The organism is Fodinicurvata sediminis DSM 21159 (assembly GCF_000420625.1).
Classification (GTDB): Bacteria; Pseudomonadota; Alphaproteobacteria; order Kiloniellales; family DSM-21159; genus Fodinicurvata; species Fodinicurvata sediminis.
The window spans coordinates 113865-207269 of record NZ_ATVH01000018.1; the positions used below are offsets into that span (position 1 = coordinate 113865).

The following is a 93405-nucleotide window of genomic DNA, read 5'->3' on the forward strand; positions in this document are numbered from 1 at the left end:
CCTGAAGCATGCAGGTATCCTGGATGGCGTTCCCGAGCGAACTGAAAGTATCAAGCTGGATATGCCCGGAGACGAATGCTTCGTTTCCTCGGAAGACGATGGGTTGCTGGAGCCCTGTGTCGATTTGGGGGATACGGTACATGAGGGCGATGTCATTGCCCGTGTGCACAATATTCGTCGGACGGGTGTTCCACCGCGAGATTACTATGCAACCATGGACGGATTGCTTGTCGCGCGTCACTTCCCTGGCATCGTGCACGGTGGCGATTGTATCGCAGTTCTGGCGACCTGGTACTGATCCACTGACCTTCCGAGACCAAATATTGCTCGGCACTTTGCTTCGGCAGAGGCGGGAAGGTTGTGTTGTAAGGTCTTGTTAACCTTCAACGCATATTCTGTGTCCTTCACACCATAGTGGATACGTGATTTACATAAAATACAGGAAAAGAGCCGATCAAAAGCATCCATCTCTTGAATAATAATCAGTGTATGTTAGAAACATAAAACCTAACGCATAGGTAGGGAAAGGTAGCTGCGGCTACCGCTTTTCGCGGAGGTGTATCCCGAAAGAGCAGGATGGGAGCGCGCGATCAGAAAGGCGCCATGGGGTGGCGCCTCAAAGCGTTTTAGGTCTCAAGTAAAAGAATAACAACGTTTGCATCTTTACGCTCCGTCTTGGAGCGAGAACTCTTATGAGGAGGGGGTGATGGCAGGTAAATCGTTCAAGCCGGCACTGAAGGCCATGCTGTTCTGTGGTGCTTCTGCCATTCTCATGGCACCAGGCAGCAGTTTCGCCATGGGGCTTGAGGAGGCGGTTCAGGTTGCACTGGAAACTAATCCGGAGGTTGGCGAGGCTGTCGCCAACAAGGAAGCACGCAATTTCGAATTGGACCGCGCGCGCGGTAACTACTATCCGCAGGTGACACTCGAAGGGCGCAGCGGTCCCGGTTATCGGGATACCCGTGCCAATGACGGCAACAAGGAGTGGCGCCTGCGCAGCGAAGCTTCCGTGACCGTCCAGCAGATGCTGTTCGACGGTTTCGCCACCGACAGCGAAGTCGAGGCATCGGCTGCCAGAATCGATTCCGCAGCGCTGCGCGTCATGGAACGCTCCGAGTTCATCGGACTGGAAGTGGTGCGCATCTACATCGATATCCTGCGCCAACAGGAGCTTGTGGAACTGGCCCGCCGGAACGTTGAAGTTCTTGAAGGTATTTACAGGGATGTGGCCGACCAGGTGCGGAGCGGTGCTTCCAGCATTGCCGATCAACAGCAGGCCGACGAGCGTGTAGAGAATGCACGTTCCCTGCTGGTGGATTTCGAGCGCAGCCTGGAGGAAGCGGAAATCACCTTCGAGCGGCTGGTTGGGGAACCGCCACAGAACCTTGCGGATATCCAGACCGGTCCCCAGGGCATGCCGCGCTCCCGGGAAGAGGCGGTCCAGATCGCTCTGGAAAGCAATCCCAGCATCCAGTTTGCCCGCGCCGATCTCGATGCGGCTTATGCGGATTGGGAGGCCTCGAAGTCGGCCTTCTATCCGGAAGTCAGCTTGGTTGGCACGGCGCGCGCCGGCTACAACCTCGATGATACTGAAGGCAAGAACAATGACTTGTCCCTTCAGTTGGTCGTGAGCTATCCGCTTTTCACGGGCGGGATCGATACGGCGAACCGCGAGATCGCCGTGCGCGAGATCAGCCAGGCCCGTGAAGCGCTGCTGAATCAGGAGCGAGAGGCCGAGGAACTGGTCCGCCAGTCCTGGAGCTCGGTGATGGCCAATCAGCGCCGCATTGATATCCTGCGTGAGCAGGTCGTCTCCAGTGAGCAGGTTCGCAATTCCTATCGCGACCAGTTCAGCATCGGTCAGCGCACACTTCTGGATCTTCTGGATTCGGAGAATGAGCTCTTCAACGCAAGAGTCTCCCTGGCCACCAGCGAGTATGCCGAGATCTTTGCCAAGTATCGCGTGCTGGGTGCGGCTGGACGTCTTCTCGACACATTGGGTGTCCAGCCTCCGAGGCAGGCTCAGGAATATGCGCGAGAAGAGGCGAGCGTTCCCGAGACGCCGGAAGAGGAAACCATGTCCCGTCAGGAGCCGCGGTGGCTTCAGTCGGATTAAGATGCAGGATCAGTATCCCCGCCAGGATGGCGGGGATCTGCGCCTAGAGAGAGTGTATGGCGCGCTAAATGGTTCAGGATACAAGCCTTCAGCAGGAGCGGGTCGAGGCAGCCGAGGTCCAGCAGGGTGTCGTCGACCCGCTTCTCGAATCCCTTGTCTTTCTCAGCAAGTATCACCATCGGCCAACGTCTCGTGATGCCCTGATTTCAGGTCTGCCGCTGGACAAGGGGCGGCTTACGGTTGATCTGTTTTCACGATGCGCAAGCCGTGTCGGGTTGAGCGCCCGCATCGTTCGACGCCCTCTCAAGTCCATACCGGATTTTGTGTTACCCGCCGTTCTTCTGATGAAGAACGGCGAATGCTGTGTCCTGACCGCCTGGAGACAGGATGGACAGGCGGAAGTTGTCCTGCCCGACAGCGGCGAGGGAACCACCGTGATTCCCCTCGATACGCTGGAAGAAGACTATCTTGGTTATACCCTTTATGTGCGCCCGGAGTATCAGTTCGACGCCCGCATGAAGGAAGAAGAGGAAGAGCGTCCTCAGAACCGGTCCTGGTTCTGGGGAACTCTGGCCCGACTCTGGCCGGTTTACCTTCAGGTCATGGGGGCGGCCGCCGTTGTGAACGTGCTGGCCATTGCGTCGCCCCTCTTTGTGATGAACGTCTATGACCGCGTCTTACCGAACCAGGCGTTCTCCACACTCTGGGTTCTGGCAGCCGGCATGGGCATTGCCATGTTTTTCGATTTTCTGCTGCGCAATCTTCGCGCGGCGTTGATTGACAATGCAGGCCGACGCGCAGATGTCCTTTTGGCAAGTCGATTGTTCGAACAGGTACTGAACATCCAGATGAAGGTCAGGCCTGGTTCCACGGGCGCCTTTGCGAACCATCTGCGCGAATTCGAGACGGTGCGCGACTTCTTCACCTCTTCGACATTGGCGTCTCTGACGGACCTGATGTTCGTCGGGCTTTTTCTCTTCATCATATGGATGATCGGCGGTCCACTCGTTTATATTCCGCTTGCAGCCGTGGTCCTGGCCCTGGTGACAGGTTTCTGCATCCAATTCCCCTTGAACTCTGTGGTACGGAAGACTCACAAGGAGGCGGCCCAGAAACATGGGATTCTGGTGGAAACGCTAAGCGGCCTGGACACCATCAAGGTGGCCGGCGCCGAGGGGCGCATGCAGCGCTCTTGGGAGCAATTTGTGGGCAGCACCTCGCGCACGGCGCAACGCTCGCGGCTCTTCTCCAACCTCGGTATCAATACGACATCCTTTCTCCAGCAGGGAACCACTGTCGGAATTGTCATCTTCGGCGTCTATCTGGCGTCAGAGGGTGAGTTGAGCATGGGTGCCATTATTGCCTGTGTGATCCTGGGGGGACGGGCGGTGGCGCCGCTTGGTGGCATGGCAAACACTCTGTCCCGCATGAACCAGTCCATCGTTGCCTTGAAGACCCTGGACGGAATCATGAAGCTGCCGGTCGAGCGGCCGGTCGACCGGCGTTTTGTCAGCCGCGGCCGCATGGATGGCGAGATAGAGTTCCGGGGCGTCAACTTTACCTATCCGGAGGCGCGGACCCAGGCCCTGCGCGAGGTCTCCTTTCGTGTAAACCAGGGCGAACGTGTCGGTATCCTGGGGCGTATCGGCTCGGGCAAGACGACGATTGGGCGTCTTGCTTCAGGACTCTATGAGCCCGATGAAGGCGCGGTCCTGCTTGACGGCACCGATTTGCGCCAGATTCATCCAGCTGACATTCGCCGGAATGTCGGGTTCATGATGCAGGATGTGACCCTATTCTATGGAACCGTTCGCGAGAACATTGCGCTCGGTTTCCCCCAGGCCGATGACGCTCTGATCCTGCGGGCCTCGAAACTGGCAGGGGTGGACGATTTTGTCGGGGCTCATCCTGAGGGCTACGACATGATCATCAGCGAACGCGGGCAGAACCTTTCCGGTGGGCAGCGGCAGGCCATTTCGCTGGCGCGTGCCCTTCTGACAGATCCACCAACGCTGGTCCTGGATGAACCAACCAGTGCAATGGATGTCGCCTCGGAACAGGCCATGATCAACCGCCTGAGAGAAGTGCTCGATACAGGGCGTACTTTGATCCTGGCCACGCACAGAACCAGCCTGCTCAATCTGGTGGATCGTCTGATCGTCATGGATCGAGGGCGGCTGGTCGCCGATGGTCCGCGCGACGAGATCATGAACCGCCTACGCGGCGGCAAGTTTCGAGTGGAGGAGCAATGAGCTCGGTCCGCTGGAAGGACTATGACTATGCGCAGGAAGTGAAATCTGCGCTGCATCAGGGGTCACGCCGCTCGACACAGATTTTCCTGTTGGTGGTTATCGCCATGATCGTGGCTGCCGTTGTCTGGGCGAGCAATGCCACGGTGGATGAAATCACCCGCGGCGACGGCCGTGTCATTCCCTCCAGCCAGCTGCAGAAGGTTCAGAGCCTGGAAGGGGGAATCGTCCAGGATATCCTGATCAGCGAAGGCGATCTGGTCGAGAAGGGACAAACCCTGCTCAAGATCGACGACACCAGTGTTTCCTCTTCACTGGGGGAGTTGCAGGCGGAAAAAAGAGCGATCGAGGCACGCATTGCCAGGCTTGAGGCCGAAGTCCGGGACCAGGAAGAGATCGACTTCCCGGAGAACCTGCAAGAGAACTATCCGGAAATGGTCAAGAACGAGCGTGAGCTCTTTGATGCGCGCAAGGAGGAGTTGGAAGCCGAAATCGGCATAGCGCGCCAGCAGGCGCGCCAGCGCGAGCTGGAGCTGAAGGATTACAAGCGTCAGGAAGACGCCTTGCGTGAAAGCTTGCAGCTGGCTCAGGAAGAACTCTCGCTGAACCGTCCCCTGGCAGATCGCGGTGTGGTGCCTAAGGTCGAAATCCTGCGGCTTCGTCGTGAAGTCAACGATCTGCAGAGTGAGCTTGATGGTGTGATCGATTCCAAGCCACGGGCCGAATCCGCGCTGGAAGAGGCTTACGAACGCATCCAGAACATCTATCTTCGTTTTCGTTCAGAAGCGCGGCAGGAATTGAACAATCAGAAGGGCGAACTTTCCGTTATCGAGGAAAGCCTGAAGGCGGCCCGTGACCGCGTGGTCCGCACGGATGTCACCGCTCCAGTCGATGGTGTGGTCAATGCCCTGAATGTGAATACCATTGGTTCGATCATCCAGTCGGGCGAGGATATTGTCGAGATCGTGCCCGTGGATGATGTGCTCCTCATCGAAGCGCGCATACGCCCCAAGGATGTTGCCTTCCTGCGGCCCGGCCTGAAGGCAACGGTGAAGCTGACCGCCTACGATTATTCCGTCTATGGCGGCCTGGATGGCGAGATCACGCGTATCGGCGCGGATACGCGGATTGATGAGGAAACGGATGAACCCTATTACCGGGTGATTGTTGAAACGGAAAAGAACTATCTGGGAGAGCCCACGGATCCCTTGCCCATCATCCCGGGCATGGTTGCGAGCGTTGACATACTTACGGGCGAAAAGTCCATCCTGGACTATCTGCTCAAACCCTTGACCAAGGCGCGCCAGGAAGCCTTGACGGAGCGCTAGTGGCAATGCCGGACAGAGGAAAGGGCATAGCGTCTGAACGCGCACTGGGGGGGCTATGTTTGGCCTTTCTCGTTTCGGCCGGGCTGTCAGCGCTCTGGCTGATTGTGGACGAAGAGCGAGCGACAAGATCGCAAATCACCTATCACAATGAAGGCAGCCAACAGCAACAGACGTCTACCGGACACAGCCCTGGTGAGGTGCTTTCCTTCCCCTGGCCTGAAATCCTGCTGGCCCAGTCGAGTGGCTCAAGTGATTTAAGCCGCCTGGCCAAGGGGCTTTTTGGAACCATCGAGTTCAGGTCTTCCAATCTTGAAGCCTTTCCCCAATGGCTGCGTGTCATGGAGGAGCTCGAGGATCTGGAGGAACTCAAGCGACTTTGCGATGAGGAAAATGAATGCCTCAATAATCGCTTTGCTGCCTGGCGTGCCAACGTCAAGTCACTGGAGAACAGACATCCAAGGGCCCAGATGGACGAGCTCAACCGCTTCATCAACGAGGCCATGCCTTACATAGAGGACCCTCAGGTGTACGGTCGGAGTGATTACTGGGCCGCGCCACAGGAATTCCTGAGGCACTCAGGTGACTGCGAGGATTATGCGATTCTCAAGTATGCAAGCCTGCGCGAACTGGGGTTTCCCGAGGACAGCCTACGCATCGTTGTACTCAAGGACACCCTTCGTGACCTGCCACATGCCGTGCTGGCCGTGGATTACGACGACAAGACCTACATCCTGGACAACAACTTCTCGGTGGTTCTGAACGACGATCAGCTGCCACAGTACGCGCCACAGTACTCCCTGAACACGAACCATCGCTGGGTACACATTTCCCCGTCATCGGTCGAATGAACGTCCGGACCAAGTGAGTAGAGCTCATGACCCGTAACAGTGACACTTCCGAACCTGATACCCTGGCCCTGCTGGATGGAGCTCCAGAAGAGGACCGCATGCCACGACGTCTTCGGCGTACAGGTCTCTTGTTGACCGTGGCGATTTTGGTCATCGGTCTTGTCGTTGCCGCGGTTGCCTACGGCTTGATCGAACGTCGGGCCGAAGAGACCAGGCAGGCGGTGGAAGAACGTACAGGCATACTGCTGGAAGGGCGCGAGGAAACCTTCAGAACCTGGCTCAATGGTCGCCAGCAGGTCGCCCGGCAGATTTCCTCAAATGAATTTATCAGGGTCTTTGCGACGGAAGCAGCACTGAGCGGAGAAGAAGGTGCCTTGAATGCAGGTTCCGGTGAACAGGCGCGCTATCTCTCCCTTGTGCTGGATGATTTCGTTGCACGGAATGCGGTTGAGCGTGCCTACATCCTGTCTTCCGAGGGGCGTGAAATCCTGTCCAGTGATTCGGCCGACCTGGCGGATGGACAAATTGAAACGGCGCGGCAAGTCACCGAAGCCGGCGAAACGATCATACCCGGCGTTCGGGAAAGTGATGGGCGCCTCGTAATGGATATGTTCCAGCCGATCTTCGCAATCCAGGCCGGCAGTGCCGGTGACAGCGAGATCGCCGAGGATGAGGTCGTGGGCGTAATCATGACCGTTCTGCCCGTCGCGGAAGAAATGACCCGTCTTCTGGCAAACCGTCCGCTGTCCGATCCTGGAGAGCAGACACGCTTGCTTCAACAGTCGGATGAGGGAGAGCTTCAGGTTGTGGCTCCTGAACGCGCGGCGCTTGTGCATCTGCCAGAAGATCGTGAACAATTATTGAAGCAAGGGGAATCAGATCAGGCCTATTTCCCCTTTGGTGTGCGATCCTCACTTCTGGGAGAGCAGGAGGTCTATTCCCAGGGGCGTCCGATCGAGGGAACATCCTGGACACTGGTTCAGGAAACGGACCTTAGCAGCGCGCTCGTGACACAGGGCCAGGAGCGTCTTCAGATCATACTGCTGAGCGTTCTGGTCTTCTCCGTCATCTCGGCCTTCCTTATCCTGGTATGGCTGCGGCAGAAAGGGGCCTTTGTCGAGGCCATGGCGGACCAGTACCGCAGCCTGGCAGCGCGCATCGAGGCTCACCGCAAGCTGTTGGCCGGAATCAACGATTCGATCCGGGAGTGGATTGGTCTCAAGAACCGTGACGGTGTTTATGTTTATGCCAACCCTGCTTTGGCACGGGCGGTTGGTCGTCCGGAAGACCAGATCGTTGGAACCAACGACGAAGCGGTGTTCGGCTATCATACGGCCCAGCGGCTGAAAGAAGACGATTCAGCGGCCCTGGCGGGAGAAAGCCGACCCGCTGAGGTGCACGACCTCTTTCTACAGGACGAGCTGCGGCACATCGAGATATCCCGTGTTCCCCTGAAAGGTGAACAGGGTGATATCGATGGTATTGTCCTGGTCGGCCGGGACATGACTCAGCAGATCGAAGAGCGGCGTCAGCGCGAAAAGGCCATGCTTCAGACGGCGGAAGCTTTCGATCGCCTGGTCGGACGTATAGATCCCCATCTTAGCGGCCACTCCGATCTTGTGGCACAGCTGGCCGCTATAATTGCGGACAGGATGGAACTGTCTTCCGATGAGAAGCTGACGCTGCAGATCGCGGCACATCTGGCCCAGATCGGAAAGGTTCTGATACCAGCGTCGATCGTGGCCAAGGAAAGTCGGCTGGACGCCAAGGAGATGGAGCTCATGAACCGGCACATCGAGTATGCGTCCGAGATCCTCTCCGGAATAGATTACGACCTTCCTGTACGTGAAAGTGTCGAGCAGATGTATGAGCGCTTGGATGGCACAGGCTATCCGAGAGGACTTTCAGGGGATGAAATCGGGCTTCTGGCAAGAATTCTGGCGGTTTGCGATGTGGTTGCAGCACGCATTCGTCCACGCTCCTATCGCGGCCGAATAAGCCTTGGCGAAGCCATTGCCGTCCTCAGGGATAACACGCATCGGTATGATGCAAACGTGATTACGGTGTTGGATAAGGCCGTCCAGGAAGACGATGTTGAAGTCATGCTGGAAAACCAGAGTACACAGTCGACAGACGGAAGCGACGACTGACAGCGTTGTCATCATCCGGCGGGACTGGGTAAGGAAGGCATCGAGCTTATGGGAGAGCTTTCCTCGACGAAGCAACAGGAGAAGGGGGGCAGCCCCAGGCGGAAAGGTCGCAAAACGATCTATAGCGGAACGGCCCCCGTCTCGCGCGTGCTCCAACATCAGGGACGCCGCAGGATACTTCGTCTGGAAGGGTCATTCTGGAATGTCCTGGAAACAATGGCTCAACGTCGGGAGGTGCCTCTTGGCCAGTTCGTTCATGAATTGCTGGAGAATTGTGACAGCGAGAATCAGACGTCCTATGTCCGCTGTTTCTGCCTGGCCGAAGCCCTGTCCCTCGGAAGCCCCGAAAGCGGGGCCGGTGACAGCACTGCCTTGCGACGTGCACTTGCTGCCAGTCCAAGCCCCTGTCTTTTCATTTCCGCCGAGGGCCTGATCTTTTCCGTCAATCAGGCGGCAGCAGAAGTCTTCGGAGAGAAAACCGGTAGCCTAATAGGCCAGTATGCGCATCGTGTTCTAAGGTTCCATCCTCCGGACCTGTTCTCGCGGGCAGCCGCAGAAGCGCGTCAGGGATATGACAAAGTGTTACCCGGACGCATGGTCCTGGCCATCCCGGGCCGATTGATCACCGTGGCCATCCGTGTGGTCCCATTGCCCGGCGGAAAGGGTGACAGTCTGGTGTGGTTTACGGCCAATCCACCAGCGCGACTGAGTGCAGAGCAGCTCCAACGTCGGCGGCAGGCGCAGGGTGGATCGTCAGAACAACAGTCACGTCCGGAAGAATAGTCCTGTGAAGCGCAGCACGGCGTTTCAGGTGAATTCCACTGTTGTTTCTGGATCGTAATAGAGTGTGGTGCCGTCCATGAAACGTGCGTATGCCATACCCGAAACATCCTGTCCGCCATCGGTTACGTGCGTGTCTTTCAGAATGCCTTGTTCGGCCAACTCCGCACCCTCAAGAATGATCAAGCTGCCCAGGCTGTTCTCCAGCACGACCTCTCCTTCGCTGTCAGGCAGCAAGTCCTGCAGTGACAGGGTTATTGCGTCGCCAGGCTGTCCGTCAAAGTCCGGGCTGCCTTTGCCGTTCGCGGACAGGGGAAATGCCGGGAGTTCCAGGTCCCGGTCTACGGCATCTTCACTCACAAGCTTGGGCAATTCTTTATTGTTGTTCATGTTGGTAAGATTTCATTTACCGGCGTTCAGGCAAGGTTAGTGCGCGGTTGACCTGAAGGCAATGAATGCGGCAGAGCCCCAGCTTGCGCAAACCTCCCCGGAGTCGGGACAGGGGAAGCAAGACTCTGGTTTGCAGGGGCGTCCCAATAGCGGAAATTCCCTGAAATGCAAGCCTCGTAAAATGTCGATCTTCTGTTATAGATCGCAGTTCAATATCACCCTGCCAATTCAAATATTCAGGACAGTATGAGCGTGCAGGACGAGAAAGCTCCCCGGCAGCTACTGGTATCAGGTCGGCGACTCCTGATTTTCTCAGGACTTTTCGCGTTGCTGACCTTTCTGGGCTTTTATGCCGTATATGACCAGTTTGCGGGGAAAACACTTGTTTTCGATACCAAGCTTCTGGCGTGGTCGACAGTGCTGTCCATTGCGGGTCTGTTCGTCGTCTATATCCTTTCCGACGGGCTGCGGCTGTATTTTACCTTGCGTGCGCTGGGTCAGCGGGTGCCGCTTAAACAGATCTTCCGTCTGGTTTTCATCAACATTTTCTTCTCTAACGTGACACCGATGGCGACAGGCGGGGGTGTTGCACAGGTTTGGTACCTGCAACGACATGGCGTACGTGTCGGTACAGCCACAGCCGCCACCACGATCCGAACCGTCCTGGCCGTGGTATTCATTTTCACACTGACACCTGTCTTCCTGCTGACCCTGGAAGCCTTGCACAATCAGACCCTGATCAGTCGTATCAGTTGGATTCTGGCAATCCTGATCGTGCTTTATCTTGGGTTCTTTTCTGTCGTCCTCTTGCGTGCCCGCTGGCTGATCGGCCCGGTTTCGCGGGTGCTGAAGGCAATGCGCATGCTACATCTGATCAGCCAGGAAAGGCACATTCGCTGGCAATACAAATGTCGCCGCGAAATGTTGCACTTCTCGTATAGTTTCGCGATCTATCTGCAGGGACCCAAGGAATTCGTCTCTCTATCCATATTTTTCACCTTTCTTTTCCTGATCAGCCTGTTCAGTTTTCCGGCCCTGATTATTGCCGGGCTGGGATATCACGTGGACTATATCGTCACGACCGGGCTTCTGGTGGTGACCACCTTTGTCATGTACTTCTCGCCCACACCTGGCGCAGCCGGAATCTCGGAGGGCGTGTTCGGCAGCTTTTTCAGCAGCATCTTGACCCCGGACCATCTGATATTGGTGATCCTGGCCTGGCGCGTGGTAACGGTTTACATCGGGATGCTGGTTGGCCTCGTAATTATGCAGCTTGAGATTGCCCCAGGGAAGAAAGCGCGTGAAAAGACGTAACCCGCTCAAACTGCTTTTCTACCTGAACGTCCTGCTCGTAGCGTTCCTGATTGGCTACAAGGCCTATCTCAACTACTTCCTATCCGATTTCAACGCGGAGCATACCGAACAACTGGCACAGCTCGAGGAAAGCCTGGAAGGTCAGGGTGACTTCAGCTTTGCCGTGGTCGGCAATATCAACAACTCCGTGGGCATTTTCGAGCGCAAGATCGTTCCCATGCTCAACGAGTCCGACATCGATTTCATGGTGTCTGCCGGCAACGCCGTCAGTGGAGGAGGGGAGGACAAATACAGGGCGCTCCATGGCAGCCTTAGCCAGTTGGACATACCCTACCTGCTGACCTTCGGGGAAAACGAGTACGAGGACTTTGGCAGCTTTCGCTTCTACGAGCACTTCGGCCCGCATTTCTATTCCGTTGTTGCAAATAACAGTCGCCTGATCTTTCTGGATTCCACGGGCAAGACTCCCTTTTCCTGGCAGTACCGCTGGCTGGAAGACATTCTGGAGGCGGATGAATCGGATCACGTTTTTGTTTTCGTGGGCCACCCCTTGTTCGAAGCTGAACAGGATGTGCTGTTCGGCTCGTCCGATGCCTATTGGCAAGCTGAAACCTCGCGTCTGCAACTGCTCGACTTGATACAGCGCCACGAGGTCGATGCCGTATTCTCTGCAAACCTGCCACTCTATTCCCAGCAGTCCGTGGGAGATACCGAGTTCATTACCACAGGCGGGGCGGGGGGCCTGATCCTGAACAATGATGTCAGTTTCTACCACTTCATCCGAGTAAATGTGACGCCCCAGGATTTCGATGTCGAACTGGTCCCTCTGGATATCGGGCAGCACCCGATCCTGAAACAGCTGGAGAGTTTCTGGTTCTTCATCTACTCGCTGTTCTACGTCGGCTATCAGAACTTCATCCTGCTGGTCAGTGTTCTGACCCTGATCGCCATTCGTCTCTACACGATGATCTTCCTGGACCGGGATTATTATCCGAATTTCGATATTGATCCCTCGCCTTGGCTGGAGAAGCCGCTCCGTGTGGCGATGTTTACGAACAATTATCTACCATTCATTGGCGGTGTTCCAATTTCCATAGACCGCTTGCGACGCGGCTTGGAGGCCCTGGGGAACAAGATTCTGGTAATCGCCCCACGCTATTCGGACCTCGGAGAAGAGGAAGAGAACACCCTGTATGTGTCCTCACTTCTGCCAGTCGGGCGGAAGCGTGAGTTTCGCATGGCCAATATCTTTTTGCCTGGCATCCGCCGAAGGGTGCGGGCGTTCAAACCCGATATCATTCATTTGCACCACCCCTTCTGGCTGGGATCCCTGGGCCTTTTCATGGCCAGGCGCATGCGTGTTCCGGCGATCTACACCTATCACACCCGCCTGGAACACTATGCGCATTTCGTGCCGGTTCCAGGGCGACTTTTCCGCAATTTCATATCCCATGCACTGGTCAAGCGTTTTGCCAATAAGTGTGATGGGATCATCGTGCCAACCTCCTCGGCCGAGGAATATCTGCGTATGATCGGCGTGAAGCGGGACATCTTCGTCCAGCCGACCGGAATCGAGTTCGAGCGTTTCCAGGAAGTCGATCAATCCAGAGTCAAGGCTTTGCGCAAGGACTTCGGTATCAAAGATGAGGTGGTCCTGATCAGCGTTTCGAGAATATCGCTGGAGAAGAACATCGATTTCATGATCGATGCATTGGCGGATTTACGCCAGAGAATCGACCAGCCCTTCCGGCTGTTGCTGATCGGTGAGGGGGATCAGCAACCGCGTCTGCAAAGACGGCTGGATGAGCTTGGACTGTCCGACTGCTGTACCTTGGTTGGCAGTGTGCCGCCCAAGGATATGCCCCATTACTATGCACTGGGGGATATCTTTGTCTTTGCCTCCAAGTCCGAAACCCAGGGCATGGTGATCCTGGAGGCCATGGCATCCGGCCTGCCTGTTGTGGCCGTGCGTTCCAGTGGAATCGATGATGTGGTTCGGCAGGACTACAATGGCTTCAAGACACGCGAAGTTCGTGACCAGTGGCGGGATGCGGTCAGCCGCCTGATCCAGGAAAGATACCTAAGGGAAACGCTTGGCCGGCAAGCGCGGGAATTCGCCAAGGGTTACTCGGTCGAACATTTTGCTGAAGAGGTGAAGGCCGTGTATGCCAAGGTTCTGGCATCCCTGGACCGTTGAGGACGGACGGTTAGCTCGTTCTGCTGCCAGAAGCAGCGGCCAGGCGCGTTCGCTCTGGATGCCGCGACATCAGGATCATGCCGCAGAGCACCAGGAAGACTCCCAGGCTATGCCCCGAGGTGACGGGCTCGTCCATTACGAGGGCCGAGCCGAGAGCGCCCAGGGGCGGTACCAGGAAGGCATAGAGCGAGGCGAAGTTCGCGCCGGCCCGCGCCACGAGGAGGTAGTACCCCAGATAGGCGAGGCCCATGCCCAGGATCCCTTCGCCAGCCAAGGCCCAGACGGCGCCACTGAAATCCGTTCGTAGCGGCTGTTCGAGTGCAAAGGCGGTGAGGAAAAGGGCAATCGCGCCGAACAGAATGGTCCAGGCAGTCAGGGCGTACTTGTCCAGGTCCTTTGATTGCCGAGCAACAAAGATGCCGTTCAACGCGAATACGACTCCGCCCGACATCATGATCAGCATGCTGAAGAGCTCGTCGGCGTGATTGGCCAGGTGATGCCAGCCCACGAAGGTGATCAGACCGGTCACGGCCAGCGGCACGCCGAGCAGTCGCTGCAGGGAAAAGGGCGTCTCGCGGGTGACGAAGGTGGTCAGCAGGAAGGTGGTTACAGGCACGGTCGTTCCCAGCACGGCCGCCAGGCCCGGCGTGATCCGATGTTCGGCAATCACCACCGAGAGGTTTGGCAAGGCGATCGCTGTCAGCCCCATGACGATCGGCACCCAGGGGCGCGTTCGCAGCGGCTGCATGAGGGGGCGCCGCAGGGCGTAGCGCACGCCGGGTAAGATCACGACAGCGGCGATGGCGGTCATCACGGCGGTGGCCGTGATCGGCGGAATCTCCTTGGCACCGCTGATGAAGAGATAGCTCGTCGACCAGGCAAGCGAAGTGGCAAAGAGGATGATGAAGTTTATGATCATGGAAATCCCAGGTCGAGATCGTGCGATGGCCTGGTCGTGGACGTATTTATATGCCCACGACCCCTTAAGGAAAGCTGAAGCTTAGTTCGACAGGGGAACGGTTCCGCTCGAGACGACCTCCAGCTTCCAGTCCTCGGCCTGGGTGCCATCGAGATTCAAGTGCCCTGCCAGGAAGCCGAGGCGGTCGCGATCCTCACCCTTGGCTGTGCACATACGGTCCTGGAGATAGAAGGGCGGTGTTGCCTGGTAGTAGAGCGTGGCCTTGACGGCCGCGGGTTTTGCACCGTACGGCAGGTCGGCCAGGGGAACCTCGTAGACCAGCGAATCCCCGCCACCCTGGCTGTAGTCGGGATCGTCCCCGACCGCGAACGGCGCGACATCCTCGGCCAGGTCGTCGCCGGCGCCCAGGGCCTCGGCGATTTCGCGGCGCTGATCGTCCGGCAGGAAGCCGTGGGGCAGCAGGCGATTGTCCTTCACGGTGCTGCAGATGGAGAGGAAGCTCGTGGTCAGCTGTCCGGCTGGTTCCGTTCCCTTGCCGCAGCTCGCGGCACTGGCCCCCTCAGGCGGCGTTGAGACCAGCTCCTGATAGATTTGGGCCCTGTCCTGGCGTGTGATCGTCTCGTAGTGCGGCTGATGCAGGCGTTCCTCGGGCTCGATGCGTGCGCTGCAGTCCTTCGACCACCAGTACTCGCCCTCGATGGGTGCTCCCTTTTCATCGACAAGGACGCCCGCCCTGTTCGTGCGCCCCGAGGCCCAGAGGGTGGTTCCCTGGGAATCGAGGACGCGGAAATCGATGAAGGCGCGCCGGAAGCCGACGCCGGAGGGGAACTTGTGCCCGACCTTGCTGGTGAGTGAGACGCTGGCGGTCAGCTTGCCCGTACTGCTTTTGACCTTGTCCACAATAATCTCGGCGGTTTCGTTGGAGGCAAGGTCGAGCATGGCCTGCTCGGTCCGCAACAGGGGATCGACCCCCATGCCGACCAGCATCGGATCGACGGTGCGGATGCCCAGGATGTCGGGGAACTGCTGGGCCATTTTGACCAGGAATACATTCAGGCCGACCAGTGTGTGGCGGGAATAGTTGTCCCGCACTTCCAGATCAATGTCGTCAGGCCCGAGGCTGTGCTCGGCCTCGGGGAAATTGCTGTGTTCCTGGATGCTGGCGATCTTGCTGCGATAGGGCGTGCCGTCGCTGTCTTCCGAGGGCATGTGGCAACTCTGGCAGGATTCGGCCCTGTCACCCTTGCCATGGGGCAGGGAGCCGTCGGGCGTGTCGCCGGTGCGGTAAGCGCTGAATGCCCACTCCGGATAGGTGGTCTGTTCGTAGGTGTAGTCAATCACCTTGCCCTTCTGCATCACTGGCAGGTGGACCGTGTGGCAACTGCCACATACCTCGGAACTGGCGATGTCCGCGTTGTGTTCTGGTGTGATGCCCAGTGCGTTCTCCATCGGCTTGACCTTGGGCGCTTCGAAGGGGCCGATCAGGGAGTCGGGCGGACGCACCGGGAAGCTGCCTGTGAAGGTTCTGGCAAAGCCCGTATTGTCCGGATTGAGGCGCTGCTGCCGCTCCTCGACGCAGGCATTCTCGGGCCGGGAGAGCGCACCCTCGACCTCTTCGCCCAGCGCCATGCGGTGACAGGCAGTGCAGGAGATGCCGTCGCGCGCGAGTGCGCCATACTTGGCGTTTTCCACGCCGGGATGATCAGCCGGCCAGGGAACAGCATTGACTATCTCGCGCCGGAAGTCGGGGCAAGACTCCGTCTCCGCCTCTTGATCGATATGGAATTGCCGCTGGCCGGTGATGCCGTGGCAACCCAGGCAGGTGTCCTCGACCATGCCGGGGTCTTCCGGATGAAAAGTCTGGGTCTCACTGGCCAGCTGGGCGAAGAAGAAGGGATCACGCCCGGCCAGGCCCATGGGCGAGCTGCGCCAGGTGGCATAGGGCGAGAGGTTGAAGAGATCGTCGCCGTGCGGGTTGGGCTCGGTCATGTCGAACTGCAGGCCGGTGCTGCCTGCGTCGTGACAGCCTGCGCACTGGCTGGAGGTCAGGAACTCGTCCGAGGCATCGGGGCCATCGGCGCCGACCCAGGTGTTGTCATAGGTCTGGGAGGGCATTTTCGAGACGCTGTCCCAGTCCGGCAACTCGTCAGAGAGCGCGCGCAGTGCTTCCAGCAACTCCTGGTTGCTCTTGTAATGCGGGGTGCCCAGGCGATGGACCTCGTCATCGGGCAGGGCCACTTCACGATGGCGTCCCTCAGGGGCGGGAGCTTCGAAGAAATTCTGACTGAGGAAACTCAGCGGTGTGCCGGGCGCACCCTTGATGTTGTTGGGCGAGGCGAAGGTCAGATTGTTCTCGGCCGAGGCGTGGCAGTTCATGCAGTACTGTGCAAAGCCCTGATTGGGCATGGGATTGGTGGGCGCCGGCGGCCAGTCCGGCGCCCAGCCGCTGCCCTCTCCGAAGCCGTACCAGCCCCAGTACCAGCCATCGTGGGAGGCGTCGTTGTCACGGATCATGATGGCCGCGCCGTTGGTCGGATGGAGCTGCAGGGGATCCACGTCGCTGCAGCGGCTGGCTGGCGCTGGGAACATCTCCTTGACCATGATGGCACCATCCGGCACCGGCGGCGCATCGCTGGCCGTGGTCTCACCGTCCGAGCGGTACGTGGTCAGCCAGTCGGTCATCTCCGGCGAGTACCAGATCACCACGGGGGCATGGGTGCCGTGATCCTTGCCTTGCCACTCTCCGCCCTGCAGGTTGGCCGTGAAGGGACCGGTGTCGCGCACGGAGGTGTCGCGGCGCCAGCCGGAGTCCTCCGCGCGGTGGCAGTAGTTTCCGAGGAAAGTGTTGAGTTTTTCCTGGTATTCATCCAGAGGGAAGGCGGAAGGCGTGCGGACCTGATTTGCCAAGTTGTCACAGACCTCTTGATCTGTTGGCACGAGGGCATGAGCTCTTTCCGCCTCGCACTGGCCGGCCAGTGCCAGTGCGGGCACTGCAAGCAAGGTCAGTTGAGCAATCAAAAAGATGTACAAGCTGCGTCGTTGTTGCGCACCCAAGCTGGGGAAGAGCTTCCCGCCAGACGTATTTTTCATTCTTGGCCCCCCTGTCACCTTTCTATAAAGGCATGGAGTTGCCCACCCTGTAAACTGTTTTGAAGCGGATACAGGGTCGATATTGCGTTGGCTATAGCCTTCGGGAGTCCTGACCCATGATTTCTTGATATGTAATTCCAGATAGCAAAAATATAGCAGTTAATAACTTTGCAAGAAACAATTAACCATGATTATGATTTGTATTTTAGTTAATAATTTTTTCATACCTTCATTGGTATTTTCCGAACAAGTATCGGAATAGCAGTAATTGCAATATTGGCTGCTCTGCGGGTGGCCGTTGCCAATAGGCTTAATGGAGGACTTGATGGGAAAAATTCTTGCGTTCTTGAGACAGGAAAAAGGTGCCACCGCCGTGGAGTATGCGTTGATTATTGCGCTGGTGGCGGCAGTTCTCGTGGGTGGTGCGACTACGTTTGGAGACGATCTCGAATCCGTTTTCACCGACATCGGAAATAAGTTGACTGGTGAGGAAGGCGATGACGAATAATGATTTGCGCAGATTTGGTTCTGCGTAAATCTGTCAGATATTCTAAGCGCGGGGCGGTTTTCAACTATCCCGCGCTTTTTTGTGGCCATGACTCATGACCTATTGGCCATATCTTAACTTTCTCTCGCTAGATTCTGTTTGGGCCCGGTCAGACAAGCTGTCGGCCTGACACTTATGGAATGATGCTGGGGGAGAGGCTGTGAAGACCCCTTTTTTTGCACTGGCTATGGTGGGTGCTTTCAAGCGGTTGAGCGGGCTGAGATATCTCCTGAAGGGCTTTCTGGGAGAGGAAAGAGCCGCCGTTGCGGTCTTTCTGGCATTGCTCATGATTCCCTTGACGGTTTTTGCGTTTCTGGGAGTCGATGCAGCTCGTGCTTACATGACCTATGCACGCCTGTCACATGCGGTCGACGGGGCGGCTTTGGCCGGTGCGCGCAGCTATGACCAGGGCAATCGTGACCAGGTTGCCGAAGCGTTCCTGAAGGCGAATTTTTCCGAGGAGAACGGGATAACCCTTACAGGTTATCAGTTCGATCCCTTGGGGGATTCGGCAAGCTATCGTGTATCAGCCCAGGCAGAGGTGTCGACCGTGATGGCTGGCCTGGTGGGGTATGACAGCTTTCCGCTGGAGGTCTCAGCTACGGTCGAGCGCAGGCTGGACGGCGTGGAACTCGCCCTGGTTCTGGATGTCACCGGTGCCATGGGGCGTGGCCCTGGATCCAAGCTTTATCAGATGAGGGCGGCAGCTCTGCAGTTCACGGCCCTTCTGGCGAAAGACAACGGAGATTTTCCAGAGAATCTCTTTGTCAGTTTGGTGCCCTACACGGCAACCGTGAACATCGGGCCGGAGAATGATGACTGGATCAGGCCGGGACAGGGCAACAACAACGCGGATTTCGGGGCAAAGGAGTGGGCCGGTTGCGTGGAGGCCAGATCGATGGATGAGAATGGGCCCACCCCATTACCTCTCGATCTGGACGAGGAACCTCCTTCGAATCCTTCCCGTCAGTTCAACTATTTTCTCTGGCCGTCGACAGAGGATGATATGTACATGGAAGATGACGAACGCGTTCCAGGGGATAACGATTGGGGCGATCGCCATACATGGTCTTCCTACAACCTACCTTTAGAGCACGAGGATGATGCAACCGGCCCAAACCTAGGGTGCCCTCAACCCATCTTGCCTCTCTCAAATGACCGTACCACCATAGATTTACGATTGAATGATCTGGAGTCCCTCTACCGTGGCGGACGCTTTATGTCTGTCGGCATGGCTTGGGGATGGCGCACATTATCACCTGAATGGCGATCCTATTGGGATGTCACTTCGCCTGGCAGTTTGGTTCCACACGGCTATGACGAAAACGGTACTCTGAAGACCATCATTCTGCTGAGCGATGGTGTAAACCATTGGTATGACTGGTCTTTGGGCGCGCCAGGAGTGCCTCTGACAGTATCTCCTGACAGATTCGATGCTGACTATACAGCCTATGGCCGTCTCTCCGACGAGCGCTTGATTTCAGGTCTCAACGACGTGGCAAAAGCACTTGCCGAGGATGAACTCGATGAGCGTATGCTACGTGTCTGCGGGGCTGCAATCCAGAAAGGTATCCGTATTTATGGCGTTACCTTCGGAAGTGATGTGACCAGTGAGGCCCGGCAGTTGCTGGAGGCCTGTGCCTCCAGCTCAGACTATTACTTCCATGCCGATAATCAGGAGAAATTGGAGCAGGTTTTCACCGTGATTAGCCAGGACCTGCACAACCTCAGGATCGTGCAATGAGCAGGCATATAGCTGCTGTGTTTGGACAGGCTCGGAGGAAACGTTGACGCTCCTCCTGATCTCACTGGCCTGTATCGGCCTACTGATCACGGCCGCCTGGTACGATTTCTCAAGCCGTACGATTCCCAACAAGGTCAGTCTGGCCATCCTGTTTCTTGCCTGTCTTCGCTTTCTGATCACGGGCAATGATCCCCTGGTTCCGCTCGGGATCAGCTTGTTGGTTCTTTGTGTGGGGTTTCTGCTTTACCTGGGCCGGCTGCTTGGCGCCGGCGATACGAAGCTCATGGCTGCCCTATCGCTGTTTCTGGAACCGGCCGCCATGCCGGGCTTTCTGGTGATCACTGCACTGTCCGGTGGTCTATTGGCCCTCTTTACGGTTTTGAAAGAGGTGTCTGTCAAACTGGGCCTTGATGCGACATCTGCATCCGCCCTGAAGCAGAGAGCCGATACTGGAAGGACTTCAGGCGATCTTCCGTATGGTGTTGCCATTGCTGCAGGCGGTGTCTTTGCCGTCTTCAGCTCTGAGCCTGGGATTTATGAATGGTTTTGCGCCACTTTCTTTTCTTGATGATCGCCCTCGTTGCTTCGGCAGCGGTGGGACTGCTCGTCTTCAAGTTGGTTGAAGGGCGTGAAACGGCTGCGATTCCGCATGGCGGGCAAGCCACTGTGCAGCAGCAGGCCTACGCGCGTGTGGAGGTTCTGACAGCCGCCAAGGAGTTGGTGGTGGGAGATTTCATCGCTTCCGAAGATATGGCGTGGGTCACTTGGCCCGCAGATGCGGTGATAGATGGCATGGTCGTAAGAGATGATGCTGACGAAACGACGGTCATTGGCTCTGTCGTGCGTCGGGCAACAAGTGAGGGGGAACCTCTGGTTCGACGTGCGTTTCTCCGCCCTGGCGATGGCGGCTTTCTCTCAGCGGTCCTGAGTCCGGGAAAACGTGCTGTTACGGTCAATGTGAATAGCTCTTCCGGAAATGCCGGGTTCGTGTTGCCAGGGGATCTCGTGGATCTTGTCCTGACCCATCGGGTGGACAACGACAATGATGGAACGACACGCCTGGTTTCGGAAACGCTTCAGCGGGGCTTGAAGGTGCTGGCGATTGACCAATCGCTCGACAGCACGCGAACGGCACAGCCCGCCAAGACGGTCACGCTCGAGGTCGACAAGCGGCAGGCGGAACATGTCATCCTGGCGGAACAACTGGGGCAAATTACTCTTGTCCTGCAGAGTATAGCCGAAATGCAGGATGGCGATCCTGTTTCGTCCTCTCTTCGCAAGAATGCCGGCCTGCTTTCTCCACCTTTCTCGGAAGAGCCAGGCGGTTCATGGGATTACGAGGTTTCGCCCGCACTGTCCGGAAGGGACACCTCTTCACCTTCCACTGTAACGATCCTTCGCGGGAGCGGAACCAGTAAAACTACGTTCGACGCGCCTAGCAGCCAAAAGAACGAGCGGTCGCTGGACTTCCTCATGCAGGGTAATATGAGAGAATTTGAATGATGTTGAGCTTCAACAGCTTTGTGGAGAAGTTGATCGCAGGAATCCTGCTTACTCTCCTGCTTCCTGCTGTCAGTTCCCTGGCGGCCGTGGAGCGGATTTCCCTGGAAGTCAGCGATGGAACCGCCATCGAGCTGAGCGAGCCTGCTGTCGAGGTCTTTGTCGCGGATCCAGACATCGCGGATGTCCAGATCAACTCCCCTAACATCATCTACGTCTTCGGAAAAAGAGCCGGAACGACACGTTTGTTCGTATTGGGGGAGGAAGGTGGAACTCTCAAGGACTACGAGCTGACAATCTCCCCGAACCTGAATCGCCTGAACGCTACGCTCAAGCGCCTTCTGCCTGAAGAGGCGGTCGAGCTGCATGCAGTGGACGACGGTGTGGCCATCCAAGGGGAGGTGTCCACGGGGAAGGCGGCCTCCGACATCATGAGCCTGGTCAGCGGTACCATGGGCGACGAAGTGCCGGTGATCAATATGATGTCCGTCACAGAGGTCAACCAGATCAATCTCAGGGTCCGCGTCGCCGAGGTTTCCCGCGAAGTGACGGATGAACTGGGGATCAATTGGGAGAACTTCGCGAGTTTCGGCAACTTTGGCTTTGGATTGGGGATTGGGCGGGACATCATAAATGATGCAGGCGTCATCACTCGGGCTGCTGGCGGAGCGGGGAGTGCCAGCGCTTCCTATACCAGCGGGGACATCAACGCCAATGCGATGATCGATGCCCTGCAGCAGGAGAACCTGGTCAGTATCCTTGCCGAACCCAACCTGACGGCCATGTCAGGTGAATCGGCAAGTTTCCTGGCTGGCGGCGAGTTCCCCATTCCTGTTTCGGCTGAGGAAGACCGGATCAGTATCGAATTCAAGGAGTTCGGGGTGCGACTGGACTTTACGCCCACACTGATCGGTCGCGAGCGTATCAACCTGCGTGTACGCCCGGAGGTCAGTGAGATTACCAGCACTGGTGCAGTGGAGATCGAGGGCGTTGCCATTCCAGCCCTGTCGACGCGCAGAGCGGATACCACGGTGACTCTGCAAAGCGGCCAGAGTTTCGTGATTGCCGGTCTGCTTCAGAACAACATGAGTTCCACGGTCGACAAGTTTCCCGGTTTGGGCGATCTGCCAATTCTGGGTGGGTTGTTTTCATCGCAGAACTTCCGCCGCAACCAGTCTGAACTGATCATCATCGTCACGCCCTATGTGGTCAAACCGGTTGCCGGCAGCGACCTTCTTTCAACACCGGTTGATGGATTGCGCCACGGCAATTCTTTGGAGCGCCTGCTGCAGAACAGAACTGCGCGCAGCAACCTGGGTGCCGGAGATGGCCGACCAACGGGACCAAACGGTTTGCGGCTCAAGGGCAATGCTGGATTCATTCTGGAATGAGAGGCGCCATCATGAAGACTGCATTACCAGTTCTGACCTTGGTCCTTGGCATCGTGCTGCTGGGCTGTACACCGCGTGTGTCAGACCCGCCCCCAAAAATGGTCTATAAAAATGAGGTGGTTAGCTCGTCGAACGAGTATCGGTTGACTCTGGCCAGTGGGCAGCAAGGCCTGGATGCCACGGACAGGTGGGAACTGGACGTTATCGCGGGAAAGCTGCTGGATGCGTCCGAAATTGCCGTTTTTGATCGTGCAGCTCCTCATGCTCGGGAAGAGACGATTGCCCATTTCGAGGAGTTGGGGATCAAGGTGGCGGCTTCAGGATCGTTACGAACAGGCGACCCAGGCTATCCTGAAGTGATTGTGCAGGCCGCGAGCTATGCGGTCATACCGCCTGAGTGCGGTGATTGGACAAATCCCGGTGGAAGCGGACACAACATGGCATCTCTGTCGAACCTTGGGTGCTCCAACGAACGTGCGCTCGGACTCATGGTTGCAGATCCGAAGGATCTCGCCTCTCCAGCAAGAAATCCGGAAGCGACAGGCAGTGAGCATGCCCTGGGGGCAATCGAACGCTATCGCTCTGGGGAGTTGAAACCCTTCCCCATAAGTGAGTGATGGCATGTCCTTATTGAAGCCTCTGGACAAGACTGAACGGGTAGAGACGGAGGCGGTCGAGGAAGGCCGTCTCGAGTTCATGGCGTTCGCCACCGATACCGAGTCCGAGAAACTGATAGGGATTGTGGCGCAACAGCTTCTGATCCAGCACCCTCATATTGAACGTGGAGATATTTCCACGGCTATAGAGACAGTAGAGCGGACACGTTCGCCACGTTATCTGGTCGTGGACCTATCGAATTCCGAAAGTCCCATGGAGGAGATCAATAACCTGGCCGATATATGCGAGCCGGGTGTGAAGGTGGTTGCCATTGGCGACCAGAATGATGTGGGGCTGTATCGAAACCTCATGCGCGCCGGTGTCAGCGATTACCTGTTGAAACCGCTCGATTCCAGCGCTTTGCACAAGGCACTCGTGAATTCCGCGGAAGAAAGCGAAGGCAAGATTGGCAACACACTGGCGCACTTGACGGTCTTCATGGGCGTGCGCGGTGGTGTCGGCACTTCGACAGTTGCTTCGAACATCGCCTACCACAGTGCTACGCAGAACAATCTGCGTACAGCATTGTTGGATCTGGATCTTCAGACAGGTGTTTCTTCCTTGCTGTTGGATACCGATCCTGTGGCGGGATTGCTGGAAACTCTGGAAGATCCCCGCAGAACAGACAATCAAGTCTTTGAACGACTGGCAAGCAAGCTCGAGGACAAGCTGTTCCTTTTCGGTAGCGAGGCAGCTGTCGAGGGAGGGCTCCCGGTTAGTTTCCGCGGCTTGGAACCGTTTCTGAAGGAGGTGCGACAGCATTGCCACCTCGTTACCGCCGACGTGCCACGGCATATGTTTTCCACGTGCTCCCACCTGCTTCGCTCGGCCTCGACAGTGGTGTTGGTAACGGACCTGAGCCTTGCCGGCCTCCGTGACACTGCCCGCTATGCACGGGCGCTCGAGAACATGCAGTATTCCGGGGAGATACTGATGCTCGCAAACAAGGTGAATGAGGTGCATAGCGACCGTATCAAGGAAAAGGACATCAAGGAGCAGTTGGGGCGCAGTCTCGATCTCAAGGTTTCCTTCGACATGAAGGCCTGCAGTGAAGCGGAGTTCAATGGAAGGCCCTTGATCTCCGGGACACGCACGATTTCCAGGGAACTGAGGGCCGTTGCCAACCGCGTCAGTGGTCGCAGCCGTTTCGTGAAAAGAAGCGCTTCACTCCTGGGCCGGCTGATGAGGAGATAGATTGAAAGATGTTTGGCCGGCGCAAGAATGAGCGGGAGCATATCGCCGACACGCGGCAGCGGACATCGTTTCCGGATGTTGATGCGATAGCGGATCCGATTTCACTCGATAGAGTAAGCGGGGAAGTAGGGGGACAGGGTGGCCCCGCTCAGTCCTCCTATGGAATGTTCTCCTCCGATCCGCACAGAGTGGATGAGCCTGATACGAATGCCCAGGTGGAGCAGGTCACCATCGAAGGCCGTCACTCCACACGATTGAAAGACGTAAGGGAGAGCATCGGGAAAAAGATATACCAATCCATAGATTTCGATGCCGCCGTCAAGCTCGACAGGGAGGAACTGTCTCACGAGGTTGCCAAACTGGTGGCAGAGATCTCATTGGTGGACGGTTATCGACTTACGGCGGCAGAACAAAAGGAGGTGGCGAGCGCTTTGGTCGATGACATGATCGGCCTGGGCCCCCTGGAGGATCTGCTGGAAGACGAGTCTGTAACTGACATCATGGTGAACGGTCCCTCGCAGGTTTACGTCGAGCGCAATGGAAAACTTGCCATGACCTCGGTCACCTTTCGTGACACGGCTCATGTGACAGCAATCGCTCAGAGAATAGCCCACGGTATTGGGCGCCACGTCGATGAATCCAGCCCGATGGTGGATGCACGCCTGGCGGATGGCAGTCGCGTCAACATCATCCTCCCCCCCTTGGCCGTTGATGGCTGCTCAATTTCCATACGCAAGTTTGCGCGGAGAAAGATCACCCTGGAAGACATGATCCGTCAGGAGAATGTCTCCGAAAAGTTGGCGAAACTTCTGCAAGTCGCGGCGGCCTGTCGTCTCAACATAATTGTCTCGGGCGGGACAGGTTCCGGCAAGACCACGTTGCTCAATGCCCTTTCCCGATTGATAGATCCGCGCGAACGTATCGTGACGATCGAGGATGCCGCCGAGATCCAGCTCCAGCAACCGCATGTCGTGCGCCTTGAAACGCGACCTCCGAATATCGAGGGACGGGGGGCGGTCACCATGCGCGCACTGCTCAAGAATTCGCTGCGTATGCGCCCTGATCGAATCATTGTGGGTGAGGTTCGCGGTGAAGAGACCCTGGATATGCTCCAGGCCATGAACACGGGGCATGACGGTTCCATGTCCACCGTACATGCAAACTCGGCGCAGGATGCTTTGAGCCGTATAGAGAACATGGTCCTCTCTTCCGGAGTAGAGCTGCCCAGCCGTGCCATTCGTACACAGATTGCAAGTGCCGTCGATATCATTATCCAGATTGAACGCATGCGTGATGGCAAGAGGCGGGTCACGAATGTCTCGGAGCTGTTGGGTATTGAGGGTGACGTTATCCTTCTGCAGGAACTTTTCCGCTTCCAGTACGAGGGAGAGGGAAGGGACGGCCAGCTATTGGGACGATTCATTTCCAGCGGGGTGCGGCCGAATTTCATCGAGCAGGCCAGTTATTACGGCCAGGAAGAGGCCATGCTGTGGGCGATGGCATGAATGCACCGGTCCTGATAGCTGCAATCGGATCGCTCGGAACCTTGGGCGTTTTCATCCTGCTGGCGTTTGTTTGGCAATTACTGAGCCTGCCCGAACGACGCCGTCGCCAGCGTCGTTTGGCGATGATTGGCGGTGTCGAACAGTCCGATGAGGCACAGTCCGATATGTCGCATTCGACAGCGCAGGGCGGCATCAAGCGGCAGGGCAGGTCCGCTCTTATCGAACGTGCCGAATCGCTGCTCTTCGAGTTCGTGCCACGCGTCTCCCAACTATCCAGGAAGCTGGAAAAAGCGGGGCTCACGATGTCTGCGCCAGCCTACTTCAGCCTGGTTCTGACGCTGATCACCATCCTGTACCTGGTTCTATGGCAGTTGCTGCCGCTTCCTATAGTCTCCGTGCTTTTGCTGTCCATCTCCGTGGGGTATGGGCTGCCGCATCTTGTCGTGGCACAGCTATCCGCACGTCGCCAGAAGATGATCCTGGCACAACTGCCCGACGTTCTGGATATGCTCGTGCGCTCCATCAGGGCAGGACTGCCACTGACCCAGAGCCTCCTGGAGGTTGGCAGGCAGGTGGACGATCCGCTTGGACTTGAATTGAGATCTATTGCTCGCCAGGCGAAGTTGGGCGTGCCATTGGAAGAGGCCCTGGTTGCGGTTGCGGATAAAGTGGACATACAGGAATTCCACTTCCTGGTGACAAGCCTGGCCCTGCAACAGAAAACAGGCGGGAGCTTGTCGGAAACTCTTGGCAACCTGTCGGACCTCTTGCGTCAACGCCATCAGGTTCGGAAGAAAGTAAAGGCACTGTCGTCGGAAGCGCGTAGCTCCGCATATCTGATAGGGGCCCTGCCGGTGGTCCTGTTGGGAGGGTTGACCCTGCTCAATCCGGAATATCTTCGGCCTCTTCTGGATACTGAGGTCGGAAACCTGCTGCTGGTTCTGGGAGGCGTGGGAATTCTGAGTGGAGCCTTCGTCATGTGGCGCATGATGCGGTTCGATATATGAGCGGACAAGCCGATGCCTGACAGTGTAACACTCGCCGTGGTCGTCAGCTCTATAACCGCATTCATAGCGGTGGTGAGTACCTGTTACCTTTTGCTGCGCTTCGAGCGGCGCAAGAGACTCATACGCGTGCTGGGTCGCCATCAGGAGGACCGGCGGGCGTGGGGTCGAACTGAAGCTCGTTCGAGAAAGCGGAAACGCCATTGGAGTCCGTTAAAGGCGATTGCCCTTCTCGGCCAGCATATCCAACGCGTCAGACTGGTGGGAAACGACCAGTCCGAGAAAATACGCATGACGCTTGTGCAGGCAGGTTACCGATCTCGCGAAGCCTTCATCATTTATCTTGCCCTCAAACTACTGCTCCCCATTTTTGGGGCCGTGATTGCTTTGACGATCATCCTGAGCAGCGAAGGCCTGGGAGAAAACCTGCTGTACAGCTTCGTCGGCGTCGCCGGAACGGCACTGATCCTCTCCTACTTACCTGATCTTTTGCTCAGAAAGATAACGGAATCCCGACGCCAGAAGCTGCGCAAGGGCCTGCCGGATGCCCTCGACCTGTTGGTGGTATGCGCTGAAGCAGGCTTAGGCCTGGATGCCGCCTTGAAGAAGGCCGCTGAAGACTTCGTCAAGACCAACCCGGTAACAGCCGATGAACTGGCGCTTCTGAATGCGGAACTGGTTTTCTACCAGAGCCGGGAGGAAGCGCTGGCGAATTTCTCGAAACGCATCAACATCCCCCTTGCAACGAGCGTGGTTCTGACCCTCACTCAGGCAGAGAGATACGGTACCCCCCTGTCAAAGGCCCTGCGGACTCTGGCAGCGGAATTCCGGCGCGAGCGACTGACAGCAGCTGAACAGAAGGCCGGACGTTTGCCGGCCATCATGACACTGCCTTTGGTGGCGTTCATTCTCCCGGCACTGTTTATCGTCATCCTGGGGCCGGCAATCCTGAGTGCTTTGAACCTGATGCCTTAACACGGGTTGTTTCAGGCTATTCATGAGGGCTAGCGAGGCGGATCAAAGTATGAGCCAATCGCCTGGTTCATCTTTGCCTTTTCTTCTTCGTTCAATCCGCTCTCATACTGACGTGGAATGAAATCGCTGGCAGAGCCATTCTGAAGGCCGCGAACAAAACGATAGAACTCCATGTTGTTCGCAACGTCCGCATTGGAGAGGTCTGTGCCCGCCATTTGCTGTGCCTCCTGGTCGGAGCCAGAGAGGCCATACACCAAGGCCAGGTTCTGACGATGCTTGGAAGTGGCGGAGGGTTCGTTGACGACATCCTCAAGAATGGCAATGGCATCGTTAAACTCACCTCCCAAGGCCAGGGAGAGGGAGTAGTTCGTCAGCACGGACAGGTTCCGGGGAGAGAGGTTCAGGGCCTTCAGATAGTACTCCTGTGCACTCTCGTGATTCTTGGCCAAATCCGCTGATACCCCCAAGCCATTGTAGATACGCCAGTTTTCCGGTTGATCCTTGCGCACCTCTTCCAGGAGAGCACGTGCCTCGGGGGCTTGTTCGAGCATGAGGTGAATCCGGGCCATACCCAGTTTGGCACCAATTGAGTTGGGGGCGAGATTCAGGGCGTTCCGATAAGCTTCGGTTGCCTGGTCCAGAAGGCGCGCCGTGACCATGGTATCCCCAAGCCCGATCCAGGGAGTGGGGCTCCTTGGGTCTTTCCTGCTGGCATCACGAAAAAGTTTCATGGCCAGGGAAAGGTCACCTGAGCTGGCGCTGGCGCTCGCTATACGCACGAGCTGTTGGGAAGACATACCCTTTGCATTCGGTGTTTCCAGGTTGGATCCGGAAACCGGTCGTTCATAGCGACTCTCCCCGACACCGCATCCTGCCAACCCCAGTAGCAGCAAAACAGGAAGAGCTCGAAGACAACGAATTGCGAAGGTTCTCATGTAACGACCCTTTCCGGGCAGGATTCAATATCGGAATGGGCCAGTTATAGCGACAGTACGGTTAATTTTTGGTTCATCGCGTTTTGGATAAGAGTGATGCACTTGGTTTGAGGGGGACTTTTCCCTGATCACAGGTCTTGTACATGATACCCTCGTGATTGCCGGAGCTCGCGCGGTCAGGGTCCTGCTGGCATGGAGCCTTGCTAGGGTGCAATCGTGGTCAGCCGCCCAGAGCGAGGGCGGAAGAACGAATGCCTGTGAACCAAACGTTCGCTGAACAAGAAACCGGGAAAGATTGGTTGATAAGCAAAAACCGCTTCGCTTGCGATCAAGTTTTCATACTCACTTTCCACGAGTTCGGAGGCGACAAGGGTTTCCGTCTGTTCTGCCACGCGACTGTTGTGAGCAAGACTGCCATGATCTCTGACCCAGTTAACAGACAGGCCTTCTTCGGGGTCGTTTGAGATTGAGACTACAAAGACGCGATAATCGTCTTCCTCTATCTGTAGCCGCTCGTCGAGTTGAGAGGTCAACTCAAAAATATCGCTTAGATGGCTTTCGCTGATTACCGCTTGGCGGGCTGTAATGTCCCCGATGCTCGCAACGGTGCGTTCCACCTTGATTGAGAAGCGATAGAGATTGAAAGTTTCAAAACCACCCATAATCATAAGAAGTAGGACTGGCGCCATTAAGGCAAATTCAACTGCAGAAACACCCCGTATCTCACCAAAGAAGTGTTTTATATATTTCAGAACTTCTTCAGTATAATTCATTCTATTGGTCATATTGCTCGTTCTTCACCACAATGCGTGCGGATAAATCCAGAACTCCATCGGTGAAGAAGTTATGGAATAGCGGTGTCATGACCGACCAGGGATAGTGCAGTTCGTAAACAGTAATGCTTCCGGGGTCGCCTGCGCCTGCCAATCCAGACTCCTCATCCCATTGACCATTCCCGTTCAGGTCAGTGTAGGTATCTCCAGGATCGTATTCGCCGCTGCCGTTTCTGTCCTCGTAGGGTTCAGCCTTGCCTATCTCCCGGAACTCGTTGTAACTGATGATGTCGACAGCTAGTTTGTCGGGATCCACGAAATCCGGAAGGGACTTGGCGGCAGCTTCAAGAATCCCGTTTTCCCTTTCTTCTGAACTGATTGCGGAGCCTTGGCCTGTCATTCCATAGCGCGCTGCTTGGTGTGCAGACCCTTCCAGTCCCGAACTGATCAACATGATCAGGCCAAGTTCGAGGATTGCCAGCACCATGAAGACAAGGAGCCCGGCCACGAGTGCGAACTCGACGGCTGCTGCACCTTCATTCCGCTGCCAGTAGCGATGCCACAAGACATGGATTCGATGATGATTTGTCAGGCTCATTTTTGAATGACCGGGAATAGCCATTCATGGGAATGGCAGACGCCTGTAATTATGGGGCAAGCCATTGGCTTATCCTGAAGGCAAAAAGCTCACTTTCAGGACAAGGATAGGAGGAAAACCCTTAAAATAGGGCTAATGTAGCCGGGGAATTCTTGAGAGCAGTCCAGGACATGGGCCACTGGCTCTCAAGGCAAACGTTCGTATTCCACCTTGTTGCCTTTGTAGCGGAATACAAGACGAACGAGGTTCTGGCTTTCCTTGTCGTACCAAAGGCGTGCCTGAATATCGCCTTTCATCTCCCAGCTATCGGTCTGGAAACGTCCGGCTGGCGTGTTGATCGTTTCCTCGCCGTGTTGGATGACCTCTATATCCGATGGGACATCTGAGGGGCGTCCCTTGTGAGGACGTATCAGGACTGGCGCGCGCAAGGCATCTGGATTCCAGCCTGTGGCGGGCAAAGCCGCCGCCGGTAGCACGTGATCCCGGTCACCATCGTCATTCAGATGGATTTCACCGTTCTCGCCACGGCGCGCGGTGATATGACGAACCTTCTCGTCGTAATAGCCATTGGTATTGGTAATGTTGAGTTCGACGAGTTCCCCATTTTCCAGGATTTCCTCGGTTTCCTGTCTGACGCGCGTGATCACGATCGGTCCAATCTGAATTGTCGCCTCGCCCTTCTGGTGGGCAATCACACGATCACCCTTCCGTTCGACGCGCAAGTGGTGCTCGCCGACAGGAAAGCCGTTCAGGCGGATCCTGAATTCTGCATCGTCCAGAACCTGGGCATTGGCGGCGCCTGCAGTCGTCAGGCCTGCCATGAAGACGATCAGGCAGAGTGTCGGGATGAAAGGGAAACGTCTATGCCTATACATAGCCCTTCAAATAGGAAGGGAATTTGTCGCCATGAAGGCATGATGTGGGCTGTGCCAACAAATGACTCAGCCCAGACACGGCAGGACCATTGAGTAATGGCGATGGCATTCAGTTGCTTGAAACGGGCGCGATCACGTCCTTGCCAACCTGAGGGCGCAGAACCTCGGGAACACGGACCGTCCCGTCGGCCTGTTGATAGTTCTCCAGGATGGCGATCAGGGCCCGGCTGATCGCGATGGCCGTGCCGTTCAGGGTATGCAGGAATCCAGCCACCTTGCTGTCCTCTCCACGATAGCGGATGTTCAGGCGTCGTGCCTGGTAATCGGTGCAATTGCTGGTGCTGGTGATTTCGCCGAATTCTCCGCCGTCGCCCCGTCCGGGCATCCAGGCTTCCAGGTCATACTTCCGGTAAGCTGCGGCCCCCAGGTCTCCGGTCGCATTCTCGATGACGCGGTAGGGAATGCCCAGGCCATCGAAGATCTGCTTTTCCAGGTCCAGCATCCGGTCATGCATCTTCGGGCTTTCCTCGGGCAGGGTAAAGGCGAACATCTCAACCTTCGTGAACTGGTGCACGCGATAGAGGCCCCGCGATGCCCGGCCGTATGCGCCCGCTTCCGTACGGAAGCAATGGCTGATGCCACAAAGCTTGATGGGCAATCGTTCCGGGGCAAGGATTTCGCCGGCGTGAAGCCCTGCCAGTGTGATTTCCGAGGTGGCGATCAGGCTGAGATCGGTGTCGGCAATGCTGTAGATCTGGGTCTCCGGGCCGCGCGGAACATAACCTGTTCCCTGCATGACCTCGTTGCGGGCCAGGTCCGGGGTCGTGATCGGTGCGAAACCATCCTTCATCAGGATGCCAAGGGCATAGTTCTGCAACGCCAGGTCCAGCAGAACAGCATCATTCTTCAGGAAGTAGAAGCCATGTCCGGTGACCTTGCTGCCGGCCTCCATGTCGATCAGATCCAGGCGCTCGCCGATTTCCAGATGGTCCTGCGCCTTGAAGTCGAAATCCGGCAGGGGCGTGCGTCCACGCTCGAATTCCACATTGTCGGCATCGGAGGCCCCGATCGGGGCGGCCGGATGGCTCATGTTGGGAATGATGGACTGGAGAGACTCCAGTTCCTCGGACACGCTCTGAAGCTCTTCCTCGACCTCGTTACGCCGATTGCGAAGCGCCTTGCCGCGGTCGATCAGCTCCTGCCGTTCGTCGGCATCCTTGGCCCCCTTGATGGACTTGGCGGTGGCGTTGGATTCCTGGTTCAAACCGTCAAGCTCTTGCTGCAGCTTGCGCCGTCTGTCGTTGAGTTCCACGAGCCGGTCGAGATCGACCTCTATGCCACGATTGATGCAGTTGCTGCGGACGGCTTCCAGGTTTTCCAGGATATATTTTCTATCCAGCAAGAGAGGTCCCCATGATCAGCGAGTCAGAGTCTGTGCCAAAGGCCAGGCGAGGGGTGAAAGCCGTTTTCATCCCTGCACGGCGATGCTAGTTGACGACACAGGAACAAGCCCTGCGTCAACAGGAAAGTTGCATGGCGTAAGGTACAGATGTATTCCGCTCGCGAAAGCCCGTTTTTCTCCGCGCCCATACCTTGACCTTGCCTTATTGCCTGACAAGAGTGCCGCCATGTCACAGACAGACAGGAAATCCGCCTCAAGTACATCTTCCAGTCCGAAATCGGGAAGTGAGGATCGCCAGGCTCGCCTGGCTTCGGCTCTGCGCGCGAACCTGAAGAAGCGCAAGGCGCAGGTACGTTCACGTAAGGCGAACGAGGATGATGCGCAAAACAAGGAAGAATGAGGCTTCGTCATCTCCAGGCGGCAATAAGTGAACACGGCAAGGATTGAATGGACAAGATCAAGATTACCGGCGGTGTCCCCTTGAAGGGGACAATCCGTATCAGCGGATCCAAGAATGCCGCGCTTCCGCTCATGGCGGCCAGCCTTCTTACATCCGAAACCCTGCGCTTGGACAATGTTCCACAGTTGGCTGACATTCGAACCATGTGCGAACTGCTTGACCTGCTGGGCGTAAGCATCGAGGACAATCGCGTCAGTGATGGATCTGGTGACCTTGCCTTTGCCGCGAACAGCCTGACGTCCACGGTTGCCCCCTATGACCTGGTCCGCAAGATGCGCGCCTCTGTCCTGGTTCTCGGGCCGCTGCTGGCACGTCTGGGGCACGCGGAAGTCTCTCTGCCTGGGGGTTGTGCCATTGGAACACGTCCCGTTGATCTGCACCTGTCCGGGTTGGAGGCCATGGGCGCCGAGATCGAGTTGGCTGAGGGCTACATCAAGGCGCGTGCCCCCAAGGGATTGAAAGGGGCTGAAGTCTTGTTCTCCAATGTCTCCGTAGGGGCCACGGAGAACCTGATGATGGCCGCGGCACTTGCGGAAGGGGAAACCCGACTGGTCAATGCGGCTCGTGAGCCGGAAATCGTGGATCTGGCCAACTGCCTTGTGTCCATGGGGGCGCAGCTTGAGGGTGCCGGTAGTGATGTCATCACCATCAAAGGGGTGCCATCACTCAATGGTGCCCGCCACAGTGTCATACCGGACCGCATCGAAACCGGAACCTTCGTCATGGCGGCCGCGATAAGTGACGGCGACCTGCAGTTGGAGGGCGCGCGCCCGGATCATCTTGAAAAGCCCTTCCAGGTGCTTCGACAGGCGGGTGTCGCGATCGAGCCCAACGACAAGGGCCTGCGGGTCTATCGCGCCAATGGCCCCCTGCAGGGAACCGATATCATGACCGAGGCCTTTCCCGGCTTCGCCACCGATCTCCAGGCCCAGTTCATGGCCTTGATGGCCACGGCAGAAGGGGCCTCGATGATTACGGAGACGATTTTCGAGAATCGCTTCATGCATGTGCCGGAACTGACACGTATGGGGGCCGACATTACGGTTCATGGAGCCTCTGCGCTTGTGCGGGGCCAGAAGAGGCTAAAAGCGGCGCCAGTCATGGCCACGGACCTGAGAGCCTCTGTTTCTCTTGTCCTGGCAGCACTTGCTGCAGAGGGAGAAACAGAGCTCAATCGCGTCTATCATCTGGACCGTGGGTATGAGCGGATCGAGGAAAAATTGGCGACCTGCGGAGCAAGCATAGCCAGAAGCAAGGAGGATATATCCTCATGACGGATTCAACGGCGTTGAAGCTGCGTGCACGTGATGCAACTGACATGGATGTAATTGCGTCCTGCCTGCAGGATTCGCTCGTGCCGGTACGGGACATCGCCTTCATGAAGAGGGAAAAACGCTTTGTCATGGTTCTGAACCGCTTCAAGTGGGAAGAACTGGAGGAAGCGGAAGCCATGGGGCGCGCCTTGCATAAATTGCAGGCCGAGGATGACTTGCAGGGCGAAGACCTGCCAGAAGTGGATGCGGGGCTGGATACAGATGCCAAGGACGCCAGTTTCGAGGATGCTGAGGCCCGTCCCGTGTATCACCGGACCCACGCCGGCCTGGTCTTCGACAAGGTGCGGGGTGTGTCGACGCGCAACATCGATTTGCAGGATAAGGCCCACTTCCTGAACCTGCTGACCATTGCGACCTGGCCGAAGGAAATCATCCTCTATTTCTCGCAAGGTGGCGAAATCCGCCTGCAAGTCTCCGAAGTCCGCTGCCACATGAAGGATCTGGGCGAACCCTGGCCAACTTTCGCGCGGCCGGAGCATGCGCTGGACGCAGAACCGGAAGCCCGCTAAACCTTCGGTGTTCTCGAGCATTCCTGGGTCAATCTGAAAAAGGCCCTATTCTCCAAAGCCGACGGGAGAAGGCGCAGTGCCTCAAACCCAACCGCTTGTTCTGGCTGTTCCGAAAGGGCGCATTCTCAAGGAGCTTGTGCCTTTGCTGGAGGCTGTGGGTATCGTACCAGAAGAAGCGTTTTCCGATGATTCTTCGCGCCAGTTGCGGTTCCGTACCAACCTGCCTGAGATAGAGGTCGTGCGGGTTCGGTCCTTTGATGTGGCGACTTTTGTGGCCTTTGGTGCGGCCCATTTGGGAGTGGCGGGTAATGACGTTCTCATGGAGTTCGATTATCCGGAAATCTATGCGCCCGTTGACCTGGCCATCGGCCATTGTCGCCTGTCTGTCGCTGAACCTCAAAGCTTGCAGAAAAGCGATGATCCGGCCCGCTGGAGCCATATTCGCGTTGCCACGAAATACCCTTCGGTTACACGTGAACATTTTGCTGCCCGCGGGGTTCAGGCAGAATGCATCAAGCTGAACGGTGCCATGGAGCTGGCGCCGGCTCTGGGACTGTGTCGGCGCATTGTGGATCTGGTGTCCACAGGAAGCACACTGGCGGCGAATGATCTGGTGGAAGTGGAAACCATAGCTGAAGTGACCTCCAAGCTGATCGTGAACAGGGCTGCCCTCAAGACGCGCCCGAAAGCGCTGAATGGATGGATCGACAGATTTCGCGAGGCTGTAGATGCCGTATGAACTCGACACCTCCCGAACCTCGTTCGAGAGTGATTTCAATAGCTTTCTGCAGGCGCGCCGGGATTCCGAAGAGGCTGTGGATGAGACGGTGAAGGACATCATTGCGCGTGTTCGTCGCGAGGGGGACACCGCCCTGATCCAACTGACCGAACAACTTGACAGGGTAACCCTGACAGCCAGCAGCTTGCGCTTCGGCACGGCCGAGATCGATGAGGCCGAAAGTCTTTGCGAGACTGAAACACTCGAGGCTCTGGCCGTCGCGACCGAGCGTATCACGGACTATCATCGGCGACAGAGACCCGAGGATCTCTGTTATGAGGATGCGCTCGGGGTGCGTCTGGGGCATCGCTGGACTGCCATGGAAGCAGCTGGCATCTACGTTCCAGGAGGCACAGCATCCTATCCCTCTTCCGTCCTGATGAACGCAATACCCGCAAAGGTCGCCGGTGTGGAGCGGGTTGCCATGGCCGTGCCAACCCCGGAGGGTCGCATCAACCCGTTGGTTCTCGTGGCGGCGCGCATGGCGGGTGTGGACGAGATCTATCGCATGGGTGGTGCCCAGGCAGTGGCTGCGCTGGCATACGGGACCGAGACTGTTGCCCCGGTGGACAAGATTACCGGACCCGGCAATGCCTATGTGGCCTCGGCCAAGCGTCAGGTTTTCGGCCAGGTGGGAATCGACATGATTGCCGGGCCCTCAGAGATATTGGTGATCGCGGATGGCCAGAACGATCCGGCCTGGATTGCTGCGGATCTACTCAGTCAGGCGGAGCATGATACGTCGGCCCAGTCGATCCTGATTTCAGACGATTCGACATTCCTGGAAGCGGTGCAGCAACAGATCGATGTTCATCTTCAGCGTTTGCCGCGCAGTGAGATTGCCAGTCAGAGCTGGCGCCAGCATGGCGCCCTGATCAAGGTCGAGGACCTGGAGGAGGCGCCAGGACTGGTGGATCGGGTCGCACCTGAGCATCTGGAGTTGGCGGTTGCAGATCCGGACGGCATGGCGAAGAAAATTCGCCATGCCGGCGCAATCTTTCTGGGCCGGCATACACCCGAAGCGCTTGGGGATTACCTGGCTGGTCCCAACCATGTTCTCCCCACCGGGCGCTCTGCACGCTTCTCCTCTGGTCTCTCCGTGCTGGATTTCATGAAGCGCAGTTCCCTGATCCAGGCGACGGAGGAGTCATTGCGCAGCATTGCACCGCCAGCCATGGCATTGGCCCATGCCGAAGGACTGGATGCGCATGCACTCTCGCTTGCCATTCGTCTGGGGCGGGACGAACAGGGCAACTGAAGCCATGATCGACCACCGCATCGTCAACATTACACTCGACGAGCGGATGGGAGCTCGGCGCACTCCTGAAGTCGAACACGAACGTGCCGTCGCGATCTATGATTTGCTGGAAGACAATCACTTCGCGCCTCACGGGGATTTTGTCGGACCTTTTGTCCTGCATCTTGGCATCATGGAGAACACGCGGCTTGTGTTCGAGGTCTACGATCGTACGGCAAGTGAACAACTCTGCAGTATCGTTCTGCCGCTGGTGCCTTTCAGGAAGCTGGTCAAGGACTATTTCCTGGTTTGTGAAAGCTACTACGAGGCCATTCGCACAGCCAGTCCCTCTCAGATCGAGGCCATAGACATGGGACGACGCGGCCTGCACAACGAGGGTGCGGAGTTGCTGCGTGAGCGCCTGAGCGGAAAGGTCGAGGTGGATCACGATACGTCACGGCGCCTGTTCACGCTGCTTTGTGTCCTGCATGTGCGCGGGTGAGGGGCTATGGCTGCCGATCTTCCAGGAGCCGTACTTTTCGCCTGTACGGAAAATTCCATTCGCTCCCCAATTGCCGAAGCGATCCTGAAGCACCTGCTGGGACACAAGATTTATGTGGATTCCGCCGGAATTCGGGCCGGGGAAGTGGATGGGTTTGCCATTGCCGTTCTGGACGAGATGGGGATCGATCTCTCACGCCATCGAAGCAAAACCTTCGATGATCTGCAGGACAGTTCCTTCGACTTGATCGTGTCACTGTCGCCGGAAGCCCAGCATGCTGCCATCGAAATGACCCGAACCATGGCCTGCGATGTGGAGTTCTGGAACACCTTCGATCCCTCCCTGACCGAAGGCAATCGTGAAATCCAGCTCCAGGCCTATCGGGACGTACGCGACCAGCTTATGGAACGCATCAGGGCGCGTTTCCCGGAAGACCTGAAACCTGAGGTTTGAAGCCCTTTCCGGCCGGTTTCATCAGTTCTGGTTGAAGCGGCCTCCTGGCCGATACCGATCCAGGTAGGTTGGGATAATGACTTCGGCCGAATGTTTTTCGATGCCAAGGTCTTCCAGTGTCAGAGCGTCCTTCGAGACGATATTGTCGTTTTTCAGAAGTTCGACCTGATCGGCGGTTATGGGCGCAAATGGCAGCAACTGCGCAACACTGCCCATGATCTTGGCCATGCCAAAGGGAACCGGGACAAGCAGGCGCTTGCGCCGGATTGTCTTGAGCATCAGCTCCATCAGTTCCTTGAAGCTGTAGGTCCTGGGGCCGCCAAGCTCGTAGGTTTTGCCGTGGCACTTGGTGTCCTGCAGGGTCTGGACGGCTGCATCAGCCACATCCCCGACATAAACAGGCTGAAACTTGGTGTGACCGCCGCCAATCAATGGCAGGAAGGGTGACATGCGCGACATGACCGCAAAGCGGTTGAAGAAATCGTCTTCGGGGCCGAATACGACGGACGGCCTTAGAATGACCGCATCTGGCAAGGCACTTCGAACGGCTTCCTCGCCTGCCGCCTTGGAGCGCGCATATTCCGAGGTGGAGTCTTTGTCTGCCCCGATGGCGGAAAGTTGTACGAAAGATGTGATTCCCAGGCTGGCGGCGGTTTCCGCAATCTTCCGTGCCCCTTCGTTTTGCAGGTTTGCGAAGCTCTGGCTGCCACTTTCCTGCATGATGCCGACAAGGTTTATTGCGGCGTCCGCCCCTTCCAGGGCTGTACGAATAGCAGAGGGGTTGTTCAGGTCGCATGGGATCGGAACGATTTGTCCGACATTCCCCAGGGGTTTCAGGAACTGGGCACGCTGAGGCCTGCGGACGGCAACACGGATTGTCCAGCCCTCATCGGCCAGACGCTCAACTATGTAGCGCCCGATGAACCCCGAGCCGCCGAAGATCGTCACTGTACCCTGTTGCATCAAGTCCTCCTGCACCCTTTACTTCAACCGGCCGCCCTGCCGATTGGCTGCTACTCGAGTCGCGCGGTTATATAGCATTTCTGCTCCGCAAAGTTGACACCTGCCGGGCGGGCAGTATCTTTGCGCATACACGCCCAAGCCATACGCTTACACGTTCCTGTTGGAAAGCCGATCTTGACTGTCACCCTGCATCTTAACGATTTACCCGAGGATTTCGAGGCCACTGGCGATAGCCTGGCTGTTGACTGCGAGACCATGGGGTTGAATCTGCAACGCGACCGCCTTTGCCTCCTACAGCTTTCAACCGGTGACGGCACGGCCCATCTCGTCCAGTTTCGTGACAGCTATGAAGCGCCCAGACTGAAGACGCTGCTGGCCGACAGGAGCATCACGAAGCTGTTTCATTTCGGGCGCTTCGACATTGCGGCCATAGAGCGTTATCTCGGCGTTTCCTGCGATCCCGTCTATTGCACCAAGATCGCCTCGAAGCTGGTGCGTACCTTTACGGATCGTCACGGCCTGAAAGACCTTTGCGGCGAACTCCTGAATGTAACGATTTCGAAGCAGCAGCAGTCGTCCGACTGGGGCGCGTCAGAACTGAGTGAAGAGCAGCTGCGCTATGCTGCCTCCGATGTTCTGTACCTTCATGCGCTGCGCGAGCGCCTGGATGTCATGCTGGCCCGGGAAAACAGACAGGAGCTTGCCCAGGCCTGTTTCAACTTTCTTCCCCAGCGCGCACGCCTGGATCTGGCCGGTTGGAACGAGGTCGATATCTTCGCTCACTAGTCCAGCGAGCCGCACTTCTCCGCTGCGACGATAGGCCGGTCTTACCGTTGCCGTTTTTTTCTGCTTTAAAGCACTGGGTTTCTATATCATCTGCCCATGTATTATTAGGTTGCTGCCGGATACTCTGGCGCACTCGTAAACACAGGACCGCAGTTTCGACATGGATGCACAGGCAAATTACAAGGCCCAGACTGCAAAGACCCCTGAACAGAACGATATCCGGGCTGCGCGCCGGGCACTCGCCACGGAGAGCGAGGGGCTCACGGCATTGTCGGATTCCCTTGGCGCGGAATTCATCGAAGCCCTGGACCGCCTGGAAAGGGTCGAAGGACGGGTCATCGTCACGGGCATGGGAAAGAGTGGCCACATAGGCTGCAAGATTGCCGCAACCTTGGCGTCGACGGGGACACCCTCTCAGTTCGTCCATCCAGCTGAGGCCAGCCACGGTGATCTAGGCATGGTGGCCAGGGGCGACGCCATCATTGCCCTGTCCAACTCAGGGAACACGCCCGAACTGGCCGCAATCGTTTCCTATAGCCGGCGCTTCAATATTCCCCTGATTGCCATAACCAGTCGTCGGAAAAGCGTTCTGGGTGAGGCGGCGGACACGGTCCTGTTGCTGCCTCCGGTGGATGAAGCCTGCCCCATGGGGCTGGCGCCCACGACCTCGACAACAATGGCTCTGGCGCTTGGGGATGCACTGGCAATTGCCCTGCTGGAACGGCGCGGCTTTTCGCCGGAGGATTTTCAGGTCTTTCATCCAGGCGGGTCTTTGGGAAAGAAGCTTGTACGGGTCTCCGATATCATGCATGGCCCAGGTGAATTGCCGCTTTGCCAACCGGAAAGCTCCATGAAGGAAGCCATCATCACGATGAGCGCCATGACCTTTGGCTGTGTCGGCGTGGTGGATGAAGCCGGTGAACTGATTGGCATCATTACCGATGGTGACTTGCGGCGCCATATCGACTCCAACCTTCTGGAACAGTCGGCAGGCGACGTCATGACCGCGGGGCCCCTGACAATCCGTGCCGGCGCCCTGGCTGTCGAGGCCTTGCGGTTGATGCATGCTCACAAGATTACCAGTCTTTTCGTTGTGGAAGAAGGTAGGCCCATTGGTTTCCTTCGCATGCACGACCTGTTGCGTGAAGGTGTCGCCTGAGCCGAGATGAAGACAAATAACAGTGAAGAGGACCGCAAGGTAAGACCACCGACCGCTCATTCCCGAAACAGGAAGGTGATGGGGTGGTTGCGGGTGATTCTTCCGACTGTTGCCGTGTTGTCCATCGGTCTGGTCTTCTTTTGGCCCCAGATCCAGGAGAAATCCGGTGATTTTGGCCTGAAGAGCAGCGACAGGCGCGATTCCGAGACATCTGCCTCACGTTTGATCGGCCCCAGGTTTGAAGGAGTCGACCAAAAGGGGCGACCCTATAACCTAACGGCCAACACCGCCAACTACGCTTCGGGAAGCAAGCGTTATGTCAAGCTGGATAATCCCAAGGGGGATCTGTTCGAACAGGATGGCAGCTGGGTTCGCCTGACCGCATTGTCGGGAATGTACGACCGCCAGGCCGAGGACATGGACCTGCAGGGCAACGTGAACCTGAGCAATGATGAAGGTTTCGAGATCATGACATCATCGGCCTACTTGGAGCTGTCACAGGGCCGGGCGGAAGGCCACGAACCCGTGAACGGGCTTGGGCCAGGCGGTCATATAATCTCCCAGGGCTTCCGGCTGGAGGATGAAGGCCGAGTGATATACTTTACCGGAGAAAGCAAGCTGACTCTCTTTGACGAAAAGAAACAAGAAGAGAGCAGTACAACGCCGGAACAGGGGGGGGACCAAGAACAATGAGCTTACGGCTTTTCCTGGCAGGAGGCCTGCTGGCTTCGGCCATGTTGCTTACGAGCTTTGCTGCGGCGCAGGAAATGAATGTCGAGCAAGGCGATTCAACAATACAGGTCAGGGCAAGCGACGGTATCGAATGGCATCGCGATCGACAGGTCTATATCGCCATCGGCGATGCCGTGGCCGTGCGCGAGGACCTGACGGTCTATGCTGATCGGCTGCTGGCCCACTATCGCAGCGAGGAAGACCGGGAAGACATATACAAGGTCGAGGCTGTCGGCCAGGTGCGGATTGTCACGGAGAATGACGAAGAGATATTCGGTGACCATGCCATTTATCTTCTGGAAGAGGGAGCCTTGGAGGTTACCGGTGACGACCTGCTGTATGAGAGTGCCGAAGAGAAGGTTACGGCAGAGGACAGCCTGGAATATTACGAGAATGCTGAAGCAGAAGGCCCCATGGCCATTGCCCGCGGCAATGCGTTCGTTGACCGTGCAAACGGGGACCAGATTCGCGGTGATGTCATAACGGCCCGATTCCGGGAAAACGACGCCGGCGATTCAGAGATGTACGAGACTGAATCGGTGGGCAATGTCGAGGTTGAGAACGATAGAGTATTCGCCAGCGGCAATCAGGGCATATATTATGCACATGATGAGACCGCGACTCTGGAAGGCAATGTGAAGATCACGCGCGGCAACAACCAACTCAACGGAGATCGCGCCGAGATCGATTTACGCTCTGGCGTCAGCCGCCTTCTGTCCACTGAGGGCCAGGGTGTAAGTGGTTTGATCTCGCCCAACGACGATGAAGACTCCGGATCCACCGGGGACAGCAGCAACGCCCCGGAAAGCCAATGAACGATTCAGGCAAGGTCGTCGACGCAACGCAGGAGATAGCGCGGCTGGTTCCCCAGCACAGGGGGCTGGAGGCCGTCAGCATCGGCAAGAGCTTCAACAAGCGTGTTGTCCTCAAAGACATCTCTATCCGCCTGCGCCGCGGTGAGGCGGTAGGTTTGCTTGGGCCCAACGGTGCGGGCAAGACGACGTCCTTCTACATCATCACGGGGCTGCTTGCCCCGGATACGGGTTATATTGCGCTGGACGGCGAGGATATAACCGACCTGCCCATGTACCGCAGGGCCAGGCTGGGCATTGGCTATCTGCCGCAGGAAGCATCGATCTTTCGTGGTTTGAGCGTGGAGGAGAACATCCGCGCCGTCCTGGAAGTCGTGGAGAAGGACAGGGCGCGTCAGCGGCAGTTACTGGAATCCCTCTTGGACGAGTTTTCCATCACGCACCTGCGACGTTCCCCTGCAGTCTCTCTTTCAGGCGGCGAGCGGCGGCGTTGCGAAATAGCCAGAGCACTGGCTGCACAGCCGCAATTCATCCTGCTTGACGAACCGCTTGCCGGCATTGATCCGATCGCTGTGAATGATATTCGTGAATTGGTGATTCATCTGAAGGACAGGGGCATCGGCGTCCTGATTACCGATCACAACGTTCGCGAGACACTGGAGATCGTTGACCGTGCCTATATCATCCATGATGGACGTGTGCTGATGGAGGGTGCTCCGTCCGAGATCGTCGCCCACGAAGAGGTGCGGCGCGTTTACCTGGGTGAAAGGTTCAGCCTTTAGGCTTTCTGCTATGGCTGTCTCTCAGCGACTAGAGCTGCGTCAGTCCCAATCGCTTGTCATGACGCCGCAATTGCAGCAGGCGATCAAACTGCTGCAATTCTCCAGCCAGGAGTTGGCTGAGTTCGTCGAGCGCGAACTTGAGCAGAATCCCTTGCTGGAGCGTCGGGAAGGTGATGAGGACCAGGCATCTGTCGGGGGCATCGATGCGCCCGCCAGGGGGGCTGTTGCCGGTCGTGAAGAGGCGGCCGATGCAGGGGACTCCGCTTCCGAAAATGAAGCTGACAGCTTTGACCACTCGCTGTCGGACGAATTGTCTTCTGCTGGCGATGGACCATTGGATGCAGTCTACGAGTATGACGACAACAGCCCTTCGGACGATTGGGAAGCAGCCGACAACTGGTCGCACTCCACGGCAGGTTCGAACAGCGGTGGAGGGTTCGAGGACGAGGGCCGCGGATTGGACGAAAGCCTGGCTGCGGAACGCTCTTTTCGAGAAACTCTGCTCGACCAGGTTCATCTGACTCTTGCCGCGCCCGAGGATCAGCTGATTGCCTCCTTTCTTGTTGATGGTCTGGATGATGCCGGATATCTGCAGGTCGATTTGAACGAGGCGACTGAACAGTTGGGCTGCAGTCGGGAGAAGCTGGAAGCCGTCTTGCTGATTCTTCAGGGATTCGAGCCGGCTGGACTCTTTGCTCGTGACCTCAAGGAATGCCTGAAACTGCAGCTGCTTGACCAGGATCGCTTTGATCCGGCCATGGAGGCACTTCTCGATAACCTGGAGCTTCTGGCCGGTCACGATTACCGGAAACTGCAACAACTTTGTGGCGTGGACGAAGAAGATTTTTCCGAGATGCTGGCAGAGTTGCGCCGCCTGAATCCGAAGCCGGCCTTGCTACACAATACCAGGCCGGCTGAACCGGTGGTCCCCGATATCCTGATGCGCCTGCGACCCGATGGAAGCTGGCATTTGGAGCTTAATCCCGAGACGTTGCCGCGCGTACTCGTCAATCGAGCCGATTACAACAGGATCGTCACACGGTGTCGGGATCGTCAGGAGAAGGATTTCGTGAATGAACAGTTTCAGGCAGCGAACTGGCTTGTCCGTTCCCTTCATCAACGTGCGAACACGATTCTGCGGGTAAGTGAGGAGATTGTAAGACAGCAGGACGGATTTTTCCGCAAGGGAATATCGCATCTGAAGCCTCTGGTGTTGAGAACCGTCGCGGAAGCCGTCGAAATGCATGAATCGACGATCAGCCGTGTCACCAGTAATAAGTACATTGCCACGCCGCGTGGCATATTCGAGCTGCGGTACTTCTTCACGACCTCGATATCTGGAACCGCTGGAAGTGAGCATTCTTCCGAGGCTGTGCGTCACAGGATACGCTCGTTGATCTATGCGGAATCACCCAAGGCAATCCTCAGTGATGATGCAATCGTTGCCGCCCTGCGCGGTGAGAACATTGATATAGCCCGAAGAACAGTTGCCAAGTATCGGGAATCCATGAATATTCCGTCCTCTGTTCAGCGCAGGAAAGAAAAGGCTAGAAGCCATCGATAGGCGTGCATAACCTTCTATCTTGCAGTAAGGGGGGGGCTTCCGATATAGTCAGGGAAGGGCCTGTGAAGGGTGGTTTGGTTGCTATTGACTTACCGGCAGGCCACACATATGGTCCGCGCGCTCTCGAGCTGGGCCGTAAATGACACTCGAGCTCACTACTGGGGAACATCTCATGCAGTTGTCGGTTAAAGGTCGGCACATCGATACCGGTGAAGCCTTCCGCCAGCATGCCCAAGATCAATTGAGCACGATCCTGGACAAGTACTTTGGTGATGCCATTGAGGCGAATGTCACCTTGTCAAAGGAATCGCATCTATTCCGTGCCCATGTATCGGCTCACATAGGGCGAGGCATGCTGTTGCAGGCTTCTGGCGAGGCCAATGAGGTCTATCCCGCCTTCGACATGGCGGCAGATCGTCTGGCCAAGCGGCTTCGCCGCTACAAGAGGCGCCTGCGTGATCATAACAACGGCCGGGCCTCTGCTCAGGACGTTCTACCGGCTCAGCAGTATATCCTGGCTCCGGAGCCGGAACCGGAAGACAATGCAGAACCTGCAGGCGAAGATGCGATAGCGGGCGAAGGCGACCAGCCCATCGTGATCGCCGAAATGGAGACGGAGATTCCGGTCTTAACCGTAGGAGAAGCTGTCATGCGCATGGACTTGGCGGATATCCCGGTACTCATGTTCCGTAATCGGGGGCATGAGGGTTTGAACGTGGTCTATCGTCGTAGTGACGGTAACGTCGGATGGATTGATCCACGCGGTAACCGCGAAAGCTAGTATCAGGACAATTTGTTATGGATATCGCCGATATGCTGAACCCCGAAGGGGTTCTTCCAGCATTGCGTGTGACGAGCAAGAAGCAGGCCCTCCAGGAGTTGGCAAGGCGTGCGGCTGACGTCACCGGACAGCCGGAAAGAGCGATCTTCGAGGTACTGGTTGAGCGCGAGCGCCTTGGCACGACAGGTGTCGGCTATGGCATTGCGATTCCCCACGGGAAGCTGTCAGAATTGGACCGTCTACATTGCCTGTTTGCGCGGCTGGAAACACCTGTGGAATTCGATTCCATTGATGAACAGCCCGTGGACCTGATTTGCGTCCTGTTGGCCCCCGAGAAGGCGGGGGCAGATCATCTGAAAGCCCTGGCGCGTGTTTCCCGTCTACTGCGTGACAAGACGATCTGCGACAAGCTGCGCGGCACAGACAGTCGTGACGGTCTCTATGCGATTTTAACGGAATCAGCTGCCAGTCACGCAGCCTGAAGACGGAACTGCTATTTCGCTTACCAGGGGAATGTCCACAGGCTGGGCATTCCCCTGTATCGTTAGGTGGGGCCTTAATGGACGGTCATGGGCTCCATGCCGTTTTGGCGGACGGCAGCACAGGCAACATCGAAATCTGCCATGACTGCGATCTTGGTGCCGTCAGCGGCGAAGATACCAACAGCATCCTGGAAGGGACGTACATAGGCCACGTCATCCACGCCGAACGACAGGAAATCGTCCTGTGTCAGCTGCTTCAGGTCACTGTGGGGCGTATTCTGCATCATAAACATACCTTTCCCTAAGCGGCAGCCCACGCTAATGAGGCGCAGGCTCCTTGATGTCTTCCCACCTACTGTCAGGCGGATTTCTGATCAATGGTCCTGGAGTCCGAACCGTCGGCTGTCTGTTTGCGCTCAATCTTGATGGTTCGAACAACTTCGTCATCTGTCTGGCGTTTCAGCTCGATGTGAAGCAAACCGTTATCCAGGCGTGCTCCCTCGACTTCCATTCCATCGGCCAACATGAAGCTGCGCTGAAACTGGCGCGCGGCAATGCCTCTGTGCAGGAAGGTGCGCTCGCTGTCATCTTCAGCCTGGCGACCGCGGATGGTCAACTGGTTCTTCTCCAACCTGACCTCCAAGTCATCTTCAGAGAATCCAGCGACGGCCAGTGTAATTCTCAGATGGCGCTCGTCCACTTGCTCCACATTGTATGGAGGATAACCGTCGCCACTGGTTTTGTGCATACGGTCTATGGCGCGTTCCAGTTGGTCAAACCCAAGCAGGAGCGGTGAATTCAGGTAGGAAGATTGGCTCATAGGTGCAGCTGCCTCCTCTTCTTGAGCAAGGTTGCTGGTTGTATGGTTCGATAGCGTCCGATTATCGGCACGCCACGAAAAGACCCATTATGGCGCCTTTGTAGAAAGAAATGGTGAATCATTGGGCACCTTCAAGTGGGATGCCGCTGCTTTTATGCCCCTGCACGATTACATATACGACATATAGTGCCGCGACTGTGCTTGACCCTTGCTTATAGGCTTTCTACCGTAAGGCCAACATTGGACGGTTCCTCGATAGGGGATGAAAGGCAATCCGGTGCGGCCGACCCAAGTCGGGGGCCAAGTCCGGAACTGTTCCAGCACCTGTAAGCGCCTGTCCGCAATCGCGTAGACATCGCGCAAGTCAGTCAGCCTGCCGCCAAAAGATGATTTTCCTGACCTTCCGGACTGTGCCCGGAAGGTTCTGAGCTATTGAACAGTCATTCAGGCCGGCCGGCCTGCAACACGGGGGACATGATGAACCACACAACCATTCTCAGATTCACACGCTTTGCAGCCGCTTTTCTGCCAGCAGCTCTTCTCGCCTCGGCGGCTGCGGCACACCCGGGCCATGAGACGCATGCAGGTGCGACCTTCCTGGGCGGTCTTGCTCATCCCGTGACGGGTCTTGACCACCTTCTGGCCATGGTAGCGGTCGGTGTCTGGGCCTACGCACTGGGTGGCCGCGCGCTTTGGGTTGTACCGAGCATCTTCGTGATGGCGATGGCCGTGGCCGGCGCTGCCGGTCTTGCCGGTTGGCAGTTCGCCCTGGCTGAAAGCGGTATTGCGCTATCGGTACTGGTCCTCGGTGTCCTGATTGCGGCGACAGTGCGCGTGCGTTGGGAAATCGGAGCCGCCATGGTGGGCCTCTTTGCTGTTTTCCATGGCTATGCACATGGTGTGGAAATGCCCGCCAGTGGCTCGCCAATCGCCTATGTTACCGGCTTTCTGATGGCGACAGCACTCCTTCATGCGGCAGGCGTTGGACTTGGTGTTCTGGCGGGTCGGCTGGCCTATACGCCAGCTGTGCGTGTGGCAGGAGGTGCCATGGCCGTGGCTGGGGCCTGGATGCTTGGCGGCGGGTATATTTGAGCGTACGCAATACATGAGCCCGACACGATAAAGAAGGCAGGAGAGTAAGTATGGCCGAGCGCCTGGGATTAATGGTTTGTGGTCACGGGAGTCGTGATGAGCATGCCGTGGCGGAGTTTGCCAGCTTGGCGGAGCACATGCGCCAGCGCTTTACCGATTGGCCTGTTGACTATGGCTATCTGGAGTTTGCGCGTCCCGTGATCCGTGATGGGCTGGACAAGCTGCGCGAACAGCAGGTGAATCGCATCCTGGCCGTGCCTGGCATGTTGTTTGCGGCTGGCCATGCCAAGAACGACATACCCTCGGTGCTCAACACCTACCAGGCGCAGCATCCTGGCCTCGAGATCAACTATGGTCGCGAACTGGGTATAGATCTGAAGATGCTGCAAGCCGCCGGCGACCGAATCCAGGAAGCCCTGGATGGTGTGAACGAGACGGTTCCTCGTCATGATACGCTTCTGGTCGTTGTCGGACGCGGCGCATCGGATCCGGATGCCAATTCCAACGTCGCAAAGGTCACCCGCATGTTGTGGGAAGGCCTGGGCTTCGGCTGGGCAGAGACCTGTTACTCCGGGGTTACCTTCCCGCTGGTGGAGCCGGGCCTCGAGCACGCAGCCCGCCTTGGCTTCAAGCGTATCGTGGTCTTTCCCTATTTCCTTTTCACGGGCGTGCTGGTCAGGCGAATCTATGAGCATACCGACCGTGTTGCGGCGCGACATCCGGACATCGAGTTCATAAAGGCGCCTTACCTGAATGATCATCCCCGCGTGCTGGATACCATGGCTGCACGTGTCGAGGAGATCCTGGAAGGCACGAACAACATGAACTGCCAGATGTGCAAATACCGTGAACAGGTGCTGGGATTCGAAGCGGAAGTCGGGCTGCCCCAGGAGAGCCACCATCACCATGTCGAGGGCATCGGCTCCGGGCAGGAGGAACATGCCCATGGCCATTCCCATGGGTCACACTCTCACGGGCACGAACATGGGCATGATCACAGCCATAGCCACAGCCACCATCACCCCTATCCGCATGCAGATCATCCTCTTGGGCCGCGCACCCTGAAGGAAAATGCGGGAGGCGGTCAGCAGGGTGGATGAACATGCCGCAGAGAGATTACCTGCGTGATCCGGCGGCCATCTACCAGAAGTCTTTCGAGACGGTTCGGCAGGAAGCTGTGCTCGCGCATCTTCCGACGAGCGTCCACGGCCTCGTCGTGCGGATGATCCATGCCTGTGGGATGGTGGACATAGCAGAGGATATCCGTGTCGAGGGAAATGCGGCTGCTGCCGGTGCCAGCGCACTGCGTTCGGGAAAGCCGGTCCTGGTGGATTGCGAGATGCTGGCACACGGCATCATTGGCTCCAGGCTGCCTGCTGGCAACAAGGTTGTGTGCAGCCTGAATGACCCATCCGTTCCGACCTTGGCAGGTCAGCAGCAAACAACGCGTTCGGCGGCAGCTGTCGAGCTTTGGGGATCGCAGCTGGATGGGGCAGTCGTTGCCATTGGGAATGCACCGACAGCTCTGTTTCGTCTGATTGAATTGCTGGAGGAGGGAGCGCCCCAACCGGCCGCGATTATTGCTGCCCCCGTTGGTTTTGTCGGGGCGGTCGAGTCCAAGCAGGCGCTTGTTGATGCATCACTGGGCATACCCTTTGTAACCTTGTTGGGGCGTCGCGGGGGCAGCGCAATTACAGCCGCAGGCGTGAATGCATTGGCAGGGGAATGGACGCAATGACTCGCTGGCTTTCCATCGTGGGCATTGGTGAGGATGGCCTTTCGGGCCTGGGAGAGCAGGCAAGGCACCTGATCGATCAAGCCGAAGTCTTGATAGGGGGGGAGCGGCATCTGTCCATGCTGCCTGAAGATGGCCGTGAGCGTTTGACCTGGCCCTCACCTCTCAGCCGTTTGGTGGCGGAGATCGAGGCTCGGCGCGGCCAGTCCGTGTGCGTTGTGGCGACAGGCGATCCCTTCTGCTTCGGCATCGGGACGACCCTGGCGCGACGCATCCCCATGATGGAGATGCAGGTGGTTCCGGCGCCATCTGCCTTCTCGCTTGCCTGTGCACAGCTGGGTTGGTCCTTGCCCGAAGTGAGTCTTCTCACACTTCATGGCCGGCCCACCAGCCTCCTCATTCCGGCACTTCAGCCAGATGCCCGCCTCATGGTTCTAAGCGACAGCCGCAGGACTCCTGCCGAAGTTGCGTCTCTGTTGTGTGAGAAGGGGTTTGGGGCGAGTGAGCTGCATGTCCTGGAGCATTTGGGCGGGCCCAGGCAGCGTGTTCTGCACCTGCGCGCCGACCAGGAGGATTTCCCTGAGTTCGCCGATTTTAATACCATTGCAGTGGTCTGTCGGGCCGGCACTGAAACTGAAATCCTGCCCAGGGTTCCGGGGTTGCCCGATACTGCCTTCCATCACGATGGCCAGCTGACAAAGCGGGAGGTTCGTGCGGTTACGCTGTCGGCTCTCATGCCGGGGCCAGATCAGGTTCTTTGGGATGTTGGAGCCGGGTCCGGTTCGGTGGCTGTCGAGTGGATGCGAACAACTCCCACCACGCGCGCCGTGGCCATCGAGCGCCAGGCTGCGCGTTGCGAGATGATAGCCAGCAATGCAGCACGACTGGGTGTCCCTTACCTGAAGCTGGTTCCAGGAGAGGCGCCATCCTGCCTGTCGGATTTGCCAGCGCCAGACGCCATTTTCATCGGTGGCGGTATCAATGGGGAAGGGCTTTTCGAGGCTTGCTGGCAGGCCTTGAAGCCAGGTGGTCGACTGGTCGCCAATGCTGTGACGCTGGAGGGAGAGGCGCGCCTGGCCGGCTTGCAGGCTGAGTACGGGGGAGAGCTGCGCCGGCTGTCCGTGTCACGTTCAGAGTCTGTTGGCCCGTTCCGGGGGTGGCGGCCCGCCATGCCGGTCACTCAGTTTGCCTTGGTCAAACCCAGAGGCGAAGCCTGATGGCCGGGAAGCTTTATGGTCTTGGTCTTGGCCCGGGGGATCCCGAACTGCTTACGCTGAAGGCGCATCGGATTCTGACAAGCAGCCCTGTCGTTGCCTATCCGGCTCTGGAGGATGGAGACAGTTTCGCCCGTTCGATCGTGGCGGCGTATCTGTCCGACAGGCAGAAAGAGATTGTCATACGAATCCCCATGACAGTTGAGCGCGCCCCTGCCCAGCAGGCGTATGACCGCGCCAGTCTGGAGTTGGCGCAAGAGCTGGACGAGGGGCGGGATGTAGCTGTGCTCTGTGAAGGGGATCCCTTCTTCTACGGCTCTTTCATGTATCTCTTCGGCCGTCTTGCCGAACGCTATTCAACGTCCGTTGTTCCGGGCGTGACCTCCCTGACGGCCTGCTCTGCTGCAGCCTGTGCGCCTCTGGCAGCCCGGAACGATACCCTGGCGGTCCTGCCAGCCCCGCTCTCGGATGAACAGCTGGAATCCAGGTTAAGGAGCTTCGATGCTGTGGCCATCATCAAGCCTGGTCGACATTTCGGCAGGATTCACGCCTTGCTGGATCGCATGGAGCTGCTCGATGAGGCGCACTATGTGGAGCGGGCGACACTCGCAAACCAAAGGATACTCAAGATGCGCGATGTACCGGATGACACTGTGCCCTATTTCTCGATGATCCTGGTGCATCAGCGTGGGGATGCCTGGAGATGATGGAAGCCATTCCCGGTAATGCGGCCCTTTTGACCCTGACTGGCAGGGGCGCTGAACTGGCACGCCGTCTGCAGCGCGAGCTGCCAGGCAGTACGGTCCACGGACTGACAGGGCGGGTCGAGGATTGTGACCATGCCTTTTCGGACACGGGCGCGGAACTGGCCGAAATTTTTGCACAGGGGCGCCCAATCATAGGTATCTGTGCTTCCGGCATCCTGATCCGCTTTCTAGGGCCATTGCTTTCTGACAAGGGAACCGAGCCGCCGGTCCTTTCTCTGGCAGAGGATGCAAGCTCGGTTGTGCCTTTGTTGGGAGGGCATCACGGTGCCAATCGCCTGGCCCGCATCCTTGCTGATCTGTTGGAGGGACATGCCGCAATTACCACGGCCGGTGATCTGAACTACGACACGGCTCTGGATGAGCCGCCGACTGGCTGGCGTCTTGGCAATCCCAAGGATATCAAGGCCTTTACTTCAGCACTGATGCGCGGAGAAAAAATATTTAAAAACAGTTTATTGCCGGGCTTCCTTAAGAATATACCTCAGTCCCATGACGGGGCGCTCAAAATTGCGCTTGGGCCATCCGTTCATCAAGGGGGTGAAGCCTGCCTGGTCTATCATCCTGCGGTGTTGGCGCTTGGTGTGGGCTGTGAGCGGGATTGCCCGCCGGAAGAACTTGAAAAACTGGTTGAAGAAACGCTCCGAGACGCAGGCCTGGCACCGGAAGCCGTTGCTTTGGTGGCCAGTGTGGATCTCAAGATGGACGAGGTCGCCGTTCATCACATGGCGCGCCACCTGGGTGTGCCGGCCCGTTTCTTCACACCTGACAGGTTGGAAACGGAAACGCCTCGCTTGGCCAATCCATCGAAGCTGGTGTTCCAGGAAGTGGGCTGCCACGGCGTGGCCGAGGCTGCCGCGCTGGCAGCGGCCGGGTCACAGGGGACGCTGGTGGTCACCAAGCACAAAAGCCGTGGTGCAACCTGTGCAGTGGCCCGGGCGATAGACATTATCGACCCCCAGGCCATGGGTGTGGCGCGCGGGCGGCTGTCCGTCGTAGGTATTGGACCAGGCCGCGCGGACTGGCGCACGCCAGAGGTTACCCGCATGATTTCTCAGGCGGAGGACCTTGTCGGCTATGGCCTTTATCTGGATCTCCTCGGACCACTGGCGCAAGGAAAGACACACCATGTCTATGACCTGGGCCAGGAGGAAGTGCGCGTGAAAGCCGCACTGGACCTGGCGGCCGAGGGGCGCAATGTGGCGCTGGTTTCCTCCGGGGATATCGGAATCTATGCCATGGCGACGCTGGTTTTCGAGCTGCTTGAGCGCCGGGATAACCCGAATTGGGCGCGCATCGAGATCGAGGTGGCTCCAGGCGTGTCGGCTTTCCAGGCCATGGGCGCGCGGATAGGGGCTCCCTTTGGGCATGATTTCTGCTGCATCTCCCTGTCAGACCTGTTGACCCCCTGGGATGCCATCGAGCGGCGCCTGGAAGCGGCGGCGGCAGGAGATTTCGTCATCGCTTTCTACAACCCGGTGTCGCGTCGTCGGCGCCACCAACTGGCCCGGGCCAAGGAAATCCTGCTTCAGAAGCGGCCCGAAGACACCCCTGTTGTATTGGGCAGTAACCTGGGCCGCCAAGGTGAGCAATTGAGCGTGATTCGTCTTGCCGACCTGGAAGTCGATGACGTGGACATGCTGACTACGGTGCTGGTCGGAAGTTCGCAAAGTCGCGCAATACCTCGTTCCGGCGGGGGGCATTGGGTTTACACACCACGCGGGTATGCCGCCAAGAACGACAGGATGGAGACGGCATCATGACAGTACACTTCATTGGGGCCGGACCTGGTGCACCGGACCTGATCACGCTACGTGGCCTGAATCTGATTCGGCGCTGTCCCGTTTGCCTCTATGCAGGATCGCTCGTACCTGCCGAAGTCGTAGCGGAAGCACCGGAAGGCGCCGTTGTGGAAGATACGGCATCCATGACGTTGGAAGACATCATCTCACGCATTCAGGCGGCCCACGAGCGCGGAGAGGATGTGGCGCGCGTGCATTCCGGTGACCCCTCAATCTATGGGGCAATCGGGGAGCAGATTCGCAAACTGGAGGAACTGGACATTCCTTTCCGGATTGTGCCTGGTGTTCCTGCTTTCGCGGCGGCGGCTGCGGAAATTGGGCGAGAGTTGACCCTTCCCGAGATCAGCCAGACGGTAATTCTGACGCGCACGGCCATGAAGTCATCGTCCATGCCGGAGGGAGAGGATCTTGAAATCCTGGGGCGGAGCGGGGCAACACTTGCCATCCATCTCTCCGTACGCAACCTGCGTATCCTGCGTGAGAAACTCGTGCCCCATTATGGGGAGGATTGTCCCGTGGTTGTGGCCTATCGCGCGAGCTGGCCGGATGAGCTTTATATCCATGGAACACTTGCGGATATCCAGGCGAAGGTGAGGGCTGCCAAGATCACACGTACGGCCTTGATTCTGGTGGGGCCAGTGCTTGAACCAGGGCGCTTTCGGGACAGCGCGCTCTATGACGCGGATCATGTGCATGTCCTGCGCCCGCACAGAAAAAAGGTCAGCGGATGATTTCGCCGATCCAGTCCAGCGCCTCCGTTACTGAACGGGCCAAGGCTCCGGGCGGAACGGGGGGGCGTTCTACCATGATGATCGGAAGCGCCAAGGCGCGTGCCGCCTGGATCTTTGCATACGATGCGGAACCGCCGCTGTTCTTGCTGACAAGGCAGTCGATCGCATGTTCGCGCAACAAAGCCTGTTCTTCCTCGAATCGGAAGGGACCGCGCTGGGCGATGACACTATACCTTGCCAGGGGCAGGGGATCTTCCGGTGAGTCGACAAGCCGGATCAGGTATTCCACATCCCTGCGCTGCGTGAAGGGTTCCAGTTCCTGGCGACCTGTGGCCAGGAAGGCCTTGCAATCACGCGGCAAGACTTGGGCGGCTTGCTGGAGGGATGGAACAGAGATCCATCGATCCTCTTTTTCGGCCTGCCAGGCTGGACGCAAAAGTTTGATGCGTGGAACGCCAGCCAGTCCGGCGGCACGCTCGGCATGGACCGGCATTCTGAGCGCGAAAGGATGTGTTGCATCGACGAGAAGGTTGACCTGCTCGCCTTGCAGGTATCGGACAAGGCCGGAACTGCCGCCGAAACCGCCAATACGCACCTCTCCTGGCAAGCTTGCCGGATTGCGGGTGCGGCCGGCCAGCGACGTGATGATGCGCCAGTCGGTTTCCTGTGTCAGGTGGCGGGCCAGTTCTGCGGCTTCCTGTGTGCCTCCCAGAATCAGTAAACTAGGCATGGCTGCGTCCGACGATCTGTCCCTTTCGGTCAACCACGACAATATCCACTTCGCAGGGCGCCTCTCTCAGGGCGGCCTTGGCCGTTTGTCGGGCTTTTTCGGCAACTCTTGGCGCTATGGGCAGATCATGCGTGGTGGCGAGGGCCAGAACCTGACCTGCCGTGTTGGCCTGTCGTACCTGATCGAGGATGTCCGACGAAGCCCCAAGCTCAGCCATTTCGGCTGCCAACCAGTTGAAGTCGACCTGACTGCGCCCGGAATGAAGGTCCAGAAAGCCCTGGGCCAGCTTCACGAGCTTTGCGAAGCCACCCCCAATGGTGACATATGGAATCGGTTGACGTCGCAGATACTTCAGCATGCCGCCGGCAAAGTCCCCCATGTCGAGCATGGCGTGGTCCGGCAGCTCATAGAGCTGTTGCACGGTCTGTTCCGAGGTCGAGCCGGTACAGCCGGCAACGCGCTGGAGCCCTTTCGCATGCGCTACGTCGATTCCACGATGGATCGAATGAATCCAGGCAGCGCAGGAAAAGGGATGGACGACCCCGGTCGTTCCCAGAATCGAGAGGCCACCCAGTATGCCAAGGCGGGGATTCCAGGTCTTTGCTGCGAGTTGCTCACCTTCAGGAATCGATATCTCGATTTCCAGGGCAGGGGACTCCAGTCCTGTGGCTTCCTGTACGACGGCTGTCATGAGTTGTCGGGGAATCGGGTTGATTGCCGCTTCCCCCACAGGAACGGGCAGCCCTTCAAGCGTGATCGTGCCCACGCCGGGGCCGGCACGAAAGACTATGCCACTTTGAGCAGGTCTGGGCCGCACGGTCGATATGATGAGAGCGCCGTGCGTGACGTCGGGATCGTCACCGGCATCCTTGATGATGCCGGCTGCCGCGCAGGTTGCTTGCCGGCTCTCATAGGCGAGTGGGAAGGAGGGAGTCTCTCCCTTTGGCAGCGTGATCTGGACAGGGTCGGGAAAATGGCCGTCGAACAGAGCCGTGCAGGCCGCCTTTGTGGCAGCGGTGGCGCAGGCTCCCGTCGTCCATCCGCGCCGCAACGTTCCTTCCGGTTTACGAGTCATTCTGGATTTATAGGTGCATCGGCTGATCGAGACCAGATGCAACATGGCTTTGCAGGTGAAGGAGTTCGAAATGCTTGAAGGTCTTCCAATGCCCGATTTCGAACCAGGGTGGGTGTGGCTGGCCGGAGCCGGACCGGGCGACCCTGCCTTGTTGACCCTGGCAAGTGTTCACGCACTCCGTTCAGCGGATGCGATCATTTACGATGCCTTGGTTGGAAAGGATATTCTCTCCCTGGCGGGGGACGATACGCTTCTGGAATATGCGGGCAAGCGTGGCGGCAAACCTTCTTCCAAGCAGGTTGATATCACGCTGCGCATTATCGAACTGGCCAGAGAGAATAAACGTGTCCTGCGTTTGAAGGGGGGAGATCCCTTTGTGTTCGGGCGCGGTGGTGAAGAGGCGCTTGCTCTGGTTGATGCAGGAATACCCTTTCGCATCATCCCAGGAATTTCGGCCGGAATAGGCGGTCTGGCCTATGCAGGCATACCGGTCACGCACCGGGATACCAACAGTCTTGTGACCTTTCTGACCGGGCATGATGCAACAGGGCTGACCCCGAGTGCGATCGACTGGAAGGCTGTGGCAAAGTCCTCGCCTGTGATTGTCATGTATATGGCCTTGAAGCATCTGGCTGAAATACGCGAACGCTTGCTGGAAGGGGGAAGAAGTGCGGATGAGCCCCTGGCCATCATAAGTCAGGCCACCCTGTCGGATCAGCAGGTCCTGGAAACCACCTTGGGCGAAGCACCCAAGGCTCTTGAGGAATCGGGGATTCAACCTCCGGCCATGGTGGTGCTTGGTGAGGTGGTGCGGCTTCGCGCGGCCATGGACTGGGTGGGCGCTCTCTCTGGCCGCAAGCTGCAGGCTGATCCTCTGGGTATGCGGCAGACGAGTGATGCCGGTTGAACCGCGCGGGCTGGTCATAGCGGCAACGGCCTCGGGCTCGGGCAAGACTACGCTGACACTTGGTTTGCTGCGCGCATTGCGCCGACGCGGATTTCGTGTTTCCGGGACCAAGGTTGGTCCGGATTATATAGATCCCGCTTTTCACGCACAGGCGACAGGCCAGACTGCATATAATATGGACCCCTGGGCCATGTCGCTGGGTTTGCAGAGACAGCTTTTCAGACAGGCCGGTAAGGATAGTGAGCTGGTCCTGGTAGAAGGCGTGATGGGTCTTTTCGATGCCGCTTCCAGCGGTGTTGGCTCCACTGCGGATGTGGCAGTACAATTGGGACTGCCGATTATTCTGGTTGTTGATGTGCGTGGCCAGGCCCAATCGGTCGCAGCATTGGTGGAAGGGTTTCGCGGGCACAGGCCGGAATTGACGCTGGGCGGACTTGTGTTGAACCGCGTCGGCTCCAGTTTTCACATGGACATGCTGCGCAGTGCGCTCGAGCCTCTGGGCGTTCCGTTGCTTGGAGGCATTCCCCGCGATGAAGACCTCAAGTTGCCGAACCGGCATCTTGGGTTGGTCCAGGCCGGGGAGCACAAGGATCTGGAAGCCTTCCTGGAAAGAGCGGCCGATCGCATGGAGCAGCATCTGGATCTGGAAGCGCTTCTACAGAATGCCGCACCTGCAAGGGGGCAAGGAACCGAGGAGGTTTCCTCCCGGGATCTGCCGGACCCACCTGGTCAGACGGTTTCCGTTGCGCGTGACGCCTGCTTTTCATTCTTGTACCCGCATTTGCTTCACCATTGGCGAAAGGCGGGTGCCGAGTTGCACTTTTTCTCGCCACTGGAAAATGAGCCCCCCAGGTGGGACGCTGACGCAATCTACCTTCCGGGAGGTTATCCCGAGCTTCATGCCGAAGGCCTCAGCCAAGCCAAACGCTTTCGTGCGGGCATGGTAGATGCGGAAGAAAGAGGTGTCTTCATCTACGGGGAATGCGGTGGATATATGACGTTGGGGGATTGCCTGACTGATGACAAGGGACGGGCGTTTCCGATGCTGGGGCTTTTGCCCTTGCACACCTCGTTTGAACGGCCGCGATTGCATCTTGGCTATCGCCAGCTTCGTACCTGTCAGCCCATGCCGTTCTGGAAAACGTCCGGCCATGACCTGGCGGGACATGAATTCCATTACGCAAGCACGGTCGAAAGCGGTCCGGCCGCTTCGCTGTTTCAGGTATGGGATGCACGTGGAGGTCAACGCGCCGATGCAGGGCTTGTCAGAGGCTCGGTTGCCGGGTCTTTTCTGCATCTGATCAGCGGGTATCCTGGGTGAGATTTCATCACTCTGGCTGATCGGGAAATATATAACACTTCATGATTGTTCTTTCTTGAAGATTGTTTCCTTTAAGGTGGCGGGTCAAAATCCAGGCTGACAACGCAAAAGACTCTGTGCCATGCTGACTTCAAAGCCTTGTCCAATCGGCATGTGACCGGTTGTGGAAAGCGAATAATGCAATTATCAAAGCGGCTTTGGATAAGACGTTAACAGGGAGAAGGATAGTTAGGATGCAAACAAGAAAATTGTTGATGAGCTTGGTTCTGGGGAGCGGCCTGGCATTGGCCTCTGCTGCTCAGGCCGAGACCCTGCGCTGGGCCAGTCAGGGTGATGCACTGACCCTGGATCCACATGCCCAGAACGAGGGACCGACCAATACAATGTCCCTTCACCTGCACGACCCCCTTGTGCTGCGGGCCAACGACATGTCGATCGAGCCCGGTCTGGCAACCTCCTGGGAAGCGGTGGAGGAAACCGTCTGGGAATTCAAAATTCGTGAAGGGGTCACCTTCCATGACGGATCTGACTTCACGGCGGAAGACGTGGCCTTTTCGCTGAATCGAGCAGGCACCGAACCGTCGGATTTCCGCAATTACATCTCCTCCATCGAAGAGGTGGAGGTCGTCGATGACACGACGGTCCATATCCACACTTCAGGGCCCAATCCGATCCTGCCACAGCAGCTGACGCAGATCTCCATGATGAGCAAGGCCTGGTCGGAAGAGAATGACGTGGAGACAGCCCAGGACTATGCAAGCGGAGAAGAGAACTTTGCCGTTCGCAATGCCATGGGGACTGGTCCTTACAAGCTGGAATCCCGTGAAGGGGACGTACGTACTGTTCTGGTTCGCAATGACGACTACTGGGGCATGGATGACTACCCAATGGAGGTCGAACGTATCGTCTATACCCCGATTTCTTCTGATTCGACACGCGTCGCCGCGCTGCTTTCGGGTGAATTGGACTTTGTCCTGGATCCGCCGGTTCAGGACCTGGAGCGCCTGGAAGAAGAAGGTGATATCAATATCGAGCAGGGCGAGGAGAATCGGACGATCTTCCTTGGCTTGAACCTGCGCGAGGAAGACAGCGAGTACGACAACGTCGAAGGCGAAAACCCGATGGCTGACAAGCGCGTGCGCGAAGCCATGTATCATGCCATCGATGCGGATACCATCCAGCGTGTGGTGATGCGCGGGCGTTCCGTGCCGACCGGGACGATTGCACCGCCGTTTATCGACGGCTATCCCGAAGAGCTCGATGAGCGTCTTGCCTTCGATCAGGAACGTGCACGTGAACTACTGGCGGAAGCTGGCTACGAGGATGGATTTGAGATTACGCTGCATTGCCCCAATGACCGCTATATCAATGACGAAGCCATATGTCAGGCTGTGGCCGGGATGCTGGGGCAAATCGATATAACGGTCGATCTGAATTCCCAGACCCGCAGTCTCCACTTCCAGGACATCGGCAATCGCGAGACCGGCTTCTACCTGCTGGGTTGGGGCGTACCGACTTTCGACAGCGAGTACGTTTTCAACTATCTCTATCACACCGATGATGGTCAGCGCGGGTCCTGGAATGCGACGGGCTTTTCGAACGATCGCATGGACGAGTTGGTACAGCAGATGGGAACGGAAGTTGATGAGGAAACTCGCAACGAGATGATCGCCGAAGCCTGGGAGATTGCTCAGTCGGAGGTGGTTTACATTCCGATTCACCTTCAGGTGCTGAACTGGGCGACACGTGAGGGGGTCAACGTACCCTTGAGGGCCGACAACCAGCCTCACATGGCCACAGCGAGCTTTGACGACTGAAACGCGCTCTTTGGAATGATCCCACCGGAACCGGCAAGACCGGTCCCGGTGGAATTCCAGTCACCTGACCTCCAGCGTATCGCGGTTCCGTAGATGCTTGCCTTCATAGTACGCCGCCTCTTGCAGTCCATTGTGGTCATGCTGGTGGTCGCCCTGATTGCCTTCAGTCTGTTCAATTTCGTGGGCGATCCCATCAACAACATGGTGGGGCAAGAGGCCACGACGGAGCAGCGTGCGGAGCTGCGCGAAAGACTGGGCCTGAACGATCCAATTCCCGTCCAGTTTCTCCGCTTTGTGGGCAATGCGGCGCAGGGGGAGTTCGGCATATCCTATCGCACAGCCCGTCCGGTTGCGGATCTGATAGCCGAACGCTTGCCGGCCACTATCGAGTTGGCCGTGACCTCTGCGGCTTTCGCGCTGTCCCTTGGAATCGTGCTTGGGGTGTACTCTGCGCTCAATCGCTATGGCTGGACCAGCCGCTTTGTCATGACGGCCTCGCTGATCGGCGTGTCACTGCCGACCTTCCTGATCGGCATACTGTTAATCTGGATATTTGCCGTGAACCTTCAGTGGCTGCCGTCCTATGGACGGGGTGAGGTTGTTGATCTGGGCGGTTGGCGGACAGGCTTTCTGACCCTGAGTGGCCTGCAGGCTTTGATCTTACCGGCCGTGACCCTGGGATTGTACCAGCTGACCCTCATCATGCGGCTTGTGCGTGCGGAAATGCTCGAGGTGCTGCGGACGGACTACATAAAGTTCGCGCGTGCGCGTGGCCTGAGCAATCGTGCGGTCAACTTCGGCCATGCCCTGAAGAATACTTTGGTACCAGTGATCACCATCACGGGCCTGCAACTGGGTTCCATCATTGCTTTTGCGATCATTACCGAAACGGTCTTCCAGTGGCCGGGAGTAGGGCTGTTGTTCATAATTGCCATCCGGTTTGTCGATATACCGGTCATGGCAGCTTATCTGATCCTGATTGCTCTGTTCTTCGTGATCATCAACCTGATTGTCGACCTTTTGTATTACATCGTGGACCCGCGCTTGCGAGTGGAAACGCCTGCAGCGCGAACCGCTGCCTGAGGGAGAGTCGCAATGGGTGCTTCACAATCCAACAGCCAGCAGAGTCCGCTGAACAGCCGGCAGGGCCAAAGTGGTACTGCTGATGAGAAGCCCCATGGGCTGCTATATCGATTTTTCGACAGTGATATCTGGCACAGTTTTTCGCATTCGCCGATCACGGTGCTTTCCGCGATCATAACCTTGCTGTTCTTTCTGGCGGCCATCTTCGCACCTCTCATCGCACCCTATACGCCTTTCCATGCGGGATCCCTGCACCTTATGGACGGCTTCACGCCTCCGTTCGAAGAAGGCATGAGCGGGAACTTCTATGTTTTTGGAACTGATGATCAGGGGCGCGATGTCTTCTCGGCTATCATTTACGGGGCGCGCATCTCCTTGCTTGTAGGCTTCTGCGCCGTTCTCTTTGCCATGGTTCTTGGTGTGACCCTGGGCCTGATCGCGGGCTATCGTGGCGGTTGGGTCGATACGATCATCATGCGCATTGCCGATGTGCAGTTGAGCTTTCCTGCCATTCTGGTTGCGCTTCTGATTTTCGGCCTGGCCAAGGCCATGATTCCCCGTGAATACCAGGAAAACATGGCGATTTACGTTCTGATCATATCCATCGGGTTGTCCGACTGGGTACAATACGCCCGTACGGTGCGCGGGACCACGATGGTCGAGAAGAACCGTGAATACGTGCTAGCCGCGCGGGTCATTGGTGTTCGACCGGCTGTCATCCTGTTCCGTCATGTCTTGCCGAATGTGATGGGGTCCGTGCTGGTGATCGCCACGATTGGCCTGGCCCTGGCCATCATAGCCGAAGCGACGCTGTCTTTTCTGGGTGTGGGGGTGCCACCGACGACACCTTCGCTTGGAACCCTGATTCGCATTGGCAATGATTTCCTTTTTTCCGGTGAGTGGTGGATCACCATCTTTCCCGGAATCGCGCTGATCATGCTTGCCCTATCGGTGAACCTGCTGGGTGACTGGTTGCGCGATGCCTTGAATCCGAAGTTGAGATGATGGCCCAGACAGATTCATCCGAAACGCCGCTCCTTGAGGTCCTCAACCTGCGTGTCGAATTCCCGACACGGCGTGGAACGCTGGTTGCAGTTGATGATATCTCCTTTGATATCAAACCCGGCGAGGTGCTGGGGGTGGTTGGCGAGTCCGGTGCGGGAAAGTCCCTGACGGGCACGGCCGTAATTAACCTGCTAGAACCTCCAGGGCACATTGCGGATGGGCAGGTGCGCCTGAAAGGACAGCGTATCGATAACCTGCCGCAGGAGAAGCTGCGCCATATCCGTGGACGCCAGATCGGTATGGTGTTCCAGGATCCACTGACTAGCCTGAATCCACTCTACACTGTGGGGTATCAGTTAGTGGAAACGATCCGTACGCACCTGGACATGAGTGAAAGCCAGGCGCGCAAGCGCGGAATCGAATTACTTACCGAAGTGGGGATTTCCGCGCCGGAAGATCGGATTGACCAGTATCCGCATCAGTTCTCTGGTGGAATGCGCCAGCGGATCGTCATTGCGCTGGCCGTTTGTGCCAATCCTTCGCTGATCATTGCCGACGAACCCACAACAGCTCTGGATGTCTCGATTCAGGCACAGATCATCGACCTTCTGAAGCGTCTGTGTCGTGAGCAGGGGACGGCCGTGATGCTGATAACCCACGATATGGGCGTTATTGCGGAGACAGCGGATCGAGTGGCCGTGATGTATGCAGGACGGCTGGCAGAAGTGGGCCCTGTCCAGAAAGTGATCAAACAGCCATATCACCCCTATACAAAAGGCCTGATGGGGGCCATCCCAACAGTCGGGCAGAAACTGGAGCGTCTGACACAGATCGATGGCGCCATGCCGCGTTTGACGGAAATTCCACCGGGGTGCGCCTTCCATCCGCGCTGTCCCAAGGCCTTCGAACGTTGTTTTGTGGAACGACCGGAGCCGATAGAGGTCGAGGATTCCAAGGTGGCCTGCTGGCTGTACGATGAAGAACCGGCCCTGTCAGGAGAAAGTGATCGATGACGGATGTGCTCCAGGACAAGAGACCATCAGTCCAGCCGTCCGGTCCGCTTGTGTCCGTACAGGGGCTGTCTAAGTACTTTGATGTTTCCCCGCCTTACCTGACCCGCCTTCTGCAGGGGCGTCCCCGCCGCACGCTGCGTGCTGTGGAAGACGTAAGCCTCGACATACCGCATGGCAGCACCTTCAGCCTGGTTGGAGAGTCGGGCTGTGGAAAATCAACGATGGCGCGTCTTCTGGTGGGGCTCTATCAGCCGACCGAGGGAGAAATCTACTTTGATGGAAACGCCGTGTCCCAATTGAAGACACGGCGCCAGAAGGCGGACTTCCAGCGTCGCATACAGATCATTTTCCAGGACCCCTATGCCAGTCTGAACCCAAGATGGCGCGTCCGGGATATCATTGCCGAGCCGATCCGCACGCACCGATTGCTTCCGGAAGGAGCGCCTCTACGCAAGCGTATCGCCGAATTGCTTGATCATGTTGGTTTTTCGGACAAGGACGGCGAAAAGTACCCGCACGAATTCTCGGGTGGCCAGAGACAGCGTATCTCCATTGCCAGGGCTCTGGCGGGAGACCCCGAGTTCCTGGTTTGTGACGAGCCTACGTCGGCACTGGATGTATCTGTCCAGGCACAGATCCTGAACCTGATGAAGGACCTGCAGAAGGAACTTGGCCTGACCTATCTTTTCATCAGTCATGACCTGGCGGTGGTCTCACATATTTCTGACTATCTTGGTGTGATGTATCTGGGACGCCTCGTGGAGTCCGGGGAAGCCAGTGATGTCTTCAATCATCCACAGCATCCCTATACAAGGATGCTGCTCGATGCCATCCCGGACCTTGAGATGTCCGGTCGCAAGCGGATCCCCGTTGCCGGAGAGGTCCCAAGCCCAATGTCGCCGCCATCTGGCTGTCATTTCCATCCGCGTTGCCCCTTCGCGGATGCGCGTTGTCAGAAGGAAGTGCCTGAAATCACTGAGTCACGGAATGTGCGTGTACGCTGTCATGCCGTAGAGGAACAGCGCCTGACACCAGAGGTTCTGGCTGCCGCAGCCGCAGCTCGTTCCTGATGGGCTATATCTGCGCAGGCGCAAAGATGAACGATTTGTAATCTGCACGACACGGCCTTGTTAGGTGGCATGCGCTAGAAATTAGGGGCATTGCTCAGGAGTACCTAGGAGGTCCCTTTTTATGTCACTTGCGATCAAGTCACTCAAGGCACCAGCAGCTGCCCTAGTTACGGGTAGTTTTCTGGTTTGGTCGGCGGTGGCGCAGGCAGCGTCACCGCCCGACAGTTTTGCCGATCTGGCTGAGGAAGTCAGTCCGGCTGTTGTAAACATTTCGTCCACACGAGCACCGGACGAGGACAATGGTCCCCGTTCACGCGATTCTCTTCCCTTCGATCTGCCGCCCGGTTCTCCCTTCGAGGATTTCTTTCGGCAGTTCGAGGAACACTTCAAGGGCATGCGCCCGCAACAGCATCAGGCCCGTCCCGCTACAAGCCTGGGCTCCGGTTTCATCATTGATGCCGAAGGTTACGTGGTTACGAACAACCATGTGATCGACAAGGCGGATGATATCCGCGTCAAGCTGTCCGATGGTCGCGATCTGGAGGCCGAGGTGATCGGCCGCGACCCGAAGACCGACTTGGCACTGCTGAAGATCTCATCCGATAAGGACCTGCCCCACGTCACCATGGGCGATTCCGACGACGTTCGCGTCGGCGACTGGGTGATGGCAGTAGGTAATCCCTTTGGTCTTGGAGGGTCCGTCACGGCCGGCATCATCTCGGCGCGTAGCCGGGACATTAACGCTGGCCCCTATGATGATTTTCTCCAGACGGATGCAGCCATCAACCGTGGCAATTCCGGTGGCCCCATGTTCAACATGGACGGAGATGTGATCGGCATTAGCACGGCGATTTTCTCACCCTCCGGCGGATCAGTTGGGATCGGCTTTGCCATCCCTTCCAATCTAGCGAGTGATGTGATCACCCAGCTTCGTGAAAAGGGTGAAGTCGAACGTGGTTGGCTCGGTGTCCGTATCCAGCAGGTTACGCCTGAACTGGCGGAAGGCCTAAGCCTGGATGAGGAGAAGGGTGCGCTGGTTGCCAGTGTTGAATCCGATGGACCGGCCGATCGTGCCGGAATCCGTACCGGTGATGTCATCCTGGAATTTGACGGTGAGGACGTCGAGCGTATGCGTGATCTGCCGCGTCTTGTGGCTGCAGTAAGTGCAGGCCAGGACGTTGAGATCGTGGTTTGGCGTGACGGCGAAGAAGAAACGCTGAATGCCACCATAGCCGAACAGACTGAAGAGAGTATGGCGGCCTTTGGTGGATCCCGCAGTCAGCCAGGCAGTGATGATGACATGGAGCGCAGTCTCGACCGCTTAGGTGCGTCGCTCTCCAGCCTGGACAAGGAAACCAGGAACCGTCTCGGCCTTCCGGAAGATATGTCCGGTGTGGTGGTGACCGATGTTGATCCTGACGGTCGTGCTGCTGCCCAAGGGCTCGCTCCAGGAGATGTCATCGAGCAGGTGGATGGGCAGGAAGTCGCCAGCCCGAATGATGTGGCGGAACGTCTGGAACAAGCAGAACGTGATGGCAAGAAGACCGTGGTCCTGCTTGTCGAGCGTGAAGGCAGCCCGCTGTTCCTTGGATTCCGTCTGGGCGACGCCTGACAGCCGCGGTCTCTCCTTCACCGCGGTTCTTCTGCCGAAGTCGGTTTCTCCCCTGGACCGGCTTCGGCCTACCTCGACGGCGCGCCGGATCTTTCATCCTGGCGCGTCGTCGCTTTATACTCCCGTCAAACAACTTCACGATGAATACATTCGGAAAGGATGGTTTCGGTGCGTGTGCTGATCGTTGAGGATGATGACAAGACGGCCGACTACATGACCAAAGGCCTGACGGAAAGCGGCCATATCGTGGACCGGGCGGCAGATGGGCATGAGGGCCTTTTTCTTGGAAGCGAGGGCAGTCACGACCTGATTATCCTGGATCGCATGCTTCCGAAACTCGATGGCCTGGCCGTACTACAAGCTTTGAGATCCAGCGGCAGTTCCACGCCTGTCCTTATTCTCAGTGCGCTGGCCCAGGTGGATGATCGTGTTGCGGGATTGCGCGCTGGTGGCGATGATTATCTAACCAAGCCCTTTGCCTATTCAGAGCTGCAGGCTCGGGCGGAAGCCCTCGTTCGACGCAACAATGCACCGGCAGTCGAAACCAAGCTGCAAGTCGGCGATCTGGAGATGGATCTGCTTTCCCGACGGGTTGAACGTGACGGGAAAGCCATTGAGTTGCAGCCTCGTGAATTCAGGCTTCTGGAATACCTTTTGCGTCACGCAGGACAAACGGTGACACGCACCATGTTACTCGAAGGGGTTTGGGACTATCATTTCGATCCACAGACCAATGTCATAGACGTGCATATAAGCCGCTTGCGTCAGAAGATCGACAAGGGTTTCGACAAACAACTCCTGCACACAGTGCGGGGCGCAGGGTACATGCTTCGTGCAGATACTTAGAATCTCAAACAGCGCGACCTTTCGGTTTGCCCTGGCCTATGTCGGGCTCTTTGGTGTGTCGGTGCTGTTGCTGTTCGGATTCATCTACTGGTCCACGATCACCTTGATCGAAGGGCAGGTGGCACAGACTGTGGCTGCCGAAATCACGGGTCTGGAAGAACGCTATCGCAACGAAGGCATCAACGGCCTTGAAAAGGCGATCGCACAGCGCAGCGGCCGGGGCGGAGAACACGAGAGTGTTTATCTGCTGACGGACCAGAATTTTCAGCCTGTTTCCGGAAACCTCAGAAACTGGCCGGAGTCGGCAATAGCAGATGGCCGCTGGACGGTTTTGCCACTGTATCACCGCGAACGCGGCGATGAACCGATCCTTGTTGGCTCGCGCAGTTTCCAGCTACCCAATGGTTACCGTCTGCTGGTGGGACGCGATATGTCAGCGCGTGCCAACTTCCAGCAGAACCTTCAGGAAGCCCTGGCCTGGGGGCTGGGTGTAACCCTTGCGCTCGGCCTTGGTGGGGGGTGGATATTCGGACGTAATGTTCTACGCCGTGTCGATGCAGTGGCCGAAACCAGTCGGCGCATCATGGATGGCGACTTGAGTCAGAGGGTGCCGAGAGAGGGCAGCAATGACGAATTTGACCGCCTGGCTGGCAACCTGAACCGCATGCTGGAACGGATCGAGGCCCTGATGACCGGCATGCGGCTTGTTTCCGACAGTCTGGCGCATGACTTGCGCAGTCCTCTGACCCATTTGAAGGGCCGTATAGAGTTGACCCTGATCGGACCGCCGGATGTGGAGGACTATCGCCAGACCTTGGAACAGGCTCTGTCAGAGATCGATACCATCCAGGCAACCTTCAACGCTCTCCTGGCGATTGCCGAAGCGGAATCGGGTGTCAGTCGAACGCGGCTGGAGATATTGGATCTGGCCGAGGTGTTACGTGACGTACAGGAACTCTATGACCCCTTGGCTGAAGACAAGGGGGTCTCCTTAAAGGCCGATCTGGAAAGCCCGGCTTACGTAACCGGACATCGTCAGCTCCTTGCCCAGGCACTGGCCAATCTTCTGGACAATGCCATCAAGTACAGTCCTCAGGATAGCCGGATCAGTCTGCAGCTGTTGGCTCAGGATAGCCAGGTCACACTGACAGTTGCCGATGAAGGGGCGGGAATCCCGGAAGCCGACAGGGGACGCGTGCTCGAACGCTTTGTGCGTTTGGATACGGCAAGAAGCGAACCGGGGAGCGGGCTTGGCCTCAGCCTGGTTTCTGCCGTTTCGCGCCTGCACGAATCCGATCTGTTCCTTGAAGACAACAATCCGGGGCTCAAAGTGCGTTGGGTTTTTCAAGAAGCAGAGGAGTTTGATGTCCCAGAAGAGTCACAAGCTGAAATTACAAGTGGAAAGTAGGAATATACCATTTATTTGTAATGATGCTCCGGGGACTTGAAGCGCCTCGTGAGAGATCCCACATCAAAAACACGGCAAAAGGTCGCCTAAAGGGACTTTTTGCCGGGTAGTGGCCCATAGGGGCATTCAATATCTGTATCGCTCAAAAGGAGGGTATGGTTATGCGTAGTTTGGATTTTTCACCAATGCTCCGTGCAACTGTCGGGTTCGACCGCATGATGGATCTGATGGACAACGTTTCCCGTTACGAAGAAACGCCGAGCTATCCACCTTACAACATCGAAAAGCGCGGCGAAGATGACTATCGAATCACGATGGCTGTGGCCGGGTTCTCGAATGAGGATCTGAGCATCACGGTTCAAGAGAACGCGCTTGTTGTTGAAGGCAGGAAGGATAAGGACGGCGAAGAGCAGGAAGGAAGCTACCTGCATCGCGGGATTGCCGAGCGTGCTTTCCAGAGGTCCTTCCGTCTGGCGGATCATATCAAGGTTACGGGAGCAAATCTCGAAAACGGCCTGTTGCACATTGATCTCGTCAGAGAAATTCCAGAGGCGATGAAGCCGAGGACCATTCGGATCGAGTCCTCCGATTCAAGCAAGGGCCAGAAAACGATAGAAGGCCAAAGTGAAAACAAGGTTGCCAGCAAAGCAGCCTGATTTTCGACGGTTATAAGACCTAGGCTGAGTGGCCGGACAGGGATATCCTTGTCCGGCCTTTCATTTGCATGGATAGGCCGTATCAATTGCTGCTTTAACACAACCAAAAATTGCCATTCCCATCCTTGTTGTTTGACAAGAAAACATAAAAATTCTCTGTAAAAACAGAGAGATTGCTTCCTGCAAAAAGATCGTGCTAGCGTTTGAACAGCTCACGTTACCTTTCGGGCTGTGAAAGGGATGGAAGCCGTATAACAAGAAAACGGTAGCACGGTCCGAGACGTGCAAGATCCAAAGAATGGGGAGCAATAGAATGACCACGAAAGACAAGAAGCCTGTTCAGAAACCCGAGCCGCAGGGCGTAACGCGTCGTCGTTTCATGGAAACGGCCGGGACCGTTGGCCTGGGTGCGGCAACGCTTTTTGCTACGCCGGGACTGGCCCGGGCGCAATCGGACTCCGGCCCCATCAAGATTGGTGTCATGGGTCCCTTCACGGGAGCTGCCAGCCGTACGGGTGAAGGCATTCAGAATGGCGCCATGATGGCAGTCGAGGATGCCCGGGAAGAAGGACTTCTTCCCCTGAGCATCGATGGCCAGGAACGTGATATCGAGATCGTTTGGGTGGACAGTGAATCCAATCCCGAGCGTGCTGTTCGCGCCGTCCAGAATGCCGTTGACCGTGAGGGTGTGGAGTTCATGGTTTCCGGCTGGCACTCCTCGGTGGCCATGGCCGTGTCCGAGGCGGAGGCCGGCATGGGGATCGTTCATGTCGGGCATGGTGGTGAGTCCCAGTATATCTGTGAAAAGATCAACGAGGACCCGGCCAAGTACACCCATTGGTACAAGGGCTGGGCATCTCCGCCGATCTTTGCAGGCCTCTATGGCGATCCGCTGCAACACTTCATGGATGAGGGGCTGTGGAAACCGGCCAACAAGAAGGCGGCCGTGGTTGTCGAGGACACCGACTATGGTCGTGGCTGGGGTGATGCGCTCGTAAAGTCTCTTGAGCGTATCGGCTTCGATGTCTTGCCCTATGACGTCATTCCGCTGGACGAGACCGAGTTTTCCTCGCTGCTGACGAAATACCGTGCTCAGGGCGTCTCCGTGGTCGGTATGACCGTGACTGGAAATGTCAGTGCTTCCAACTTCGTCAAGCAGTTCCGGGATCAGCAAATTCCCGCACTTCTGATTGGTCACGGCCTGACTTGGTTCAGCGAGTGGCATGAATTGACGGGCGATGCCTCGGATTTTGTAGTGACCATGGATTCACCGCGTGTCATTTCGCCGTATCAACAGGAGTGGGTGGACCGTTATCGCGAGAAGTATGACGAAGAGCCGTCCCTGGCACCTGCAGGACAGCAGGGTTATGACTACATGACCGCTGGTCTCAAGGTGCTTCAGAGTGCCGGTACACTCGACTTCGATGCCTTGGTTGAAAGTGCCCGGGAAATCGACCATCAGGGTGTCTGGCAGCGCATCAACTTTGCCGATGAAGCGGGAGAAAACGCTCTTTGCCCGGGCGAAGTCCAGGTGGGCGGTTTCGAGGAAGGCTTCTTCTTCCCGCTTGTCCAGCTCAAGGACGGTGAGGCCAAGATTCTCTGGCCACTTGAGCATGCCCAGGGTGAATTCGAAGCCCCGCCTTGGCTCTGATTTGCAGAAACGTTGCCGGGACAGGTCTTTCGATCTGTCCCGGCATTCTGCCTTAATTATCTCAATTGATTTCCTTTCACAGCAAGGAAAGCTGCGCGCATGAGTCTGCTCGAAGTTCGCGGGCTTAAGAAGCAATTCGATGGCCTGGTCGTTCTGGACGGCGTCGACGCTGACGTCGAGGAAGGCAAGATTCAGGGGATGATGGGCCCAAACGGGGCCGGGAAGTCGACCCTGTTCAACGTGATCAACGGAATCTATTCGGCGGATGGTGGGACTGTCCGTTTTAAAGGCCGTGATATCACGAACAAGCCGGTACACCGAATTGCCACCATGGGAATTGGGCGCACCTTTCAAGTTGCACGCGTTTTTGACGAGATGACGGTGCTTCAGAATATGCTGGTGCCGACAGTTCCGATGTCGATAACCCGTGCAGATGCCATTCGGCGTGCTGAAGAATTACTGGAAATGGCCACCCTCGACAGGGTGAAGGATAATCCGGCAATTGAGATCTCGGGAGGGCAGAAGAAGCTTCTGGAATTCATGCGCACGATGATGACGGATCCTTCCCTGATCCTTCTGGATGAACCATTCAATGGCATCAATCCTGCCTTGATCGAAGTCCTTATCGGCATTGTCCGCAGGCTGAATGACCAGGGGAAAACGTTCCTTCTGATCAGCCATGAAATGCCGCATGTGAGTGAACTCTGCGACACTGTTGCTGTGCTGGCCGCAGGCGGGAACGTGGCGCGTGGCACCCCGAGTGAGGTGCGCGAGAATCCAACCGTGATCGAAGCCTACCTGGGGCACTAGAAATGAGCCTGGAAGTCTCTGATGTCGTAGCCGGTTACACGCGTGAAGTTCCCATTCTCAACGGTCTCAATCTGACGGCCGAGGATGGTCGCGTAACCGTGATCATCGGCCCAAACGGGGCTGGTAAATCCACACTTTTGAAAACGATATACGGTTACCTGAAGCCAGAGCGCGGTACGGTTACGCATGATGGTGAATCCATCGTGGGGTATTCGCCCAAGGATATGCTGCGCAAGGGAATCGCCTACCTGATCCAGGGCCACAGCATCTTTCCGCGCATGACTGTCGAGGAAAACCTGGAGCTCGGTGGCTGGATCATGGGGTCGGACAGTGAGCGCAAGCAAGCACTGGAGCGTATCTATGATCGCTATCCGCGCCTCAAGGAGAAGCGGCGCCTGTCCGCCGGTATACTCTCCGGCGGTGAACAGAGAATTCTAGAGATTGCCCGTCTGACCATGACCGGCCCACGGACACTGCTTCTGGATGAACCTTCAGTGGGCTTGATGCCGAAGCTGGTAAACGAGGTTTATGAAGAAATTTCAAGGCTGAAGGATGAAAAATATACCATCCTGATTGTCGATCAGAACGTGAAGAAATCGATTTCCATAGCGGACTATGTCTATGCGCTGGCGCTGGGGGAGAATCGGCATGAGGGCGTCAAGGAAGAGTTCGTGGAGCGACTGGATGAGATTGTGAAGGAGTGGATCTGATGGAGCTCAGCCTTTTACTCGATCCCGGCATACTGGCCCAGGTCCTGGCTCAGGGTTTTGTGCGCGGTTCGATGTATGCGCTGATGGCTGCCGGCCTGTCACTCATCTTCGGCATCATGGGCGTGAAGAACTTCTCTCACGGCGAGTTCTTCATGATCGGCGCCTATGTCATGTTCTTCGTGACCGGTGTCATGGGTTTGCCTTGGCCAATGGGGGTTGCTGCCGCCGCAGTGGTCCTCTTCGGGTTCGGGGTGCTCATCGAGCGCACCCTCATTGCGACTTTGCGTAAACGGGCCGGGCGTGACTGGCTGCTGGATGCTTTCGTCCTGACCATCGGAATGCTGGTGGTGATGCAGAATCTGGCGCTTATTCTGTTTGGTACGGAGCGGCGTGGTGTAGGTGGACTTGTTGACGGTACCTTCGTCTATGGACCGATCATCATTACCTATGAGCGCATGATGATCGTTGCCGTCGCTGTAGCGGTCGGCTTGGCGCTCTGGTCCTTCATTCGTTACAGCGACCTTGGCAAGGCGATCCGTGCAACCTCCCAGGATCCGGGAGCCGCCCAGACCCTGGGCATCGATATCCAGCGCATCTATACCTACACCTTCGGTATTGGCGCGGCACTTGCCGGACTGTCCGGTGGTCTGTTGATCTCACTCTTTCCCGCACATCCGACCGTCGGTTTCTATCCGGTCATCAAGTCCATTGCCTGCGTCATATTGGGCGGGCTCGGCAACATATCCGGCGCGATCATTGCGGCAATGTTGCTCGGCGTGGTCGAGGCCTATTCCGCCTTCTTCATGACCGGCGGCTGGCAGAACGTGATGACTGCGGTCCTAGTGATCGTGATCCTGATTGTTCGCCCCAGTGGACTGTTCTCTTCAAGCAAGGTGGAAAGAGCATGACCAACGCGACTGTGATGACAGCTGGCTTGGGTGTCTGGCACAGCCACGGGGCACATATTCTCAAGATCGTGGTACTGCTGGCACTGCTGATCTTCGCACCCACCCTGATCGACAATGATTATCTGACCCGCATCTTCATCTCGGCCGTGATGATGGGGCTGATGGCAGCGATCTTCGATCTCATGATCGGGTATGCAGGTCTGATCAATTTTGGCTATGCCGGATTTCTTGCGATCGGTGCCTATACCTCAGCCCTCGGCTCTTTCCATTACGGTATATCACCTTGGTTGGGTCTTTTGACAGGCGGGCTTATGACCGCTTTCATCGGTTTTCTTGCCGGTGTTATCACGCTGAGGCTTCGGGGTCTCTATGTTGCGCTTATGACCTTCTTCGTAGGCGAGGCGATCCGTTTCACGATCTCCAACACACCGGATTTCACACGTGGGATGCTGGGGCTGTCCGTGCCGCCTTTCCCGGATATACTGGGAATCGATTTCAGCCGTGGTGATCTGCTGAATTACTACTATCTGGTTCTCGTACTGGGCGCCATCATCATGGGATTGATGTGGTGGCTGGTGAAATCGCGTTTCGGCCTGGCTTTCGAGGCGCTGCGAGAAGACCAGCTAGCCAGCCAGAGCATGGGACTAAACACCACCAAGTACAAGCTGTACAACTTCACGATTGCCAGCTTCTTTGCCGGTGTCATGGGGGCATACTATGCCCATTACATAAGCATTCTGTCCCCGACTCCGGAAGAATTCGGCGTTTATCGAACAGTAGAAATCCTGACGATCACCTACGTGGGCGGTCGAGGCACGCTTTGGGGCTCGATCTTTGCGGCCTTCCTGTTGATCGGTTTCCAGGAGTATTTCCGCGGGCTTGGCCCCTGGAGGTTGGTCATCTTCGGCGCGCTTCTGATTTTCGTGATGCTGTTTGCGCGCAAGGGGTTGTCCGGACTGAAGAAGTATTTCTGGTAATGCGTTCACGATGGAGCAGGCTACAAGTCCTGCTCCATCGCGCTACTTGTCTCTCAACGCCTTGCAGCTTCCGATCGAGACTGGCTTGACAGCCTCCGGAACATAAAGGGTGTTTCTCTGCTTACGGAATGGTAACCCTTGAAGGGCAATGATTGGGTGTTCTCTATAGAACTCCCGCTAACAGGGACCTGAAAGGGGCAGTATGCTCTATCGGTTATACGAATTTCAGCAGACGGCGCTTCTGCCGTGGCGACTGGCAGGTGAAGTGACCCGCGAGTTGCTCAGCAATCCCTTCCTGCCGGCATCTTACACGCATGCGGGCAAGTCGATGGTGGCAGGACTGGAAATATTTGATGACGCCGTCCGGCAGCGGCCGCGGCCGGATTGGCGCATCGAGAGCGTTACAGTCGAAGGCCAAAAGCATAGGGTACATCGTGAGTGCATCCTGGACCGTCCATTCTGCCACTTGCAGCGTTTCCGTCGCGAAGACGCTGATGATGGCGAATTGCCAAAGGTCCTGCTGGTCGCGCCCTTATCCGGGCACTATGCCACTTTGTTGAGGGGCACCGTCCAGGCGCTGGTTGCTGATCATGAGGTCTACGTCACCGATTGGCGTGATGCCCGTGAAGTGCCGCTGGATGCAGGTGACTTCGGCTTCGATGACTACCTTGACGAACTGATGGGGTTCATGAGGCACTTGGGCCGTGACAATCACGTGATCGCGGTTTGCCAGCCGGCGCCTTTGGTGCTGGCGGCGGTGGCCGTGATGGCAGCCCAGAACGATCCTGCTCAGCCACGGACCATGACCTTGATGGGCGGTCCCGTCGATACACGGGCAGAGCCCACGCAGGTGACACGCTTTGCAGAATCAAAGTCGCTGTCGTGGTTCGAGCGGACCCTGGTTACCGAAGTACCGTCTTACTATCCCGGGGCAGGGCGTCTGGTTTATCCCGGATTCATGCAGTTGAGTGGTTTCATCTCGATGAATCCCTCCCGCCATTTTGATGCACACCTCCAGATGTTCCGCCACCTGGTCCGCGGAGATGGAGACTCGGCCGCTGCACATCGTGCCTTCTACGACGAGTATCAGGCTGTGATGGACACGCCTGGCCGATACTATCTGGAAACAGTCGATCAAATCTTCCAGCGTCATCTTCTGCCCAAGGGGGAACTGGAATGGCAGGGACAGAAGGTCAATCCGGGGAAGATCCACAAGACAGCGCTTCTAACCGTGGAAGGCGAGCTGGATGATATATCGGCGCCAGGACAAACCCTGGCTGCCCATGACCTCTGCACGTCCCTGCCAGCAGAACAGCAGGAAACCTACATGCAGAAGGGTGTCGGGCACTACGGTATATTCAACGGTCGACGCTGGAGAGAACAGATCAAGCCGCGGATTGCGGATTTCATACGCCGGCATGCATCCGATTGAATTGCTGTCATGGCCGGGTTCGGTCATGCAAAGGGATTTCGGCCCTGGCGATCTTCCACCTCGATGAGCCAGCTGTCAGGGTCACGCTGTAGGGCCCGCTCCAGATAGCTTTCCGCCTCGTCCGAGGAAAGCGGTTCTGATCGTGGCACACTGGCCCAGGACAGTTCGCCCTGAAGGTTACGCTGGCGTGTCAGTACCCAGGCCCGGCCATCAAGCAGGTCGATCTTTATATAGACCTGCCCGTCCATTGCCTCGCCGCGATGGCGCAGCATGGCTGGTGTCCCATCCAGGTTGGCCTGACGTATTCCTGCGCCGACCCAGATATGCGTTGGCATGCGCACGTCGTCGTTCATGGAGCCCGGTTCCATTCCATCATCACATCAGGGTCCTCTTCCTGAGGCAGGTATTGTTGCCGCAGTGACTTGAACTCTTCCAGGGGCAGCAGTTGAAGCAGCGCCCACACAGCCATTGCGCGCACCAATGGAGAGGTATCCTCCAGGTGCTGTGCGGCATGGGGTGTCATATCGCTCCGACCAGAGTTTCCAACGGCGATCAACACGTTGCGCATAAAACGATTGCGCCCGGTGCGCTTGATGGGACTGCCTGAGAAGAATTCACGAAATGACGTATCATCGAGTGATGCAAGGTAGGCCAGCGAGGGACCTTTGAGGTCCTCGCGTGGGCGCAGCTTCTCTTCTTGTGTCTCTTGGGCAAACTTGTTCCACGGGCATATCGCCAGGCAATCGTCGCAGCCGTAGATGCGGTTGCCCATGGGCTTGCGCAGCTCTTCAGGGATGTGTCCCTTGTGCTCGATGGTCAGGTAGGAAATGCATCGCCGTGCGTCGAGTTGAAACGGCGCTGGAAAGGCATTCGTCGGGCAGATGTCCAGACAGGCCCGGCAACTGCCGCAATGCTCTTTTTCAGGCATATCTGACGACAGCTCCAACGTGGTGAACACCTCTCCCAGGAAGAACCAATTGCCGAGATCACGTGAAAGCAGGTTTGTGTGCTTGCCCTGCCATCCGATACCCGCGCTTTCAGCCAGCGGCTTTTCCATGACGGGTGCTGTGTCCACGAACACCTTCACGCCACAGTCCAGAGATTCATGCATCCAGCGCGCCAGCTGTTTCAGGCGTTTTTTCACCAGGTCATGATAGTCACGATGGCGCGCGTACACCGAGATACTGCCTCGCTCCGTCTGCTCCAGTATCTCCAATGGGTCATCTTCCGGGCCATAATTCTGCGCCAGTACGATCACGGAACGCGCCTCAGGCCACAGTGCCTGCGGATGGCGGCGCCTTTCGTAGGTTTCCGGCATCCATCCCATGTCGCCGTGATATCCGGCATCGACGAAAGCCTTCAGACGTTCACCGGCTTCCTGAGGCTGATCCGCGGGTGCGAAACCGACGGCATCGAACCCGATCTCAAGGGCGCGCTTCCGGATCTCCGGCTTGATGTCGTCTGGATTAACCACGGCCACGATAGGCAGCCACCCCTTGGTCGGGCAGCCAAAGTCCTTCCGGGGGTGGTCCGGATTGATAAAAGACATCGATGGGAATGCCGCCACGCGGATACCAATAGCCACCAAGTCTCAGCCAGCGCGGTTCAATGGCTTCCTCGAGCCGTTCGGCAATATCCAGGGTGCAGTCTTCGTGAAAAGCCCCGTGATTGCGGAAAGAGCCGAGAAAGAGTTTCAGCGACTTGCTTTCCACAAGAAACTGCTCTGGCGCGAAATCAATGACCAGATGCGCGAAATCCGGCTGGCCTGTAACGGGGCAGAGCGAGGTGAACTCTGGGCAGGTAAAGCGGACCAGGTAGAGCTTGTTCGGATGTGGATTGGGAATGGGGTCGAGCACCGCTTCATCCGGGGAGGTGGGAAGGCGGCTGTCGTCGCCCAGCTGTGTCAGCCTCAACTCTCTGGTATCGCTCATGAGCTGGCCTCGATCGGTGGAATATCTCCCAGCGCCTGTTCCTGCCGAAAATTATCGACGAAGCACTTCAATGCGCCCGCTTCGATGGCACGCCGCAACCCTGCCATCAGTGTTTGATAGTAATGCAGATTGTGCAGTGTCAAAAGGATAGGGCCCAGCATTTCCTGTGCACGGAAGAGGTGGTGGATATAGGCACGGCTGTAGCTCCCACAGGCGGGGCAGGGACAGGATTCGTCCAGTGGTCGCGGGTCCTCCTGATGACGTGCGTTGCGCAGGTTCAGTGTCCCGCGTGGTGTATAGCCGCGAGCTGTTCGTCCGGCGCGCGTTGGGATCACGCAATCGAACATGTCGATTCCGCGCTGGACCGCCTTCACGATATCATCAGGCGTGCCCACGCCCATGAGATAGCGGGGGCTGTCTGTGGGCAGGAAGGGCAGAGTGAAGTCGAGAACCTGCAGCATGGTTTCCTGGCCTTCGCCAACTGCCAGCCCCCCAATGGCATAGCCGTCAAATCCGATTTCGGTCAGTTCTTGCACCGACTGGCGGCGCAAGTCTTCATAGACGCTGCCCTGGACGATACCGAAAAGGCCATAACCGGGCCTTGGTTGAAAAGCCGTCTTGCTGCGGGCCGCCCAACGCATGGAGCGCTGCATGGAGCTTTCTGCATCCTCGTGGCTGGCCGGGAAGGGGGTGCACTCATCAAAGGCCATGGTGATATCGGCATCCAGGTCATGCTGGATCTCCATGGACCGCTCGGGGGTCAGGAGGTGTTTGCTGCCATCCAGATGGGAGCGGAAGGTAACGCCCTCTTCGTTCATGTCCCGCAATTCTGACAGGCTCATGACCTGGAAGCCGCCGGAATCCGTCAGGATCGGGCCCGGCCAGTTCATGAAGCGATGCAGGCCGCCAAGTCGCTCAACCCGTTCGGCCCCGGGGCGCAACATCAAATGGTAGGTGTTGCCCAGCAAGATCTGGGCGCCGCTGGCAGCCACCTGTTCAGGCAAGAGGCCCTTTACGCTGCCGGCGGTGCCGACAGGCATGAAGGCGGGCGTGTCGATCTGGCCGTGAGCCGTCTCGACCCTGCCACGCCGTGCGGAGTGGTTCGTCGCCAGCAGCGTGAAACCGGTTCCATTATCTGTCGTCATGTCCGCTCCAGCAGGGAAGAGTCGCCATAGGAGAAGAAACGATAGCCCTTCTCGATCGCGTGGGCATAGGCCGCCTTCATGCGCTCCGTTCCAACAAAGGCGCAGACCAGCATGAATAGCGTCGATTTTGGCAGGTGGAAATTGGTGATCAGGGCATCCACACAGCGGAAGCGATAGCCAGGATAGATGAAGATCCCCGTTTCCCCGTCAAAGGGGGAGAGAGTCCCATCCTCTGCGGTTGCTGTTTCAAGCAGGCGCAGCGCCGTCGTACCGACGGCAACCACGCGACGCCCTTGGTTGCGGGCTTTAATGACCTGGTCGGCGGTCTGTTGGGACAGCCGGCCGTATTCCAGATGCATGCGATGCTCCTCGACAGTCTCGACCTTGACCGGCAGGAAGGTGCCGGCCCCCACATGCAGGGTCACCCAGGCCATTTCGATTCCGCGGGCCTTGATGCGCTCCAGCAGCGCGTCAGTGAAATGCAGGCCTGCCGTAGGGGCGGCCACCGCTCCTGGCTCACGCGCGTACGCCGTCTGGTAGTCCTGGTGGTCGCGCGCATCCGAGCCTTCGGGGCGCTGTATATAGGGGGGCAGAGGCATATGTCCCAGGCTTTCCAACGCAGCCAGAAACGCGGGTCCCGAAAGGGAGAAGGAAAGTTCGATCTCTCCTTCCTCCAACTTGCGAAGGATGCGGGCAGACAAAGCGTCCCCGAACAGGATTTCCTGACCTTCGCGCAGACGCTTGCCCGGGCGTGCAAAGGCGCGCCAGTTTCCGGTATCCGTCTGCCTGTGAAGCGTGACCTCGACCCGAACCTGATCGCGTTTCCCGTATAGTCTTGCCGGGATCACCCGGGTGTCATTGAACACCAGCAGATCATCTGAGCGCAGAAGATCCGGCAGATCGCGAACATGATGATCCTTGATCTTCGCACCGACATGCAGCAGGCGGGCGCTCTCGCGCGGTTCTGCTGGACGCTGTGCAATCAACTCGCGTGGCAGGTCGAAGTCAAAATCGCTAAGCTGCATGGAGTGCGCCGAGTCATTTCTGGTTAAGGTGAAGAGTGTGGTGGTTTGTTCAGGCTGTATGACACTGCTCTAGCACTCTGCCTCCTGAAGGCAAAGCCCCGGCAATGGCCGGGCAATGCAGACTGTGGGAGCGTGTATGGTCGATAACTATCCCTATTTGGATGCTCCGCGCCCACTTGCCTTTGCTCACCGTGGAGGGTCTTTGGAAGGCGAGGAGAATACTCTTGCCGCCTTTGGGCACGCGGTGGCGTTGGGATATCGCTACATTGAGACGGATGTCCAGGTCTCATCCGATGGTGTTGCAGTGGTTTTTCATGATGACACGCTGGAGCGCACCACGAATGGACGGGGTGCTGTCTCCAGTCACAGTTGGCGCGCGTTACAGAAGCTGCAAACCCGGCAGGGAGAGCCATTGTGCCGTGTAGAAGAAGCGCTTGAGGCTTTCCCCGACTGTCGCTTCAATATCGATCCGAAATGCGATGCCGTGGTCGCGCCGCTGGCCAAGGCCATTGTCGACTCCGGGGCTGAACAAAGGGTCTGCATCGCTTCGTTCGAAGAGCGTCGTGTCCATGATCTGCGCAAGCACATAGGTTCGGGAGTCTGCTGGGCACCGGGGAAGAAGGGGGTTGCCAGGCTTTGGCTTGCGGCGCATGGGATTGGAGTTCCGACAGCCTTTCCCACCGTCCAGGTTCCGCCGCGTTACAAGGGGATTCCGCTGATCACCCACAGGTTTGTACGCACGGCCCGGAAACGCGGTGTGCAGATCCATGTCTGGACAGTGAACGAACGCGATGAGATGGAGGCTCTGCTGGATCTGGGTGTTGACGGTATCATGACGGACCGGCCAAGCCTGCTGAAGCAGCTCCTGATCAGCCGCAATCAATGGAATGGAGAATGAGAGAATGCCCGTCTGGATGGTTATTGGCGGCGTGAGTGCCTTGCTGACGGTCCTGATCGGCGCCTTTGCAGCTCACGGGCTGGAGGCACGACTGGACGAGAAAGCACTGGGCTGGATCGATACGGCCATTCGTTATCAAATGTTCCATGCCCTTGCGCTGATTGCCCTGGGCATACTTGGCCGCGATCAAAGCCGCACCCTGGATATCACGGTTGCGGGCTATGCCTTCACCTTGGGAACGCTTCTTTTCTGTGGCCTTCTGTATGCCATGGCACTGGGCGCGCCGCGCGTTCTGGGGGCGGTGGTTCCGATAGGCGGGCTTGCTTTCCTGGTGGGGTGGGGCTTTTTCATCCGCCATGCCTGGCGGGCGATGGGATGAAATTCAGGCGGACCAGGGCTGAAAGTGCTTGCTGAGCGTCAGTGCCTGCGCGTGATAGGATGAGCCTATGCTCGCGCCATAAAGTGTCTCCGGCCGCTCTGCCAGCTTTTCATAGACGAGACGGCCGACAGCCTGGCCGTCCTCCAGGACGAAAGGCACTTCATGAGAGCGGACTTCCAAAACAGCGCGCGTGCCGCCGCTGCGTTCCTTCTGCCATCCGAAACCCGGGTCGAAGAAACCGGCGTAATGGACTCGAAACTCGCCGATCTGGGTGTCATAGGGGACCATCTCCGCCGCATAGTCGGGGGGAATGCGCACACTCTCCCTTGAGGCCAGGATATAGAACTCGTTGGGATCCAGGATCAACTGATTGCGCGCGCTAACGTGAAGCGGGTCCCAGAACTCTCGCGGGTCATAGGCCCCGATTCGGGACAGGTCCACGACGGATGTGTGGCGTTTTGCCCTGTAGCCTATCAGTTGGCTTCCTGCGTTGCCCTTCAGGTCCACCGTGAAGACAAGGCCCTTGCGAATTTCCGCGGTCCCGGGTTGTGCGCCATTCTCGCCAACGATGCCGGCTTCTTCGTGCAGGCGCTGCAAGTCGCCGTCATCCATATCCGGTTGGCCATGCCTGAGACGCAACTGGTTCAGCCGCACGCCAGGGCGTACCAGCACGCTGAACGCGTTGGGGGCGATCTCAGCGTAGAGAGGGCCACTATAACCGTCGGGTACCTGGTCGAACTGCTCTGTATTGTCGGCAATCAGGCGGGTGAAGACATTCAGCCTGCCGGTTGACGACTTGGGGTTCGCCAAGCCTGAAATGCCTTCTGGCAGGTCGAGCTTTTCCTGCAACGGAACGATGTAGACGCAGCCAACCTCGAGTACGGCGCCATTGCTCAGATCGATCTCGTGCATCGAGAGCTCCTCGATGCGCTCACGGACTGTCTTGTCACGCCCCGGGAGAAAGCTGGCGCGAACACGGTAGGCCGTACGACCAAGTTGCAGATCAAGGCTGGCAGGCTGGATTTGGGGCTTGATATTTCCCGTCTCGGATTTGATGGCATCCTTCCGGACCAGTTCCGCTATGGCCTGATCGGGCAGGATGCCCCCTCCCTTTTCCGGGGCAGATTGCAGCTTTGTCGTGGCCACCAGGCGGTCCTCCCTTGTAAACTGTCTGTTCGTAGCAGTGAGATCATTACTGGGCAACGCCCGGCACGCCATGATCACGCCCTTATTCAAAATGATACCCAGCTTCAGGACAGCATTTCTATGAGCACATTCCTGTATACCCATGAAGCTTGCCTGCGCCACGATACGGGGCGCGCTCATCCGGAAAACCCAGACCGCTTGCGTGCCGTCCTGCAGGCACTGGAAGGGGATGAATTTCAAGCTCTTGAACGGCGTGAGGCGCCACGGGCCACTCGGGAGCAGATTGCCCGGGTTCATCCTGAAGCTTACATCGACCGTGTCATGAGTGCGATTCCCGAGAAGGGACTGTCTTCCCTGGATGGAGATACCGTGCTTTCTCCGGATTCGGGAGAGGCTGCACTGAGAGGAGCGGGCGCGGCTTGCGCTGCCGTGGATGCGGTCATGTCCGGTGAGGCACGGAATGCCTTCTGCGCCGTGCGGCCACCAGGCCATCATGCCGAACCAAGTCAGGCCATGGGTTTCTGCCTGTTCAGCAATGCAGCGATTGCCGCCCAGCATGCCAGGGCGATGCACAAGGTGCATCGCATTGCTGTCGTGGATTTCGATGTTCATCACGGGAACGGGACACAGGCCGCTTTCTGGGATGATCCGGATCTGCTGTTGATCTCGACCCACCAGATGCCTCTCTACCCTGGGACAGGTGCCGCGTCGGAACGAGGCGCAGCCAGCAACATCCTGAATATACCCCTGCCTACCGGTTCGGGTTCCCAGGAGTTTCGCGAAGCCTTTTCAAGCATTGTCCTGCCGCGCCTGTCGGCCTTTGCGCCCGATTTCGTCTTCATCTCGGCGGGGTTCGATGCCCACGAAGCCGACCCGCTGGCCGGTCTGAAGCTGCACGAGGATGATTTCGCCTGGGCGACGGAGGAAATACTCGAGGCGGCACAACATGGCTGTGGCGGTCGGGTTGTCTCGCTGTTGGAGGGCGGGTACGACTTGCAGGCGTTGGGGCGGTCTGCGGCTGCGCATGTCCGCGCCTTGATGCAGTCCTGAGATCAACGGGAAGACAGATGGCATGAGTGAACAGACGAGCGAAAAGGACATCTCGGAGATGAACTTCGAGGAGGCCCTGGAGGAACTGAAGCAGATCGTAACGCGCCTGGAAAAGGGAGAAGGGCGCTTGGACGAAGCGATAGACGCCTATGAGCGTGGCGCCAAGCTCAAGGCACATTGCGAACTGAAGCTGCGCGAGGCTCAGGCCAAGATCGAAAAGATTGGTATGGGGCCGGACGGTACGCCTCAGACCGAGCCGCTGGATCAGAACTGAGCTCCGTGGTTACGGAGCGAGAGTCGATGCAGGAGCGGCTGGCGCGGGCCGCTGAGCGTGTCGAGGCGGAACTCGACCGCCTGTTGCCCGTCCCTAGGGATGAACGAGCTCCGCTGGGCGAGGCCATGCGCTATGCCGTGCTGGGCGGGGGTAAGCGACTGAGGCCCTTCCTGCTGATTGAAAGCGGCTGCCTTTTCGATGTACCGGAAGCCAGATCACTACGGGCTGCGGCGGCGCTGGAGATGGTACATGGATACAGCCTGGTGCATGACGACCTGCCCGCAATGGACGACAGTGAATTGCGCCGAGGGCGCCTGACGGTCCATCGGGCCTTCGACGAGGCGACTGCAATCCTGGCCGGAGACGGTCTTTTGACGGAAGCCTTCGGTGTGCTTGCTGATCCCGCCACTCATCCTGATGCCTCTGTGCGCTTGAAACTTGTTCAGGAATTGAGCGCGGCAGCAGGCATGAAAGGAATGGCAGGAGGGCAGGCGCTGGACTTGGCAGCAGAGAAGGCCCGGCAGCGTCTGAGCCTCGACGAAATCATTGCCCTGCAAGCCCGCAAGACCGGGGCGCTGATCATCTATGCCTGTACGGCAGGGGCTGATATGGGCCAGGCGGGCAAACAGGAACGTGCGGCGCTTGCCGGATATGGCGAGAGGTTGGGCTTGGCCTTCCAGATTGCGGACGATCTTCTCGACCACACAGGCAGCCAGACGGAAACAGGCAAGCCGGTAGGCCGTGATGCGGGGCGCGGCAAGGCGACTTTCGTCGACCTGCTGGGGGCAGAGGGAGCCCGGGAAAAGGCGGCCGAGCTTCTCGATCAAGCCCGGGAAAGCCTTGATCTTTTCGGAGCAAAAGCCGATTTTCTGCGGGCTGTAACCGTTTTTGTACTCGAACGAAAAGCGTGAAGGCTTCAGAAGCCCTGGGGTTCTGCCCATATATAGAGGTTGGCCCTGAATTGCGCTGCAAGGAGTTACGATGAGTAAGACGCCGCTGCTGGACAAGGTATCCTCACCGAGCGATTTGCGTCTGCTCGATGAATCGGACCTTCATACCCTGGCGGACGAGCTGCGCGCCGAGACCATCGACGCGGTTTCCAATACCGGCGGGCATCTGGGGGCCGGACTTGGTGTGGTCGAGTTGACCCTGGCGTTGCACTATATTTTCGAGACTCCGGACGACAAGCTGATCTGGGATGTCGGGCATCAGTGCTACCCGCACAAGATACTCACCGGTCGTCGTGACCGCATCCGCACATTGCGTCAGGAAGGTGGGCTCTCCGGCTTCACCAGCCGCAAGGAGAGTCCTTATGATCCCTTTGGTGCAGCACATTCCTCGACATCCATTTCGGCCGGTCTTGGTTATGCCGTGGCGCGTGACCTGAAGCACGACGATTACCGCGTCGTCTGCGTCATCGGCGATGGTGCCATGTCGGCAGGCATGGCCTATGAGGCAATGAATAATGCCGGCGCCAAGAACTCTCGCCTGATCGTGATACTCAACGACAACGACATGTCGATCGCGCCGCCCGTGGGTGCCATGAGCGCGCATCTGTCCAAGCTGCTTTCATCGCAGTCCTATCAATCCGTACGGAATTTCGGGAAGAATCTCTCCCAGCGCTTCCCCGGGCCATTCCAGAAAGCGGCTCAGCGCGCCGAGGAATATGCCCGTGGATTCCTGACCGGGGGCACGCTGTTCGAGGAACTGGGATTCTACTACGTCGGACCGGTGGACGGGCACAACCTCGACCACCTTTTGCCTGTCCTCAAGAATGTCCGTGATGCTGAGCATGACGGACCGATCCTGGTGCATGCCGTGACCCAGAAGGGCAAGGGCTATGCGCCTGCCGAAGAGGCCGAGGACAAGTACCACGGCGTGGCCAAGTTCGATGTGGTGACCGGCAAACAGGCCAAGGGAGAGCCCAAGGCGCCCTCCTATACCTCGGTCTATGCCAAGGCGCTCATAAGCGAAGCAGAGCGGGACGAGTCGGTTGTCGCCATTACGGCTGCCATGCCTTCAGGCACCGGACTGGATAAGTTTGGTGAGCGCTTCCCGGAGCGTACTTTCGACGTCGGTATCGCTGAACAGCATGGCGTGACCTTCTGTGCAGGTCTGGCGGCCGCCGGCATGAAGCCCTTTGCGACCATCTATTCGACCTTCCTTCAGCGTGCCTATGACCAGGTGGTGCATGACGTGGCGATTCAGTCGCTTCCCGTCCGCTTCGCGATTGATCGCGCCGGGCTGGTGGGCGCCGATGGTGCGACTCACCAAGGCTCCTACGACATCACCTATCTGGGCTGCCTGCCCGGGTTCGTGCTGATGGCAGCTGCTGATGAGGCTGAACTGATGCATATGGTGGCAACTCAGGCGCAAATCGATGACCGGCCCTCGGCCCTGCGCTATCCAAGAGGCGAGGGGCTGGGCGTAGAGATGCCCGACCAGGGCACGCCTCTGGAAATTGGAAAGGGACGTGTGCTTCGAGAAGGCACGAAGGTGGCCATACTTTCTTATGGCGGCCGTTTGGGAGAAGCCTTGAAAGCTGCCGATGAGCTGGCGGCACGGGGCTTGTCAGTGACGGTTGCCGACGCCCGCTTTGCCAAACCTCTCGACCAGTCCCTGATACGTCGCCTTTCTTCCGAACACGAAGTGCTTCTGACCCTCGAAGAGGGTGCGATTGGCGGTTTTGGCAGTCATGTCCTGCAATGGTTGGCAGGGGAAGGCTTGCTGGAAACCGGGGCCAAGGTGCGCCCGCTTTGTCTGCCGGATCGTTTCATTGACCATGGGAAACCGGAAAAGCAGTACCAGGAAATCGGATTGGCAGCGGACGGCATCGTGGCCTCGGCCTTGCGGGCCATGGGCTACAATGATGCCGATACACGTCCCGCTACGGCATGAAGCGCTTCCGTCTGCCCGGTGCGGTCAGACTGCTGGGAAGGGGATACCGTAGGCATTACCGGCTGACGGACTGGAAAACCGAACTCAAGGCAATGCTCAAGCTGGCATTGCCCCTGGTTGCCCTACAGCTTGGCCAGGTCGCAATCGAAACCACCGATGTCGTGATGATGGGTTGGCTGGGGCAAGACTCCCTGGCCGCGGGCGCATTGGGTGTTCATGTCTTCATGTTCTTCTGGCTGTTCACCCTGGGTGTGCTGTCTGCTGTCGCGCCCATGATTTCCCAGGCTATCGGCGCCCTTGATGAAGTCGGTGCACGCCGGACTGTACGTCAGGGTCTTTGGGCTGCGGTTGTGGTCTCTCTGCCCTCGATGATCCTGCTCTGGTACAGCGAGGACCTGTTGCTGTTGATTGGGCAGGCACCGCAGGTTGCGGCTGAGGCCCAGACTTACCTGCGCGCTGCGCTCTGGGCCTTTCCGGCCAGCATGGGCTTCGTGGTCCTGCGCTATTTCATCTCGGCACTTTCCCGTCCTCGGGCTGCCATGGTGGCCATGCTTTCCTGTGTCCTGCTGAACATCGCGCTCAACGCTTTGTTGATGTTCGGGATGCTTGGCTTTCCGCGCCTGGAGCTGTTGGGGGCCGGTATCAGCACCGCTCTGGTCCACACAGCGATGTTCCTGGGGCTGTTGCTCTATGTCCTTCGGGACCCGCAGTTTAGCAAGTACGAACTTCTGATCCGTTTCTGGAGGCCCGATTGGCAACGCTTCCGGCAATTGCTTGCACTGGGCCTGCCAATCGGCATGGTCCTGATGAGTGAAGCCGGCCTGTTTGCTGTATCCTCACTCATGATGGGGTGGCTTGGTACGACAGCCTTGGCCGCACATGCCGTGGCGATGCAGTGTGCAACCGTAACCTTCATGATGCCGTTGGGTGTCAGCCAGGCGGCAACCGTACGGATAGGGCTTGCCGCGGGCGCTGGCAGTGCGGAAGGGGTGCGCCAATCCGGCTGGATCGCGCTGGCATTGGGATTCGCGTTCATGTCTTTGTCGGCATTGATGTTCCTGACCCTTCCAGAGGTGCTCATCGGGGCGTTCCTTGACCCTGACAATCCGGAAAATGCGGAAGCCTTCGCGCTGGGTATCTCGTTCCTGGCCGTGGCCGCCCTTTTCCAGTTGGCCGATGCCGGACAGGTGGTGGGCGGCGGCATGTTGCGCGGACTGAGCGATACGCGCGTCCCCATGATCTATGCCGCTTTCGGGTATTGGGGCATTGGCATTGGAAGTGCCTGGCTGCTGGCCTTTCCTCTGGGATATGGGGGAGAGGGCATCTGGATCGGACTCGCCTTGGGCCTGACGACCGTGGCCATACTGGCCATCTGGCGATTCAGCCGGCGTACCGAGCTGGGCTTGCTTGAAAAGGCGGTTTACAGGGGATGACCAGGTATCGAGCCGATCGGATGATGGTGCACAAAGGCCTTGTTCCCAGCCGGGAGCAGGCACAAGCCCTGATAGAGGCTGGTCATGTGGTGGCGGACGGCAAGCAGGTGAAGAAGGCCAGCCAGAAGCTGCCGGAGGATTCAGTGCTGCAGCTGGAGGGCATTGGGACGATGCGTGTTTCTCGCGCGGGGGAGAAACTCGATCATTCCTTGGAGCACTTCGAACTGGAGGTGAGTGGGGCTGTGTGCCTTGATATTGGTGCTTCTACCGGCGGCTTCACCGAAGTTCTGCTGCGCAAGGGAGCCAACCGGGTCTATGCCGTGGACGTCGGCCATGATCAGCTTGCCGAAACGCTCAGGCAGGATTCACGTGTGGTTTCCCTTGAAGGAACGAATGCGCGCCACCTGACCAGGCTTGAAATCCCAGAGGACATTGACGTTCTGGTTTGTGATGCAAGTTTCATCTCGTTGACCAAGGTGCTGGAAAAGGCTGTTTATTTCGTGAAGCCGGATGGCGTGATGGTCACGCTTGTAAAGCCGCAGTTCGAAGTCGGTCGTGGCCGAGTGGGTCGGGGCGGTCTTGTTCGCGAGCCGGAACTTCATGAAGAGGTCAGCCGTACGGCGATTGCCTGGCTGGAATCACTCCCGGGTTGGCGTTGCCTAGGCCTGACAGACAGTCCCATAACCGGCACGCAAGGCAATCGTGAATTCCTCATGGCTGGCTGTCGGGATCTCTGAACAGGCTGCGGGTCCAAGCTATTGTCGTGTGAGGGTGCTGTCCTGCAGAAGTCCGCTTCGCGGATCATGAAAAAGCTGCTCGATCCGTTCCATGAAGGGGGCCAGGCGCTCGCCAAGTATTAGGATCCGTTCAAGCCGTGCCAAGGCTTCCGGACTTTCAATTCCACCGGAAAGGGAACGGCGGACCCAGTCCTGCAACTCCTTGTCCGGATCCGGGTAGGGTGTCAGCCGTATCGGCTTATCTGAGGGCAGGTCGGCGACTTCGCTTGCTGCTTCGATTGCCTGGCGCAGGCCCCCCAGTTCATCGACAAGACCAACGCGCAAGGCATCTGCACCACTCCAGATACGGCCACCCGCTGCGGCCTCGATTTCGTCTTCTGTCAGACCGCGCGCCTGGGCAACCTTTCCTGTGAAGTCATCGTAGACGCGGTCCAGACTGTCCTGGAACCACTGCCATTGTTCTTCATCGAAATCACTGTTCATGCTCCAGATATCGGCGTTTCGTCCCGCCTGTGCACCGTCCCAGTTGACGCCCAGGCGGTCCCATAGCCCGGAAAGCACCAACTTGCCGCCGGCCACACCGATGGAACCTGTGATACTGCCGGGCAGGGCCAGGATCCGGTCGGCTGGTGCAGCAATGAAGTAACCGCCACTGGCTGCCACGGAAGCCATGGAGACAATGACGGGAAGGCCATTCTGCTGAGCCTTGATGACTTCACGCCAGATCGTGTCCGAGGCGACATAGGAGCCTCCCGGACTTTCGACCCGCAGGATGATAGCTTTCACCTCTTCGCTGGCTGCCGCGTTCGCAATGGCATCACTGATGCGATCTGCGCCTGTACCAGCTGCAGAGAGGGCACCGCCCTCCGCTTTGCCAAGTGAGATCGATCCGTTCACGTAGATCAGCGCGATGCTAGAGCTGTCATCCTTTGGAGTGCTCTCAAGCTGGCTGTGATAGTCGGCAAGCGGTACGAGGTCGGAGGCATGCTCGTTCGCCGCTTCACTTGTGCTTCCATTTGACGGGAGACGCTCCAACAGTTCATCCCAGTAACCCAAATGATCCACCAGGCCGGCTTCCAGTGCATCGCGGGCGGAATAGGGGCCCTGGTTCATGAGCTGCCTGGCGCGCCCTTCGCTTATGCCGCGTCCTTCGGCGATGGCGGCGGCGACCTGTGAAAACCAGGAATCGAGGAGGTCCTGGAGATTGCTGCGGACAGCAGGGGACATGTCTTCGCGTACCATAGCATCGGCCAGACCCTTGTATTCTTCACGCTGGTCGAAGCGTACGCGAATGTCCCAGTCGTCCAGGAGTTGAGCAAAGAAGGGTGTTTCCAACTGAAAGCCGAGCAGATCCAGGCTGCCGGATGGCTGCAGCCAGATTTCGTCCAGCCCCGTGGCCAGGCTGTAGTGCAGGGTGCCATTGCCGGCTTCACCGAAGCTTTCTGCAAAGCCGATGGCGAACTTGCCGCTTTCCTGGAAATCGGAAACCAGGCTGCGAAGTTCCTGTGATTCTGCCGCACTCAGCTCACCATAGCCGAGTCTGACGACCAGTCCTTTCACGGCTGGATCATCGGCCGCTGCCTCAAGGCTGTCCATGACATCAATCAGGCTTGGAGAACGACCCAGACCGGAGAGGAGCAGGTTTGGGCCGGAGGGACCATATGTCATGCCACCAGCCGTATCGAGCATGAGCACCATTTGGCTCGGCAGTTCTTCCTGGCTGGTCCAGTCTTCAAAGTGACCCTGGAACTGCGTGAAGAGATAGGCAAGACCACCTACAAGCAGTAATGCCAGTACCCCGACGCTTGCCAGGAAGCCGACCAGGCATTTGAGCAGGAAGACGATAAGGCGCATGCAACCGGGCTCCCGGGTGGTTGTTGCAATTCACTGCGACGGTCGTCATACAGCGCTTCAGGATAGTCTTAAACGCCCTCTGGGCAGAAGGAAAGGTCACACGGACAATGGGCAGAAGCGCACGAAAAGGGGGTGGCCGTCAGGCTGTTGTTCAGGTCGAGACAATTGGCGGCCGCGGGGATGGGGTTGCCACTCTGGAAGGGAGGCCTGTCTTCATTCCGGCCACTTTGCCGGGGGATCGTCTTCGCGTGCGCTTGACCGCGGAGAAGGCCGGTGGCTGGCGCGGGGAGCCATTGGAGATGCTGGAAGAAGGCCCTGGGCATGCTGAGCCTCGTTGCCAACACTTTGGTCCATGTGGCGGATGTCAGTTGCAGCATCTTGAGGACAAAGACTATCGAACCTGGAAGGCCGGCCAGCTGTCACGGGCCCTCGAGCGTGCCGGTGTCCAGGCCGAGGCCATTTCAGAACTTCAACAGGTGCGGCCCTATAGCCGGCGTCGGGCCGTGCTGGCTGTGCGACGCTCGGGCGAAGGCGTGGAATTGGGATTTCGGGAACGCTTCAGCCACAGAATTGTGGCTTTGAAGGAATGCCATGTCCTTTCTCCTGATTTGTTCAATTTATGCCGCAAGTTGAAGCAGTATCTTCAACCTTTTCTTCAGCAGAAAGGACTGAGCGATCTCTTCGTGACAGAGATGGAGAACGGATATGACGTCCTGATCTCGGGGGGCGATACTCCTGACCTGCAGGCGCGTGAAATCTTCGCGAATCCGGATGTCTTGCCAGAGATCAAGCGTTTCTCCTGGTCTCCAGCAATGACAGAGCCATCGGAACCAGTCGTTCAAAGGGCAGCGCCGGAAGTCCGCTTTGGCGAGATATCCGTTTCCCCCCCACCCGGGGCCTTTCTCCAGCCAACGGCTGATGGTGAGGCCATGTTATGCAAGGCCGTACTGCATGGTTTGCCCGAGAATAAAGGTTCAATCCTGGATCTCTTCGCGGGCTGTGGAACCTTTACGTTTCCGCTTTCCAGCTATGGGACTGTTCGTGCCGTCGAGGGTGACTTGGCTGCAGCCACAGCTTTACAGAATGCGGCAAACCGAGTCGGTCTGGCAGGGCGCGTTACCGCAGAGCATCGTGACCTCTTTCGACAACCTTTCCGCCCAGATGAATTGAAGGGGTTCGATGCCGTCGTCTTCGATCCGCCGCGAAGTGGCGCCAGGGAGCAGGCAGCATATCTGGCGGCCAGCCAGGTGCCGACAGTGATTGGTGTTTCCTGCAATCCTGCGACCTTCGCCAGAGACGCAGCTCTTCTGAGCGAGGGTGGCTACAGACTGGTGTCTGCTGTTCCGGTCGATCAGTTTCTCTGGTCTGCTCACCTGGAGGTGGTCGGCGTCTTCGTGCGCGCTTGACCCTGCCAACTGCAAAGGCATAAATGCAGGAATGTTCGGACTTCCTTCTCTTTCCAAACTTCTGGTCCTGGCCGCGGTCGTCCTGGTTGTCTGGTATGGCTTCAAGATCGTGAATCGGCTGGACAATGCGCGAAAGTCCGAAGCCAAGCTGCGGGCCTATGAACGGCAGAAGGAAGAAGAAAGCCGCAAAGCGAGAGGGGAAGTCGAGGAAATGAAGGCCTGCACCAATTGCGGAGCCTACGTTCCGGCAAGCAATCCAGCTAATTGCGGACGTTCCGACTGCCCCTACTGACTTGACCTCTCGCAGATATTCTGGAAACGCGCCCTGTTATTGCGCCAACACCTGAGCTGCATTCCGTGTATCGTTGACTGAACAGGCAACCTGTTTCGATGCCTGTCTGATCGAAGAGATGTTCTCCGAGAAGTTGGCAATCGTTCGTGAGATGTCTGTAATGTTCTCGGAAACGGTTCCCGTCACGGCGCTTTGCTGTTCCAGGGCAGAAGTGATTTCAACCGCACTCTCCTTGGTGTTCTGTACGGATTGCTGAATTACCTCCAGTGCTTTGGCCGAATCTTCGGAGATTTCCTGAATCGAATTTACCTGCGCCGATACCTGCTCTGTCGCCCGTGCAGCCTGACCCGCCAGAGCCTTCACTTCACTGGCGACAACGGCGAAGCCCTTGCCGGCTTCGCCAGCCCGTGCGGCCTCGATGGCCGCGTTCAGGGCAAGAAGGTTGATCTGGGCTGCAATCTCCTGAATCGTTTCTATGATGGTTCCCATAGAGGCGGCCGAGTCAGCCATGCGTCGAGTCGAATCATTGGCTGCCTGGGTTTGTGCAAACATCTGTTCAGCAGAATCGCGCGTACCAGCCATGTTCCCCGATATGTGACGAACGGTACTGGCAAGCTCTTCGGCACTTGCGGCGACTTCACGCGCAATGGTCGAGGCGTCGGTGACCATGCTGACGGCATCCTCGGCTCTGGTGTCGAGGCCGTCGATGCTCTGATCTATCTCGGAAAAATTCGTGTCAATTATCGACTTGAGTTTCAGCAGAATGTTGACCTGCCCGGTCACATCGCTGGCGAACTTCACCACTTTGATTGGCTGTCCCTCATGATCCAGTACCGGATTGTAACTGGCTTCGATCCAGACGGAATTCCCATTCTTTCCCAGTCGCTTGAATTGGTCGGCCTGGAATTCGCCCCTTCCAAGAGTTTCCCAGAAAGCCTTGTATTCTGCAGTTTCCCTTTCTGAGGGCTCTACGAAAAGGCTGTGATGGCGCCCCTGAATTTCTTCCAGGCGATAGCCCATGAGCTTCAGGAAATTCTCGTTCGCCGTCAGGATATATCCTTTGGGATCGAATTCGATAACCGCCTGAGAACGGCTGACGGCATCGAAAACACCCTGAAGCATGAGACGCTCGTTGATGCGTTCGGTTACATCGGTAGCCAACTTTACAATCTTTGTGGTTCTGCCTTTTCGGTCCTGGACTGAACTGTAGGTCGCTTCCATCCAGATTTGACGCCCCATCTTGTCAATCCGCAAGTAGGTAGCCTGCTGGGGCTCGCCATTCCGCAAGGTTTGCCAGAATGTTCTGTGGCTTTGACTGTTACGCTGAGTGTCAGGAACAAAGATGCCGTGATGCTTTCCCGTGAGTTCCTTCAGACTGTAACCGGATAGTCTCAGGAAATTTTCATTGGCATCGATAATGTACCCCTCTGGGGTGAATTCGATGCGCGCCATCGCATGGTCGAGCGAGGCCAAAACCTGATCCGTATCGTTTCCTTTGCCCGCAGAGATAATACTCTTCAAAGACATCATTGATCCCATTCCTTGGTGTTATTGATTACCTATCGCAAGGTTGTCGTTATGTAAGCGGTCCGAGTGCCCCATAGGGTTTTCCGTTGACGGGTGCATGTGTTCTTGATTGTCCTTCTGCTGATTGCAGGGGAAAGGGCATGAGCACAGACAGCGCGGCATTACGCGCAAAGCTATCGAAACTGGAGGCTTTGTTCGCGGCGGCCGGTACGGCTGGCGAGCGTGCGGCCGCCGGGGCGGCAATGGAGCGGGTGCAGGCCCGCCTCGATGCGACGCCGGAGCCGGAGGTGGAACTGAAGTTCTCCTTTCCCGACAGCTGGACGGTGCGCCTGTTCGTGGCGATCTGCCGCAAGCACGGGCTGCGCCCCTATCGTTACCGCCGACAGCGTCATACCACCGTGATGGT

The 93405-nt window shown here is 57.6% G+C and carries 90 protein-coding genes and 1 riboswitch (1 of these 91 cut by a window edge); of the genes, 69 read left to right on the forward strand and 21 right to left on the reverse strand.

The features are described 5' to 3' along the window. From doeB to G502_RS20710, 7 genes are all read left to right on the forward strand, one after another. Window positions 1-298, forward strand: the final stretch of a protein-coding gene (gene doeB, locus G502_RS0115705) for a N(2)-acetyl-L-2,4-diaminobutanoate deacetylase DoeB (protein ID WP_022729635.1). Its footprint begins 713 nt before the window's first position; the window shows 298 of its 1011 coding nt (coding positions 714-1011); its start codon lies beyond the left edge, outside the window; it ends in the stop codon at window positions 296-298. Between the two features lie 408 nt (window positions 299-706). Next, complete coding sequence (locus tag G502_RS20695; RefSeq protein WP_022729636.1) at window positions 707-2116, forward strand: TolC family outer membrane protein; 1410 nt, start codon at window positions 707-709, stop codon at window positions 2114-2116. A gap of 68 nt (window positions 2117-2184) precedes the next feature. Beyond that, window positions 2185-4368: a type I secretion system permease/ATPase gene (locus tag G502_RS20700; RefSeq protein ID WP_022729637.1), complete on the forward strand. Its 2184-nt coding sequence runs from the start codon at window positions 2185-2187 to the stop codon at window positions 4366-4368. After that, on the forward strand, window positions 4365-5693 hold the full coding sequence (locus tag G502_RS0115720) for an HlyD family type I secretion periplasmic adaptor subunit (protein WP_022729638.1): 1329 nt from the start codon (window positions 4365-4367) through the stop codon (window positions 5691-5693). The genes G502_RS20700 and G502_RS0115720 overlap by 4 nt, the downstream gene beginning before the upstream one ends. A 5-nt stretch (window positions 5694-5698) precedes the next feature. Then, a complete protein-coding gene (locus G502_RS20705) occupies window positions 5699-6541 on the forward strand; it encodes a transglutaminase-like cysteine peptidase (RefSeq protein ID WP_081649842.1) in 843 nt (280 codons plus the stop codon). A 26-nt stretch (window positions 6542-6567) separates the two neighbouring features. Then, on the forward strand, window positions 6568-8691 hold the full coding sequence (locus G502_RS0115730; protein ID WP_022729639.1) for an HD-GYP domain-containing protein: 2124 nt from the start codon (window positions 6568-6570) through the stop codon (window positions 8689-8691). Window positions 8692-8739: 48 nt separating this feature from the next. Then, complete coding sequence (locus tag G502_RS20710; RefSeq protein ID WP_022729640.1) at window positions 8740-9474, forward strand: ribbon-helix-helix domain-containing protein; 735 nt, start codon at window positions 8740-8742, stop codon at window positions 9472-9474. A 24-nt stretch (window positions 9475-9498) separates the two neighbouring features. Here G502_RS20710 and G502_RS0115740 read toward each other — a convergent pair whose 3' ends face one another. Next, window positions 9499-9861 carry a hypothetical protein gene (locus tag G502_RS0115740; RefSeq protein WP_022729641.1) on the reverse strand — a complete coding sequence of 121 codons (363 nt, stop codon included), beginning with the start codon at window positions 9859-9861 and terminating at the stop codon, window positions 9499-9501. A 327-nt stretch (window positions 9862-10188) separates the two neighbouring features. Here G502_RS0115740 and G502_RS0115745 point away from each other — a divergent pair, with 327 nt between their 5' ends. Both G502_RS0115745 and G502_RS0115750 read left to right on the forward strand, forming a co-directional pair. Continuing rightward, entirely contained in the window at window positions 10189-11175 is a 987-nt protein-coding gene (locus G502_RS0115745; protein WP_211217849.1) for a lysylphosphatidylglycerol synthase transmembrane domain-containing protein, read from the forward strand. Next, window positions 11162-13372, forward strand: a complete 2211-nt coding sequence (locus G502_RS0115750) for a glycosyltransferase (RefSeq protein WP_022729643.1) — start codon at window positions 11162-11164, stop codon at window positions 13370-13372. Before G502_RS0115745 ends, G502_RS0115750 begins: the two co-directional genes overlap by 14 nt. 10 nt (window positions 13373-13382) lie before the next feature. On the opposite strand, the gene G502_RS0115755 is transcribed toward G502_RS0115750, so the two are convergent. Then, a complete protein-coding gene (locus G502_RS0115755) occupies window positions 13383-14291 on the reverse strand; it encodes a DMT family transporter (protein WP_022729644.1) in 909 nt (302 codons plus the stop codon). Between the two features lie 81 nt (window positions 14292-14372). Continuing rightward, window positions 14373-17381, reverse strand: coding sequence for a cytochrome P460 family protein (locus G502_RS0115760; protein WP_155957878.1), 3009 nt, complete (start codon window positions 17379-17381; stop codon window positions 14373-14375). Window positions 17382-17706: 325 nt separating this feature from the next. On the opposite strand from G502_RS0115760, the gene G502_RS0115765 reads away from it, so the two are divergent. From G502_RS0115765 to G502_RS20735, 10 genes are all read left to right on the forward strand, one after another. After that, complete coding sequence (locus tag G502_RS0115765; RefSeq protein WP_026989573.1) at window positions 17707-17889, forward strand: Flp family type IVb pilin; 183 nt, start codon at window positions 17707-17709, stop codon at window positions 17887-17889. A gap of 226 nt (window positions 17890-18115) precedes the next feature. Continuing rightward, entirely contained in the window at window positions 18116-19672 is a 1557-nt protein-coding gene (locus G502_RS0115770; protein WP_022729647.1) for a TadE/TadG family type IV pilus assembly protein, read from the forward strand. Between the two features lie 43 nt (window positions 19673-19715). Beyond that, window positions 19716-20240: an A24 family peptidase gene (locus G502_RS20715; protein ID WP_022729648.1), complete on the forward strand. Its 525-nt coding sequence runs from the start codon at window positions 19716-19718 to the stop codon at window positions 20238-20240. Further along, on the forward strand, window positions 20213-21175 hold the full coding sequence (gene cpaB / locus G502_RS21640; RefSeq protein ID WP_081649843.1) for a Flp pilus assembly protein CpaB: 963 nt from the start codon (window positions 20213-20215) through the stop codon (window positions 21173-21175). The genes G502_RS20715 and cpaB overlap by 28 nt, the downstream gene beginning before the upstream one ends. Continuing rightward, entirely contained in the window at window positions 21172-22563 is a 1392-nt protein-coding gene (locus G502_RS0115785; protein WP_051152313.1) for a type II and III secretion system protein family protein, read from the forward strand. Before cpaB ends, G502_RS0115785 begins: the two co-directional genes overlap by 4 nt. A gap of 11 nt (window positions 22564-22574) precedes the next feature. Further along, window positions 22575-23180, forward strand: a complete 606-nt coding sequence (locus G502_RS0115790; protein ID WP_162140997.1) for a CpaD family pilus assembly lipoprotein — start codon at window positions 22575-22577, stop codon at window positions 23178-23180. Between the two features lie 4 nt (window positions 23181-23184). Further along, the gene (locus tag G502_RS0115795; RefSeq protein WP_022729652.1) at window positions 23185-24414 is read left to right on the forward strand and encodes a CpaE/TadZ family protein; all 1230 of its coding nucleotides are present in this window, start codon (window positions 23185-23187) and stop codon (window positions 24412-24414) included. An 8-nt stretch (window positions 24415-24422) separates the two neighbouring features. Beyond that, complete coding sequence (locus tag G502_RS20725; RefSeq protein WP_245560781.1) at window positions 24423-25919, forward strand: TadA family conjugal transfer-associated ATPase; 1497 nt, start codon at window positions 24423-24425, stop codon at window positions 25917-25919. After that, complete coding sequence (locus G502_RS21645) at window positions 25916-26926, forward strand: type II secretion system F family protein (RefSeq protein ID WP_155957880.1); 1011 nt, start codon at window positions 25916-25918, stop codon at window positions 26924-26926. The genes G502_RS20725 and G502_RS21645 overlap by 4 nt, the downstream gene beginning before the upstream one ends. 90 nt (window positions 26927-27016) lie before the next feature. Next, complete coding sequence (locus G502_RS20735) at window positions 27017-27898, forward strand: type II secretion system F family protein (protein WP_162140998.1); 882 nt, start codon at window positions 27017-27019, stop codon at window positions 27896-27898. A 29-nt stretch (window positions 27899-27927) separates the two neighbouring features. On the opposite strand, the gene G502_RS21650 is transcribed toward G502_RS20735, so the two are convergent. From G502_RS21650 to serS, 5 genes are all read right to left on the reverse strand, one after another. Then, on the reverse strand, window positions 27928-28833 hold the full coding sequence (locus tag G502_RS21650; protein WP_081649844.1) for a tetratricopeptide repeat protein: 906 nt from the start codon (window positions 28831-28833) through the stop codon (window positions 27928-27930). A 203-nt stretch (window positions 28834-29036) separates the two neighbouring features. After that, window positions 29037-29618, reverse strand: a complete 582-nt coding sequence (locus G502_RS0115820) for a TadE/TadG family type IV pilus assembly protein (protein ID WP_081649845.1) — start codon at window positions 29616-29618, stop codon at window positions 29037-29039. Beyond that, window positions 29608-30204, reverse strand: a complete 597-nt coding sequence (locus G502_RS21655) for a TadE/TadG family type IV pilus assembly protein (RefSeq protein ID WP_022729658.1) — start codon at window positions 30202-30204, stop codon at window positions 29608-29610. The genes G502_RS0115820 and G502_RS21655 overlap by 11 nt, the downstream gene beginning before the upstream one ends. A 185-nt stretch (window positions 30205-30389) precedes the next feature. After that, on the reverse strand, window positions 30390-31079 hold the full coding sequence (locus tag G502_RS0115830) for a DUF6134 family protein (RefSeq protein ID WP_026989575.1): 690 nt from the start codon (window positions 31077-31079) through the stop codon (window positions 30390-30392). Window positions 31080-31188: 109 nt separating this feature from the next. Continuing rightward, entirely contained in the window at window positions 31189-32481 is a 1293-nt protein-coding gene (serS, locus tag G502_RS0115835) for a serine--tRNA ligase (RefSeq protein WP_022729660.1), read from the reverse strand. A 226-nt stretch (window positions 32482-32707) separates the two neighbouring features. Here serS and G502_RS22470 point away from each other — a divergent pair, with 226 nt between their 5' ends. The 7 genes from G502_RS22470 to G502_RS0115870 all read left to right on the forward strand — a co-directional run bounded on the left by G502_RS22470 (window position 32708) and on the right by G502_RS0115870 (window position 37754). Then, window positions 32708-32881, forward strand: coding sequence for a hypothetical protein (locus G502_RS22470; RefSeq protein WP_022729661.1), 174 nt, complete (start codon window positions 32708-32710; stop codon window positions 32879-32881). 47 nt (window positions 32882-32928) lie between these two features. Further along, window positions 32929-34215 (forward strand): UDP-N-acetylglucosamine 1-carboxyvinyltransferase, encoded by a 1287-nt coding sequence (gene murA / locus G502_RS0115845; protein ID WP_022729662.1) that lies wholly within the window; start codon window positions 32929-32931, stop codon window positions 34213-34215. Further along, window positions 34212-34784: a DUF2948 family protein gene (locus G502_RS21660; RefSeq protein ID WP_022729663.1), complete on the forward strand. Its 573-nt coding sequence runs from the start codon at window positions 34212-34214 to the stop codon at window positions 34782-34784. The genes murA and G502_RS21660 overlap by 4 nt, the downstream gene beginning before the upstream one ends. Window positions 34785-34860: 76 nt before the next feature. Continuing rightward, window positions 34861-35523: an ATP phosphoribosyltransferase gene (hisG, locus tag G502_RS0115855; protein WP_022729664.1), complete on the forward strand. Its 663-nt coding sequence runs from the start codon at window positions 34861-34863 to the stop codon at window positions 35521-35523. Continuing rightward, a complete protein-coding gene (gene hisD / locus G502_RS0115860) occupies window positions 35513-36820 on the forward strand; it encodes a histidinol dehydrogenase (RefSeq protein ID WP_022729665.1) in 1308 nt (435 codons plus the stop codon). Before hisG ends, hisD begins: the two co-directional genes overlap by 11 nt. A gap of 4 nt (window positions 36821-36824) precedes the next feature. Further along, window positions 36825-37301: a UPF0262 family protein gene (locus tag G502_RS0115865; protein WP_022729666.1), complete on the forward strand. Its 477-nt coding sequence runs from the start codon at window positions 36825-36827 to the stop codon at window positions 37299-37301. A gap of 6 nt (window positions 37302-37307) precedes the next feature. Next, window positions 37308-37754, forward strand: coding sequence for an arsenate-mycothiol transferase ArsC (locus G502_RS0115870; RefSeq protein WP_022729667.1), 447 nt, complete (start codon window positions 37308-37310; stop codon window positions 37752-37754). A 21-nt stretch (window positions 37755-37775) separates the two neighbouring features. Here the strand turns inward: G502_RS0115870 and G502_RS0115875 are convergent, their stop codons facing one another. Then, on the reverse strand, window positions 37776-38717 hold the full coding sequence (locus tag G502_RS0115875) for a complex I NDUFA9 subunit family protein (protein WP_022729668.1): 942 nt from the start codon (window positions 38715-38717) through the stop codon (window positions 37776-37778). A gap of 174 nt (window positions 38718-38891) precedes the next feature. On the opposite strand from G502_RS0115875, the gene G502_RS0115880 reads away from it, so the two are divergent. The 8 genes from G502_RS0115880 to ptsN all read left to right on the forward strand — a co-directional run bounded on the left by G502_RS0115880 (window position 38892) and on the right by ptsN (window position 45815). Beyond that, window positions 38892-39503 carry a ribonuclease D gene (locus tag G502_RS0115880; protein WP_022729669.1) on the forward strand — a complete coding sequence of 204 codons (612 nt, stop codon included), beginning with the start codon at window positions 38892-38894 and terminating at the stop codon, window positions 39501-39503. A gap of 160 nt (window positions 39504-39663) precedes the next feature. Next, entirely contained in the window at window positions 39664-40662 is a 999-nt protein-coding gene (locus tag G502_RS0115885; RefSeq protein WP_022729670.1) for a KpsF/GutQ family sugar-phosphate isomerase, read from the forward strand. A 6-nt stretch (window positions 40663-40668) separates the two neighbouring features. Then, a complete protein-coding gene (lptC, locus tag G502_RS20760; RefSeq protein ID WP_022729671.1) occupies window positions 40669-41355 on the forward strand; it encodes an LPS export ABC transporter periplasmic protein LptC in 687 nt (228 codons plus the stop codon). After that, window positions 41352-42209 carry an LptA/OstA family protein gene (locus G502_RS20765; protein ID WP_022729672.1) on the forward strand — a complete coding sequence of 286 codons (858 nt, stop codon included), beginning with the start codon at window positions 41352-41354 and terminating at the stop codon, window positions 42207-42209. The genes lptC and G502_RS20765 overlap by 4 nt, the downstream gene beginning before the upstream one ends. Next, window positions 42206-42988: an LPS export ABC transporter ATP-binding protein gene (gene lptB / locus G502_RS0115900; RefSeq protein ID WP_022729673.1), complete on the forward strand. Its 783-nt coding sequence runs from the start codon at window positions 42206-42208 to the stop codon at window positions 42986-42988. Before G502_RS20765 ends, lptB begins: the two co-directional genes overlap by 4 nt. 10 nt (window positions 42989-42998) lie before the next feature. Further along, on the forward strand, window positions 42999-44552 hold the full coding sequence (gene rpoN, locus G502_RS0115905; RefSeq protein WP_022729674.1) for an RNA polymerase factor sigma-54: 1554 nt from the start codon (window positions 42999-43001) through the stop codon (window positions 44550-44552). A 172-nt stretch (window positions 44553-44724) separates the two neighbouring features. Then, the gene (gene hpf / locus G502_RS0115910) at window positions 44725-45333 is read left to right on the forward strand and encodes a ribosome hibernation-promoting factor, HPF/YfiA family (protein WP_022729675.1); all 609 of its coding nucleotides are present in this window, start codon (window positions 44725-44727) and stop codon (window positions 45331-45333) included. Window positions 45334-45350: 17 nt separating this feature from the next. Continuing rightward, window positions 45351-45815: a PTS IIA-like nitrogen regulatory protein PtsN gene (gene ptsN / locus G502_RS0115915; protein WP_022729676.1), complete on the forward strand. Its 465-nt coding sequence runs from the start codon at window positions 45351-45353 to the stop codon at window positions 45813-45815. A gap of 74 nt (window positions 45816-45889) precedes the next feature. Here the strand turns inward: ptsN and G502_RS0115920 are convergent, their stop codons facing one another. Both G502_RS0115920 and G502_RS20770 read right to left on the reverse strand, forming a co-directional pair. Further along, the gene (locus G502_RS0115920) at window positions 45890-46102 is read right to left on the reverse strand and encodes a DUF1150 family protein (protein WP_022729677.1); all 213 of its coding nucleotides are present in this window, start codon (window positions 46100-46102) and stop codon (window positions 45890-45892) included. 71 nt (window positions 46103-46173) lie between these two features. Beyond that, on the reverse strand, window positions 46174-46635 hold the full coding sequence (locus tag G502_RS20770; protein WP_022729678.1) for an Hsp20 family protein: 462 nt from the start codon (window positions 46633-46635) through the stop codon (window positions 46174-46176). Window positions 46636-46863: 228 nt separating this feature from the next. After that, window positions 46864-47030: riboswitch (cobalamin riboswitch) on the forward strand. A 79-nt stretch (window positions 47031-47109) separates the two neighbouring features. Between G502_RS20770 and G502_RS0115930 the strand changes: the two genes are divergently transcribed. Genes G502_RS0115930 through cobM form a run of 7 tightly spaced genes read left to right on the forward strand, consistent with a single transcriptional unit; the run spans window position 47110 to window position 53973 of the window. After that, window positions 47110-47727, forward strand: a complete 618-nt coding sequence (locus tag G502_RS0115930) for a HupE/UreJ family protein (protein WP_022729679.1) — start codon at window positions 47110-47112, stop codon at window positions 47725-47727. Between the two features lie 50 nt (window positions 47728-47777). Beyond that, window positions 47778-48827 carry a sirohydrochlorin chelatase gene (locus G502_RS0115935; RefSeq protein ID WP_022729680.1) on the forward strand — a complete coding sequence of 350 codons (1050 nt, stop codon included), beginning with the start codon at window positions 47778-47780 and terminating at the stop codon, window positions 48825-48827. 2 nt (window positions 48828-48829) lie between these two features. Next, window positions 48830-49465 carry a precorrin-8X methylmutase gene (locus tag G502_RS0115940; RefSeq protein WP_026989578.1) on the forward strand — a complete coding sequence of 212 codons (636 nt, stop codon included), beginning with the start codon at window positions 48830-48832 and terminating at the stop codon, window positions 49463-49465. Next, window positions 49462-50679, forward strand: a complete 1218-nt coding sequence (locus G502_RS0115945; RefSeq protein ID WP_022729682.1) for a bifunctional cobalt-precorrin-7 (C(5))-methyltransferase/cobalt-precorrin-6B (C(15))-methyltransferase — start codon at window positions 49462-49464, stop codon at window positions 50677-50679. The genes G502_RS0115940 and G502_RS0115945 overlap by 4 nt, the downstream gene beginning before the upstream one ends. Then, window positions 50679-51383 (forward strand): precorrin-2 C(20)-methyltransferase, encoded by a 705-nt coding sequence (cobI, locus tag G502_RS0115950; RefSeq protein ID WP_022729683.1) that lies wholly within the window; start codon window positions 50679-50681, stop codon window positions 51381-51383. The genes G502_RS0115945 and cobI overlap by 1 nt, the downstream gene beginning before the upstream one ends. Beyond that, window positions 51380-53203, forward strand: coding sequence for a precorrin-3B C(17)-methyltransferase (gene cobJ, locus G502_RS0115955; RefSeq protein WP_026989579.1), 1824 nt, complete (start codon window positions 51380-51382; stop codon window positions 53201-53203). Before cobI ends, cobJ begins: the two co-directional genes overlap by 4 nt. Beyond that, a complete protein-coding gene (gene cobM, locus G502_RS0115960; RefSeq protein WP_022729685.1) occupies window positions 53200-53973 on the forward strand; it encodes a precorrin-4 C(11)-methyltransferase in 774 nt (257 codons plus the stop codon). Before cobJ ends, cobM begins: the two co-directional genes overlap by 4 nt. On the opposite strand, the gene G502_RS0115965 is transcribed toward cobM, so the two are convergent. Both G502_RS0115965 and G502_RS0115970 read right to left on the reverse strand, forming a co-directional pair. Continuing rightward, complete coding sequence (locus tag G502_RS0115965) at window positions 53963-54703, reverse strand: cobalt-precorrin-6A reductase (RefSeq protein ID WP_022729686.1); 741 nt, start codon at window positions 54701-54703, stop codon at window positions 53963-53965. The two genes, cobM and G502_RS0115965, sit on opposite strands and share 11 nt — an antisense overlap. Next, window positions 54696-55778: a cobalt-precorrin-5B (C(1))-methyltransferase gene (locus tag G502_RS0115970; protein WP_026989580.1), complete on the reverse strand. Its 1083-nt coding sequence runs from the start codon at window positions 55776-55778 to the stop codon at window positions 54696-54698. The genes G502_RS0115965 and G502_RS0115970 overlap by 8 nt, the downstream gene beginning before the upstream one ends. Before the next feature lie 70 nt (window positions 55779-55848). On the opposite strand from G502_RS0115970, the gene cobA reads away from it, so the two are divergent. From cobA to G502_RS0116055, 17 genes are all read left to right on the forward strand, one after another. Beyond that, complete coding sequence (cobA, locus tag G502_RS0115975; RefSeq protein ID WP_040488402.1) at window positions 55849-56685, forward strand: uroporphyrinogen-III C-methyltransferase; 837 nt, start codon at window positions 55849-55851, stop codon at window positions 56683-56685. Further along, window positions 56675-58006, forward strand: a complete 1332-nt coding sequence (locus tag G502_RS0115980; RefSeq protein WP_022729689.1) for a cobyrinic acid a,c-diamide synthase CobB — start codon at window positions 56675-56677, stop codon at window positions 58004-58006. Before cobA ends, G502_RS0115980 begins: the two co-directional genes overlap by 11 nt. A gap of 254 nt (window positions 58007-58260) precedes the next feature. Then, window positions 58261-59823, forward strand: a complete 1563-nt coding sequence (locus tag G502_RS0115985; protein WP_022729690.1) for an ABC transporter substrate-binding protein — start codon at window positions 58261-58263, stop codon at window positions 59821-59823. 93 nt (window positions 59824-59916) lie between these two features. Continuing rightward, complete coding sequence (locus tag G502_RS0115990) at window positions 59917-60906, forward strand: ABC transporter permease (protein WP_022729691.1); 990 nt, start codon at window positions 59917-59919, stop codon at window positions 60904-60906. A gap of 12 nt (window positions 60907-60918) precedes the next feature. After that, window positions 60919-61911 carry an ABC transporter permease gene (locus G502_RS0115995; protein WP_022729692.1) on the forward strand — a complete coding sequence of 331 codons (993 nt, stop codon included), beginning with the start codon at window positions 60919-60921 and terminating at the stop codon, window positions 61909-61911. After that, window positions 61908-62924: an ABC transporter ATP-binding protein gene (locus tag G502_RS0116000; RefSeq protein WP_022729693.1), complete on the forward strand. Its 1017-nt coding sequence runs from the start codon at window positions 61908-61910 to the stop codon at window positions 62922-62924. Before G502_RS0115995 ends, G502_RS0116000 begins: the two co-directional genes overlap by 4 nt. Further along, on the forward strand, window positions 62921-63994 hold the full coding sequence (locus G502_RS20775; protein WP_022729694.1) for an ABC transporter ATP-binding protein: 1074 nt from the start codon (window positions 62921-62923) through the stop codon (window positions 63992-63994). Before G502_RS0116000 ends, G502_RS20775 begins: the two co-directional genes overlap by 4 nt. A gap of 121 nt (window positions 63995-64115) precedes the next feature. Beyond that, window positions 64116-65606 (forward strand): DegQ family serine endoprotease, encoded by a 1491-nt coding sequence (locus G502_RS0116010; protein ID WP_022729695.1) that lies wholly within the window; start codon window positions 64116-64118, stop codon window positions 65604-65606. 168 nt (window positions 65607-65774) lie between these two features. After that, window positions 65775-66452, forward strand: coding sequence for a winged helix-turn-helix domain-containing protein (locus tag G502_RS0116015; protein WP_026989582.1), 678 nt, complete (start codon window positions 65775-65777; stop codon window positions 66450-66452). Next, window positions 66439-67860: a sensor histidine kinase gene (locus tag G502_RS20780; protein WP_022729697.1), complete on the forward strand. Its 1422-nt coding sequence runs from the start codon at window positions 66439-66441 to the stop codon at window positions 67858-67860. Before G502_RS0116015 ends, G502_RS20780 begins: the two co-directional genes overlap by 14 nt. A gap of 155 nt (window positions 67861-68015) precedes the next feature. Next, window positions 68016-68516 (forward strand): Hsp20 family protein, encoded by a 501-nt coding sequence (locus G502_RS0116025; RefSeq protein ID WP_322098926.1) that lies wholly within the window; start codon window positions 68016-68018, stop codon window positions 68514-68516. 313 nt (window positions 68517-68829) lie between these two features. Further along, a complete protein-coding gene (locus G502_RS0116030; RefSeq protein WP_022729699.1) occupies window positions 68830-70167 on the forward strand; it encodes an ABC transporter substrate-binding protein in 1338 nt (445 codons plus the stop codon). 99 nt (window positions 70168-70266) lie between these two features. Continuing rightward, a complete protein-coding gene (locus G502_RS0116035; RefSeq protein ID WP_022729700.1) occupies window positions 70267-70977 on the forward strand; it encodes an ABC transporter ATP-binding protein in 711 nt (236 codons plus the stop codon). Window positions 70978-70979: 2 nt separating this feature from the next. After that, window positions 70980-71687, forward strand: a complete 708-nt coding sequence (locus G502_RS0116040; protein WP_022729701.1) for an ABC transporter ATP-binding protein — start codon at window positions 70980-70982, stop codon at window positions 71685-71687. After that, on the forward strand, window positions 71687-72595 hold the full coding sequence (locus G502_RS0116045; RefSeq protein WP_022729702.1) for a branched-chain amino acid ABC transporter permease: 909 nt from the start codon (window positions 71687-71689) through the stop codon (window positions 72593-72595). The genes G502_RS0116040 and G502_RS0116045 overlap by 1 nt, the downstream gene beginning before the upstream one ends. After that, complete coding sequence (locus G502_RS0116050) at window positions 72592-73572, forward strand: branched-chain amino acid ABC transporter permease (protein WP_022729703.1); 981 nt, start codon at window positions 72592-72594, stop codon at window positions 73570-73572. Before G502_RS0116045 ends, G502_RS0116050 begins: the two co-directional genes overlap by 4 nt. A gap of 202 nt (window positions 73573-73774) precedes the next feature. Then, complete coding sequence (locus tag G502_RS0116055; protein WP_022729704.1) at window positions 73775-75004, forward strand: polyhydroxyalkanoate depolymerase; 1230 nt, start codon at window positions 73775-73777, stop codon at window positions 75002-75004. A 23-nt stretch (window positions 75005-75027) separates the two neighbouring features. Here G502_RS0116055 and G502_RS0116060 read toward each other — a convergent pair whose 3' ends face one another. From G502_RS0116060 to queA, 5 genes are read right to left on the reverse strand one after another with little or no spacing between them, the layout of a single operon-like run. After that, a complete protein-coding gene (locus G502_RS0116060; protein WP_026989586.1) occupies window positions 75028-75357 on the reverse strand; it encodes a DUF1491 family protein in 330 nt (109 codons plus the stop codon). Next, window positions 75354-76589, reverse strand: a complete 1236-nt coding sequence (queG, locus tag G502_RS0116065; RefSeq protein ID WP_245560782.1) for a tRNA epoxyqueuosine(34) reductase QueG — start codon at window positions 76587-76589, stop codon at window positions 75354-75356. Before queG ends, G502_RS0116060 begins: the two co-directional genes overlap by 4 nt. Further along, window positions 76471-76935 carry a preQ(1) synthase gene (gene queF / locus G502_RS0116070; protein ID WP_022729707.1) on the reverse strand — a complete coding sequence of 155 codons (465 nt, stop codon included), beginning with the start codon at window positions 76933-76935 and terminating at the stop codon, window positions 76471-76473. The genes queG and queF overlap by 119 nt, the downstream gene beginning before the upstream one ends. Beyond that, window positions 76932-78080, reverse strand: coding sequence for a tRNA guanosine(34) transglycosylase Tgt (gene tgt, locus G502_RS0116075; RefSeq protein ID WP_022729708.1), 1149 nt, complete (start codon window positions 78078-78080; stop codon window positions 76932-76934). Before tgt ends, queF begins: the two co-directional genes overlap by 4 nt. Then, window positions 78077-79105 carry a tRNA preQ1(34) S-adenosylmethionine ribosyltransferase-isomerase QueA gene (gene queA, locus G502_RS0116080; protein WP_022729709.1) on the reverse strand — a complete coding sequence of 343 codons (1029 nt, stop codon included), beginning with the start codon at window positions 79103-79105 and terminating at the stop codon, window positions 78077-78079. Before queA ends, tgt begins: the two co-directional genes overlap by 4 nt. A gap of 136 nt (window positions 79106-79241) precedes the next feature. On the opposite strand from queA, the gene G502_RS0116085 reads away from it, so the two are divergent. Next, on the forward strand, window positions 79242-80003 hold the full coding sequence (locus G502_RS0116085) for a glycerophosphodiester phosphodiesterase family protein (RefSeq protein WP_022729710.1): 762 nt from the start codon (window positions 79242-79244) through the stop codon (window positions 80001-80003). Between the two features lie 4 nt (window positions 80004-80007). Then, the gene (locus G502_RS0116090; protein WP_022729711.1) at window positions 80008-80382 is read left to right on the forward strand and encodes a DUF423 domain-containing protein; all 375 of its coding nucleotides are present in this window, start codon (window positions 80008-80010) and stop codon (window positions 80380-80382) included. Between the two features lie 3 nt (window positions 80383-80385). Here G502_RS0116090 and G502_RS0116095 read toward each other — a convergent pair whose 3' ends face one another. Further along, on the reverse strand, window positions 80386-81528 hold the full coding sequence (locus G502_RS0116095; protein WP_022729712.1) for a 2'-deoxycytidine 5'-triphosphate deaminase: 1143 nt from the start codon (window positions 81526-81528) through the stop codon (window positions 80386-80388). 120 nt (window positions 81529-81648) lie between these two features. Here G502_RS0116095 and G502_RS0116100 point away from each other — a divergent pair, with 120 nt between their 5' ends. From G502_RS0116100 to G502_RS0116125, 6 genes are all read left to right on the forward strand, one after another. Continuing rightward, window positions 81649-82578, forward strand: coding sequence for a histone deacetylase family protein (locus G502_RS0116100; protein ID WP_022729713.1), 930 nt, complete (start codon window positions 81649-81651; stop codon window positions 82576-82578). A 22-nt stretch (window positions 82579-82600) separates the two neighbouring features. Next, a complete protein-coding gene (locus tag G502_RS0116105) occupies window positions 82601-82852 on the forward strand; it encodes an exodeoxyribonuclease VII small subunit (protein ID WP_022729714.1) in 252 nt (83 codons plus the stop codon). 26 nt (window positions 82853-82878) lie between these two features. Beyond that, window positions 82879-83763, forward strand: a complete 885-nt coding sequence (locus G502_RS0116110; RefSeq protein WP_022729715.1) for a polyprenyl synthetase family protein — start codon at window positions 82879-82881, stop codon at window positions 83761-83763. 70 nt (window positions 83764-83833) lie between these two features. Further along, the gene (gene dxs / locus G502_RS20785; protein ID WP_022729716.1) at window positions 83834-85750 is read left to right on the forward strand and encodes a 1-deoxy-D-xylulose-5-phosphate synthase; all 1917 of its coding nucleotides are present in this window, start codon (window positions 83834-83836) and stop codon (window positions 85748-85750) included. After that, the gene (locus G502_RS0116120) at window positions 85747-87183 is read left to right on the forward strand and encodes an MATE family efflux transporter (protein ID WP_022729717.1); all 1437 of its coding nucleotides are present in this window, start codon (window positions 85747-85749) and stop codon (window positions 87181-87183) included. Before dxs ends, G502_RS0116120 begins: the two co-directional genes overlap by 4 nt. Continuing rightward, entirely contained in the window at window positions 87180-87920 is a 741-nt protein-coding gene (locus G502_RS0116125; RefSeq protein ID WP_026989591.1) for a TlyA family RNA methyltransferase, read from the forward strand. The genes G502_RS0116120 and G502_RS0116125 overlap by 4 nt, the downstream gene beginning before the upstream one ends. A gap of 18 nt (window positions 87921-87938) precedes the next feature. Here the strand turns inward: G502_RS0116125 and sppA are convergent, their stop codons facing one another. Continuing rightward, complete coding sequence (sppA, locus tag G502_RS20790) at window positions 87939-89774, reverse strand: signal peptide peptidase SppA (protein ID WP_022729719.1); 1836 nt, start codon at window positions 89772-89774, stop codon at window positions 87939-87941. Between the two features lie 368 nt (window positions 89775-90142). On the opposite strand from sppA, the gene G502_RS0116135 reads away from it, so the two are divergent. Together G502_RS0116135 and G502_RS20795 are read left to right on the forward strand one after the other, a co-directional pair. Next, window positions 90143-91180: a class I SAM-dependent RNA methyltransferase gene (locus tag G502_RS0116135; protein ID WP_162141000.1), complete on the forward strand. Its 1038-nt coding sequence runs from the start codon at window positions 90143-90145 to the stop codon at window positions 91178-91180. A 31-nt stretch (window positions 91181-91211) separates the two neighbouring features. After that, on the forward strand, window positions 91212-91472 hold the full coding sequence (locus tag G502_RS20795; RefSeq protein ID WP_022729721.1) for a hypothetical protein: 261 nt from the start codon (window positions 91212-91214) through the stop codon (window positions 91470-91472). A gap of 36 nt (window positions 91473-91508) precedes the next feature. Here the strand turns inward: G502_RS20795 and G502_RS0116145 are convergent, their stop codons facing one another. After that, complete coding sequence (locus tag G502_RS0116145) at window positions 91509-93002, reverse strand: methyl-accepting chemotaxis protein (RefSeq protein ID WP_022729722.1); 1494 nt, start codon at window positions 93000-93002, stop codon at window positions 91509-91511. Window positions 93003-93139: 137 nt separating this feature from the next. Here G502_RS0116145 and G502_RS0116150 point away from each other — a divergent pair. After that, on the forward strand, window positions 93140-93405 hold a 266-nt coding region (locus G502_RS0116150; RefSeq protein WP_022729723.1), incomplete at its 3' end, for a hypothetical protein.

Excerpts from the sequence above, each read along its gene's own strand:
- G502_RS20695 (WP_022729636.1), top strand. The coding sequence starts at position 707 with ATGGCAGGTAAATCGTTCAAGCCGGCACTGAAGGCCATGCTGTTCTGT.
- G502_RS20700 (WP_022729637.1), top strand. The coding sequence starts at position 2,185 with ATGGTTCAGGATACAAGCCTTCAGCAGGAGCGGGTCGAGGCAGCCGAG.
- G502_RS0115720 (WP_022729638.1), top strand. The coding sequence starts at position 4,365 with ATGAGCTCGGTCCGCTGGAAGGACTATGACTATGCGCAGGAAGTGAAA.
- G502_RS20705 (WP_081649842.1), top strand. The coding sequence starts at position 5,699 with ATGCCGGACAGAGGAAAGGGCATAGCGTCTGAACGCGCACTGGGGGGG.
- G502_RS0115730 (WP_022729639.1), top strand. The coding sequence starts at position 6,568 with ATGACCCGTAACAGTGACACTTCCGAACCTGATACCCTGGCCCTGCTG.
- G502_RS20710 (WP_022729640.1), top strand. The coding sequence starts at position 8,740 with ATGGGAGAGCTTTCCTCGACGAAGCAACAGGAGAAGGGGGGCAGCCCC.
- G502_RS0115740 (WP_022729641.1), bottom strand. The coding sequence starts at position 9,861 with ATGAACAACAATAAAGAATTGCCCAAGCTTGTGAGTGAAGATGCCGTA.
- G502_RS0115755 (WP_022729644.1), bottom strand. The coding sequence starts at position 14,291 with ATGATCATAAACTTCATCATCCTCTTTGCCACTTCGCTTGCCTGGTCG.
- G502_RS0115760 (WP_155957878.1), bottom strand. The coding sequence starts at position 17,381 with ATGAAAAATACGTCTGGCGGGAAGCTCTTCCCCAGCTTGGGTGCGCAA.
- G502_RS0115765 (WP_026989573.1), top strand. The coding sequence starts at position 17,707 with ATGGGAAAAATTCTTGCGTTCTTGAGACAGGAAAAAGGTGCCACCGCC.
- G502_RS0115770 (WP_022729647.1), top strand. The coding sequence starts at position 18,116 with ATGGTGGGTGCTTTCAAGCGGTTGAGCGGGCTGAGATATCTCCTGAAG.
- cpaB (WP_081649843.1), top strand. The coding sequence starts at position 20,213 with ATGGTTTTGCGCCACTTTCTTTTCTTGATGATCGCCCTCGTTGCTTCG.
- G502_RS0115785 (WP_051152313.1), top strand. The coding sequence starts at position 21,172 with ATGATGTTGAGCTTCAACAGCTTTGTGGAGAAGTTGATCGCAGGAATC.
- G502_RS0115790 (WP_162140997.1), top strand. The coding sequence starts at position 22,575 with ATGAAGACTGCATTACCAGTTCTGACCTTGGTCCTTGGCATCGTGCTG.
- G502_RS0115795 (WP_022729652.1), top strand. The coding sequence starts at position 23,185 with ATGTCCTTATTGAAGCCTCTGGACAAGACTGAACGGGTAGAGACGGAG.
- G502_RS20725 (WP_245560781.1), top strand. The coding sequence starts at position 24,423 with ATGTTTGGCCGGCGCAAGAATGAGCGGGAGCATATCGCCGACACGCGG.
- G502_RS21645 (WP_155957880.1), top strand. The coding sequence starts at position 25,916 with ATGAATGCACCGGTCCTGATAGCTGCAATCGGATCGCTCGGAACCTTG.
- G502_RS21650 (WP_081649844.1), bottom strand. The coding sequence starts at position 28,833 with ATGAGAACCTTCGCAATTCGTTGTCTTCGAGCTCTTCCTGTTTTGCTG.
- G502_RS0115820 (WP_081649845.1), bottom strand. The coding sequence starts at position 29,618 with ATGACCAATAGAATGAATTATACTGAAGAAGTTCTGAAATATATAAAA.
- G502_RS21655 (WP_022729658.1), bottom strand. The coding sequence starts at position 30,204 with ATGAGCCTGACAAATCATCATCGAATCCATGTCTTGTGGCATCGCTAC.
- G502_RS0115830 (WP_026989575.1), bottom strand. The coding sequence starts at position 31,079 with ATGTATAGGCATAGACGTTTCCCTTTCATCCCGACACTCTGCCTGATC.
- G502_RS22470 (WP_022729661.1), top strand. The coding sequence starts at position 32,708 with ATGTCACAGACAGACAGGAAATCCGCCTCAAGTACATCTTCCAGTCCG.
- murA (WP_022729662.1), top strand. The coding sequence starts at position 32,929 with ATGGACAAGATCAAGATTACCGGCGGTGTCCCCTTGAAGGGGACAATC.
- G502_RS21660 (WP_022729663.1), top strand. The coding sequence starts at position 34,212 with ATGACGGATTCAACGGCGTTGAAGCTGCGTGCACGTGATGCAACTGAC.
- hisD (WP_022729665.1), top strand. The coding sequence starts at position 35,513 with ATGCCGTATGAACTCGACACCTCCCGAACCTCGTTCGAGAGTGATTTC.
- G502_RS0115865 (WP_022729666.1), top strand. The coding sequence starts at position 36,825 with ATGATCGACCACCGCATCGTCAACATTACACTCGACGAGCGGATGGGA.
- G502_RS0115870 (WP_022729667.1), top strand. The coding sequence starts at position 37,308 with ATGGCTGCCGATCTTCCAGGAGCCGTACTTTTCGCCTGTACGGAAAAT.
- G502_RS0115875 (WP_022729668.1), bottom strand. The coding sequence starts at position 38,717 with ATGCAACAGGGTACAGTGACGATCTTCGGCGGCTCGGGGTTCATCGGG.
- G502_RS0115885 (WP_022729670.1), top strand. The coding sequence starts at position 39,664 with ATGGATGCACAGGCAAATTACAAGGCCCAGACTGCAAAGACCCCTGAA.
- lptC (WP_022729671.1), top strand. The coding sequence starts at position 40,669 with ATGAAGACAAATAACAGTGAAGAGGACCGCAAGGTAAGACCACCGACC.
- G502_RS20765 (WP_022729672.1), top strand. The coding sequence starts at position 41,352 with ATGAGCTTACGGCTTTTCCTGGCAGGAGGCCTGCTGGCTTCGGCCATG.
- lptB (WP_022729673.1), top strand. The coding sequence starts at position 42,206 with ATGAACGATTCAGGCAAGGTCGTCGACGCAACGCAGGAGATAGCGCGG.
- rpoN (WP_022729674.1), top strand. The coding sequence starts at position 42,999 with ATGGCTGTCTCTCAGCGACTAGAGCTGCGTCAGTCCCAATCGCTTGTC.
- hpf (WP_022729675.1), top strand. The coding sequence starts at position 44,725 with ATGCAGTTGTCGGTTAAAGGTCGGCACATCGATACCGGTGAAGCCTTC.
- ptsN (WP_022729676.1), top strand. The coding sequence starts at position 45,351 with ATGGATATCGCCGATATGCTGAACCCCGAAGGGGTTCTTCCAGCATTG.
- G502_RS0115920 (WP_022729677.1), bottom strand. The coding sequence starts at position 46,102 with ATGATGCAGAATACGCCCCACAGTGACCTGAAGCAGCTGACACAGGAC.
- G502_RS20770 (WP_022729678.1), bottom strand. The coding sequence starts at position 46,635 with ATGAGCCAATCTTCCTACCTGAATTCACCGCTCCTGCTTGGGTTTGAC.
- G502_RS0115930 (WP_022729679.1), top strand. The coding sequence starts at position 47,110 with ATGATGAACCACACAACCATTCTCAGATTCACACGCTTTGCAGCCGCT.
- G502_RS0115935 (WP_022729680.1), top strand. The coding sequence starts at position 47,778 with ATGGCCGAGCGCCTGGGATTAATGGTTTGTGGTCACGGGAGTCGTGAT.
- G502_RS0115940 (WP_026989578.1), top strand. The coding sequence starts at position 48,830 with ATGCCGCAGAGAGATTACCTGCGTGATCCGGCGGCCATCTACCAGAAG.
- G502_RS0115945 (WP_022729682.1), top strand. The coding sequence starts at position 49,462 with ATGACTCGCTGGCTTTCCATCGTGGGCATTGGTGAGGATGGCCTTTCG.
- cobI (WP_022729683.1), top strand. The coding sequence starts at position 50,679 with ATGGCCGGGAAGCTTTATGGTCTTGGTCTTGGCCCGGGGGATCCCGAA.
- cobJ (WP_026989579.1), top strand. The coding sequence starts at position 51,380 with ATGATGGAAGCCATTCCCGGTAATGCGGCCCTTTTGACCCTGACTGGC.
- cobM (WP_022729685.1), top strand. The coding sequence starts at position 53,200 with ATGACAGTACACTTCATTGGGGCCGGACCTGGTGCACCGGACCTGATC.
- G502_RS0115965 (WP_022729686.1), bottom strand. The coding sequence starts at position 54,703 with ATGCCTAGTTTACTGATTCTGGGAGGCACACAGGAAGCCGCAGAACTG.
- G502_RS0115970 (WP_026989580.1), bottom strand. The coding sequence starts at position 55,778 with ATGACTCGTAAACCGGAAGGAACGTTGCGGCGCGGATGGACGACGGGA.
- cobA (WP_040488402.1), top strand. The coding sequence starts at position 55,849 with ATGCTTGAAGGTCTTCCAATGCCCGATTTCGAACCAGGGTGGGTGTGG.
- G502_RS0115980 (WP_022729689.1), top strand. The coding sequence starts at position 56,675 with ATGCCGGTTGAACCGCGCGGGCTGGTCATAGCGGCAACGGCCTCGGGC.
- G502_RS0115985 (WP_022729690.1), top strand. The coding sequence starts at position 58,261 with ATGAGCTTGGTTCTGGGGAGCGGCCTGGCATTGGCCTCTGCTGCTCAG.
- G502_RS0115990 (WP_022729691.1), top strand. The coding sequence starts at position 59,917 with ATGCTTGCCTTCATAGTACGCCGCCTCTTGCAGTCCATTGTGGTCATG.
- G502_RS0115995 (WP_022729692.1), top strand. The coding sequence starts at position 60,919 with ATGGGTGCTTCACAATCCAACAGCCAGCAGAGTCCGCTGAACAGCCGG.
- G502_RS0116000 (WP_022729693.1), top strand. The coding sequence starts at position 61,908 with ATGATGGCCCAGACAGATTCATCCGAAACGCCGCTCCTTGAGGTCCTC.
- G502_RS20775 (WP_022729694.1), top strand. The coding sequence starts at position 62,921 with ATGACGGATGTGCTCCAGGACAAGAGACCATCAGTCCAGCCGTCCGGT.
- G502_RS0116010 (WP_022729695.1), top strand. The coding sequence starts at position 64,116 with ATGTCACTTGCGATCAAGTCACTCAAGGCACCAGCAGCTGCCCTAGTT.
- G502_RS0116025 (WP_322098926.1), top strand. The coding sequence starts at position 68,016 with ATGGTTATGCGTAGTTTGGATTTTTCACCAATGCTCCGTGCAACTGTC.
- G502_RS0116030 (WP_022729699.1), top strand. The coding sequence starts at position 68,830 with ATGACCACGAAAGACAAGAAGCCTGTTCAGAAACCCGAGCCGCAGGGC.
- G502_RS0116035 (WP_022729700.1), top strand. The coding sequence starts at position 70,267 with ATGAGTCTGCTCGAAGTTCGCGGGCTTAAGAAGCAATTCGATGGCCTG.
- G502_RS0116040 (WP_022729701.1), top strand. The coding sequence starts at position 70,980 with ATGAGCCTGGAAGTCTCTGATGTCGTAGCCGGTTACACGCGTGAAGTT.
- G502_RS0116045 (WP_022729702.1), top strand. The coding sequence starts at position 71,687 with ATGGAGCTCAGCCTTTTACTCGATCCCGGCATACTGGCCCAGGTCCTG.
- G502_RS0116050 (WP_022729703.1), top strand. The coding sequence starts at position 72,592 with ATGACCAACGCGACTGTGATGACAGCTGGCTTGGGTGTCTGGCACAGC.
- G502_RS0116055 (WP_022729704.1), top strand. The coding sequence starts at position 73,775 with ATGCTCTATCGGTTATACGAATTTCAGCAGACGGCGCTTCTGCCGTGG.
- G502_RS0116060 (WP_026989586.1), bottom strand. The coding sequence starts at position 75,357 with ATGAACGACGACGTGCGCATGCCAACGCATATCTGGGTCGGCGCAGGA.
- queF (WP_022729707.1), bottom strand. The coding sequence starts at position 76,935 with ATGAGCGATACCAGAGAGTTGAGGCTGACACAGCTGGGCGACGACAGC.
- tgt (WP_022729708.1), bottom strand. The coding sequence starts at position 78,080 with ATGACGACAGATAATGGAACCGGTTTCACGCTGCTGGCGACGAACCAC.
- queA (WP_022729709.1), bottom strand. The coding sequence starts at position 79,105 with ATGCAGCTTAGCGATTTTGACTTCGACCTGCCACGCGAGTTGATTGCA.
- G502_RS0116085 (WP_022729710.1), top strand. The coding sequence starts at position 79,242 with ATGGTCGATAACTATCCCTATTTGGATGCTCCGCGCCCACTTGCCTTT.
- G502_RS0116090 (WP_022729711.1), top strand. The coding sequence starts at position 80,008 with ATGCCCGTCTGGATGGTTATTGGCGGCGTGAGTGCCTTGCTGACGGTC.
- G502_RS0116100 (WP_022729713.1), top strand. The coding sequence starts at position 81,649 with ATGAGCACATTCCTGTATACCCATGAAGCTTGCCTGCGCCACGATACG.
- G502_RS0116105 (WP_022729714.1), top strand. The coding sequence starts at position 82,601 with ATGAGTGAACAGACGAGCGAAAAGGACATCTCGGAGATGAACTTCGAG.
- G502_RS0116110 (WP_022729715.1), top strand. The coding sequence starts at position 82,879 with ATGCAGGAGCGGCTGGCGCGGGCCGCTGAGCGTGTCGAGGCGGAACTC.
- dxs (WP_022729716.1), top strand. The coding sequence starts at position 83,834 with ATGAGTAAGACGCCGCTGCTGGACAAGGTATCCTCACCGAGCGATTTG.
- G502_RS0116120 (WP_022729717.1), top strand. The coding sequence starts at position 85,747 with ATGAAGCGCTTCCGTCTGCCCGGTGCGGTCAGACTGCTGGGAAGGGGA.
- G502_RS0116125 (WP_026989591.1), top strand. The coding sequence starts at position 87,180 with ATGACCAGGTATCGAGCCGATCGGATGATGGTGCACAAAGGCCTTGTT.
- sppA (WP_022729719.1), bottom strand. The coding sequence starts at position 89,774 with ATGCGCCTTATCGTCTTCCTGCTCAAATGCCTGGTCGGCTTCCTGGCA.
- G502_RS20795 (WP_022729721.1), top strand. The coding sequence starts at position 91,212 with ATGTTCGGACTTCCTTCTCTTTCCAAACTTCTGGTCCTGGCCGCGGTC.
- G502_RS0116145 (WP_022729722.1), bottom strand. The coding sequence starts at position 93,002 with ATGATGTCTTTGAAGAGTATTATCTCTGCGGGCAAAGGAAACGATACG.